The following is a 115,343-nucleotide window of genomic DNA, read 5'->3' on the forward strand; positions in this document are numbered from 1 at the left end:
GGGTCCACAATTATGTATGTAACAACATATCAAATAAAGGAATTCCTATCGGATATATCCTTTAAGAAATGTAAGATAAATTTACCATATGGCAAAGAAAAGTGTCAATTGTATTTTTCTCATATAAAAGAAGAAAATTAATAAAAAGAAATTTAGTTATCTCCACTATATGTAAATATAATATATCTTGAGATTCTCTAGATTCCTACGTTACAATGATTTTATACATACATAAAGGAAGTGAATCTATGTCCATATTTACCCAATTAGCAAAAAGCGTATATTCGCCTAAAGATATGGCGTTATTCCGTTTTCAAAAAATCGGAAAAACCATTTTGTATATTATGCTACTTTGTCTAATCACTACTATTCCAAGAACATTCTTTTACGGCAGCTTTATTCAAGATAGTGTTACCATGGTAAATCAAGCAATTGAAAAAGATTTACCTGATTTTAAAATCGAAAACGGTGAACTAAAAGCAGATATTGAACAACCTATTCTAAAGGAAGAAGGAGATGCTCTTTTCGTATTTGATCCCAATACAACAGATATAGAAACATATCAAAACAAAACTGGTTTATTTATTTTAAAAGATAAAGTAGTTTCTATAGGAAATGGTCAAACACAAACATACTCCTATAATGATTTATTAGGGACATCTCTTGAGAAGAAAGACTTGCAAGATTTCATTTCTGTATTCGATAGTATTTATCCAATTTTACTAGCTGTTATCGGCGTGTTAGTATATCTATTCCAATTGTTTATTACTTTCTTAGGAATTACTTTACTTGCGTTTATAGGTTCTGCTATGAGCGGTCAACGTAAATTATCTTATAAGCAAGTATGGACGTTAACTGCATACAGCTACACAATTCCAACAATCTTCTTTATGATTATGGATCTATTCAAAATTGTTGTACCTGGTTCAACATTCATTTATATCGCAGTTGTTTTAATTGTTCTTTACTTAACGATTAAAGAAGTTCCAAAACCGAAAGAAAAATAAAAACGAAAAAATGCCTAAATAGGCATTTTTTTTTTGGACAAGCATATATTCCTAGCAAAGGAGTGAAGAATATGAAAAGATTAGGTATATTCTTATTCGTGCTTGTTCTTGGTTATATATTTTATTACGATATAAAAATCGGCACTTTACCGATGTTAAGTTCATATAAAAAAACAACCGCTGCCCAAACGATAAAGCAAGAAAATACAGATACAAAACAAAAGAAAGAGAACAAAGCAGAAAAAGAAACAGATGTAACTTATAAAACAATCGAAGTCAAAACAGGTGAGACAGTTCTTTCTATTACCGAACAAATCAATAAGAAAAAAATCCCTTCCATTGAAAAGGTAATTGATGACTTTAAACAACTAAACAAAAGTACATCTGCTACAAAAATACAAATTGGAAAGTCTTATAAATTCCCGTTATATCAATGAGCAATCACTTAATCCTTGTCAATTACATCAAGGCGCTGATACAATAGTAAAAGTGAAACCGAGCACTTCGGTTTCTATAGCCCTGTATCACGTATACTTTCATTGATATGAGGGACTAAATAAGAAACTTCTTTTATAAGGAGAGCGATCTATTCGTGAATGAAATGACTCATCGTACAAAAACACGTCCAGTTAAAGTCGGTAATTTAACAATTGGCGGTAATAATGAATTAATTATACAAAGTATGACAACAACAAAAACACATGATGTTGAAGCAACAGTTGCTGAAATTAAACGTTTAGAAGAAGCTGGCTGTCAAGTCGTCCGTGTTGCTGTTCCAGACGAACGCGCAGCAAATGCTATTGCTGATATTAAAAAACAAATCAACATTCCACTTGTTGCTGATATTCATTTTGATTATCGTCTTGCTTTAAAAGCAATTGAAGGTGGCATTGATAAAGTACGTATCAATCCAGGTAACATTGGTCGTCGCCATAAAGTAGAAGCTGTTGTAAATGCAGCAAAAGAACGCGGTATTCCAATCCGTATCGGTGTAAACGCAGGTTCATTAGAACGTCACATTTTAGAAAAGTACGGATACCCAACTGCAGATGGTATGGTCGAGAGCGCCCTACATCACATTAAAATTTTAGAGGATTTAGATTTCCACGATATTATCGTATCTATGAAAGCCTCTGATGTTAACTTAGCAATTGAAGCATATGAAAAAGCTGCTCGTGCTTTTGATTACCCATTACATTTAGGTATTACAGAATCCGGAACATTATTTGCCGGAACTGTAAAAAGTGCCGCTGGTCTTGGCGCAATCTTAAATAAAGGCATCGGAAATACACTACGTATTTCATTAAGTGCTGACCCAGTTGAAGAAGTAAAAGTTGCGCGTGAACTATTAAAGTCATTCGGTCTTGCATCTAATGCAGCAACACTTATTTCTTGTCCAACTTGTGGTCGTATTGAAATTGATTTAATTAGCATCGCTAACGAGGTGGAAGAATACATCTCTACACTAAAAGTACCAATTAAAGTTGCAGTACTTGGTTGCGCTGTAAACGGTCCTGGTGAAGCTCGTGAAGCTGATATCGGTATTGCCGGTGCACGTGGAGAAGGATTATTATTCCGTAAAGGGCAAGTTGTTCGTAAAGTACCAGAAGAAATAATGGTAGAAGAACTGAAAAAAGAAATTGATGTAATTGCTGCTGAAATGGCTGCTGAACGAGAAAAAGAAAAAGAAAAAGAAACACAAGAACAATAAAAAGAAGGTTGCCACAATATTTGTGGGCAACCTTCTTTTTTACGTAAAAAAGCTCGTCAGTTATGTAACCGACGAGTTCTTATTTTGCACATTTTGGACAACGGCCATATATTTCAAACTTATGACCGGTTACTTCATAACCGTTAAAATCTTTATTCATAAAATCCATCGGGCAGGAAGTAATCTCTTTCGTTCCCCCGCAATCTAAACAAATAAAATGATGATGATGTTCCATAATAGAACATGTAAAACGAAAATGTTTTTCACCATTTAATTCCGTTTGTTCTAAAACACCGATTTCAGCAAACACCGTTAAGTTACGATAAATCGTATCAAAGCTAAGACCTGGATAATCATCCTTCATATGCTCTAAAACGTCTTTCGCCGTTAAATAACGATTGTGAGCTGCAAATAACCTGAGCATTTCTTCCCTTTTCCCCGTATGTTTGTATCCTTTATCTTTCATTAGGCGTAAAGCTTCTGTTAGATTCATATCTATCCCTACTTTATGCAGTTTTTTTCTTTTTCCATAAAATTGCACCAATTAAAATAAGAACTGCTATCATAACAATTGTACCACCTGGTGCTAGATCAAGTTGATATGAAGCAAACATTCCACCAATTACTGCAATTTCACCAAATAAAATGGAAAAGAAAATTGTTTGTTTAAATCCATTCGCAATACGAATACTTGCTGCAACTGGTAACGTCATTAATGATGATACGAGAAGAACCCCTACTACACGCATTGATACTGCAATAACAAGAGCAACCAATATAATGAAAATAAAGTGAATCCACTTTGCACTCAAACCGGTTGATACAGCATATTCCTCATCAAACGATAGTAAAAATAACTCTTTGTATAATAAAGTGATCGTTACAATAACAACAATTGCTACAATGCCGATGATTACTAAATCCGTACTTGTTACAGCACTTACACTCCCAAATAAATAACTAAATAAATCAGTGTTAAATCCATTTGCAAGTGATATAAAAATAACCCCAATCCCCATTCCTGCTGAAAGAATAATCGGAATTGCTAATTCTTGATAATGTTTATATACAGTACGTAATTTTTCAATTAGTAACGCCCCACCAATAGAAAAAATCATTCCCATATATAACGGATTTAAAAATCCTCCTGTGAAAATTGTTTTTTCTAGTAGTAAACTTGCAGCAATACCCGATAATGTCACGTGACTTAAAGCATCCGCAATAAGCGACATTCGGCGAATGACAACAAATACACCGATAAGCGGCGCAACAAGTCCTATTAAAATCCCTGCATATAAAGAGTTCCGTAAAAAGTCATATTGTAAAAAATCTTGTATCATTATATCCTCCCGTGATGCTCATGCTCGTGTTCTAAACGATGAACATGATGTCCATATAAGACGGACATTTCTGCATCTTCTAACTCTCGGAACTTCTCTACATTTCCATGGAAATGTAGATGTTGGTTTAAGCATGCAACATGTGTTACCTTCTCTGTAACAGCTCCCATATCATGAGTAACGAGAATTAATGTGATTCCTAACCTTTTGTTTAAATCCTCTAATATCTCATAAAAACTTTCTACATTCTTCACATCGATTCCAACAGTGGGCTCGTCCAAAATAAGTAATTCAGGATCACTAACGAGCGCACGAGCAATAAATACACGCTGTTGTTGTCCACCAGAAAGTTCTCCGATATTGCGCCCTTGAAACGCACTCATCCCTACATCAGCAATCGCTTTTTCTACCTTTTCCTTATCGTTTTTCGTGAAAAAGCGAAACAGCCCTTTTTTCGAAACGAGTCCCATTGATACAACTTCAAAAACAGTGGCCGGAAAACCAGAATTAAAGCTATTTGCCTTTTGCGACACATAACCAACTTTGTTCCATTCTTTAAACTTCTTACTGTCAACACCAAACAAACGAATACTTCCCTGTTTTGGCTTTAAAACGCCTAATAAACATTTTAGCAAAGTAGATTTCCCAGAACCATTTGGCCCAACTAAACCTAAAAAAGCTCCCTTCGGAACTTGCAAATTAATATCTTCTAACACATTTCGATCTTCATATCGAAATGACAATCCTTCTATTTCTAATATATTATTCATAGCATCTCACCTATTTTAATTCAGAATGATTCCGATTTATATCTATTTGAATTATAGTACAGCTTATTATAGTTGTAAACCAATCTGCCTAAAATATATCAATTTTTTCAAGAAACCTTACTATTATAACAAAAAGCAGAGAAAAATTCTCTGCTTCCGAAAAATATTCCTATAAAATGAAACCTTAATCAGATGAGGCCATCCCCTAACGATTGGCGAGGGTTTTTACTGGATAAATTTTCTAGTGGATAGCCGATTTAAACTTACCACCATTTGTCTCTTGTGTATTCATAATCGTAACAAACGCATTCGCATCAATTTCATACACAATTGATTTTAACTTCGTCACTTCCAGACGCGTTACAACTGCATAAATAACTTCTTTTTCTTTATCCGTGTAACCGCCTTTCGCTACAAGCTTTGTAGTTCCACGACCAAGACGATGCAAAATCGCATTTGATACTTCCTCATATTGATCTGATACAATTAAAACTGCTTTCGTTTCATCTAAACCTTGAATGACTGTATCAATTGTTTTGAATGCGATATAGTACGTCATAACAGAATACATAGCTTGTTCAACACCAAATACAAATGCTGCCCATGCAAAAATGAATAAGTTCACAAACATTACAAATTCGCCAACAGAGAAAGGTAATTTCTTCGTTAATAAAATACCCATAATTTCTGTTCCGTCCATTGATCCACCATGGCGAATAACGAGCCCTACACCAATACCTAAAATAAGACCACCAAACACTGTTGCTAAAATCGGCTCTGTTGTAAATGGCGGAACAGCATGTAACGTTGATTCAATAAACGCTAAAGCTACAATACCGAACGCCGAAGATAACATGAACGTTTTCCCGATTTGCTTATAACCTGAATACATAAATGGGATATTGAGAATAACGACTAAAGTAGAGAAACTTAACCACCAAATATTAGGAGTAAGATAATCTAATATAAGAGAAATACCAATAATTCCACCATCAATAATTTTATTTGGCATTAAAAATAGTTCAATCGCTACCGCTGCGCATGCTGCCCCAAAAATAATCATAACTAAACGATAAATAAGATGGATAACACTTTCTTTTCGATGTTGCTTTTGTTCCATAGGTCCTCCTTATACTCTTTTTCTATAGTTTTGTCCTTATATTATAACATACGCTTCTTTTTCTCATGGAAAAAGAAACTCTATACGAATATGTACAAGCTACGTACTCATATATTTCGATAGAAGAACGTGTGAAGGAGGATAACTCGATGAACCTCATTAAACAACTTGTAAATAAAAAATTAAATCATATTTCTACAAAAGAGTTATTGAAATATAGTAAAGAATATGAAGTTTCTATTACGACTGCACAAGCGGATCAAATTGTTTTACTTATGAAAGGAAAGAATATTAACATTTACGATAATGACGAACGGCTAGAGCTCTTAAAACAAATAGCAAAAGTAACCTCCCCTGCTACTGCCCAACAAGTAAATACTTTATTTCAGCAACTACTAAAATAAGGAGGGGAAAATCCCCTCCTTATTGCTTATTGCGCTTTAATTTTCTCAAGAATTCCTTCATCAAAAGTACCATTTTTCAGCATTTCGATTTCTAATTTATATGGTGGCTTCTTATCTTTTTTATCTTCACCTACATATGGCGTTTCAAGAATTTTTGGTACGTGCATTAACTGCGGATGATGCACAATATGATGTAACGCTTTATAACCGATATGACCGAAGCCGATATTTTCATGACGGTCCTTTCCTGCGCCGCATACATTTTTACTATCATTAATATGAAGTACTTGCAAACGATCCATACCAACAATCTTATCAAATTTATTTAATACGCCGTCAAAATCATTTACAATATCATATCCTGCATCGTGCGTATGACACGTATCAAAGCATACTGATAATTTTTCATTATATTTTACACCATCAATAATCTTTGCAATTTCTTCAAAGCTACGACCGCATTCTGTTCCTTTTCCTGCCATCGTTTCTAACGCAATGTTAACCGTCTGCTCTGGCATTAATACTTCATTAAGCCCTTTAATAATTTGTTGAATACCAGCATCCGCTCCTGCACCAACGTGCGCACCTGGGTGAAGAACGATTTGTTTCGCTACACCTAATGCCGATGTTCTTTCAATTTCCATGCGAAGGAAGTCTACACCTAATTGGAATGTTTCTGGCTTCGTCGTATTCCCAAGATTAATAATATATGGCGCATGTACGATAATTTCCTCAATACCGTTTAGTTCCATATGTTTTCTTCCTGCTTCTATGTTCAATTCTTCAATTGGTTTTCTTCGTGTATTTTGCGGTGCACCTGTATAAATCATAAACGTCGTTGCACCGTATGAAACAGCCTCTTCACTTGCTGCTAATAACATTTTCTTACCACTCATAGAAACATGAGATCCAATCTTTAACATACAATCACCTCTTCAATATACAATAGATATAATGATAGCATAATTTGTAGAAATATGTAGCGAATTGTTTGTTCCTAAAACACTACGCAAATTGTAACTAGCTACACCGAAACTTTAATCAGTGTTTTTTCATTCCCCACCGATTATTATCCCGCAAATATCCGGATAAAAAAAGATAAGGGGGCTCCCCTTATCTTTTTTTATTGCTATATTTTTTCTTCACTTTATCACGTTCTGTTGCAAGTTTACGTTTATAGTTTGGTTTTACTTTTTTCGGCTTTTTAATAACTTTCGTTGCCATAACATCAAGTTCATCATTTGGTTTTTTACGGCTCTTACGACGACGACGTTCACCTAAATCCGCCCACTCATCTCCGCGTAACTCTACATGCTTGAACTCAATATGACGTTGTTTTTCTAAACTATCTAACGCTTCTTCGTTTGCTGGATCATAAATCGTCACTGCAATACCTGAATGCCCCGCACGTGCTGTTCTTCCAACGCGGTGAACGAAGAAATCTAAATCTGATGGAAGTTCGTAGTTAATAACATGACTAATTCCTTCAATATCAATACCACGTGCTGCTAAATCAGTTGCAACAATATATTGGAATTCAAGATCACGAATTTGTTTCATCATTTTTTTACGATCACGCGGTGATAAATCTCCGTGAATTCGTCCAACTTTTAAGCCACGTTCCATTAATCCGTCAGCAACCTGATCCGCCATCTTCTTCGTATTCGTGAAAACAACTGCTAAATACGGTTTAAATTGTAGCAACATTTTGTTCACTAAATCGATTTTGTTACGATGTTTAGAAGGTACTAAATAATGCTCAATATTCCCAGCCGCAACTTGTTTTGGATTGATATGAATATGCTCTGGATTCTCCATATATTTCTTCAGAAACGGTTTTAGTTTTTGAGGAATTGTTGCAGAGAAAACTAGCATTTGCAGGTTTCTAGGCATGCGTGATGCAATTTTGTCTACATCATGAATGAATCCCATATCAAGCATTAAGTCTGCTTCATCGACAATAATAGTATTTGCTTTATGAACAAATAATGCTTGTGCTTCCACTAAATCTTTAATACGTCCTGGTGTTCCAACTACAATATGAGGTTGTTTTTTCAACTTTTCAATTGATCGTTGTTTATCAGTTCCACCAATTAAACAACGTGCTGTAATCATTTGATCTTCCGCACAAAACTTTGTTAATTTCACGATTTCTTCGTAAATTTGTTGTGCTAACTCACGAGTAGGCGCTGTAATAACAAGTTGTACTTCTTCACGACTTGCATTAATTCTGTTCAATGTAGGAAGTAAGTATGCATGTGTTTTCCCAGAACCTGTTTGGGATTGTCCAATTACACTTACACCTTTTTTCACGACCGGGAAAATTTTCTTTTGAATTCCTGTCGGCTCTGTAAAGCGTAGTTCACGAACTGCATCTATTAAAAATGGTTTAAAATCATACTGTGTAAAAGTTTGTTGTGTCATAAGTTACACCTTCTTTCTAAATTTCTACTGCGCGCACAAATCAGCCAAGTCTACATTATATCGAAATCTACAAGTAAAATCCATCTTTAGTTTAGGTTTTTACTTCAAAAACTAACCTTCTTCCCTCTTATTGCATATTGTATGTGTATATACCTAACTGAAGAAAGGAGGATTTCTCACATGTTTCCAAAATCCCACACAAGGCAAATGTATCCGAATCAAGGACAGCAACCTTATACACCATATCCAATTCCACAACTACCACCGATGGCACAAAAAAAGAAAGGGTTCCTTGCTAAACTCTTTAAAAAACACGATCCAACCGAGCCTTTCATGCAAATGGTTCCACCTTATCGACAAATGGATGGACCGCCGCCAATGATGCACCAGCAACCGCCGCCAATGATGCACCAGCAACCGCCGCCCCAATACCAACAACAATACCAATACCAATACCAACAACAATACCCGCAGCAATACTCACAACAATATCAACCATACATGCAGCAACATCCAGAGCAAATGATTCCCCCTCAAATGTATGAATCAAATGAAACGCGCGGCGGTGCAGCAACTACAGCAGCATCAAGTAGCGGCATCGGCAGTTTTTTTGCAAATTTAATTTCGAATCCAACTAATATGATAAACAATATTGAAAAAGTATCCCAAGTCGTTCAATCTGTAAGCCCTGTCGTCGAACAGTACGGTCCTATTATGCGTAACCTACCAAGCATTGTTAAAATCCTCACCTCTGGAAAAAGTACGGAAGAAGATCCAACTAAAAATCCAACTGAAGACATAACAGAAAAGGTTGAGGTAGCAACTCCGCCTCCTCCACAAAAAAAAAGAAAAAGAAAAAAAATAGTGATTGAGCCTGTCATAGAAAAAGAATTACGAGAGGAGCCTGTTCAAAAAATAGCAACAAAACCAAAACTATATGTGTAACAATCCTTTGTTTTCTATCCATTCCTCCTTTATAATGTAAAAGACTATGCACAAAAGTATCCCTTGTTTAGAAGGAGAGGATTACTCATATGAAAATTGTTAAAATTTCCCCTCGTGGTTATTGCTACGGTGTTGTGGACGCGATGGTTATTGCACGTAACGCCGCATTAGATACATCATTACCAAGACCTATTTATATTTTAGGTATGATTGTTCACAACAAACATGTAACAGATGCATTCGAAGAAGATGGCATCATTACATTAGACGGTCCAAGTCGATTAGAAATTTTAGATAAAATCGATTCTGGTACTGTTATTTTCACTGCACACGGTGTTTCTCCAGAAGTTAAACAACGTGCAAAAGAAAAAGGTTTAACGACAATCGATGCCACTTGTCCAGATGTTACAAAAACACATGACCTTATTGAAGCAAAGAAAGCTGAAGGTTACCATGTCATTTATATCGGCAAAAAAAATCATCCAGAACCAGAAGGTGCAGTTGGTATTGCACCTGACATCGTTCACCTTATCGAAAGAGCTGATGATTTAAAAACATTAGAAATTCCAACAGATAAAATTTTAGTTACAAATCAAACAACGATGAGCCAATGGGATGTTCAACATTTAATGGAGGACATTCAGAAGAAATTCCCAACAGCAGAATTCCATAAGGAAATTTGTTTAGCAACTCAAGTTCGCCAAGAAGCTGTCGCTAAACAAGCTGATGTTGCAGACTTAACAATTGTTGTCGGTGATCCGAAAAGTAACAACTCAAACCGTTTAGCACAAGTATCACAAGAAATCGCTGGTACGAAAGCATACCGCGTTGCAGACGTAAGTGAGATTAAATTAGAGTGGCTACAAGGTGTAGAAAACGTAGCTGTTACAGCAGGTGCTTCTACTCCAACTCCAATTACAAAAGAAGTTATCGCTTTCTTAGATCAATATGATCCAATGAATCCCGCTACATGGGAGAGAGTTCGAAAAGTACCATTACAAAAAATATTGCCTCGTGTAAAAGTGAAAAAAGAACAATAATAAAAACCGTTGCCTATAAGCAACGGTTTTTATTTTTCTTATACAAATGTAAATGGATCTGTATGTAATTGCGAAGCATGAATGTGTACATTGAGTTTCTTGTCATCCAATTTTTCTTGTAATTGCTTTTGTACACCTTGCTTCATTACTTTTTCAACGTTATGTCCTGGGTCAACTATATTTAAACCGAGCATCATCGCATCATGAGCAACATGATAATACATGTCACCTGTTACATATACATCCGCTCCTTTAAATTTAGCTTGATTGATGTATTTGTTACCATCGCCACCAAGTACAGCTACTTTGCGCACTTTATCATTTAAATCCCCAACAACTCGTGCACCCTTTACATCTAATGATTTCTTTACATGTTCCGCAAACTGTCCAAGTGTCATTTCTTCTTGTAAATATCCTATTTTTCCAAGCCCTAATGTTTCACCTTTGTTATCAAGTGGATACACATCATATGCTACTTCTTCATATGGATGTGCCGTTACCATTGCTTTAATCACTTTTCGCTGTAGTGAAGCTGGAATTATCGTTTCGATTCGCACTTCTTCTACGCGTTCTAACTGCCCAGTTTCCCCGATATAAGGATTTGTTCCCTCTTGAGGTACAAACGTACCTGTACCCTCGCTATTAAACGTACAGTGGCTATAATTGCCGATATGACCAGCACCTGCGTCTCCTAATGCTTTTCGTACTTCTTCTGCATGAGTTACTGGCACAAACACAACAACTTTTTTCATTTCTTCTGCATATGTCGGTGCCAAAACTTCTGTATTTTGCAATCCTAACGCCTTCAGCAAGTAAATCATTTACCCCACCCTTAGCAACATCCACATTTGTATGTGCTGCATAAATGGCAATATCATTTTTAATACACGTTTCAATAATTCTTCCGTACGCTTTATCTGTATGAATCGCTTTTAACGGATTAAAAATTAAAGGGTGATGCGCAATAATGACATTCGCCCCTAATTGAATTGCTTCATCCACAACTTCCTCCGTTACATCTAACGCAATCAATACGTGTTGTACGGGTTTATTAAGCGCTCCAATTTGCAGGCCAATCTTATCTCCTTCCATCGCCAAATGCTTCGGATACATACTTTCAAATAAAGAAATAATTTCATGGCCATTTGGAATTTTACTCATGATAAAACCTCCCGTATCATTTTCATTTTCGCTTCTACTTCCGCACGCTTCGCTTTTGTTTCTTCAGAATCAGCCGCACGTTCTAACTGCTTTAAAATATTTTGGAAGTTTTTCAATTCCCCTTCCCATTTTTCAACGAAAGCTTCACCTTTTTCTTTTATTAAAAATGGTCCCATAAATAATTCCGCTTGTTTATTTTCAGAATAAGGCACCGCAACGTCTCCTCGCTCGCCTACTAAAATCTCGTAAATTTTCCCATCTTCTTTTACGATTTTTTCATGGATAAGCTCCCATCCATTCTCAATAAACCATTCACGAATGTGATGCGCTGCAATATTCGGCTGTAAAATTAAACGAGTTACCCCTTCTAATTTTTCTTTACCACTTTCTAAAATGTCACGAATTAACGCTCCGCCCATTCCAGCAACCGTAATTACATCTACTTCTCCTGGCGCGATAACAGCTAATCCATTCCCTTTACGCACATCTACTTTATCTTGTAAGCCACTTTCAGCTACAGTTGCTTGTGCAGAGCGAAATGGTCCATCTACAACCTCTCCAGCAACTGCTTTTGTAGCAATATTATTTATAATTGTATAACACGGTAAATACGCATGATCCGATCCAATATCAGCTACTGTAGATCCTACCGGTATTTCACGCACTACTTCTTCTAATCGTTTTGAAAGCTTTACTTCATTCATGTATTTCCATTACTCCTTCTCTTGTCAGTCTGTCTCCATGATAATGAATTTATAGTCGTTGTTGCAAGCCTATAAAAACAATTCACTTCTCTATCACTCATCGTATTTTAGAAAATATAGAAAAACAAGCCCTTTGCATAAGCAAAAGGCTTGTCATACGGAACTTTATTTTTTCTTCGATAACCAATCAGCTACTTTAGCGGCTTGATCAGCTGGAACTATATTGGCAGGCATATTTCCTTTTCCTTTCGAAAGAATTTCTTTAATTTCATCTTTTGAAAGTTTTCCACCAATTTTTTGTAAATTAGGTCCTACTGCCCCTTGTAACTGATCACCGTGGCAGCTCGTACAGCTTTGCTTCACAATATCCTCTGGTTTTGATGCTGTTTGTGCTGGCTTCCCGCCATTTTTTGCATCAGCTAACTCTTTAGATTTATTTAGCCCCTGAAATGAAAATACAAACATAACGATAATACCTAATGCTGCAATAAGAGCGAACGGAATCAGCGGATTACGTTTCATATCTCTTCTCCCCCCTCTATACCCCTAAATAGTTAGATGATTCAGTCATTTCCATTGTACTTGAAAACGCTCTATCAGAAAAGAGTAAACTACTAATCGTTAAAAATATTCCATAAATTCAGTTTATTGTTTTTTATTGTTATATCGCTTATTATTTCGATAATTATTAACGTTTCTCATCATATTTTTCACTTTTCTACATATATTTTTGTATAGAATACACAAAATTAATCGAAAAATCGAAAAATGAGCATTTGCAAATCAAAAGACAATTCTGTAAAATAAATTACAAGAAATTGTAATCGTTGCTGATAGCTAAAGTTTAACAAAAGTTAACAAAATAAAAAAGTTTACTTCACAAAGGTGAAGTAAACTTAAAGGTAGCCTATTCTAAGAAATCCTTAAGACGCTTACTACGGCTTGGATGTCTTAATTTACGAAGTGCTTTTGCTTCAATTTGACGGATACGTTCTCTCGTTACGCCGAATACTTTCCCAACTTCTTCAAGCGTACGAGTTCGTCCATCATCTAAACCAAAACGAAGACGTAGAACATTTTCTTCACGATCTGTTAGTGTATCTAACACATCTTCTAATTGTTCTTTTAGCAATTCATACGCTGCATGGTCCGCAGGCGATGTTGCTTCTTGGTCTTCAATAAAATCACCTAAATGGGAGTCATCTTCTTCACCGATCGGTGTTTCAAGAGAAACTGGCTCCTGTGCAATTTTTAAGATTTCGCGTACTTTTTCTGGAGCAAGATCCATTTCTTCACCAATCTCTTCAGGAGATGGTTCGCGTCCTAAATCTTGTAGTAATTGACGTTGTACACGAATTAACTTATTAATCGTTTCAACCATATGAACTGGGATACGAATTGTTCGTGCTTGGTCTGCAATCGCACGTGTAATCGCTTGGCGAATCCACCAAGTTGCATACGTACTAAATTTGAAACCTTTACGATAATCGAACTTTTCAACCGCTTTAATTAGACCCATATTCCCTTCTTGGATTAAGTCTAAGAAAAGCATACCACGGCCCACGTAGCGCTTTGCAATACTTACTACAAGACGTAAGTTTGCTTCTGCAAGACGACGTTTCGCTTCTTCATCCCCTTCTTCAATACGCGTTGCAAGTCGAATTTCTTCTTCTGCAGATAGTAAATCTACACGACCAATTTCTTTTAAATACATACGAACGGGATCATTGATTTTAACCCCAGGTGGTACACTTAAATCATTAAGGTCAAATTCTTCTTCCGCTTTTGTAATTTGGCGATTATTAGGACCTTCGTCGTTATCATTGTCACCAACTAAGTCAATCCCTTGTTCACCTAAATATTCATAGTATTCATCCATTTGATCGGATTCAATTTCAAATCCATTCATGCGTTCTGCAATCTCTTCATATGTAAGAACGCCACGTTTTTTTCCGAGCTCAGTGAGTTGTTCTTTCACTTGCTCAAGGGTCATTTCAGTTTCAATTTGTTTAGAACGAGCTGGTTTGTCAGCCATCTGTTCCCCTCCTTACGCGAGATACAAACATTCATTATACTAAAAATTTATCAAAAAAGCTATTTTCTCGCTTTTTGATTTTGTAAATATGCTACATAATATTTAGCAGCCTCTACAGGATCTGTTTTTTCCATTTGTTTTACCTTAAAGATGATTTCCATCTTTTCAAGTTTTTCTTGATGACGGCTGAGCGTCTCCAAATGGCCTTGTAACACTTCTTCTGTGTATTCTGGATTAATAAATTCATCCGTCGAAATATCAGTGATAATATTTTTCAACTTCTCATCAGAGAGCCAACTTAAAAATGTTCCGACTGAAGGTTCATTTCCCTTTTCATAATATGCGTATAGTTCATATAAAATCCCTTTATGTTCTTCTGTATGAAAATCTTCTATGTGGGATTCCATACGAACAGCCACTTCTGGACTTTGCAACATATGATAAATAATTTCTCTTTCTGCCCTTTCAAAACCTGTTAACTTCGGTTTTGTTTGAACAATTTGAGACGGCTTAGAAACCTGCTTTACTTGTTTTTGCTGTACCTTTTGTTCTTTGCGATATTGGTGCAATTGATTCAAAAGAGTTTCCATTGAATACGAAAATTCTTGCGATAATGACTTCAAATATGATTCTGCCTGCATCGCATCCTGTAGCAACGATAACTCTTTTAAAACACTTTTCACATATTCTTCTTTGCCAGACTCATCTTGCAAATTTTTCCCTAAACGCAAATAATTTATTTTAAAACCAACAAAACTTATACTTGATTTCACAAGATTTTCAAAAGCAGTTGTCCCATATTGTTGCACATATTCATCAGGATCAAGCTTATCTGGCAAGGATGTAACTTTCACTTGGCAACCAACTTTTAGCAATAATTGCCCTGCTTTCATCGTTGCTTCTCGCCCTGCTTTATCACCATCATAGCAAAGAACAACAGTTTCAACGTTACGTCGCAGAAGTTTTGCTTGTTCTTCAGTTAAAGCTGTTCCCATTGTCGCGACAGCTTCTTCCACACCACTTTTTACCGCAGCCATTACGTCGGCATACCCTTCAAAAAGGACCACTTGCCCACGCTTTCTAATAAACGGCCTCGCTTGGTGGAAGTTATACAACAATTTACTTTTATGAAAAATCGGTGTTTCAGGGCTATTTAAATATTTTGGAGTGTCATCTCCTAATGCCCTTCCACTAAACGCTATCACTTTACCTTGTAACGTATAGATTGGAAACATAACTCTTCCACGGAAGCGATCATAATGACTACCATCCTTCTCGCTTCTTATGAGAAGACCAGCTTGTTCCATACTAGACAGCGATAAACCTCTTTTTTGTAAAATTTTCGTTGCTGCATCCCAAGCAGGTGACGCATAACCAATTTCAAACTTCTCAATCATCTCTTTCGTAATACCACGTTTTAACAAATACGAAAGTGCTTCATTTCCTTCTTCTGTATTTACTAATAAATGATGATAGTACTTTTTCAAAAGTTCATGAGCCTGTTGCATGATGACAGTGTCATCAGATATGTCTTCTTGTTGTCCTTGCCCTGATGTATACTCTGCAACCGCCATTCCATTTCTTTCACCTAGCTTTTGAACAGCCTCGGTAAAAGCCAATCCTTCCATTTTCATTAGAAAGGAAAATACATTTCCACCTTCTCCACATCCGAAGCAATGAAAAATTTGCTTATCAGATGAAACAGAGAATGAAGGAGAATTCTCACCATGAAATGGACAAAGGCCAAAATAGTTACGCCCCTGTTTTCTAAGTTGAACGTATTCACCAATCACTTCTACAATATCCGATGACGTCCGAATCTGTTCAACAACTTCTTCGGGAATTCTGTTCCCCATAAATCCATCTCCGTGTCGTATTTTGTATTCGATAAAAATTAAAAAATTCCTTTATAATTCGACAATATTTTTTCTAAACTTATTAGAAAGTGTTGTCGATCACGTTATCAAACGATTTTGTAGGCCCTTTTCTGCGTAATTTCGCAGATACGTACCTACTATATAAAATTGTATCCATTTGCTCACCTGTTACAAATGTACCTCCTGGAGACAATACATATACACTTTTTACAAGAAGACTAGCAAGCACCATATCCTATGTGATCACGAGATCTGTTTTTTTTGCATGTTGATACATATAAAAAATCAACTGTAGCTTATTCAGTATCTACGTAGATCCAATTTCCCTTGCTACTTCCTTAAACGATGAGCATACGATGTGACAAACAAAATTTCGACATGAACTTTCGTTCCAACTTGCACAATTTTCAGCATTCACAGGCTATGCATCTGCATCAACTAATACGATATTGATGTTTTGCATATTTCTGTATTCTACATCCCTTCTGCGAATCCTTCCATAATGTGCGTTTTCTTGTATAGATTTTGTCGATTTAACGTAATTACATGTCTTTTCGTAAATCCTATCCCTAGTTTATTCTGAAAAATTAAAGTCTAAACGTAAAATATAGGTTTTTATCACAATTTTTTATTATAATATATTTTCTTCAACTACGCTACATATCCCTTTATTTTTTCATCTTCTATTTCAGGATAACGAAACCCTGCCTTTAGCATAATAAAAAGACAGAAGAATATAAGTATAACCACTCCGCTATAATCTATTACGAAATTAACAGGTATTGTGTTTCTCACGAGCGAAAAAAGCACATTCACCTTTGGTAAATGTGCTAAAACAATTTTTGGTTTTGCACTGCATTCACAATAATGTTGGCTGTTTCTTCAATCGCTTTATTCGATACATCAATTACTTGACAATTTATTTTACCAACTACATTCTCAAAGTGATCAATTTCTTCTTTAATACGATTAATATTGGCATATGTTGCACCATCACTTAGTCCAAGTGATTTCAATCGCTCTTTTCGAATATGATTCAACTTCTCTGGCGTAATTTTCAAACCGAAGCATTTTTCTTTAGCCACTTGATATAACTCTTCAGGCGGATCTACTTCTGGTACGAGCGGTACATTAGCAACTTTCAAACGTTTGTTATGAGCTAAATATTGAGAAAGTGGTGTTTTTGATGTGCGCGAAATCCCAATCAACACGATATCTGCTTTTAAAATACCACGCGCGTCTCTACCATCATCATACTTTACAGCAAACTCAATCGCTTCAATCTTTTTAAAGTATTCTTCATCTAATCTACGAACAACACCCGGCTCATATCTTGGTACTTGCCCTGTAATTTCTTCAATTTGATCGATAAGAGGCCCGATAATATCATATGCCTCTACGCCTTCTTTCGCAGCCTCTGTCACTAAATACTGACGCATGTCAGGCTTTACTAACGTAAAACAAATAAGCGCTTGATTGCTCTTAGCAATCGAAATCACTTCTTTTAATGTCCCTGTATCTTCTACATACGGTACACGTCTAATATCAGGAGCAAATGGGAATTGCCCCATCGCTGCTCGAACAACCAAATCAGCCGTTTCTCCAACAGAGTCAGATACGACATATACGATTTTATTATCCATTATATTACCTCACTTTAAACAAATTACACTTATTCGTTATTTACTAAGTTTACAAACGCACGTGTAATATTTGTTTTTGTAATTCGTCCAATCACTTCTAAACCTTGCTTCGTATCTTTCACAACCGGCATCGCATCAATCTGTCTTTCTATTAATTCCATCGCAATATCATACAAAGAATCCTCTCTACGACACATCGCAATGTTTGGCATCCTTGTCATGATAATATTAACCGGAAGAGAGGTTAAATCCTGCTTTCCAAGGCTAGCTCTTAATAAATCTTTACGAGACACAACACCAACTAATAGAATCGCCTGATCTACAACAAATAAGGTACCTACGTCCTCTAAAAACATTGTACAAATCGCATCGTATACTGATACATTTTTATCAATTACAGCTGGTCTAGATTGATAATCTTGTACTTTAATTTTCTTAACAGCCTCAGATAATAGCTGCCCCCCGGTTTTACCCGTATAAAAATAACCTACGCGTGGACGCGCTTCTAAATAACCAGCCATCGTTAAAATTGCTAAGTCTGGTCTTAGTGTTGCACGTGTTAATCCTAATTGCGCAGCAATTGACTCCCCTGTAATAGGACCGTGATCTTTTACAATCTGAATGATATGTTCTTGCCGTTTATTCAGCTCTATGATAATCACCACCTTTAATGCACAACGAAAAAAGTTATACTATCTCTTAAATATTATATACTAAATATGCTATTTGAAAAAGATAGGATGTAAAAAGGACCGTATACGGCCCCAAATTATATTTGAAACTTATCAAGTTGTTCTAAGAAACGTCTTGACTTCAAATAAATCCCGCAATATTCATCATAATATGTATTCAATACTAAACGCATTTGTTTTTTTGTGCTATCCTTCACCGATACATTACCAAGTCTATGTAAATCGAAGTGGTAGAAAAGACGTAATAATTTATGAACAGCTTCCCCCACTGGTATACGATACTGGTCTTGCTCAGCATGACGCGAGCACAGAAAACCGCCTTCCCGGACAGAGAAGGCGACAAAATCTGTTTCTTGATGACAAATCGCACATGTATCAAAGTACGGGCGCATCCCTAATACCGGAAGCATTTTCGTTTGATAAATTAATGATAATACTTCTGAATCAACACCCTCACACATATAATGCAACGTTTGATATAACATTTCAAATAAATATGGATTATGTTTTTTATCTTCTGTTGCTTTATCAGTTAACTCAACAATAAATGATGCATAAGCAGTTAAAAATATATCCTCGCGAATTTCTTTCATAGTTGAAATAATCTCGCCTTGTTGCAAAGTTCCAAGTCCAGATCCCATTTGAATAAGAAAATTACCATGGGTCATAAGTTGCGAAACAGATGCTAACCGGCTTTTCGGTTTTTTCGCTCCTCTTGCCATTGCACTTACCTTACCCAATTCTCTTGAGAATATTGTAACAATCTTGTTCGTTTCTCCGTAATCTGTCGTACGGATAACGATGCCCTCAACTTTTTGAAACATGTTCGTCACCATCCAAGGTTTGAACAAAACGGGTCAAGAAATTGGAGAGTCTAGATGCGCTAGCTCCTCTTCATGTTGATCCATCTCATCGTTTACGTCTTTTTCCATTTCTTTCAAAAGCAAGTACGTTTCAATGCTTCCTGTTTTGGAGAAAAACTTCCAGGTAAAATCTAGCATAAGAATCCACCTTTCTCAATAAGCGTAGCCTATAAACCAATTTCCTTTGTTGTTATTAAATTGACCCATTTTGTCCATTTTCATGTGAGAAAAATTTTTCCTAATTTATCAAAACTCATAAAAACCAATAATCAGCGGATGAACAAAACATCCGCTGATTACAGATTTACTCTATTTTAGTACTCGTCTTCGCGGAAACCAAGGTCACGAAGCTGAGACATTTTATTACGCCAATCTTTTTGCACTTTTACCCATACTTCTAAAAATACTTTAGAACCAAGTAATGCTTCAATGTCAAAACGAGCTCGCTTACCGACTTCTTTTAACATCTTTCCTTGCTTACCTATAATAATTCCTTTTTGTGATGCACGTTCAACAACAATCGTTGCGTTTATATAAACCGCTCCGCCCTCACGTTTTTGAATTGCATCAATAACAACCGCTACAGAGTGCGGCACTTCTTCACGTGTTAAATGTAATACTTTTTCACGAATAAGCTCTGAAATAATAAATCGCTCTGGATGATCCGTTACTTGATTATCTGGGTAGTATTGCGGTCCTTCTGGTAAATACTTTTTAATTGTTCCAATTAAAGCATCCACATTATTGCCGTCTAATGCAGAAATTGGTACAATCTCTGCAAACTCATATAGTTTACGGTATTGATCAATTAACTCTAATAATTGCTCTGGATGAAGTTGGTCAATTTTATTAATTACTAAAAATACTGGTTGTTTCGTTTCTTTTAATTTCTCAATAATGAATTCCTCACCGCGACCAAATCCTTCAACTGCATTGACCATAAACAGAACAATATCAACTTCTTTTAATGTCGTTTGAGCCATCTTCACCATGAAGTCGCCTAATTTATGTTTAGGTTTATGTATTCCTGGTGTATCAATAAAAATTACTTGTGAATCATTTTCTGTATATACGCCTTGAATTTTATTACGAGTTGTTTGTGGCTTATCACTCATAATGGCAATTTTCTGGCCGATAATACGATTTAAAAATGTAGATTTCCCAACATTCGGTCTGCCAATAATAGAGACAAAACCTGATTTATAACCTTTTCTATTCATGTAAATCCTCCGCTAAAAATGCTCCTGGTAACAATTCTCCGACTGTCGTCTCTTGAACGTCACCATGTAAATTTGATAGGTATACTTTCGTATCCTGTTTACATAATTCTACCATAACTTGTCGACATGCTCCACAAGGAGGTACTGGACGCTTTGTATCCGCCACAATCGCGATAGCTACAAACTCTTTATCTCCTTCAGAAACCGCCTTAAATAAAGCTGTTCTTTCTGCACAGTTACATAAGCCATATGATGCATTCTCAACATTACATCCACGATATACTTTTCCATCCTGTGTTAATAATGCTGCACCTACTTGAAATTTAGAATATGGTACGTACGCTTGTTTACGCGCTTCGATTGCTTCTTGAATTAATTGTTTACTATTCATATTCCCGCATCCTTCCTGTCCACAGCTGTGAATAGATACACTCTCTCATTAAAGGCCTTTACGGCACTTTCAAAGCTTCATAAAAGCTTTGGAATGCAACTATACCACATACGGCAAAAAGATAATAGCACCAATTATAACGGCTATTATCGCAAACAATAAAACCGATCCGGCTGCGACATCCTTTGCAATTTTCGCAAACGGATGTATATCGGTAGTCGCTAAATCTACTGTTTTTTCCACAGCCGTATTTACCATCTCTAAACTCATTACAATTCCTATTACAATAAGTAATACCATCCACTCTACTTTCGTAATATGGAAATAAAAGCCGCAGCATATAACAATAACTGCGGCTACATAATGAATTTTCATATTGCGTTCATGACGAAGACAAAAGAATATACCTGCTATAGCATATCCAAAACTATTTATAAGTTTTCCTTTTTTCATCGACCTAATCCAAATGCCTCTAAAATTTCTTTTTGTCTTCCAAACATTTCTTTTTCATCCTCTTCTGTCATGTGGTCATAACCAAGTAAATGTAAAAAGCCATGTAACGCTAAAAAGCCAAGTTCACGATCAAAAGAATGTCCATACTCTTCAGCTTGTTCTTTCGCTCTCGGAATAGAAATAATAAGGTCACCTAACATACGAGGCATCTCTGCACCTACAATTTCCATTTCTCCTTCTCCCATTTCTTCCATAGCAAAGGAAATGACATCAGTAGGCTGATCCTTATCTCGGTAATCACGATTAATCTCGCGAATGCGTTCGTTATCTACAAATGTCACTGATAACTCCGCACCATCCTCTATTTTTTCCATTTGAGCTGCTTTTTCTAATATCTCACGAATTAAATTCACATATTCTTCTTTCACTTCTTCTGTTTCATCAATGAAATCAATTAATAAACTCATTCTTTCTCCTTCTCTTCCGGTGGTTCCGGATATGTAATACGCGAATGGAAAATACCATTTAACGTTTCACATAACGTTTTTCCAACGATTTGTAGTTCCTTAAACGTCAAATCACATTCACTAAATTGCCCATCTTGCAGGCGATCTTTAATAATACTTTGTACTAAATTATTAATTTGATCTGGCGTTGGGTGATTCATAGAACGTACTGCCGCCTCAACACTATCAGCAATACCAACAATTGCCGACTCTTTAGAAGTTGCTTTTGATCCTGGATAGCGAAACATCTCTTCTGTATATTTTTCTTTATCTTCTTTAATCGCCTTATAATAAAAATATTTAAGTAATGTTGTACCATGGTGTTGTCCAGCAATATCGATAATTTCTTGCGGAATATGGTATTCTTCGAGCATTCTGACTCCATCTGTTACATGAGCAATGATAATATCTTTACTCGTCACAGGATCTAATTTATCATGTGGATTTTCAATTCCCATCTGGTTTTCAATAAAGAATTGCGGTTGTACTGTTTTTCCTACATCATGATAATACGCCCCTACACGTGCTAATACACCATTTGCTCCAACCGCTTCACACGCTGCCTCAGAAAGATTCGCTACCATTACACTGTGGTGATACGTTCCTGGCGCTTCTAACAAAATTCTACGTAAAAGCGGATGATTCGGACTTGATAGTTCCATAAGCTTCATGCTTGATACAATTCCAAGTCCACTCTCTAAATATGGTAATATCCCCATAGCCAAAACGGATGAGATAATTCCTGAAACGGAAGCCATCAATAATTGCGTTCCAATTTCAAGAGGTGAAAAATTCCCATTACGTAATAATAATAACGCCGCTAAGACGACCACATTTAAGATAGAAACGAGTATACCAGCTTGCAAAATCATCGTACGACGATTTTTTTCTCTTAAGAAAATGCTTACTGATAATGAACTTAACAACACATAAATACCTACACTATAATTCAGTGTACTTGTTACCCCTTCATTAAACATAATACTTCCGCACACAGAAAAAATCATACTTGTTAAAAATACAAATCGATCGCCAATCATTAGTTTTACAAGTATTGTTCCCATCGCAACCGGGACAACATACGCAATTCCTGCATATTCAAGCTTTTGAAACAAACTAATCGTTTTCATTAAAACAATCGTGATAGATAAAATTGTAATATACGCTAAAATATACGGTCTATCTTCTCTTTTACGCTGTAAAAATACTTCAAACTGCTTATGCATAAAGTACAGTAACACACCAATGAGCACTGCTAATCCAACATAAGGCTGAAAACTATTACCTTTCTCTAATAAACCGACTAATTTCAACTGATTATACATATCACTTGAAATTGTTTCACCTTCTCTAACAATAACTTGTCCTTGAAGAATATAAACAGGTGGAATTAAATCTTCTTCCGCTTTCTTCTTCTCTTTCGTTACAGCCGGATCATAAAAATAATTTGCTGTAATCGCATATGATCCTAGCGCGTTCACAGCTTCCTTCAATCCACTATTCACATTGAGGCTTTTCATTTCATTAACAAATCGCTCTTTTGCTGCTATTTCTTCGGACATTTTAATATTTCCACCCATAATAACACTAATAGACGTTAGAGCCGCGTTCTTTGCTAATTCTAATTGATCCGGTTCTGCATTAATAAAATATAATAAATTTTCATCAGATAATTCCTTTGTTAAATTAGATGGCAACTTCTTCTTCAATTTTTCTAATTTATTTGCATCGGTCATCTTTTTTTGCTCTTCAGGTCCAGCAGCTTTCATCTCTTGAATTGCTTCATTTACCTTAGCAAAAACATCATTTACAATATCTACTCTATTTTGTTTATATTCACTTCTATATGTATATTGATCTCCAACTTTTTGAGCGGCCTCTTGTTTTTTTCTGTCCGTTATAACCTTATCTTCAATTTTAATAGGAGAATGAATTGTTTTTTTTGCAATAGAATACATATCAACATCTAATTGCTCTGGTTTTACATTATTCATAAGTGCAAAAAACAGCACTGCTCCTAATAAAACGTAAGAAATCCAACTTAGTTTTTTCGAATGTTGTAAATTACGAAACCACTTAGAAATTTCTTCAGATCTTAACATGATTTCAATACCTTCTCCTCTCCAGAAATAAAGTGAAACTATTTATAGCTTTCATTTCTTCTAGCCAACAATACTTTTAAGTAACATTTTGATACACCAGCACCTATAGTTTATTTCTCTTATCTTTTATGATAGTAAAAAATATGCCGTTCGCCAACCTTAATACAAAAAGAAATGATCCTGACAAATAGGATCATTCCATTTTATCATATGCCTCAATAATACGTTGCACCAGCGGATGCCTCACAACGTCCGTTTGTTCTAATGTAATGAATGAAAGACCTGATACACCAGATAAAATGTTAGAAGCTAGCGAAAGCCCTGATTTTACCCCTTTTGGTAAGTCTACTTGTGAAGGGTCCCCCGTAATAACCATTTTAGAACTAAAACCTAATCTAGTTAAAAACATTTTTATTTGTGCACCCGTTGTATTTTGCGCTTCATCTAAAATAACAAATGAATCATCGAGCGTACGCCCTCTCATATAAGCAAGAGGTGCAATTTCAATTACCCCTCGCTCCATCATACGTTGCGTATATTCTTGTCCAAGAATATCGTGCAAAGCATCATACAATGGACGTAAATACGGATCTACCTTCTCTTTCAAATCTCCTGGTAAAAAACCTAAACTTTCTCCAGCTTCTACAGCCGGTCTCGTTAAAATAATTTTCTTTACATACCCTTGCTTTAAAGCTCTCACAGCCATTACTACAGCTAAGTATGTTTTCCCAGTCCCAGCAGGTCCCATTCCAAATACAATATCATTCTTCTTCATTGCATGAATATATCTTCTTTGCCCCATTGTTTTTACACGAATGGATTTACCTTTTGCCGTTTTAAAGATTTCTTCTTCATATAACTCTTCAAATTGAGCAATTTTCCCTTGTTGTGCGAGCTGAATTGCATACGCAACATCTCTTTCAGTAATTGATATACCTTTTCGAATAACAACAAGTAATTGCTGTAAGATTTTTTCTACGAGTGTCACAGTTTCAACTGCTCCAGATGCATGAACAGTTTCACCTCTAGTTACAATCGATACATTCAATTCCCGTTCAATTACTTTCAAATGAGCATCATTGACTCCAAAAAGAGCGATTGCTTCGTTAGCATTTTCCAATTGTTGGTTCATTTCTACTAATTGTTCTGCCATTACTCAGTCTCCTTGAATATCGGATTCGGATATTGGTTGTGGCTCTGCAATATTTTCGATCACAGTATAATGCAATGTGACTTTTAGTTGATCCGCCTCAACCTCTTTACTCAAAATCTTATCACTTACAATCATAGCATGTTCATCCAATTTTTTCTTTAGTTCTTTTTCAGCCATCTCTTTCGCTACTTTCATTGCCTGTTTTTCTGTATATTCCCGATTCGCTTCTTCCTCTTCTCGTACAATATCTTTTTCATACGCGATCGGCAGTGTAAAACCAAATAGTTTCACATCGTGTTTTACACTTTCAGTACGAGAGCGTTTATACTTATCATGTTGAAATCCCCATATTTTTATTTTCGCACTCCCAAATGTAAGGTAATGCTCATTATACGCATTGCCAGTATATACTTGAAATTGCGTCTTTAGTGGTACACTCACCTCAGATGTGTACCACGTTTCTCCATATACAATACCTTTCGCCGAAACAATCGTCGGACTCTCCTCATTACCGTATATCCCTGATACGAGAAGCTGTCCTTTTTCGACATGGTCATTTTTCAAGACAACTGGTTTTCCTACTTCAACAAATGTTTTTGTCACAATCGCTTCTTTTTTTGCAACTAAATTTTGCGGTCTTTGTTCCTTTTCTTTTTTCGGCTCGTTTTTTTCAACAATTTTAAAATGGTACGTCGTTCCTCTTATTTCTAATCCCGCCCAAGTAATCGCATTAATATTGTCTGTCAAATGACGTTGTACATCTTCTACATTAGGCATTTGGAATTGTAATTTTCCTTTTTTAATACCCATTTTGTCCAATTCTTTCATCAATATATATTCTGTTTCAGGTTTCGCTCCTGTAATTTCAATTTTCCAAACCATATTGGATAATGCAATCATGCCAAAAAAGAAAATTAAAAAACCAATTAAGAATCCACTATTTTTAATTAAACGCTTATTCAAAAAAGGAAAACCGTAACGCCCAATAAAATATAATTTACATTCATTTTTTCTATAAATTGGTTTTATTTTCTTCACATCTCGTAATAACATACAAAAAACTAACGTTTCATCAGCAATTTTCTTAACATCCCAAACTAATAATTTTCTACGTACACATTCGTTAACGAACCGTTCTGCACCTCTACCTTCAATTCGTACTTTTACATATCCAAGCCACTTTATAAACCATTTATTTTTCATCTACTATCTCCACTACCTTTCCAAAAGTATACACACTACTTTTTTCACTTTAATTAGCAAAATAGCTCGTACGAAAATGAAATAAAGAGTTCTACCACCCATAAATAGCGAGATAAACTGAATAGTAAGGTCGAATCACGAAAATAACGAAGAAAAACTTCACATATGGAAGTTTCCCTCACTCCTCTTTTTTTTCGTTTTCTAAAAATGTCACTTGCTCAATTATTCCTTCAAGCAAAAGTTCTTCTGGAAGGATTGTTTTAATAATAAAGGATTGCCCTTTAATTAATAATTGACCGTGCTTTAATAACAATCTTACTTCTTTATCTGAAAACACTAATAAACCCCGATGATTTTCTATATAGATATGCACTTGCCCAACAAGCGTGATCCGAGGTAGATCCATTAGCACATCCACTGGCAGGTCTATTTGCTTTGTTAACCAATTCTTCATTTGTTCTAATTTTTTCATCTCAAAAGACCCCCTCTCATCCCATATGTATGAAAAAAGAGCTTGTAATATCACGTCCAAACTGAAAAAAAGCATAAAAAAACGTCTCATACGAAATGAGACGTTTTTTTATGCTAATAGCTGGATAACCAACTTATTCACAAGTGATCCGTCTGTTTTACCTTTTACTTTCGGCATAACAGCAGTCATCACCTTACCCATATCTGCTTTAGAAGTTGCACCAACTTCAGAAATAACTTGCTTAATTACATTCGCTAGTTCTTCTTCTGTTAATTGCTCCGGCAAATATGCGCTTAAAATCTGAATTTCACTTTGCAGTTTATTAACAAGGTCTTCACGACCAGCTTTTTTAAATTCAAGGAGGGAGTCCTTATACTGTTTTACTTCACGAGCTAAAACTGTTAATTCCTCTTCTTCAGTAAGAGTATGTTGCAGTTTAATACCTTCATTTTGTAAAGCAGCCTTAACCATACGAATAACGGTTAATTTTTCTTTTTGTTTATTCTTCATCGCTTGTTTCATATCATCGTTTAAACGACCGAGAAGACTCATCACTTACACCCTCTCTTAGAATTTACGCTTTCTTGCCGCTTCAGATTTCTTCTTACGTTTTACACTTGGTTTTTCATAAAACTCGCGCTTTCTTGCTTCAGCAAGTGTACCAGTTTTAGAAACCGATCTTTTAAAACGGCGAAGTGCATCCTCCAAAGACTCGTTTTTACGAACGACTGTTTTTGACATTCTCTTTCCCTCCCTCCGAAACATCACACTTACATACTAATTTCAGCATGCAAAAAGAAACCCTTCTTCAGCATGTCTTTTACGATTATAATACATTTTATCACTTCAGGTCAACTATTTGGCAGAATAAAAGAAGAATAGATGCCCTTTCCTGTTCAAAAGCTACGTAGATAGCTATTATCCATTTCCCCTGAAGACAACTATATTTTTATCATTACATCTTTTTTAATGCAGGAATGTACGAAACAACTACTCATTCGACGTACCTGCCTTTTTCAGTACTTAACTTCTCCACGAAAAAAAGAAAGCATGCAAATCGTTTCCGTTTGCATGCTTTTTTTATTCCGCTATTTGCCGGGCAGTAAGCCCCCCCACCTCAAAATTCAGCACAAGCAAAGAACTTAGGTAGGAATCCGGCTGATAATTAGTGGGGAGGAACAAAAACCCCACTGATTAAAGTTTCATTTTATGCGCTTGCTGATTCTTTTTTTACATCATCTTCAAGAACACGTACAAATTGCGCTTCGTTATATGGATAACCAGCTTTCGTAATTTTCACTTTCACTAGCTTACCAATTAACTCTTCTGATCCTTCAAATACAATTTTTAAGTAGTTATCCGTATAGCCTACATATAACCCTTTACGGTCGCCCTCTTTAAATTGCTCTTCCGGAATGATCTCAAGCACTTCCCCTTCAAACTGTGACGCATACTCTTTCGCTAATTGGTTAGATAATTCAATTAAACGATGAACACGATCATTCTTCACATCTTCAGGAACTTGATCTTCCATACGCGCTGCAGGTGTTCCTGTACGCTTTGAGTAAGGGAATACGTGTAACTCAGAGAAGCGATTCTCTTTAATGAAATTGTATGTTTCCATGAATTCTTCTTCTGTTTCACCTGGGAAACCAACAATTACATCCGATGTAATCGCAAGGCCTGGTAACGCTTCTTTCAATCGATCTAAACGCTCTTGGAAAAATTCCATCGTATACTTACGACGCATACGCTTTAATACAGTATTAGATCCAGATTGCAATGGAATGTGCAAGTGGCGTACAACTACTTCAGACTTATCTAACACTTCAATTACTTCATCTGAAATCTGACTCGCTTCAATAGAAGAAATACGAAGACGTTTTAATCCGCCTACTTCCGCTTCCATATCACGAAGTAATCCAGCTAAGTTATAATCTTTAATATCTTCACCGTACCCACCTGTATGAATACCTGTTAATACGATTTCTTTATAACCTGCATCTACTAATTGCTGCGCTTGTTTAATAACTTCTTTTCCATCACGAGAACGCATTAAACCACGTGCCCAAGGAATAATACAGAATGTACAGAAATTATTACAACCTTCTTGTATTTTTAAAGATGCACGTGTACGATCCGTGAAATAAGGTACATCCAGTTCTTCGTATACACGTGTTTTCATAATGTTGCGGACCGCATTAATTGGTTGACGCTCTTTGCGGAATTCTTCAATGTATCCTAACATCTTTTCACGATCCTGTGTACCAACTACAATATCTACACCTGGAATCGCCATAATTTCCGCTGGAGATGTTTGTGCATAACATCCCGTTACACAAATAACCGCATCCGGATTTTGACGAACAGCACGTCTAATAACTTGACGGCTTTTCTTATCCCCCGTATTCGTTACTGTACACGTATTAATAACATATACATCAGCTTTCTTTTCATATTCAGTTCTTTCATATCCACCTTGTTTAAACAATTGCCAAATGGCCTCTGTTTCATAGTGGTTTACTTTACAACCTAACGTATGGAACGCAACAGTTGACATTGATCATCACCCCATCAATTCAAAATGATACGAAGCAGCACTTAACGCATATAACGGCGCCGTTTCTGTTCTTAAAATTCTTGGTCCTAAACTACATGGTACAAATTTATGTTCACGAAGCGTAGTAATCTCTTCCTCCGCTAAACCACCTTCTGGTCCAAATACAATCAATAGTTTTTGGCCTGGTTTCATCGTCGTTAAAGCTTTAGCAAAATTGGATTTCTCACCTTGTTTTGCTTCCTCTTCGTACGCAACAAGACATACATCATACTCATTGCTCATTGAAAGCAATTGCTTAAATGATGCCGGAGCATGCACTTCTGGAATTTCGCTTCTATGCGATTGTTCCGCAGCTTCTTTCACAATTTTTCTTAAACGCTCAACTTTTTTATCAGATTTTTTCGCATCCCATTTTACAATAGAGCGAGATGCTTGAAATGGTAAAAATGCGGCCGCCCCAAGCTCAGTTCCTTTTTGGAAAATTAACTCTAGCTTGTCTCCTTTTGGCAGTCCACTTGCAATCGTCACGAAAACAGGAAGTTCACTTGACGCCTCTACCCATTCTACAATAGCCGTATTAATAAATTCACTGGTAATTTCATCAATTGAACATACTGCTGTTTTTCCGTTTACACAGCAATAAATGTGATCACCAGCTGACATACGCATCACTCTTGCGATATGATGTACGTCATCACCTACAATGCGAATACTTGTCTCATTTACATATTTCTCTTCTACAAAATAACGTTGCATATAATCACCTTAGTAGAGTTTCGTTCCTTTCGTAAGTCAACACTTACGAAAAGAACGAAACGTTATCATTTTTTCATATAACAAACGGCAAGTCCCTCACCTTATAGTGAGAGACTCCCCTTTTCATTATAAACTAAAATCTATATTACGCATTTCGTGCAATAATTGCTACCCAATCTTCCATTCGTAATACTTCTTCAATTGTAAATCCAGCTTTTTCTAGCGCTTCAGAAATTATCTTTTCCTTCGCTGCAATAATGCCCGATGTAATAAATAATCCGCCCGACTTCACAACTCTTGCTGCATCCTCAGGGAATAAAAGAATAATTTCTGCTAATAAGTTAGCTACGATTAGATCAACAGGACCTTCAATACCTTCTAAAAGACTATTTTGCCCAACAGACACGATATCATCTGTTTTATTTAAACGTACATTCATTTCTGCACTTTCCACTGCAACCGGATCTAAATCATACGCTTGAACAGAAGACGCACCTAATTTTGCCGCTGCAATACTAAGTACACCAGAACCTGTTCCTACATCAATGACAGTATCACCTGGCTGAACTGTTTTTTCTAAAGCACGAATACACATCGTTGTTGTCGGATGAGTTCCTGTCCCAAACGCCATACCTGGATCTAATTCAATAATTTTTTCTTCCGGAGAAGCTGGTGTATATTCTTCCCACGTCGGCACAATTGTGAATGTATCAGAAATTTGTACTGGATGGTAATATTTTTTCCAAGCAGTAGCCCAATCTTCTTCATTGACTTCGTTAACGGTAATATTTCCAGTACCAATTTCGATGTCGTAAGATGGAAGCATATCAATAGATGATTTTACACCCGCAATCGTTTCCTGTAAAGAATCCGTTTGTGGGAAATATGCTTTTATTAATACACCTTCCGCCGGATATTCATCTGGGTTCAATGCATAAATTTCACCATATTGTTGCTCGCGCTCTTTCGTCAACTCCGCTGGATCCTCAATCGCAACTCCACTAGCACCAGCTTCATGTAAAATATGAGAGACAGCTTCTACTGCCTCTTCTGTTGTATGAATACTAACTTCTGACCATTTCACAATTTACCAACTCCATTTTTTATTTCCATTATTCCCCTTTGAAAGCACGTTTAAGCTTTCCAAATAAACTATCATCCTGCTCTTCTTGTCCCGCAAATTCACGTAATAACTCTTTTTGATGTGAAGTTAATTTCGTCGGTACAACAACACGAACGACTACATATTGATCTCCTTGACCGTATCCACGTACGTTCGGAGCACCTTTTCCTTTTAAGCGGAATTCTGTTCCGGTTTGTGTTCCTGCTGGAATTTTTAGCTTCACTTTCCCATGAACAGTAGGAACTTCCACTTCAGCACCAAGTGCCATTTGCGCAAATGTTAATGGCATTTCACAAATAATGTGATCTCCTTCACGCTCAAAGAATTCATGATTTCTCACCTGAACAACAACATATAAATCTCCTGCCGGTCCGCCATTTACGCCCGCTTCACCTTTTCCAGATACACGAATTTGTTGACCATTATCAATACCTGCTGGAATTTTAACATTGATTTTTTTACGTTTACGTACTTTACCAGAACCGTGACACGTCGTACATTTTTCTTTAATCATTTGACCAGTTCCTGAACAATGACCACAAGCTTGACGGTTTACGATACGACCAAATGGTGTATTTTGTTCTACACTTACTTGCCCTGATCCTGAACAATGTTTACATGTTTCTTTTGAAGTTCCTGGTTTCGCTCCGCTACCTTTACAAGTATCACATGGATCTTCTACTGGAATCTCAACATTTAATTCTTTACCAAAAATAGCTTCCTCAAACTCTAAAGTAACTTGATATTGTAAGTCAGCACCTTGACGCGGAGCATTTGGATCACGACGTCTACCGCCACCGCCGCCAAAGAACGAACTAAAGATATCTTCGAAACCGAAGCCACCGCCGAAGTCTCCTCCGCCGCCAAAGCCACCGAAACCTTGATTTGCACCAGCATGACCAAATTGATCATATTGCGCGCGCTTTTGATCGTCGCTTAATACTTCGTATGCTTCTTGTACTTCTTTAAACTTTTCAATTGCATTTTCTTCTTTACTTACGTCTGGATGGTATTTTTTAGCCAAACGACGATACGCTTTTTTTATTTCATCTTTTGAAGCACCCTGGCTAAGTCCAAGGACCTCATAATAGTCTCGTTTACTCATAAATTTACAACCCCCGAATCTTTCACATAAACGTAATTTTAACACCGAAAGAAAGTGCTTTGCAACAAAGTTTCCTCACTTACAGTATGCAAAGTAAAAAACTTAAGAACCTCACACTTTTCTTTTCATTCGTGAAAAAAGCCAAAGTCAAGGCACGCTTGACTTTGACTTTTTGTCATCTTACTTATTTATATTACTTATCTTCTTTTACTTCTTCGAACTCAGCGTCTACTACATTGTCTTTCTTCGCGCCAGCATCTTGTGCTCCTTGTGCACCTTCTGCTTGCCCTGCAGCTGCTTGAGCTTGCTCGTATAATTTAACAGTTAATTGTTGTACGATTTCTTGTAAAGCGTCTTTTTTCGCACGGATTTCCTCAAGCTCGTTCTTCTCGATCGCAGCTTGTAATGCTTCTTTCGCTTCTGTTGCTTTTGCAACTTCAGCCGCATCCACTTTACCTTCTAAATCTTTTACAACTTTATCCGTTTGGAATACAAGTTGGTCAGCTTCGTTACGAAGTTCAACTTCTTCCTTACGTTTTTGGTCAGCGTCAGCATTTGCTTCCGCTTCTTGTACCATACGATCTACTTCTTCATCAGAAAGACCTGAAGAAGATTGGATTGTAATAGTTTGCTCTTTGCTTGTTCCTAAGTCTTTTGCACGTACGTTAACGATACCGTTCGCATCAATATCGAATGTTACTTCGATTTGTGGAATACCACGTGGTGCTGGTGGAAGGTCTGTTAATTGGAAACGACCTAATGTTTTGTTGTCAGCTGACATTGGACGCTCACCTTGTAATACGTGAATGTCTACTGCTGGTTGGTTATCAGCAGCTGTTGAGAATACTTGTGACTTACTTGTTGGAATTGTAGTGTTACGCTCGATTAATTTCGTGAACACACCACCCATAGTTTCAATACCTAAAGAAAGTGGAGTTACGTCTAATAATAGTACGCCTTCTACATCACCAGTAAGTACGCCACCTTGAACTGCAGCACCTAATGCTACAACTTCATCAGGGTTTACACCTTTATATGGTTCTTTACCAGTTTCACGTTTAATAGCTTCTTGTACAGCTGGGATACGAGTAGATCCACCAACAAGGATAACTTTATCTAATTCGCTTGGAGCAAAACCAGCGTCTTTTAATGCACGACGAGTTGGCTCTAACGTTCTTTCAACAAGACCTGCTGAAATCTCTTCGAATTTCGCTCTTGTTAACGTTAATTCTAAGTGTAATGGACCAGCAGCTCCAGCACTAATGAATGGTAATGAAATTTGTGTTTGTGTTACGCCAGAAAGATCTTTTTTCGCTTTTTCAGCTGCATCTTTCAAACGTTGAAGTGCCATTTTATCTTGGCTTAAATCAATGTTATTTTCTTTTTTGAACTCAGCTACTAAGTGGTCAATAATAACTTGGTCAAAGTCATCTCCACCAAGACGGTTGTCACCAGCAGTTGAAATAACTTCGAATGTTCCATCTGCTAATTCAAGGATAGATACGTCAAATGTACCGCCACCTAAGTCATATACTAAGATTTTTTGCTCTTCATCTTGTTTTTCTAAACCGTAAGCAAGCGCTGCTGCTGTTGGTTCGTTAATGATACGCTCAACTTCTAAACCAGCGATACGACCAGCATCTTTTGTTGCTTGACGTTCTGCATCGTTGAAGTATGCAGGTACTGTAATAACAGCTTTCGTTACTGTTTCACCTAAGTAAGCTTCAGCAGAAGCTTTTAAGTTTTGTAAAATGATTGCAGAAATTTCTTGAGGTGTATAATCTTTACCTTCAACTTCTACTTTGTAGTCTGTACCCATATGACGTTTAACAGACATGATTGTATTTGGGTTTGTAATTGCTTGACGCTTTGCAACTTCCCCAACTTGACGCTCTTCATTTTTGAAAGCTACAACAGAAGGTGTTGTACGGTTTCCTTCTGGATTTGGGATAACCTTTGGTTCTCCACCTTCCATAACAGCTACACAAGAGTTTGTTGTACCTAAGTCAATACCGATAATTTTACTCATGGCGAATCCTCCTACTTTTATGTAAATTATTGATTTACTTTTACCATTGATGGGCGAATCACACGGTCTTTTAGTTTATAACCTTTTTGGAATTCTTCAACTACCGCGTTTGATTCAAATTCACTATCTTCCACTTGCATAATAGCTTGGTGTTCATTAGGATCAAACTGTTTACCAACAGCTTCAATCGCTTCAACGCCTTCTTTAGTCAACGCTTCTAGCAATTGACGATGCACCATTTCCATACCTTGTAACAAGGATTTCGTTTGCTCATCAGTTGCTTCCACTTGCATCGCTCTTTCAAAATTATCAAGAGCTGGCAAAATATCTGAAACTAGACTTTGTGCTCTATATTTTTCAGCAGCCTGTTTATCCATTTGGACACGACGCTTATAATTTTCAAAATCAGCTTGTAGACGTAATGTGCGACCTTCCGTTTCCGTTAGCTTCGCTTGTAACTCATCTACTTTTTCTTGTAAAAGAGCAGCCTCACTTTTTTCTTCTACAGTTTTTTCACTGTTTTCTGTCGTGACAGCTTCTTCAACTTGCGCTTCTTTTACTTCTTCTACCACTTGTTCGTTACGCTCTTCCACAATATTCACCTCCTTAAAAGGTATTAGGTATTATGCTGAACACAATTCCTTAAGCATTATATATTACACACAGCAATGAAAATTTCATTACTTGAGCGAATGTATTACTCTCATTTACTTTTTAAGTCCATCAGTAAATTGTCTCGTAAATAACTGTAACAAACTAATTACCCGAGAGTATTGCATTCTTGTCGGACCTAAAATAGCAATTGTTCCAAGCTGTTCTTCTCCAATCGAATATGTTGCAGAAATTAAACTGCAATCTTCCATGGCCGTCGCAGAGTTTTCCCTACCAATGTTCACTTGAATACCTACTTGTTTATGACGCAAAATGTCATAAAACTCGGCTTCATTATCAATCATCGTCAGCAAGGATCTTACTTTGTGAATGTCATGGAACTCTGGTTGCGAGAGCATATTTGCTTTGCCTCCAAAGTATATCTTTTCCGATAAAGGAACTTGAAATGTACCATCTAACATTTTTATTGCACTATCGTAATTATGAACATATCCACGTAAAACTGTAACAATCTCTTTAAAGATTTTGTTATGCAGTTCTGCCATTGGTACACCCGACAGCTTTTCATTTAAAATATTAACCATTTTTTCTAAATCTGATAAATCAACAGATTCCGGAACGGTAATCGTTTTGCTTTGTACATGCCCTGTATCAGTTACAATAATAGCGACTGCAGTTTGACGATCAAGCGGTACAATTTGTACGTTTTTAAGTTTATTTGTGCTTAACTTCGGTCCAAGAACAATGGCCGTATAATTCGTAAGCTCTGATAAAATTTGAGCAGATTGCTGTGCAATCTTTTCCGCTTCAAAAATTCTTTCAGCAAATAAATCTTTAATTTGTACAATTTCATCGTTCGGTAAGTTTTGCGGCGCTAAAAGATGGTCTACATAAAAACGATATCCTTTTTCAGAAGGAACACGTCCTGAAGAACTATGCGTTTTCTCAATAAATCCTAGTTCCTCTAAATCAGCCATTTCATTTCGAATAGTAGCTGAACTAAACGTAATTTCATCTTTCTTAGCCAACGTCCTCGACCCAACAGGTTGCGCTGATCCAATAAAGTCATCAATAATTGTTTGTAAAATTAAGAGCTGACGTTCCGTAAGCATCTCATCATCACCTCTGTTAGCACTCTTTGTCTTCGAGTGCTAAATCTATTAATAACTTACCAAAATTGACATTCAATTGTCAACGGAAACGTCACGAAATAATGAAACTTTTTCACGTTTATGGAACATTTAATTAGTCAATCAAAAATGATTGGAATACTTCATTCCCTAATAATTTTCCTTTTCGCGTTAAACGAACATATCCATCTTTCTCTTCAAGCAATCCTTGTTCTTGATTTTTTTGCAACTGCTTCGCGAAAACTTGATTCATCTCCATATTAAATTTCTTTTGAAACAATATTTTAGATACACCTTGTGTTTTTCGAAGTCCTAAGAACAACTCTTCTTCCATTCTTTCTTTCTCCGTCACCGCGTGAACATCTAAATACGGAAATCCAGTTTCATCGATTTTATTGAAATATTGCTTGAGCGGCCCTACATTTTGGATACGTTCTCCATTTACATAACTATGCGCTCCAGCTCCAAATCCATAATACTCCTCATTATTCCAGTATGTGAGATTGTGTCTACTTTCATTATCACCTTTTGAGAAATTGCTAATTTCATACTGGCTATAGCCGTGTTTCTCCATTTCATCCATTACCATTTCATACATTTTTGCTTCATGATCTTCACCTGGAAGTCTTAATTTCCCTTTATTCATTAAGTTATAAAACACAGTTTTCGGTTCCACAATTAATGAATATGCTGAGAAATGTTGTACACCAAGCGTAAAAGCAATGTCTAATGTTTCTTTTACATCTTCTATCGTCTGCCCTGGCAGAGCATAAATAATATCTACATTTATATTTTTAAAGCCCACTTCCTGCGCTTCTCTAATTGCTACAAATGCATCTTCCCTCGTATGCTTACGCCCAATTTTCTCAAGCAACTCATCCCGAAATGTTTGCACACCAAAACTAATTCGGTTCACTCCACCTTCTAGCAATACATTTAACTTCTCTTTTGGTAAATCACCTGGATTCGCTTCAAATGTTAATTCACAATTTGGAGCAAACGGACGTAAGCGACGGTTTATAATATCTAGTAACTTTTTTGTCTGTTCCATATTTAACGCTGTCGGAGTTCCTCCACCAACAAAAATCGTTTTCATACTATCAAACGGTACTTTTTGAACTGTATTTATTATTTCTTTCTCTAAATACTCTAAATATTGATCGACCGGTTGGCGTTCAATAAACACTTTATTAAAATCACAATAGTGACAAATATGCTGACAAAATGGAATATGAATATATGCAGCTTGAACCAAATATAACTCCTACCTTTCTAAAAAGAAAACCTCCGCACTCCGGAGGAATCTTCACTTCTCTAACGTATTACGAATTTGTTCCATTCGCATTTTTCCCCAATCATACATCATTTCAACGATCGGTAAAAGCGACATGCCTAATTCCGTCATATAATACTCTACTCGCGGAGGAATTTCTGGGTATACCGTTCGGTCAACAATCCCATCTTCCATTAACTCTTTTAATTGGTTCGACAAAACTTTATGAGAAATGCTTGGGAATAATCGTTGTAATTCACTAAAACGATGAGGCCCTTCCACACCAAGATGCCACAGTATCACAACTTTCCACTTCCCGCTAATAATAGAAAGCGTCAATTCCTTTTCACAATTAAAATTGCCATTTTGTATTTTTTCGTGAATATCTTTTCGAATATTTTCGGACATTAATAGTCTCCTAACTCTATATCAATCATTCATAAATATAGCCACCTCACTATTGTAAATGAGAGAAGCTACGTTGTCTAAAAAGTAATTATACATAAAAAAGAAGCCGTATAAACGACTTCTTTTTTTATCTCAATCCGCATGAAATAACAATCAATTATTAGTTGTCATCCATTTTCAGTACAGCCATGAATGCTTCTTGCGGTACTTCTACAGAACCAACAGACTTCATACGTTTTTTACCTTCTTTTTGCTTATCAAGAAGTTTACGCTTACGAGAAATGTCACCACCGTAACATTTCGCAAGTACGTTTTTACGCATCGCCTTAATTGTAGAACGTGCTACAACCTTGTTTCCGATAGTCGCCTGAATTGGTACTTCGAACTGTTGTCTTGGAATTAATTCTTTTAATTTCTCTACGATTACTTTACCACGATCATACGCTGAATCACGGTGTACGATAAATGATAGAGCATCGACTTGTTCGTTATTTAAAAGAATATCCATTTTCACAAGTTTCGATGGTTTGTAGCCAATTAACTCGTAGTCAAACGATGCATATCCTTTCGTATTTGATTTCAACTGATCGAAGAAGTCATATACGATTTCTGATAACGGGATTTCGTATGTTAGTGTAACACGTGTTTCATCTAAATATTGCATATCAATAAACGTTCCACGTTTACCTTGGCAAATTTCCATTACAGCTCCAACATAGTCATTCGGAACCATAATTGAAGCCTTCACAAACGGCTCTTCTACACGATCAATAGACTGTGGATCTGGCATATTAGATGGATTATCAACAATAACATCTTCACCGTTCGTTAAATAAACTTTATAAATAACGCTTGGTGCTGTTGTAATTAAATCGATTTTAAATTCACGTTCAATACGTTCTTGAATGATTTCCATGTGAAGAAGTCCTAAGAAACCACAACGGAAACCAAATCCTAGCGCTTGAGATGTTTCTGGTTCAAACTCAAGAGCAGAATCGTTTAACTCTAATTTTTCTAACGCATCACGTAAGTCGTTGTAACGTGCAGAATCGATTGGATATAAACCACAGAATACCATTGGGTTTAATTTACGATAACCTGCTAACGCCTCTGCAGCCGGACGTTTTGCATGTGTGATTGTATCACCTACGCGTGTATCACCTACGTTTTTAATAGATGCTGCTAAGAAACCTACATCACCTACTGTTAACTCGTCACGTTGCGTTGTTTTCGGTGTAAACACACCTACTTCTGTTACTTCAAATTCTTTTCCAGTTGCCATCATACGTACTTTATCGCCAACTTTTACCGTTCCATTTACAACACGGATATATGCAATTACACCGCGGTACGGGTCATATAAAGAATCGAAAATCATACATTGTAAAGGCTCTTCTGAATCCCCTGTTGGAGCTGGTACCTTTTCAACGATTTGTTCTAAAATATCTTCAATACCAATACCAGCTTTCGCTGAAGCAAGTACAGCTTCCGATGCATCTAAACCAATTACATCTTCTACCTCTTGACGTACACGTTCTGGGTCCGCACTTGGTAAGTCGATCTTATTAATAACTGGTAATATTTCTAAATTATTATCAAGCGCTAAATATACGTTCGCTAATGTTTGCGCCTCAATCCCTTGTGCTGCATCCACAACAAGAATCGCACCTTCACAAGCCGCTAAACTACGAGATACTTCGTACGTAAAGTCGACGTGTCCTGGAGTATCGATTAAGTGAAGAATATACTCTTCACCGTCTTTCGCTTTATACGTTAGTTGTACTGCATTTAATTTAATTGTAATACCGCGCTCACGCTCTAAATCCATAGAGTCAAGCAATTGAGCTTTCATTTCACGTTGTGTTAACGCGTTTGTTTTCTCTAAAATACGGTCTGCTAACGTTGATTTTCCGTGGTCAATATGAGCAATGATAGAGAAATTACGGATTTTGGACTGTCTTTTTGCTCTTTCTTCTTTGTTCATCTATGTTCTCAACTCCTAATAGTCTCGCCAATATACACTAGCACTGATTATATCAATAGAGCAGCAAAGATTCAATGAAAACTCGTGCTGCTTACAATACAAATCATTCTATCTATATCTTATGCGAACAAACCATAAGAGACAAACTTTTTTCAAATTTAAAAACGGCTGTCGTACAAAATGGTAAGACAACCGTTCTTCCTGCTACCCTTAACTAAAAATCTCTCTCACTTTCCCAACAACTATATCCGTTCCAAACTTTGTTACTTCATAAGTAGCACTTGCTATTGCCATACCAATTCCTTCTACAACATTAAAGCTTTTTAAGCTTTCTAATTGTTTTTGTTTTTCAGCAACGGAAAACGAACTTCCCAAAATTTCTGATTCAGCACCCGCACCCTCTGTTCCTGTCATATGAGCGATTTGTTCATACGACATTTGCTGATAACCTTTCATACTTTTCAAACCATGATTAGCAAGTGCCACCCCTGCTATTATCATAAGTAAACATAAGGCCGCACTACATATACATAAAAGCGAAAAACGGCTTAAACGATTATCGTGTCTTCCCATCAATGTGTATATGCTCCTGTATTATCTTGGTCAATTTGATGATGCAAGGCTGCATTTAAACCACTCGCTATTACATTCGCCATATCCTCTATGAAAGCATCCACTTCCTTCGGAGTCACCATTAAATTATGACCAAGAGGAGATAACACTTCATAAATTAATTTTCTCTTCTCTTCATCTTCCAGTGTACCTACAGCACCTAAAAACATATTCCGACTCTTTTCATCCGGCATATCTTCTTCTGTTAATTTTTTCTTTTCTCCAAATGTAAAACCGGCTGGCAACAAAGAACGGGAAGGTTTGTTTCCTTCTTTCATCTCCCGTCCAAAATGTTTCAAAATAAAATCAATTGTATCGCTTGTAATCGAAACTGCATCAACCACAGTCGGAACACCAATCGCGATAACAGGAATACCCAATGTTTCTTTACTAAGTTCCTTACGCTTATTCCCAACACCCGATCCAGGATGAATTCCCGTATCAGAAATTTGTATCGTACTATTTACTCGTTCAATAGAGCGGGCAGCTAATGCATCAATTGCAATGAGAAAGTCTGGCTTCGTCTTCTCAATGATTCCATAAATGACATCGCTCGTTTCGATTCCTGTAATTCCCATTACCCCCGGCCGAATTGCACTAACAGGCCTAAACCCTTCTTCTACACTTTCAGGCTGCAATTGAAACAAATGTCTCGTTACTAATACATTTTCTACAACGATTGGTCCAAGCGCGTCTGGCGTTACATTCCAATTCCCAAGACCAACAATTAAACAACTCGCTTCTTTCGTAACGCCAACCTCTTCTAAGAAATAAGAAAATTCTTTTGCAAAAATGCGCTCTACTTTTTGTTGCAGTTCCGTATCTTGTTGACGTATGCCTTGTACTTCAAGCGTTAAATAACTCCCAGGTTTTTTACCCATCGATTCAGAGGCAATTTCATCAATCGTTACTTTTGTAATGGTAATACCTTCTTCTTCCCTCTCTTTGACAATAACTCCTTGTATCCCTTTTTGCTCTTCTTGACTCTCTTGCAGCATTTCATGTGCCTCTACAGCAAGGTCCGTTCTAACACTATATTTACTTAAATCTAATGGTTCTTTCATCGTATCTCCTCCGTAATTCATAGTAAATATCGTTAGATTTCCCAAAGTTATATAAGGTCATTCTTTCCTTTACGTGAAATTTCATTGATATACTATTGCAATTCTCTTCACCGTTTGATAGAATATCACTTGTTCTATGTTAAGAATCGAGTCATTCGATTGCACCAGGGAGGTGAAAAGTATGGCAAACATCAAATCTGCTATCAAACGCGCTAAACTTAGCGAAGAGCGTCGTTCACATAACGCTTCTATCAAGTCTGACATGCGTTCTGCTGTTAAAACTGTAGAAGCTTTAGTTACTAATAACGATCTTGAAAATGCTAAAGAAGCTTTCAAAACTGCTTCTAAAAAACTTGACAAAGCAGCTCGTAAAGGTCTTATCCACCAAAACGCTGCAGCTCGTCAAAAATCTCGCTTAGCGAAACAAGTAAACGCGTAAGGCGTTTAAAAAACGATCCATTTGGATCGTTTTTTTATATACAAAAAGCTCACGTGCTAAGCACGTGAACTTTTTGTTTCATCACATATGATTTAACCGCATTAAGAAAAACTCAAGTACAAGTTTCTTATCCATTTTTCCAGTCTTCATACTATAATCAGCTTCCGCTAATTCTATAATCACTTTTTTTAATTCTTCAAAAGAGAAAAACTTCGTTTGATTCATCGCTAACTTTACACGATATGGATGCACACCAATATGAGACGCAATTTGATTTTGTCCATAACCACGTTGCTGTAACTCTTTCACTTGATAGAGCAAGCGGAATTGACTTACTAATAACGCAAGCAGTTTAATTGGTTCCTCTTGCTGCGTAAATAATCCATCCAAAATTTGCATCGCACCCGCGATATCTTTTTTTACCACTTTTTCTGTCAAAGCAAACACATTTTGTTCAACCGATTTTGGCACAAGCTCCCCAACGAGTTTCGGTGTAATCTCTCCGCCCATACCGACGTATAACGTTAACTTGTCCATTTCCTTCGCCAACATCGTTACATTACTTCCCACAAGCTCTAACAACAAACTAACAGCTGCATTATCTATATGCACATGCACTTCATCTGCACGAGCAACAATCCACTTCTGAACATCCTGCACTTGCATCGCATTCACTTCTACTACATCCGCTGTTTTCTTTAATAGTTTTGTAATTTTTTTTCGTTCATCAAGTTTTTCGTAAGGCGCAACAAAAACAAGAATAGAAAATGGAGAAGGCTCCCCAATATATTCTTCTAAAATTTTTATATTTTGCTCTAATTTTTCTTTTTGTGAAGTTAAAAATAGTGGTGATTTTATTAATATCACTTTACGTTCCCCGAAAAAAGGAAGTGTACGTGCATCCTCAACCACATCTTCTAAATACGCTTCTTCTAAATCATATGTCACAACATTAAACTCGCGATCTTCCTCTTCAAGCGCTTCTGTTGTAATAAGCTTTATCGTTTCATTTATAAAAAACTCTTCCGTTCCATACAGTAAATACACTGGAGCAAACTGCTTCTTTTTAATCTTTTTATGTATATCACTCATACTTTTTCCTACTCCCTAACTTGGCAATATATATTTATACTAATGCCCTAGCTTTCGTTTTACAAGTACAAAGGAACAGGCTTTATGACCCGTTCCTTTATTTATATTAAACGCCACGCAATAAGTCCCGGGTTTCTTATTGGTGTGCGGTAATCACCTTCCCTTTATTATTCACAATAAAAATTCGAGTATAAGTGCCAACTGTTAACATGCTTGGAAACAAAAAACTCGCGTTCCTTAATGATCTAAAGTAGTAAAAACGCTCGATTTCTCTTCATATGGAAATTGTAGATTTTTTTCTGACAATATTTTATACTAAAGTGGAATGTTGGGGAGGGATTCTAAATGAATGATTTTGAACAGAACGTTCAAAGTAAACGCAATGACGCTATTGATTCAGGGGTAGGATTTATCGTCTCATTTGGTTTTTTCGCAACACTTTTCATCATTGCAACTGTTATTAAATTTATCGGTTCTTAAAGACTGCTGCTTACTGGCAGTCTTCTTTTTTATCTATCATGTGTTTCATCATATGTGATTTTGCTACGAAAGGTTCCGTGTTCCACTTTAAAAACATAGGAAATAGCGCCTTGCTTATCCGTACGCCATATTTCAATCCCCTTCTTCTCCAAACGCTCTATCACTTCCTTATGAGGATGCCCATACCTATTACGCTCACCGACAGAAATAATCGCTACATCAGGCTGTACAGCGCTCAAAAAAGGCACTATAGATGACGTATTACTCCCATGATGAGCAACCTTTAAAACATCCGCCCGTAAATCTGGATACGTAGCTATTAAAAATTTCTCTCCTTCTTCTTCTAAATCACCTGTAAACAGCCACGTTGCCCCTCCTAATTTTGCCCATATTACAATTGAAGCATTATTTTCACTTCTTACTTTTCCTGTTGGAGCTAACACAAAAAATTCCGCTTCATTTACGCTCCAACTCTCTCCTTCCCCCACTTCACTTATTTTCACTTCCTTTTCTAATGCCTGTTTCTTTAATACTTTTTCTAATACCGCATCTTGTTCTTTTCGGCCAAATACAACTTCTTTTACGGTTATATTTGATAATAACTCTTGCGCAGCACCTATATGATCCGCATCTCCATGCGTTACAATTAATTTATCAATTGTTTTAATCCCTTCTTTTTGTAAATAAGGGATTAAAATATCATTTCCAACAGAAAATTCATGCTTTTTCCGTTGCCATTCTTCCTTATTTGCACGCATTGTGCCACCGGTATCAATGAGGTAAATCTCTTTATCGTACGGGAGGCGAATTAAAATTGCGTCTCCCTGTCCAACATCAAGAAATGTAACACTCCCACTTTCTCGAAAATACGGATATACATAATGACATGTACAAACGAAAAGAAATATACCCGAAGCTACGAACATAATTTTCTTCGACACCCGCCTTTCCCAAACCATCAATATACTAACAATACTCGCGTAATATAGAGCTACAAGAAGTATAGATGTTTGCCCGAAAACAAGGCGGATAAACGGTAAATTTTCACAATAACTTAGAAAATCATTAGAAAGATTCAAACCTATTGATAGTACATTCGCAAGTCCTTTCGCAAGAAACGGGACGATCGGTATACATACCAAAACGATAATACTACACGGCAATACAATAAGAGATAAAAACGGAACGTATAGGATATTAAGAAAAATACTATATGGAGAAAAATAACCGAAGTGATATAACAAAACCGGAGTACTAACGAGTTGTGAAATAAAAGAAATATAAATGGAATTTCGGATTACTCCATTGCTACTATCTAGTAAAAGCGGGGCTGACAAAAGCAAGGCGAAACTACCAACGAACGAAAACTGAAAGCCAATATTAAAGACAAGATACGGATCAAATATAAGCATACATATAGCTGTAACACTTAAAGCATCTAAGCTAGATAAACGAATAGAACATATGAAAGCAATCAACATCAACACTCCTGTTATAGAAGCTCTTATAACAGACGGTGATGCTCCTGCTAAAATCATATATAGAGGAATGCAAAAGATAAGACATACTGTTGCTATCTCCCTCGTCACACCACTTCTTAGCAAAATAAAATACACAATCACCATTAACAATACGATATGCGATCCTGAAATCGCCAACAAATGTACAAGACCAAATTGCTGATATTGCTCTTCAACTTCAAATGTCATTTGTTGTCTATCACCAAATACTAATGCATTCATAAAAGCACCTGATTGCTCCGGAAACATTTCTGTAACGCCCGAGATTGCTTGCTGTCTCAAAAGAAGAATCCATTGCACGAGTGACAACGATGTTTTTTGGCATTCAGAAATATATGTAGCCTCCAATATGAAATGAATATTTTGCTTATACAAATAATCACGATAATTAAAACCATGAAAGTTCCGAGCTATTGGTGGCTCTTTCCTCTCACCTTCGAATACACATGATACTCCTGCGTGTAATTGTCGCCGTTGTTTCTTTTCCAAGGCCGATTTAATTTTGTAACTTAACTGCACTATATTTTTATTCTGATCTTCAACTTGAAATGTTAGGCGATCCCCGTTAATAAGAGGTGTATTTTGTATTAGCCCCCTTGTAACTTCGTAAGACTCTCCTAGAGGCTTGTTTTGCCCTTGAATATACGTAGTGTACATAGCGCCACTAAAACACGCTAACATACAAAAAAAGAAGGTTTTACGCGAAGTACGGTATAAACAATAGAAAACATACAAAACGAGACAACAAGTCAGCAGTAAAACTGAAGTGGAAAAGGCAATTGCAATCCCTATGATAAATGAGATTGCAACATAACCCCATTGTCCATACAACTATACTCACTCCTTATAGCATCATTTTTGCTTTCGTGAATACATGCTGTAATTCTTCCATTGATAAGTTTTCTTTTTCTAAAGATGCAAATAGTTCTTTTAACTCCATATGACGCTTTTGATCCTCTAATGCTGCAATATTATATTCTAGCGGAACGTGTTTCACTGTTACATCCGCTTTTTCAAATAACTCTACGGCATATGGATGATTTTTATAATCCTGCGCATAATAAACTGCTGTAATACCACTTTGAATAATCGCCTTACAGCATTGTAAACAAGGGAAATGCGTAACATAAATTTCCGCTTCCTCCGTTTTCACACCGAATTTTGCACACTGTAATAAAGCATTCATTTCTGCGTGAATTGTACGAACACAATGATTATCAATAACGTAGCATCCATCATCTATACAATGTACGCCACCTTTAATTGAACCATTATATCCACCAGCAATAATTCGTTTATCACGAACGATTGTCGCTCCTACTGCAAGCCTTGTACATGTACTACGTAAAGATAGCAGATGGCTTTGCGTCATAAAATATTGATCCCATGAAATTCGTTCCATATTTTTCACCTACTTTTTTGTCTACTTGTAGTGTAGCGAATGAAGAAAAACTTCGTCAATCTTTTACGGAATAATAATTTGATCTTTTATTTTTTCCAATGACTTCACACCGATCCCATCAATCTCTAACAAATCTTCTATTTTCTGAAAAGGACCATGTTCTTCTCGATATTTCAAAATACTTTCTGCTTTCCGAGAACCAATGCCTGTAATTTTTTCAAGTTGTTCTTTAGAAGCCGCATTTATTTGAACTTTCCCCTCCCCCTTTGAAATAGCAGCTACCTCTTGCACTTGTTCGTTTTCATTCGGTACATAAAGGATCATTTGGTCTTGTACCATTTGTGCTAAATTCACCTTCTTCCTATCTGCCTCGGGTAAAAAACCACCTGCCTTTTCAATAGCATCCTTGACCCGGTCCCCTTCTTTCATTTCATACACCCCCTCTTTAACAACAGCCCCTTTCATATCAATTACAATTATTTTTTTCTGCTGCTTTGTATCCGATATTTTTGGTTTACTTTTCTTCTCTAGCTCTTTCGCGTGAACATCCGTTGCAATGACCGTTCGCTCTGTATGCTGGTTCGTTTTCCAAAAAAGAAGAAAAAGTACAGTTCCAATAATAGCTACTAATCCTAACCATTTCTTTGGAAAATCCCACATCATTTTACACCTCTAATCATAAATTTATAACATCATTCATATTGTTTAGGAGAAAGCTGTTACGAAGGAGGGATGAAACATTGAACATAGGAATTATAGGGACAGGGAACATGGGGAATATACTAATCGACGCATTTTTAGAAACCCGTGCTGTCAAACCTTCGTGCCTTACAATGATTAATCGAACGCCCGCCAAAGCATATCATATAAAGGAAAAACACCCTTCTGTTCATATAGCCAAAACTATCGATGAGGTAATCAAACGATCACATCTTATTTTTATTTGCGTAAAGCCGATAGATATATACCCGATCCTACAAAAATACGCTGAACATTTTTCTGATGAAAAGTGCTTAGTTTCTATCACAAGTCCAATATCTCCGTCACAATTAGAGACGCTTGTACCTTGCCACATTGCACGTATCATTCCGAGCATTACAAACCGCGCCCTGTCTGGCGCATCACTATTTACATTTGGAAGTAAATGCTCTGAAGAGTGGCAACAAAAGCTATTTCGCCTATTCAAAAACATTTCTACTCCTCTTATGATAGAAGAAGATATAACGCGCGTTTCATCTGATATAGCAAGCTGCGGCCCTGCATTCTTTAGTTATTTATTACAATGTTTCATTAACGCTGCTGTAGATAAAACAAATATTACACATGAAGAAGCCACTACTTTAGTAAGTGAAATGGTCGTTGGAATGGGGAAACTACTTGAAAAAGAGATTTTCACATTGCCTACTTTACAAGAAAAAGTATGTGTTAAAGGCGGCGTTACAGGAGAAGGCATTCGTGTTTTAGAAGAACATGTTGGGGATATGTTTCATAAATTAATTGAGCGGACACACGAGAAATTTGATGAAGATTTAAAATGCGTCGATCAGCAATTCAATAAACACACATAATAAATACGTCATCGTCATTCCAAATCCTTTTTATAAATACTTACTTTTTTACATTACATTTTCACTTAAACTAGTATTTTCACACTTCACGTATATCATCTTCTTATTATGCTAGAACTAAAATTACAACTTCTTTACAAAACAAAAGCAACCTTCTCGGTTGCTTTTGTTTTACCCGTTTTTCTTCGCCATGAAGAAAATACGCTCTGTTTGTTCTGTAACTTCAAGTCGCTCAAAGTCACCAGTGACGCGAAGCACGGTAAAACCAGCTTCTTCAAGCCATTTCGTTAACTCTTCGACCTGATATGCACGTTGCACGTGACATTCGTCAAAACGATGGTACACATCTTCTTCTGGGTCTTGAACAAAGAATGTTAAATCATGTTCTACACTATTTGATTCTTCACCAGGGAAGCAATTCCAAATAAGAGATATTTCTTCTCCATTCACTGTGTATGTTTCATTTTGAAATACATGATGTATTTTATATAAAGAATGTACATCAAATAAAAACAAACCATCTTGACGTAAATGGTGAAACACTCTTCGAAATGTTTCTTGCACTCCATCTTCTTGCAATACATAGTTTAATGAATCACAAAAGATCGTTACACAGTCAAACTCACCTGGAACGTCAAGCTCTCGCATGTCTTGTTGGTAAAAAGGAATAAAGTATCCTTCTCCGCCTAGTTTTTGCTGAGCGACCGTTAACATCTCTTCTGAAAGATCGACACCGATTAAATCGTAACCCTTTTGTACAAGCGGAAGTGTTACATTACCAGTACCGCATGCTACATCAAGAATCTTCGCCTCTTTCATATCCGCTTGCTGTAAACTCTCCTCTGTAAATTCCACCCATTTATCATAAGGAACATCATTCATTAGTTCGTCGTACAACAATGCAAATTGTTCGTATTTCATTGGTCTAGCTCGTCTGTAATATCCTCACGTGGCACATCGCCCCAAAGACGCTCTAAATTATAGTGATTACGCTCATCTTTATGGAATACATGAGCAACTACATCTCCAAGGTCAACTAGTACCCAGCGTGCTTCGTCAAAGCCTTCCATACGTTGTACGTCGATTTGGAACTCATGTGCTTTTGATTTAATTTCACGTGCAATTGCTTGCACTTGCTTATCTGAGTTACCGTGACAAATAATGAAATAATCTGCAATTGGTGAAATACCTTGCATATTTAGGACAACCATATCTTCTGCTCTCTTATCATCAGCTGCTTTTGCTGCTAATACTAATAACTCTTTATCTTTCATTTACTAATTTCCTCCTTGATAACTGCGTTGTATGTTTGGAATGTTAATGGATAAATCGTTTGATTTTTTTCCATTAAAAATTGAATTGTTCGCTTTAACGCAAATAATAAAGCTTGATTTATATCCGTATATGCGAGTTTACGAGCTTCCTCCACCCCTGGAAACTTTCGCCCAGGCTCAATGTAATCAGCTACATAAATTACTTTATCTAACATCGTCATTTTCTCATGACCACTTGTATGATATGTAATAGCTTGCAGGATTTCAGGATCCGTAATGCCTACTTCTTTTTCTACTAAGTATGCCCCAACAGGTGCATGCCATAACTCTTTGTTATAACAAAGTAAATCTTTCGGCAAATCTTCACTTTTAATAATCTCTTCCATCTCAGAAATCGCTCTACACTTCGCATAATCATGGAATATAGCTGCAACTTCAGCCTTTTTTTCATCCACACCGTATAACTTAGCAAGTTCAATTGCTGTCTCCATTACACCTATTGTGTGTATATAACGTTTTTCATGCATTTGTTGTTTGACAATATGAAGTGCTTTCTCACGATTCATACAACCCATTCCTCTCGATATACACCTGTACTTTTTCAGGAAGTAAATATTTACATGTTCGCTTCTCTTTATATCTCTCACGCAATAAAGATGATGAAACTGCAAACTCCGGAATTTCCACAGTGGTGATAGGATAAGGTGTACGCAATGTATAACCAGGTCTTGCAACCCCAACAAACGTCACAAGATCGAGTAACGCTTCAATGTTATACCACTTCGGTAAATACTCAACCATATCTCCACCAATAATAAAGTGAAACTGCACATCCGGATACTTCTTCGTCAATTGTAACATAGTGTCATACGTATACGATGGGCCCTTCCTGCTTAGCTCTTCTAAACAAATAGAAAAATGTTCCTCTGCCTCAGTCGCAAACTCTAACATTTGTAAGCGATTTTCTACACTTGTAATATTCCGCCCTTGTTTATGCGGTGGAATTTGGTTCGGTAAGAACCATACTTCTTCTAAATTCAAAGCGTGATATACTTCATTTGCAATTAGCAAATGCCCATAATGTGGCGGATCAAATGTACCGCCAATGATGCCAATTTTTCTCAAAAGAAACGCCCCTTCCTTTTACCTACAGTAACTCTCTTCATTCCTATCCGAAGAGAGTTCACTGTTAATAAAAGTTCAATTGGTTTCGCTCTCTACATCATTACGCACTAACGATAAAAAACAGCATATGCTATTCTTTTGATCGCGGAAGTTTAATTTGTTTATTTTCTCTAGATTCTTTGTATAAAACGATTGTACTTCCAATTACTTGAACGATTTCAGCACGTGCGCCTTTTGCAAGTTCTTCTGCAACTTCACGACGATCGAATTCACAGTTTTGTAGCACACTTACTTTAAATAGTTCACGAACTTCTAAAGTATCTGCGATTTGTTTAATCATATTTTCATTTACTCCGCCTTTTCCTACTTGAAAAATTGGTGTTAAATGATGTGCTTGTGCACGTAAAAATCTTTTTTGTTTTCCTGTTAACATATATGTTAGCCTCCAAGCTTTCTTATAACTAATTGTTTCATTCTATCGATATTCGGTACACGCCCTGTCCACATTTCAAATGCAAGTGCACCTTGATAAACAAACATATCAATACCATTTTGAATCATTGCACCTTGCTCTTTTGCCTCACATAAAATTTTCGTTTCAAATGGATTATAAATTATATCTGATACAATCGTCCCTTTTTTTAACGAAGAAATTTGTAATGGCGTATATTCGACGCGTGGATGCATACCTATTGTTGTCGTCTGAATGATAATATCATAATTTCCTTGTTCTTCCGTTGCTTTTTCTAGCGATAAAGCAACAGAATTAACAGTAGCTGTACATGCAGCAATAAGTTCTTTCGCCTTATCTACTGTACGATTAGCTACATCAATCTCTTTCACACCTACATCAGCAAGAGAAAAATAAATAGCTCGACTAGCACCACCTGCGCCAAGCAATAAAATACGTTTCTCCTGAAGTGGTTCACTACTAATTGACTGCAGCGCTCGGACAAAACCAATTCCATCTGTATTGTAGCCAATCAATTTTCCATCCTTATGAACCACTGTATTTACTGCACCAATTTGTTTTGCTAGCGGGTCAATCTCATCCAAATAATCCATAATAGCAACTTTGTGCGGCGTTGTTACATTAAATCCTGAAATACCTAATGCTTTTAAACCTCTTACTGCTTCCCCTAGCACTTCCTCTTTAACAAGAAATGCATGATAATGGGCATCCATATTCAAGTGTTCAAATGCATCGTTATGCATAACAGGCGATAATGAATGTCCAATTGGATTTCCGATTACACCATATAATTGTTTCATAAATCCCTCTCCATATTAAATTAAAGATTTACGTAGCGAAACACTTACTCCTTTTGGTACGTGTGCAACAATTTTTGCTCCCGGTTCGTTCACAGTAACCCATCCTAATCCAGAGAATACAACATCCGTTTTTGGTTCACGAATATTAAATTCGTATTTCACTAGATCTGGCATATTTTCTAATTCTTCTGGTGTTGGCGGGCTTAGTAAATCCCCAGCATGATTTTTATACAATTCATCTGCTTTCTCAAGCTTTGTACGATGGATTGTTAAACGATTCGAGAAGTGACAAGTAAATGCACGACGACCACCACTTACATAATCAAAACGTGCCAATCCACTGAAGAATAATGTTTGTTCTTCATTTAATTGGAACACCATTGGCTTAATTTCTTTTGTTGGTGTAATAAGTTTTAAGCTTTCTTTTCCAACATAATGAGCCATTTGATGGTGGTTAATAATACCTGGCGTATCATATAAAGAAGATTCTTCGTCTAACGGAATATCAATTAAATCAAGTGTTGTTCCTGGGAAATGAGATGTTGTAATTACATTTTCAGTCTCATCACTAAATTCTTTAATCATACGATTAATAAATGTTGATTTTCCTACATTCGTACATCCAACAACGTAAACATCTTTTCCGCCGCGGTAATACTCAATAGCATCTGCCAGCTCAGCAATCCCTTGCCCTTTCGCTGCACTAATTAAAAAGACATCTTCTGGCTTTAATCCTAGCTGCTTTGCACTATAGCGCATCCAATGCTTTACTTTATCATGTTTTACTGACTTAGGAATTAAATCAGCTTTATTTCCAACAAGTAATACTTTATTATTTCCCACGAAACGATGTAGGCCAGGTAACCAGCTACCATTAAAATCAAAAATATCTACAATTTTAACTACTAGCGCATCCGATTTTCCAATTCCATTTAGAATACGTAGGAAGTCATCATCTGTTAATGATACATCTTGAATTTCGTTATAATGTTTTAAGCGAAAACAGCGTTGACAAATTACTTGTTCTTTCTCTAAAGATGAGGTAGGAGCATATCCCACTTCGTTTTTATCTTCTGTTTGAATTTCTACACCGCAACCAATACATTTAATTGTTTCAGTCAAACTTTATTCCTCCCAGTTAATTAAACCTTTTTTCTTCATATTTCTCATAATTCTTCGTTCAATTTTTCGATTAAAGCGCGTTACTAATCCGTCCGTTTGTGCTACCGGTACAACTAAAATTGTATGAAGTCCCACTCGGTTTCCACCTAAAACATCCGTTAGTAACTGATCTCCAATTACTACAACTTCATCTGGTTGTAAACGCATCTCTTGTATCGCACGCTTAAACGCGCGAACAAATGGTTTACGCGCACTATGAATAAATGGAATACCTAATGGATCAGCAAAGTCTTTCACACGTTGCTCATTATTATTTGAAACGACCGTTACTTGAATACCTTGCTCTTTCATTTTCAAAAACCATTCTTCAAGTTGTGGCGTTGCATTTGGACGATCCCATTCAATTAACGTGTTATCTAAATCAGTAATGACACCTTTAATTCCACGTTTTTTCAAATCTTCTGGTTGAACATGATATACATTTTTCACATATTCATTTGGTAAAAATAGCTTCAATTTCTTTCACCTCTTTGAGGAGTTTTCATAAAAATTTTTCGACAACATATTTCGATATATGACCTGTGGATAAAATTGTACACATTTTCCACATTAATTTTTCAGCTAATTTGGAATTTACTAACAATCTATACACATTTTATCCACCTAGGTATGTGGATAACCACTCGTTTGTGACTGTCATATTTTTTTGGTACATTAAATGCAACAACGAATCAATCCTTAAATTATTAGGAGGTGACTCACCTTGAAAACAAAATATATGGAACAGTTGTCTACTGAGTTACTCACTGAGTCTTATTATAAAGCAAAAGAACTAAAATTAAATCCCGACTTCATTTTACTTATAAAACAAGAAATGATTAGACGCTCATTAGAGGACAAGCTTGTCAAATCGTCTTGATTACATATAAAGTGAAATTTTAATGAGCTAACTTGTAAAAAGAGCCATCCTGCGATGGCTCTCGAATAAACAAGTACTCCCATCTAGGGAATTTCATCATTAAGCATCTTTGTCCATAACTCTTGCTTACAGTTATAAAATGTTTTCTTTACTTATGAGCCGAACGAGTAGCAATTTTTTCACCAAGACGAAGCTCTTGTCCACTCTTCAATTCCTGCACTACTTCTATCATATCTTTTTCAAACAATAACACAACTGTTGAGCCAAATGTAAAGTATGCCATTTCTTCACCTTTTTGAACAGTGTCTCTTTCATGCAACAGCTCAATACTATTAACAAACATAGCTCCTACTTTTACAAGTGCCATATGTTCACCGTCACTATTTACTTCTGTAACAGAGCGATAATTTTTTGACAATGGCTCTTTCCCATATTCCATACCAGCTGCATTTACCGGATATGACTTTCTACCAAGTACAAACCTTTCAGTCACAGAACCAGAAAGCGGACTATGAATACGATGATAATGACTTGGGCTTAAATAAATAACCATGTATGTACCACCTGCATATCGCTTTGCACGTTCTTCATTACCTAGCATATCCACGATTGAATAACGCTTACCTTTAATATCAAATGTTTTTGTGTCCTCAATAGGACCGTGAGCAGCAAAAACACCATCAACAGGACTAACGATACTCGATGCATCTGTATCAACACTACGCTTTCCTTCTTTTAGCTTACGCGTAAATAATTCATGCAATGTTCTATATTCCTTCAAACCCTTTTCCATCTCATCTTGGTTAATTTGAAAAACTTTCGCATACGATGGAATAATGATAGAGCTCAAACGAGATTGTGCAAATTTACGTAATATATAAGAAGTAAAACGACCATTTGTAAGTTCGATCATAAGTCGATATAATGTACGTCGCAAATTGCGAAACCTCCTAATCAGTCTATAACTTTAGCTTCCCCTTCTTTTCCTTCTATATCATATGTAAAATTGGTTCTTATTCCCACATATCATATAGAACTGTTTCATTATACATGCGGAAAACTAAGTATGGTATTATTCTTAAATTGTTTAGCACCCTCTAATATTACAGATAGAATCCGTCATTTTCAACAGTGAACATAGATTTCTTCTGAACACAACTCTTTTTCTTTCCTTATTTACAAAAAGAAAAGCAGCCCATTTTAAAATATGGCTGCTTGCAATGTACATTATTCTTTCGCTTTTTTCTCTTTCTCAGCTCTTACAAATTCATGGAACATTTTCATTAAAGCGCGCTTTTCAATTCTTGATACGTAGCTTCTGGAAATACCAAGTGCCTTCGCAATCTCTCGTTGCGTTTTCTCCTTATCAAGCCCCAGTCCAAAACGCTTCACGATTACTTCTTTCTCTCGTTCGTCTAAAATATCGATATACTCTTTAATCTTTTCTAACTCCATACTAAGCTGAATCATATCAATTACATCTTCAGACTCTGATTTTAATATATCGATAAGCGATATTTCATTCCCCTCTTTATCTTGCCCGATTGGATCATGAAGTGAAACGTCTTTTTTCGTTTTTTTCAGTACACGTAAATGCATTAAAATTTCATTTTCAATACAGCGTGCTGCATACGTCGCAAGTTTTGTGCCTTTTCCTGCCGAATAGCTCTCGATCGCTTTAATGAGCCCAATTGTACCAATTGAAATTAAATCTTCTGCATCTTCCCCTGTGTTTTCAAATTTTTTAACGATATGAGCTACAAGCCGTAAATTATGTTCAATTAACAGATTTCTCGCTTGAGCATCACCTTGCTCCATTAACTCTAAGTACTTTCTCTCATCGTCTGATGATAACGGCTGCGGAAACGCATTATTCTTCACATAAGAAACAAAGACAAACACTTCTCGAACCATATATCCAATTGCGGCGAATAGACTCAAACCTTTCACCTCCGCCAAAATAGTGGTCTTTACTATGTGTATGTGGGCGTGAGGTTGTTTGTGTCTGTACTAAGCAAATATGGAACCCTTAACTTATTGGAGAACTAAATGAACCCTATCGCTTGGATTATATTTTCATTATATTATAATTTACAAAGTGCAAAAAATTAGAAAGAGGTGTTTTCATGCCATACTCAACTGTAAAAATCAGAAACTCTATCGTACTCATTTTATCACTCTTCCTACTTTCAGCCTGCGAACAACAAAATACAAATACACAAACTGATAACAACAAAAAGGAAACTGTGACAACAAAAGATAATACAAACACCGAAAACAAGAACAAACCCGAAGAACAGGAAAAAGCTAAAAATCAAACAAAAACTAAAAACCAAGCAATGCCTGAAGATCCAGTAAAACCTGAAGAACAGACAAAAATTAAAGAAAAACAAGACAACGCTGCAAATATAAACATAACAGCAAGCAAGGCTAAAGAAATCCTCATCCGAAAATTCGGAACATTAGATAAAAATGAAGTTACATACAATCTTCTACCTAGTGAAAGCTCGGCAAAAAATAAAATTAATAATAAACTGGGTACTGATTACTATACTTTCACGCCTCAATTTGATAATTATCGTGCTGATTTCACCTTTTTCTGTTCATAAACAAACAGGAGAAATTATTGTTAATGGGAGTGACGGTAGCACATTAACTGAATCAGAATTTAAAAATACACAAGAAAATCAACAAGTTAATAAACAAACTGGGAAACAATCGAATGAACCAATAAACAAACCCGCCGATATTACTACATTCACAAGTGAGGATGCCATAAAAATCTTAGAAAAAACGATGGGACCTCAAACAGCTCAACTACACTATGGCGCCACAACTGAACCTATCGGAATAATCAACGGAATTAAACTATACGATGTTTTCTATGCACATGGAGAGGGCGAACGCCAACGCGTTTACAACTTTGCAGTAGGTTCGGATGGAAATATATATGATTGGTATGAAGCTCAAAAAGGCGTACTTAAAATCCACTAATATCTCTTATTCATATAACTAAAAGCCAATCGAGATTCTCGATTGGCTTTTCATAAAACTATTCACTCCAAATCTTTTCCCCCGTATGCGCATCAATATAACGAATTTCTCGACTACAATCAAAGGATTCTTTATAATTTTCATCCGTCGTTTGTTTATACAGTAGTTCGTAGTTCGTTTCCTCTACGTCATTTTCTAAAAACCATTCTAAATTAACTCGCATGGCCCCTCTGTATATTGCTAACGCTTTTTCCTTTTTTACTTTTGGTGTTGTTTCGTATGTAAGCAATTCTTTTATAAGGTTGCTAGACTCTCCGGAATAATGCACCACAGCCCCATTTCCCGCATTGATATTAACCATAAATTGCTTATACTCTGCCGGAATGCCATTCACATATACGGAAAAGGTAAATCTTTCAATCCCATCTTCTGCTTCTTCACGTTCTTCCCAAAGACGTAGATATTGTGTGACATCTGGAATAACTTGTTCCAAAAATTGAAGTGCTTTTTGTAAACATTCCTCTCTAGGAAATATTTGCTTTACTTCTTTATCGTCTGTCAGTTTTATAAAACCAGTTAATTCATTGGTAGATTTATCAACCGTAATGCCAATTAAATTATTATATTTTAACATCGGTAAATGCTTTTTAAAGAATTCATTCATTAAATATGGATTCTTTTCTTCTTTCTGTTTTTGTAATTCCTCTTTCAGAACAAATTTCATTCTTATTTCATCATCATTTTCCGTCTCAGCTACTTTTGTAAAATTTTCTTTATTCCATTCAAACAAATCGAATATATCGTCTGGCCGGCTACCTTTTTTCGGTTTTTCAACAGCTACAGTTGAAGGCAATTTATAATGATCGGGCCCAAATAAATCTTTACCTGTACTTGCATTAATAAACGTATGACTAGGTTCTGGTTCATATACAAGATGATTCCCTGTTACTTCTTCTCCATTTTCATACTCACATGAAGAATGTGTTAAATCTACAAATACAAGTCTCATATCTTGTCTAGCTTTCAAATTTTCTAAAACGACGTTCTCCTCAACAAATTCACTTGGCCATAACGGTTTTTTCTCGATAGCTTTTTGTCCATTATAACGAAAATGCACAACATTCCCTGAAGGATGAACTCGCACAACACACCCTGTATTCGGCAATGGATAGCCATTTACTTCTTGCATATAATTTACTTCTTTCCGACCACGCCTGTCGTCCTTAACCGTTACATATGTATAAAATTCATATCCTTCTTTTGTATATTTTTTTAAGAATGCATTTGCAATCTCTCTTGCTTTATTCTCTCCTATCGCTTCCTTACCACTCGAACTCGAAAAATATTTTTTATCATCTATACTAAATTCGATTAAATTACCAGTATGTCTATTCAGCGTAATTTGTATCGTTCTCTCCTCATCCTCTTTATGTTCCCACCATAATAGATGATATGGGGCATCCACACCTTCTTGATCATCTACGACAAGCCTATAATCATCTGAAATGTCAATAATATGAGCCACTTGCCCTTTTCCTTCTTTATCTTTTTGATTCATCATACCTCTCCTTCATTACAATTTAAGGTAATTATAACAAATAAAACTAAATGGCTATAAACAAAAAAGACTAGAGATATCTCTAGTCTTCTACTTCGTCTCACGATGTAGCGTTACTCGCTTTAATCGTGGACAATATTTTTTTAGTTCGATGCGCTCTGGATTGTTTCGTTTATTTTTTTTAGAAATATAATTACGATCACCGCACTCTGTACAAGCCAATGTAATATTTACACGCATATGTAATTCTCCTTTCTTTCAAAGATCGCAAACTAAAACGTAATGATTACGATTTATATGTTATATAAGTTTATTCTATTTGTCAATTACAAAAAAAGACAAAAATCTGAAACAATTAGTTCATACGAAATTCACACGAATCTATTACTATAAGAATTGTACATAGTGAATTTATTAACAATCACGTTTATTCATATAGAATCTTACTCGAAAGGAGTTGAAAGTATGAAAACTAAATATCGTTTTATGATCTCCTCATTTGCTGCTTGCGCTTATATGCTTTGGTATTTAGTATAATAACAACCTCACTTGTAAATAGGAAAAGGTGTGTATATAAATGGAATATAATCAATCAACAGTTAACTACTGGAAAGCTTTTGTACTACCATATACATTTGCTTTAGAAGAGTTAAAAACTAAATTTGAAATTATGAACCGGGAAGCTCAATTTTTAGAGGATTACAACCCGTTTGAACATATAAAAACAAGATTAAAACAACCTGAAAGTATTATTAAAAAGCTTGAACGTAAAAATTTATTACCGACAGTTGAGAATGCGCAAACACATTTACAAGATATCATCGGCATTCGTATTACATGTTGCTTCGTAGAAGATATTTATCATTTAAAAGAAGTCATTCAAAAGCGTGAGGATATGGAAATCATAGAAGTAAAAGATTATATCGCTAATCCAAAGGGAAACGGATATAAAAGTTTACACATGATCATTAAGTATCCTTTATCACTGAGTTCTGGTACAAAAGATGTATTTGCAGAAATCCAGTTACGTACACTTGCTATGGACTTTTGGGCAAGTTTAGAACATAAACTTTATTATAAATATGAAGGGAAAATACCTGAGTATTTAAAAGATGAACTACATGATGCGGCAATGAAGGCTGAAGATCTTGATAATAAAATGGCAACAATTCGCCAAGATATTGATGATATCGAAGCATGTTCAAATCAAATTCTATTACCACTATAAAAAGGTTCTCTCCAATGAGAACCTTTTTTATTTCGCTATTTACGGGCAGTAAGACTCCCTGATTAAAGTTTCACTTTATTTCTTCCCTATCGTGCGAACCTCTTCAATTTTCCAGCCATCTTCTTCTTTTCCAAGCGCATACTGTACATTTTTCTGAAGAGTGACCTCCCCATCTATTTCCTTTTCCTTTGTTTCAACTACAACATACCCTGCTTTACTAGCTTTCATGTCTATATGTTCCAATTCAATTTTCTTATTTCCCTTTTGAAAAGCGGCTTCTTTTTGTGTTTTTAAATCTTCAGCACTAGGCATCTTCTTTGAGAATAACTCCATATGTTCAGCAAGATTTTTTTCATTTGTCGTCCGTACAAATTTCTCCATAACATCTTGAATCGATTTCTCTTCTTCTTTCGTTATTTGTACCTTTTCCTCAGTTTTTATAATAGTAGATTTTTGTTCTATATGATTCTCCTTGGATTGACACCCGACTAGCAATACTACAACTATTAGAAGGGATCCTATTCCCATGAAAAAAGCCTTCATCTTTCCCATCTCCTAAAAAGAAAAGTGAGGCATTTCGCCTCACTTTCATTTATAATTAGCGTCTTCCTTTATTCGGATCGCCACCACCAACAATATCAAAGACACGTTTAGCGATATTTGTATTCTCTTGAACGCCAGAGAACAAGTATTTACCTGGGCCAAATGCATATACGTTTACATCTTCCCCTGTATGTCCACCTGTCGTCCATCCTGTAACCGAACGCTTATTGAAAATATCCTCAATCGCATTATCAATCTTTGTTACATCTTTTGAAGGAGCAATATCATTTACCGCTTTAATTTCTTCTGGTGTTAATTGTAAATCAATATATTTTTTTAATGTCTCTTCTACATTTGCACCTTTTGCAATCTCATTTGCCATGAAGTCTGGTGTGCGTTTTGCAGCTTTAATTGGATCTACTTTAAAGTTATACTCACCATTCGCACCTAAAGATAATCCGCCAGTAGCGTGGTCTGCCGTTGCAACGACTAACGTATTTTTATCTTTTTTCGCAAACTCAATCGCTGCTTTAAATGCTTTTTCAAAGTCTTCCATTTCACTCATTGCACCTACGATATCATTATCGTGTCCAGCCCAGTCGATTTGACTTCCTTCAACCATTAAGAAGAAACCATTTTTATTTTTGTTCAAACGCTCAATTGCTGCATTTGTCATTTCTTCTAATGAAGGTGTCTTCTCATTACGGTCAATCATTTTATCTAAACCGCCTGGTGCAAATAAACCTAAAATTTGATCGTTTTTATCATTTAACAATTGATCTCGGTCTGTTACGTAGCTATAACCAGATTTCTTAAACTCTTCTGTAAGATTACGATCTTTTCTAACAAAGTTTTTTACACCGCCGCCAAGCATAACATCTACTTTATGCTTCCCTTTAATTTTTTCATCAAAATAATCATTTGCAATTGCATCCATATTTTTACGACTAATGTCATGCGCACCGAAAGCAGCTGGTGTTGCATGTGTAATTTCAGAAGTAGCAACGAGTCCCGTTGATTTCCCTTTTTCTTTCGCTTGTTCAAGAACAGTTTTCACTTCTGCTTTATCATTATCAACTGCAATTGCCGCGTTATATGTTTTAATTCCCGCTGACATAGCTGTTGCTGCTGATGCAGAGTCTGTGATATTTTCATGTTCATCTTCCGGATATGTTTTTTGTGTTCCTACAAGATGCTTATCAAACTCTGTAGATTCCATCTCGAATGTTTTTGGATTATCTTTCATATAACGATGAGCCGTCATGTATGAAGGACCCATACCATCTCCAATTAACACAATAACATTTTTAATCTTCGCATTGCTTCCGCTCTCATCTGCATTCACTTCACTAGAACGTGTAAAATTCCATGTTGCCACCGAAGTAACTGCTAACGACGCCACAACTGCAAATGGCCATGCTTTTTTCACAAACTTTTTCACTGTCTTGTCCCCCTAATTAGGTTATTCATTTCCCACTATCAAATTTAATAGAAGACTATTAAGAGAAAATTAGTTATATGTAAATTTTTTGTTAACTTATGTAAATATCAGTTATAATTTGTATAAGTTTGTCCTTTCATAGCAACCTCCTTCCCCTTTACAATTAAAATATAAACAAGTTGGATTTCATGTAACGTAAATCTCTTATTTAACATTTTCAATCTACTTTTATGAAAATTAATAGAAATGTGGGGCGTATTTATGAAAACAATAAAGCTAGATGAATCTTTTATTTTTGATTTACTCGACCTTTGTAAAGCTATTGGATGGTTACAAGATAAAGAATTTATGAAAAAACAATTCGAAATGTATCTTTCTCTCGGCACACTTATCGGTTATATGCATGAAAATAAACTGATTGCAGCTGGAGGAGTATTTCCTTTTAAAGATAGTTTTTCTACTATTGGCATGTTAATCGTCCATCCTAATTTTCAAGGCCAAGGCATCGGACGTATTTTGCTAAATTGTTGCTTAGAGCACACTCATCCAAAACAACCAATTGCACTTATTGCAACAAAAGCTGGCGAGCCTCTTTATACATCATGCGAATTTCAAACAGTAACGACGATTCATCGTTTTGAAAAACAAACTACTAAGACACATATTGCTCATACACAACAAGTAAAAGAACCAGATCTTATATCACTTATTTTTCTCGATCAAATTACAACTGGAGCTAATCGTTCCTTACTTTACTCATCGCTATTACCAAGAGCCATACACTCTTTTAAAATTGAGAGAAATAACTGTATAGAAGCTTTTTCCTTATGTATACAAAAAGGTAATATATTATGCGTCACTCCACTTATCGCAAAACAAGAGAAGGATGCTATTCAATTATTCAAGAGAATCTGTGAATGTTGGAATGGCACAGTAAGGATTGATGTCCCACATTCACAATTTTCATTTCGTAAATTTCTTCAAACAGAAAATTTCCAAGAAACGCTCCTTTCACCTCTTATGATGAAAAATGGTAGCCAACTTCCTGGAAATCGTAATATGCTATTTGCTATGATAGACACAGCGTTATGTTAGAAAGGGGACACCTAATTGAAGCGATTTAGCTATTTTATGGTAGGTTGTCTTACTCTTACACTATTAGTAGGATGTAGTGCAGCAGAAAAGCCAGTAGAGCAAGTAAAACAAGTGAAAAATACACTTACAGCGAAACTAGCTACCGAGGAAAAAATGGTAGAAATAGATGGTCAAACCATTTACTTTAAAAAGATTGGTAATGAAAAACCACCTTTACTTATGATCCATGGATTTGGAGGATCGTCAGATGGTTTTCAAAAGATTTACTCAGACTTAGCAAAAGATCATACAATTATTTCTGTAGATGCTTTAGGATTCGGGCGCTCATCTAAGCCAATGGATTTTTACTATTCTTTCCCAACCCATGCAAATTTGTATTATAAATTAATGAAAAAACTAGGTTATGATTCGTTTGCAATACTAGGACACTCAATGGGCGGAGAAATTTCTCTTAATTTAACCTATTTATATCCTGAAGCCGTTACCCACCTTATTTTAACTGATGCTACAGGCGGTCCTCATACATTCGTTAATAAACAAGGTTCACCAAAACCACAGTTGTCGACTGATTTAAATACTGTTTCTACTATTGCAGATTATGATGAAAACAAAGTTAAATCCAAGCGTAATGATGAAGAGCATTACAATAAAATGAAATTATGGCCTAGACGTCTTCAAATCAATGCAAATGAAATTAAACAACCAACCTTAATTATATGGGGAAGAAATGATAGTAGCGTTTCTTGGAAAGAAGGAGAAACGTATCATCAATTCTTAAAAAATAGTACTTTCCATATTATCGAAAAAGGTTATCATGCACCATTTCGTCAAGAGCCACAAGAATTTGTAGGTTATGTAAAAGAATTCTTTAAGAACAATAAAGTTGAAAAATAACATAAGCGGGTATCTCATTTTGAGATACCCGCTTTCATATATTAAGCAGCTTGCTTTTGGCGCTTTTGAGTTTTTGATCCTAATACTTTCGGAATAACGAAACCATCTATTCCAAATTTACCAGCATTCATACCAGAGACTAGAACGAACATTGATAGGATAACCATTTCAGGATTTACACCAATTGACCCACTAAGCATATAGGAAAAGTTCATTACAAGACCGAAAAAGACCGCTGTTTTTGTTAAACAGCCTACAATTAAACCAATTCCGACTAAAATTTCTCCCCACGTTACAAGTGTATTAAATAGATCAACGTTTGGAATTGCGAAATCTTGTAAAAATGTTGCCCACCAAGATTGAACAGCCGGTTGTGCTCCTTTAGATTTTTCAATTGCACCTTGTAAATAACCAGTTGCATCGAACCCTTTTCCTTGTAGTTTACCGATTCCAGCCATTAACCATGTATAACCAAGATACACTCGAATTACTGCCAACACAAAAGAAACTGCTTTGTTTTCTCTTAAAAATTGAATAACCATATCTTCCTCCTAAAGTTGTAATTAAGTTAGTTACAGATAATATAATATCATTAGTTACTTATTTTTAAAATGTTAATCATGAATAATTTGTGACATACATAAAAAACATTAAATACTAATATATAGTAACTTCTATTACCTGTAAAAACTTGAACATATCATACCATAGGTGATAATCATTTTCATTGAAGAAAATGTAAAAAAAATGTGAGTTAAGTGTGAAACGCATTTATTCAAATATAGAATAAATGCGTTTTCACTATTTATAGAATTGAAATGTACGTGTCTCCTCATCGATTAATTTCGCCTCTTGAAAAGCATCTTCTAACGTTTTTTCATGGCTAATAAGCCCATAAAATAAGCGTATTGTAAACATAAGTGCTGCATTCCCATCTACATAATCTATCGATCCAATATACGATTTCGCCCCACTATGTAAGAAAGATTCTGCTAGTTTTCGCTCCCCTAACGTACACCCGCTATTTACAATATGTGTATTATGCAATTTTGCATATTTATAAATTTCTGCTGCACCAAAGTATCCCCTCGGTTCATCTTGCTCATATATATCTTCACCTAACTCTTCCATGACAAACTTTCCTTCCTCACCATGAAAGCAAAAAATAACATACTTGATATCATTATATAAACCTTTTCCAGAAAGAATATTAATGAACTCTCTCGGTCTACCAATCCAGTATGTTACAACTTTTGCCCCAAAATATTCAAGCGATGCTCGGATTGATTGCGCCTCTAAATCCGAATTGAAACCAACTACTAATGCAACATTCAACATACACCCTCCATCCTATAATTAGATCTCATCAATCAGACTTTTAAAAGATACATCCATTTCATATATACCTGTTTCTTGCAAAAAATCAGATCTAGTTAAAACGACTTTCTGTACATATTGCCTATACGCTGTAATTGTCCCGTCGTGAGATACAATGCAAATTCTTTCAGCGCCTAGCTCATAGCACCAAAGAAGAAAATCATCTACTATTTGCTGAAAACGATTCTCTGAAATAGTATTTATACCTTCCGTCCATAACTGCTTATTTGTACTTTTCTCTATCGAAAAATGTGGAAATAAATTTGCTATCATTTCCTGATCTACTATGTCATCACATGGTAATGTTTTCGCTCCTTCTCGATAAGGAAAAATACGTGGGGATACATATGGATGGACGATTTTTTGACAAGCTACTTTCGCACTCCATATTGCCGCTGTTTGTAAAGTTCTACGTGTAGGACTAACAATTAATATATCCGTTTCTTGTAATGGCACATTGCATTGAAGTAATTTAGCCTGATTCTTTCCCTCATCCGTTAATGGCGGATGAAGCACTTGTAAACTTGACGGCAAATCCTTTGTATGTTCACCTTCTCCGTGCCGAACAAAGACAAGCTTCATATCCAGCCTCCTCTCTCTATGAAATCCTCTTACATATTTCTTCCCTATCTCATTCTTTATTCCTGCTATATGAAAAACTGGTATGTAAAAAACATTTGACACAATTAATTAAAAAACATTACAATTATAATATGTAAAATACTTTTTACAAGAGAGAGGTGAATCACAAATATGAAATGAATTATCGCCTTTATCGGAATGATCATATGGGGATACATAAATGGATTTTTTAATAGTGATAAAACTGCTAATCCTTGGATTACAGATGATGAACGTGAAACAAAAATTAAACAGAAAGCAATTATTGCAAGCTGGTCTGGTGTTTTCATGTTTTGTATCATTAACCTCTTAAACAAATGGTTAGGTTTAGGAACGAGTAATACATCACCTTACTTACCATCTTCTGTCGCAACTATTTTAAAAGAAAATGTAGAGTTACAAGTTTTACTTATGCTATTTATTACGTATGGCATATTTTACGTATACTATCGAAGAAAATTAAGCGCTTAACTTTTATCTCATGATTATCCTCCTAAATGGTTATAGTAATTAGGACGAAATGAAAGGAGCGATATAAAAATGAGTAACTCGAATGACTTTTTAGATACACTACATGAAAAACAAGTAAAAGATGAACAAAATAGAAAGCGTCAGGGAAACGGAAACCCCGCGAAAAAAAAGCCAAATAAAACACATAAATAACAATAAAAAACGTGCCTAAAATTATCTTTTAGGCAGTTTTTTTTATTCTTCTTTCACCGAGATAACATTTTCCCAGTTCCATTTCTCATAATACCATTCTGGTACATCTATATTTTCAATCCACTTCTTTTCCTGTTTTCCATCACTACTGGAAAGCCATACATTGGCTTTCTTACGGTCTGAACGTATCCATATTAATTGATTGTTCTTCTTCATAAAGATGGGATGATAGTCACCTTGCTTATGGGGTGGCTTTGTGATTTGATGTTGTTCGTCGCTTGTACTATCGATCTCATATAAGGATGGCAGTGGCCTTTTTTCTGGCGGAGTTTCTATCCCTGCCTCTTTTGCTCGTGAAACGATCATTACTTTATCGTTCTTCCATACAAAATCCCAATCGACATATCCTTTCGGCGTAAAGGTGTTCTGCTGAAGTGCCGGCAGCTCTTTTACTTTTAAATGTTTATTCTCTAACGCAACTCTTCCGCTTCCTTCAATATAAGCTAAAATATTCTTGGATGGCGCCCATTTGAACCATTGTGTGTTTAATAACATTTGATCTACTTTTTCAAATCGACTGCCATCTGCTCGAACTAAGCAAAGCGTATTACTATCAGCTGACCATGAAGCTGTCGGTACCGCTAAAAATGAAATCCACCTTTGATCTGGCGACCACTCAAACCCACTTGCAACTAGTGCTAAAAAATCATCATGTTCATTTGGTAATGCATACAAATGCTTCATTTTATGAGGATTCATATGTGCATCTTTTTGCACTTCATATAGCTGAGCTCCTGTCCATCCTGTTGGAAGTAAGTGTGCCTCAGAAGATACAAGAAACTTCTTTCCATCAGGATACCATGCATAATCACCTACACCAGCCGATACATTTTCAAAATCTGTATTCTTATTTTTGACATCAAACGTATTTAATGTATTCATAAATACAAATGCAATTATATTCTCTTTCGGTGACCATTGATAATTCGATACTTCAGATTGCAATGGCCTAACTTTCTTTCCATCTTCCAGTTGGTACAACTCCAAGGTGTTTTGCTTCTTTCCTTTAGCATAGGCAAGCCATTCTCCATCATGGGACCATTTTGGCCCTGTTATGTACTCACCTTTTGTTATTTGTTTTTCTTTCCCATCAATTTTCATCCAAAGGTCATGATGACGAATAAAAGCAACCTTCACCCCATTATGTTCCGCACTAGTACTAAAAATTGAAGATAAAAAAATAAACAAAACCACACTACTACTCACGATAATTTTTTTCATACGTCCCTCCATTTTTCTTATAGCATTCCTCATATTCCGCTTACTATATGCTAATTTCGCTCCATATTAATTGCACAATTGTTGTGGATTTATACTCAGTAAGGATGTGCTTCCCCCCCACTGTGTATGAGCCATTCGACATAATTCCAAAAAATTTCCCAAGAAATTTTTAATTCAAAGAGGATTGGTATGAATTATGTCGAAAGTATAGTTTAGCCAACATTCGATTTCATATTTCAGAACAAAAATGTAAGATAATTTTTCGGAATATTGGCACTTTTTACTAGGGGGAGTTTCAATGAAAAAAACTACATCTGCACTATTAAGTATGGCGCTTGTCTTTTCTAGTTTTGGAGCTTTAAGCGCGCATGCTGAATCGCTGCAAAAGGAGAAGCAATTTAGTCCACAGTTAAAAGCGAATATTGAGCAATGGGGAGAAAACAAAATCGCGCAAAATGTTGAAACAAAAACATCAAAAGAAATTTCAGTCATTGTAGAATTGCAACATGCTCCGCTCGCTTCACAAAGTAACATTCAGCATGCTCCAGATTTAAAAAATGGAAATGTGCAATCATACCATGCACAACTAAAAAAGGCGCAAGAGGATACAACAAAGAAAATTAAAGAAAAAGCACCAAAAGCAAAGATAAAAGAAACGTATAGCACGTTATTTTCTGGATTCTCTATTTCTATCCCAGGAGATCAAGTTGCTGCTTTAGCTTCTTTACCCGAAGTAAAAGCTGTTTATCCGAACTTAACATATAAATTGCATGAAACAGCAAAAAGCGCTACTAAAGAAGAAGCGCCAAATATTGGCGGACCGACAATCGGTGCACCTGAAGCATGGAATTTAAAAGATCCATCTGGCAAACCGCTTGATGGAAAAGGTATGAAAGTCGCTATTATTGATTCTGGCGTAGACTATACACACCCCGACTTACAAGCAAACTATATCGGTGGATACGATACAGTCGATGAGGATAACGATCCGATGGATGGTAACGTACACGGTACTCATGTAGCTGGTATTATTGCTGGTAATGGAAAAATTAAAGGCGTTGCTCCGAATGCTTCTATACTCGCTTACCGTGTCATGAACGATGGTGGAACTGGTACGACCGATGATATTATTCAAGGTATTGAGCGCGCTATTCAAGATGGTGCTGACGTTTTAAATTTATCTCTCGGTCAAGATTTGAATGTCCCTGATCAACCTGTAACAATGACGTTAGAACGCGCAGCAAAACTTGGTGTTACTGCAGTCGTTTCAAATGGAAATGATGGACCAAAACCTTGGTCTGTTGATGCTCCTGGTAACGCAAGTAGTGTCATCTCTGTTGGCGCATCGACTGTTTCTATTCCATTCCCAACATTCCAAGTAGCTGGTTCTAATAAATCTTACCAAGGATTACCGTTATCAAAAGCAGATTTCCAAGTAGGAAACGATGCTCAGCTTGTCTATGTTGGCTACGGTAATTCAAGTGATTACGCTAAACAAGATGTGAAAGGGAAGTTCGCCCTTGTTTTACAAGGAACTTCGAGCACGTTAGTAAAGGCAGAACAAGCGAAACAAGCTGGAGCTATCGGAGTGCTACTAATTTCTAATGAAAAAGAAATTAATATTATGCCTGAATATTTTGGCCGTGAAGAGATAGCTCTTCCAGTTATGCAACTATCAAGTACAAATGGCGAAGAATTGAAAAATTTAATTACAAAAAGAAAGAAAAATATAAAGATTGGACAACCGAACAAAACAGAACTTATTGGTAACTTCAGCTCAAGAGGACCATCACAAGGAAGTTGGCTCATAAAACCTGATGTTGTTGCACCTGGCGTACAAATTACTAGTACGGTACCAAGGGGTGGCTATGAATCTCACAACGGAACAAGTATGGCTGCGCCACAAGTAGCAGGAGCTGTTGCCTTACTACGTCAAATGCATCCTGATTGGACGACAGAACAATTGAAATCTGCTCTTGCCAACACTGCAAAAACATTAAAAGATGTCAATGAAAATACATATCCTGTTATGGCACAAGGATCAGGTTTAATTAACATTCCGAAAGCAGCTCAAACGGATGCGTTAGTAAAACCGAACAATATAAGTTTCGGTCTTATTAAACCGAATAGCGGCAAAGTGAAACTAACACAAAATATTACGTTACAAAATCTTTCTAACAAAAAGAAAAACTTTTCAACTCGTATTGAATTACTAGATACAAAAACAAAAATCCAAACTTCTTTCCCTTCTTCTATTAGTATGAAACCGAATAGTAATATTGAAAAACCTTTTACTATTACTGTAGATAGCTCCTTACCGCAAGGCGTATATACAGGGAATCTGTATGTAAAAGAGCAAGGGAAAACTGAAGAAATGCGTATTCCATTTACATTTAGTATCGATCCGAAAGAATACAAGCGTATTGATGGCCTTGAAATCGTTAATTCTACTTTCAGTCCAAATAATGACAAAATATTAGATGACAACCTAATCAATTACTATTTAGTTACACCAGTTGAAGATATAGCGTTTCATGCCAATTTAATCACGAAAGACCGTGTGACATATCAAGGTACGGTATATCAAGGTAAAAACGAAACACCAGGTTATAAATCTTTCAAATGGAATGGTACAAAAACTGATGGATCTCCTCTACCTGATGGCTTATACCAAATCGAAGCTGTCGCTTCTACCTCGGGTGGAGAAACAAAGCAAACAGGAGCTGTATTTATCGACCGAACAGCCCCTAAGTTAACACACGAAATTGATCAAGAAAATCTTGTTATTAGAGGGAAAGTTGACGATATCCTACTAGATTGGATGACAGAATCTGGTTGGGCTGCACCTGGTATTCCAGTGAGAATGCAATATGAAATTAACGGCAATGGTGTGTGGGAAAGTGCGTTCCTGAATCCTTGGGAGAAAAGTTACGACATTTATTTCGATCGTAACCAATTACAAGAAGGAAAAAATACTATTCATATTGTAGCAACTGATGCAGCTGGAAATACATCTAATTTAAATGTTGATTTAGAAGTGAAATAAAGTGAAACTTTAATCAGCCCTCACTAATCGGACGTTTACGGACAGTAAAACTTCCATCTAACTTCTTTGCTCCGGCCGAATTTTGAGGTAGGAGTTTTACTGCCCACAAATAGCGAGATAAAATTATTGTTGACAATCTTTTAAAAATAGTTTTATAATACGAAACATAGTTTAGTTGAACGAATTATATATCGGCTTTGAAGGAATACTAGTAGCGACTTATATCCCTGTCTCAGAGAACTGATGGTTGGTGCGAATCAGTACATATACAAGCGTGAATTACAATTCTGGAGCTTCTTTCCCGTAGTGCACATAATGCATGAAGAGAAAGACGGATCTTTCCGTTATCTTAAAGTGAGTGGTAAACAATTTTTCTGTTTACAATTAGGGTGGTACCGCGGTTTTTATCGTCCCTATCGGATTTTCCGATAGGGGCTTTTTTGCGTCCTTCCCTTTTGCACAATTTCATATATACGCGTTGAAAGAATCGCAGTAATATCTTATATCCCTGTTACAGAGAGCTAATGGTCGGTGGAAATTAGCACATATATAAATATGAATTACAATTCTGGAGCTTCTTTTTCGTAGTGCTTGTACGCATGAAGGAAAAGACGGAGTTTTTCCGTTATCATTAATTGAGATGTAAGTATTTTTTCACTTACAAATAGGGTGGTACCGCGATTCTTTCGCCCCTATCGGATTTTCCGATAGGGGCTTTTTCTATTTCTCACAGAAACAAATGTTAAATAATTCCGAATCTTATGATAAAATTTTATAAGCGCTTACAATTTTGAAAGGTGGTGGTTTCAGCTATACCCAACCAATATTCAATTTTATAGAAAACAAGGAGGATGTCTAAATGACAAAGAAAACAGAAATTCCATCGCATTTAAAACCATTCGTATCCACGCAGCATTATGATCAATATACACCGGTGAATCACGCTGTTTGGCGTTACATTATGAGACAAAATCATAGTTTCTTAAAAGACGTTGCTCATCCAGCCTATGTGAACGGACTACAATCATCTGGTATAAATATAGATGCAATTCCAAAGGTAGAAGAAATGAATGACTGTTTAGCACCAAGCGGATGGGGAGCTGTAACAATTGATGGACTTATTCCCGGCGTAGCATTCTTTGATTTCCAAGGACACGGATTACTACCAATCGCAACAGATATTCGCAAAGTAGAAAATATCGAGTATACACCAGCTCCAGATATCGTACACGAAGCAGCAGGACACGCACCTATTTTACTGGATCCTACATATGCGAAGTATGTGAAACGCTTTGGACAAATTGGTGCGAAAGCTTTCTCCACAAAAGAAGAACATGATGCTTTTGAAGCTGTTCGTACATTAACAATCGTAAAAGAAAGCCCTACTTCTACTCCTGACGAAGTTGCCGCTGCTGAAAATACTGTAATTGAAAAACAAAAATTAGTTTCTGGTTTATCAGAAGCTGAACAAATTTCACGTCTTTTCTGGTGGACAGTAGAATATGGGTTAATCGGAAATATAGATGCTCCAAAAATATATGGTGCTGGTCTCCTTTCTTCTGTTGGCGAAAGCAAACATTGCTTAACGGACGCTGTAGAAAAGGTTCCATTCTCTATCGAGGCATGTACAGGTACAACTTATGACGTAACAAAAATGCAACCACAACTATTTGTTTGTGAATCATTTGAAGAGCTGACTGAAGCACTTGAGACATTTGCTGAAACGATGGCCTTTAAAACAGGTGGAAAGGAAGGTTTAGAAAAAGCGATTCGCTCTGAAAACTATGCAACTGCTGAACTAACTAGTGGATTACAGATTACAGGTACATTCAGCGAGACAATTGAAAACGATGCAGGTAAAGTGATTTACATGCGAACAAATTCACCAACTGCATTAGCAATTCATAATAAACAACTAGCGAATCATTCTACATCTATACACAGTGACGGCTTTGGAACACCAATTGGATTACTCACTGAAAATATTGCATTAGAAAATTGTACAGATGAACAACTACAATCATTAGGAATTACAATTGGAAATATTGCTGAGTTTACTTTTGCAAGTGGTATTCATGTAAAAGGAAAAGTAACAGATATTATAAAAAACGATAAGAAAATTGCTCTTATTTCCTTTATCGATTGCACAGTTACTTATAACGCCCGCGTATTATTTGATGCTTCATGGGGCGCATTTGATATGGCTGTTGGCTCACAAATCATTTCAGTATTCCCAGGAGCAGCAGATGCAGCGTCATTTTTCCCAATTGATGAAGAAACAGAGGAAACTCCAGCACCTCTTGCATTAACTGAGCTGGATCGTATGTATCAAACAGTTCGTGATATTCGAGGTGGAGGTATTTTACACGACGCACATGTCGATCAATTAGTAGCAATTCAAGAGGTATTAAATAAATTTTATCTGAAAGAATGGCTGCTTCGCCTTGAAATATTAGAATTACTTTTAGAGCATAACAAAGGACACGAAACATCAGCAGCATTATTACAACAACTTTCTACTTTCACAACTGACGAAGCTGTAACACGCCTTATTAACAATGGTCTTGCACTACTGCATGTAAAGGATGTGAAAAATGATGCTACGATTAACTGAAGAAGAAGTTCAAGGGGAATTATTAAAGGTGGATAAATGGATGATAAAAGATGAAAAATGGATTGAACGAAAATATATGTTTTCCGACTACTTAAAAGGAGTCGAATTTGTCTCTGAAGCCGCCAAACTATCAGAAGAACGTAATCACCATCCATTTATCCTTATCCAGTATAAAGCAGTCATTATTACTTTGTCATCTTGGAATGCAAAAGGTTTAACGAAACTAGATTTTGAGCTTGCAAAGCAGTTTGATGAACTATTTTTACAAAACGAAAAAGCAATTATAAGAAAGTAAAAAAAGAGAAGCCTTTTTTAGGCTTCTCCTTTTATTTTGAAATGAATACAATGTCCAAATGGGTCCTCAACTTGTAATATTCCATCTTTGTACGTAGCGACTTTGCCAATATTTTTTAAGCTTTCACATACTTGCTCTTTTTGTTTTTCATCCGCTAGTACAATTGTGAAATATTTCAAGCCGACGGAATTTGGCATTTGCGGCGGTATTCTTTCACCTTGCCACGTATTTAAACCGATATGGTGATGATAGCCACCTGCCGATACGAACAACGCGCCATTACGAGCTGGGATTGTTACTTCAAAACCAAGACCATCCACATAGAAACGTTTCGCTTCTTCCAAATCAGCTACATGGAAATGAATATGCCCCATCACAGTACCAGCTGGAAAACCATTCCACGCAATTCCTTGCTGCAATAATTCTTCACCAGCTAACGGGTTACTAACAAATGGTAGTTCTCCATTCTCATCACGCCAAACTTCTTTTTGGCGATCATGATAAATTTCAATCCCGTTTCCATCTGGATCAGCTAAATAGAGGGCCTCACTAAAGTAATGGTCGGCTCCGCCGTGCAGTGGATATACCATTTCTACAAGATGACGAAGAATATTCGCTAAATCCTGTCTACGTGGTAGTAAAATTGCGTAATGATATAACCCCGTTCTCCCTCTTTGCTTTGGTAAAGCTTCTTTCTTTTCTTCAATGATAAGGAGTGGTTCGTTATTTTCATTCCCAAATGTAACGACCATTTCATCTTCTTTTAGTACTTTCATACTTAGTACTTCTGTATAAAACTCTAGTGATTTCTTTATATTTGATACATATAAATGAACAACATCAAGTGTTGTATCGGGATGAAGTTGAAAACTCATCTTGTTAGCCCCCCATTTAATTTAGTTCTTCTTTGACATTTTCTCTTTTAAGAAATTATCTACAAAACCGTCTGCTTTCGCAACAAATAAGTACGCACCCATTGCTAACAATGCAAGTTCTAATTCGAAGCCAGGATTTTTTCCATCCCCTAATAAACCAGCTGACCATTTTACTTTTACAATTGCTCCAACCATTACAAGTGCAAATAATAATCCAATATATCTTACACCTACACCTAGAATTAACAATATACCACCAACTACCTCCGCTGTTGCTACACCGTATGCAAGACCTCCTGGTAAACCAATGCTTGTAAACCACCCTGCAATATTGTCAATCCCCGATTGGAATTTTGTTAAACCGTGCATAAAGAATGTTACCCCTAACACGATACGAATAATTAAGTTACCGATATGTTGATTCATTTCATTCTCTCCTTTATAGTTTTCTTATACAAAACTTTTATTTACATTACAAAACATACACTAATTTTTTTTATTCGTCAATTCATTTTCACTGGGAAAAAATATATTTTTTTTGCTATGATACAAATAGTTGTTTACAAAAAGGAGCTTGATTTTATGAATATTGGTTCTGCAATACGTGAAATTCGTCAACGTAGAGGCATAACAATCGCACAAATTTGTGAGGGAACGGGTCTTTCTAAAGGATTTATGAGTCAGGTTGAAAATAATAAAACATCACCATCTATCTCAACTTTAGAAACAATCTCCAATTTTTTAAACGTTCCCCTTCCCTATTTATTATTAGAACAAAAAGATCGGTTGAAAGTTGTCAAAAAGGTAGAGCGTAAATACAGTGTATACGGAAAAGATGAACAAAGAATTGAACATGTTGCAGAGCAAGGTGGCCTCCGCCTAAACCTCGTGGAAATTCCTGCTGGGTTTCCGAAAGAAAATATACCAAATGCCCATGAAGGGGAAGAATGTCACCTTGTATTACGCGGAAAACTAGAAGTTCAACATGGAGAAGATATTGCAATAGTAGAAGAAGGTGATTCTTTCTCCTGGAATGCATGTGTTCCTCATATCGTTCGTAATATAGGGGAAGAAACTGCATTATTACTCATCTCTAGTCATGCAGAAAATCGAAAACGTGTTTATTAAATAAAAAAGAAGCCTGTAAATCAGGCTTCTTTTTTATCCCCTTATAACGCCATAACTTGTTCCAACTAGTACAGTCTTTTCATGTTGATTGCGATAAACTGACTCGATTGAAACCTTTTTATATCCTTCCATCTGTTCAATATTTGTTAAAGTTAATTCACAAGTGATCGTATCCCCTGTAAAAACCGGTCTAATAAACTCACTTACTAATTCTCTTGCTATGTAATGTAATTCTTCTCCTACTTTCGTTCCAATACTAGCAGTTAATAAACCATGAACCATTAAACGTCCTTTTTCATCATATTCCATATGATGCCTACCTTTATCTCCTGTAATATTTGCAAATTCAAAAACCTCTTCCTCAGTAAATCTTCTTTCGTATTTAAATACATCCCCAACTTTTACATTCATTTTTATCCCCCGTTTAATAAACAGAATTTTCTTTTATTTTATCATAAAATGAGTCTCAGTTCAGTTTATATTATTAAATAGCATCCTTTTTCTACACTATCTTACTTTTATCGGTGCCCATCTTTTTTTGCTACTTGATACCCGTAGTACGCACATGTTCCATTTCTCGATAATTCTCTCACCTCAAAACCACAACTTCTATAAAAATCAAAATTACTCGCAGATGTATGTGCAAACCAGTCTCCATGTGGCAACTTTTGCAAACAAAGAGCGACAAGTTTCTTACCTAATCCCTTCCCTCTATATTCACATTTCACAACTAAATTTACTATGTTCGCGATCATGATTCCATCAGAAATGACTCTAACCATCGCAATCATCTCTTCTTCATCCCAAATTGTGAATGCCCATGTTGAATTTTCAAATGCTATCGTGAATTTTTCAATTTGCCAAGAAGGGATATCATCATTACTCCAACCAGCATCTTCGAATAAAGTTTTAATTGCATATGCTGGCACACCATTCGTTCCCTCACGAATAATAAGGCCATTATGATAAATATACATGTAATCCCCCCTTTATTTTTATATACCATTCTTCAAAAGATGCAATTTACCTTTTTTCATCCAACGCGTTTAATGGAATAAACAAGAACGTCCATCCCATGAAATGAAGTTGTTTTCTCATAACTAAGCCCTGTTTTTCTAGCAACAAAGATTGAGGCGGGGTGATCCGGATTAATAAGAGAAATTAATTTATTCATTCGTAACGCTTGGAAACCATAGTCTCGAAATGCTGCCGCTGCTTCTTTCGCATACCCTTTTTCCCAATACTGAGGTAATAACCAATAACCAATTTCAATTTCTTCTTTTCCATCTATCTGCTGCTTTACTAACCCTGCATGACCAATTCGTATTCCCGTTTCCTTTTCAATCAATACAAATAAACCAAGACCGTTTTTATAGCTAGGAATCACCCACTCCTCCAAACTTTTTTTACATTGCATATATGTTTTTAACGTCCCATTTCCAATATAGCGCATCACCTTCTCATTTCCCCATAGCGAAGCATAGAACTGCAAATCATCCATTGTATATTTGCGAATTTGTAAACGATCTGTATGAAACATCTCTGCACTCCTTCCCACGAATTTGTACTTAACTACACAATCATGTTTTGTATGTATACTAAATGTTACTATCTATTATAAATGAACCAAGAACAAAATACAGAATATTCAATCCCTCAAGAATCTAAAAAAGACAGTAGACAAATGTTGTCTACTGCATCCATATCATAACTAGCATAAAGAAAACTACAATTGAGGGGGGGGTAGGATTTTCAAATATACTAGATACTTATCCCGTTCTAACGGGCGGTAAACTTTTCAATTATATGAAAGTGAAAAGTTTACCGCACATAAGAACCTTTGCGGTCATTAAGAGATCACCGTTAAGTACTCAAATACACGCTGTGCCTGTTCTCCACCCATTCGTGCATGTTGAAGAAGGGAAATACCATGTGGACCCGATGCACGCAATGCCTCTGGTTGTGCTACTAAAATAGCTTGTACAACTTCTAATTCTCCAAGCATCGCGGCCGCGAAAATGTCCATTCGAGCACCCTTTTCTAGTAAATAGAGAGCAATATCTTTACGACCTACATGTGCCGCCGCTCCTAACGCACTTTCCCAATCTGATCCGCCCCAATTGTAAGAGGCATGAAGTAAGCTTGGCGATTCAGCCAACAGTTCTTGTACTTTTTCTAAATCTCCGTGAGCTGCCATAACAAATTCTCTTACTAACTCAGTGGTAATACATTCTTCTGTTCGCATCTTGCTCCTCCTTTTTTAGAAATTCGTTTTGGTGTAAAAAATGGCTTGTCACTTCCTTGAAAAATATCTACCTCTATACCGAACACACGTTGAAACATTTCATGACATAACACTTCTTCTGGTATACCGTCATACTGAAGCTGCCCTCGCTTTAATACGAGTAAACGATCACTATATTGAGCCGCTTGGTTAATATCATGTAAAACCATTACAATTGTCATGCCAAACTCCTCGTTTAACCGTTTCACAAGTTCCATTACTTCCAACTGATGAACGATATCTAAAAAGGTTGTTGGCTCATCTAATAATAAGACATTTGTACGTTGTGCTAGCGTCATTGCAATCCAGGCACGTTGTCTTTCTCCTCCTGATAAAGATTGCAAAAGGCGATATTCGTACCCTTCAAGATTTGTAACAGACAATGCCCAATCAACAATTTTTTCATCGTCTTTATTTAAGCGACCTCTCCATGATTTATGAGGTCCTCTTCCAAATTCGATTAATTCTTTCACTGTTAAATCTAATTGATGATCATGCATTTGTGGTAACATCGCTAATTGCTTCGCTACATCGGCACTTTTCATCGTATGAATACTTTTTCCATCTAAAATGATATCCCCTTCGCTTTGTTTAAGTAGTCTTGCCATTAAACGAAGCAAAGTAGATTTCCCCGATCCATTTGGCCCAATTAAACTAACGACCTCTCCAGCTTTAATATGTACATTCATATTTTGCATTTGAAACCTTTCAGAATGTGCATAAAACACTTTGTTAACGGAAATCACTCTGTTTCCCTCCTCTATGAATTAAATATAAGAAGAATGGACCGCCTAAGAAGGATAATAGAATACCAACAGGCAATTCAATTGGATCGAACCAACTTCGAGCTATCGCATCCGCGAAAACAAGTAATATCCCTCCGCCAAGACATGATAATGGCAGTAAATATTTATAGTCATTTCCAACTAATAAACGTAACATATGTGGTACGACAAGACCGACAAATCCAATAAGACCAGAGACACTAACTGCAATTCCAGCTAGTAACGTACTTACTACTATTAAATAAAACCGGCTTCTCTCCACGTTATGACCTAATAATTTCGCCATTTCATCTCCAAGCATTAATACTCGAATATGTTTTATACCAAAGAAGGCTAATATAATAGCGAATATTGCATAATAAATAATCATGTTTAAATGTGCCCAACTTACACCACCAATGCCACCTGCTAACCAAGGTAACACCGATTGTACTTTGTCACTATGTAATAACATTAACGCTGACGTCGCTGCACCAATTAATGCATTGATTGATACACCTACTAAGACAATCCTTGAAGGCGGTGCCCCTTTTTGCCATGATAAAGCATAAATGACCATCGCCGTTATGAAAGCTCCTATAAACGCCCCGAGCGGTAAAAATGCCATATGCTGAGGGAATAAAATCATAATTACAATTGCTACAAGGCCTGCTCCAGATGAAACCCCGATAATACCAGGGTCTGCAAGAGGATTTCTCATAACCCCTTGCAGCAGTGCACCAGATGCTGCTAAACATGTTCCTACTATAAATCCAACGAGCACTCTCGGTATACGAAGGTCCCATACAATTCGATGAACCGTCGAACCTTCATCTTGTATCCCTGTTAGAATTTCTCGTAAAGAAAAGGATAGGCTTCCTGCGAAAAGACCGTAAAAAAGACCTAGAATCGTTAATACAACTAAAGTAACTGCTATTATCCATCTTTTTTTCGCAAAAGGATGTTCCTTTTCCCTTACTACTTCACTACTTTCCATACGTATCATTTCCTTACATCTTGTATACTTTTATACATAAAGTCCATTGCTTCTGTAACTTTTGTTCCAGGATTTGATCCAAATAAGTCTGGTGGCAAAATAACTACACGATTTTGTTTTACTGCATCTAAATTTTTCCACGCTTCATTTTTCATCATTTCGCCTTCAAATGCTTTTTTAACGCTATTTGGATCTCCATGTGTAATTAAATAAATCACATCTGGATTTGCCTCAATAATACGTTCTACACTTAGCTGCGCATATTGCGGATATTCCTTCATTTCCGGAAAATCAGCTGCAATATTTTTTCCGCCTGTTTTTTCTAAAATATTACCTGATAAAGATGTTGGTAATGCTGCTAAATAAGTACCTGGTGCTCCGTATACTAACAGTGCTTTCACATCACTCTTTTTCTCATATGTCTTCATTTGATCATTAATTTTTTGATTAAGTTCTTTTGCTTTATCTTCTTTCTTCATTATCGTTCCATATAGTTCAATATTCTTTTGAATATCTTGTACAGAATTCGCAGAAGAAATCATTACTTTCGTTCCTTGCCCTTCAACCGTTGGAACATTCTTTTGAAACCCATTGTTAGCAATAAGTACATCCGGTTTTAAACTAGCGATTTGCTCAAAATTCGGTTGATGTGCATTCCCGATTACTTGTACTTTCTTTACATCCTCTGGAAGAGTTATTTTTGCATCCGGACGACCTACTATTTTTCCGCCTAAAGCATGAATAATATTCATGTCCCCCATACTTAATGTTGCAAAACTCTCTGGCACTTTATCGAATGTTACCTTTCTTCCTGATAGGTCGGTAACTTCGATTTTCTCTTTTCCTTTTTCTGTTTTTGTTGCAGATGCTTTTTCGTCTCCCTTTGCATTGCAACCTATTAACAAGAAAAAAATAGATAAAATCGCTGTGAATAGCGTAATAGATTTTTTCATTCTTTCACCTCTGAATGATAATGATAATCATTAACTACTATTCTACTTTAATTGATAAGGATTATCATTGTCAATATAAACCGCATACATTTTTTACAAAAACAAAAAGCACTACAAAAAGATTCGTTCTTTTCGTAGTGCTCTATTTCATAATATTACTCACATTCGTTTCCCTCTAACTGTTCTCGCATCACTTTCACACGCTGAAAGAAAAAGAATGATAAACTTAAAAATATAACGGTACTCCCCATCATAACAAAAGATTGTATTGCTTCTTTTGCTCCATTCGGAATCAATAAGCCAACCATTAACAATGTACTTACAGCGAGAAGGATTTGTCCGAACCGAGTATAATCTTCTATTTTCCCTTGTAATTCTTTCATTATATTCTCACTCCTCTATTTCACTGTATCATATTCCATTAAACTTAAAGACCAGTAAATACAGCCATTCTGGGAGATGTTTTCCAAATGAAAAAGAGCCGCTTTATTGCGACTCTTTCATACCCATTACTCCCCTTTATATGCTTCCATATAAATTTCTTTCAACTCTGAAATGAGAGGTAATTTCGGATTAGCTGTTGTACATTGATCTTCAAAAGCTCTTTCTGCTAATAATCCAACAACCTCTTCAAATTGGTCTTTAGCAACTCCTTGTCCTGCAATACTCATATTTATATTTAAGCTTTTTCCAAGCTCAATAATTGCTTGGACGAGGGATTCCACACCTTCTGCTGTCGAGCCTGCTGGAAGCCCGAGCATTCTCGCAATATGTGCATAGCGTTCATCAGCCACAAAGTGCTCATATTTTGGGAACAATGCGTGTTTTCTTGGCTTAATAGCATTATAGCGAACTACGTGTGGCATAAGAATTGCATTCGCACGCCCATGTGGAATATGAAATTCCGGTCCAATTTTATGTGCTAAGCTGTGATTAATACCTAAGAAAGCATTTGCAAATGCCATCCCTGCGATTGCAGAAGCATTATGCATTTTTTCTCGTGCTTCTTCGTCATTTCCATCTTTAAATGCTCTTGGTAAATATTTAAATACGAGATCAATGGCCTTTAATGCTAATCCATCTGTATAGTCATTTGCTAGAACAGACACATACGCCTCGATTGCATGCGTTAATACGTCCATACCAGTGTCTGCTGTTACATGTGGTGGTACTGTCATTACAAACTGTGGATCAACAATTGCTACATCTGGTGTTAATTCATAATCCGCGAGCGGATACTTTATATTATTTTTCTTATCTGTAATAACCGCAAATGGTGTTACTTCTGATCCTGTTCCTGATGTTGTTGGAATGGCAACAAACTGCGCCTTACTTCCTAATTCCGGATATTTACATGTACGTTTTCTTATATCTAAAAACTTCTGTTTAATTCCATAGAATGTTGTTTCTGGTTGTTCATAGAAAAGCCACATCCCTTTCGCTGCATCCATAGCTGAACCACCACCAAGTGCGATAATTACATCTGGCTTAAAACTTCTCATCATTTCCGCACCTTTAAACACAGTTTCATCTGATGGATCTGGCTCGACCTCAAAGAAAACTTCGACTTTTACATCATTTGCATGTTTACGTAAATAATGCGTAACCGTATCTACATATCCGTGCTCAACCATTCCTGGATCCGTTACAATAAATGCACGTGAAATGTTAGGCATATTTGCTAAATATGCTGTCGCATGTTTTTCAAAATAAATTTTTGGTGGTAATTTGAACCACTGCATATTCTTTTTTCTATTTGCCAACCTTTTTATATTTAATAAATGCGTCGCTGTTACGTTTTGAGAAACTGAGTTTTTCCCATACGAGCCGCAACCGAGCGTAAGTGATGGAATAAATCCATTATATATATCACCGATTCCACCTTGTGATGAAGGAGCGTTTACAATAAGACGGCAAGCTTTCATACGTAATCCAAATTGTTTTTGTACTTCTTTATTTGTAGAATGAATGACTGCTGAATGTCCTAAACCACCAAGGTCTAACATGTCTTCGCAATATGTAAGTCCCTCTTCTAGTGAATTTGCTTTTACACAAGCTAATACTGGACTCAATTTCTCACGAGATAGTGGATATGCTCCTCCGATACCTTGTATTTCAGCTACAAGCATTTTTGTATTTTCAGGCACAGTAATTCCAACTAATGCGGCAATGTACTGTGCTGATTTCCCTACAATATCACTATTTACTGCACATGTATTTTCATTAATAACAAGCTTTTCTAATTTTCTTCTCTCTTCTTCTGTTACAAAGTAACAATTGTTTGCAATCATTTCTTTTTTCACATCATCATAAATTTCCTTGTCTACAATGATTGCTTGTTCTGATGCACAAATCATACCGTTATCAAATGTTTTTGATAAAATTAAATCATTAACAGCTCGTTTTATATGCGCTGATTTCTCTATATAGCATGGTACATTACCAGGACCTACACCTAGCGCTGGTTTTCCAGTAGAATAAGCTGATTTCACCATACCTGCTCCTCCAGTTGCCAAAACAAGCGCAACACCTTCATGGTTCATTAATTGTTTCGTTGCTTCGACAGAAGGTCTTTCAATCCACTGAATACAATGTTTTGGTGCCCCGGCCTTCACCGCTGCATCATATACTGTTTTCGCCGCTGCAATGGAACAGTTTTGTGCTGAAGGATGAAATGCGAAAATAATTGGATTTCTCGTTTTCATCGCGATTAATGCTTTAAACATTGTTGTCGACGTTGGATTCGTTACTGGCGTTACCCCAGCTACTACACCGACAGGTTCCGCAATTTCTATTATTTCTTCATGAGGATCTTCGTGAATAATCCCTACTGTTTTATCTTTTTTTATGCTATGCCAAATATATTCAGTAGCAAAAATATTTTTAATACATTTATCTTCATATACACCACGACCTGTTTCTTCAACAGCCAACTTCGCAAGCGGCATATGTTGATCAACACCTGCTAATGCCATTTCATGAACAATGTTGTCAATTTGCTCTTGTGTAAAACTTTCTAATGCTTGTAAAGCCTTTCGACCGTTATTCACTAACGTATCAATCACCTCTTTTACTTCCTGCATTTCATTTACAACTTTCTCTTTGACTACCATGTAAATTCCTCCTATTCTGCTATCATGGACTAAATAAGACCCTATAGGTCATAATGAGTCCCGATTAGCGCAAAAAAAATAGAGTTGCTTTCCTACATGAACCTCATTGTTTGTGAAATATTTCACAAGTTTGTTCGTGAGTAACACTTCATGAACTTAATATACATGAAATGATTTCATTTGTGTATGTCTATTTTGTGAAATTTTTCACAAAAAGATGTAATAAAAATGCACTGCCTATATGAGCAGTGCATTTTTACTATGCTAACGCTTGTGCTAGATCTTCAATTAAATCTTCACCGTCTTCAATACCGACAGAAATACGAATTAATGTATCTGTAATTCCTAGCTCTTTACGACGATCTGCTGGGATTGATGCATGTGTCATTTGAGATGGGATAGAAATTAAACTTTCTACTGCCCCTAAACTTTCAGCAAGTGTAAAGTATTGTAAGTTCTCTAGTACTTTATTTAATGTTTCTTCACTATCTACATCAAATGAGATAATAGCACCAAATCCATTTGCTTGTTCTGTCGCTAGTTCATGGTTTTGATGTGATGCAAGACCTGGGTAATATACTTTATTTACTTTTGGATGGTTATTTAAAAACTCAGCAATTGCACGTGAATTCGTTTCATGCTCTTCCATTCGAATTCCTAATGTTTTTAAACCACGAAGTAGTAAGAAGCTATCTTGTGGGCCAAGAATGCCTCCTGTTGAGTTTTGTACAAAGTGAAGGTCTTCTGCTAATTGCGGGCTATTTACAACTACTAGGCCTGCAACTACGTCACTATGACCTCCTAAATATTTCGTTGCACTATGAAGTACAATGTCTGCTCCTAAAGTAATCGGCGACTGCCAATATGGCGTCATGAATGTGTTATCGATAATTGTTAATAAATCTTTCTCTTTAGCAAGAGTAGATATTTTCTTAATATCAGTAATTTTCAGTAATGGGTTCGTTGGTGTTTCCACATAAATCGCTTTCGTATTTGGACGAATCGCTTCTACAACTTCCTCTAGGTTTGTTGTATCTACAAATGTATGCTCAATGCCGAAGCGATTTAATACTTTCGTGATAACGCGGTACGTTCCACCATACACATCATCTGTTAAAATAACGTGGTCACCTTTTGAGAACAACATAATTGTAGCTGTAATAGCAGCCATTCCTGAACCAAATGCAAAACCAGCATGACCGTTTTCTAATACTGCAATCATTTCTTCTAAAGCTGCACGTGTTGGGTTGCCTGTACGTGAATATTCATATCCTTGATGCTTACCAACTGCTTCTTGTTTGTACGTACTTGTTTGATAAATCGGTACATTTACAGATCCAGTTGAAGGTTCTCCTATGCGAATACCATGAATTAACTTTGTCTTTGCTCTCATTTTTTATTCCCATCCTTTGTATATGTCTTTACTTAAATAACGCTCACTACTATCAGGAAAAATCGTTACAATATTTGTACCTGGCGCCGCTTTCTCTGCTTCAAGTAAACTTGCATGAAATGCTGCTCCGGAAGAGCTCCCAACGAGCAGTCCTTCTTTTTGCGCTAATTCCTTCACTCGTAAAAATGCATTTCGATCAGAAATTGTATGAATTTCATCAAAATAAGATGTTTTCAAAAATGGCGGGATAAATTCAAGGCCAATCCCTTCTGTTTCATGCGAACCAGCTTTACCACCATTTAAAATAGATCCTTCTGGTTCGACAATAACCGTTTTTATATCTATATTTTTTTCTTTCAAATAAGATGCAGTCCCCATGAATGTACCACCAGTTCCTGCTCCTGCAACAAATATGTTAATCTCTCCGTTCAGTGCATCCCACAGTTCAGGACCTAGTGTTTTGAAATAAGCACGCGGGTTTGCTTCATTCGCAAACTGACTTGGAGAGTATGAATTCGGTATTTCACTTACTAATTCTTTTGCTTTTGCAATTGCGCCGGTCATTCCTTGCTCAGTCGGTGTATGCACGACCGTTGCGCCTAGTGCTTTCATTAATTCTTGTTTTTCAATACTAAATTTCTCTGGTACACAAACAATAACGCGTAAATCATGTTGTAACGCTGCAAGTGCCAGTCCAATACCAGTATTTCCAGCAGTTGGTTCAATAATTGTTCCACCCTGGGTAACAAGCCCTTTTTCTAGCGCATCTTCGATTAATTCTCTTCCTAAACGGTCCTTAACGCTTCCACCTGGGTTATAAAATTCAAGCTTTGCAAATAAACGGACCCCTTCTGGAAGTGAAAAACGAGTAATTTCTACAATTGGTGTATGACCAATCAACTCATGAACTCCACGATATACATTCATCGTGTTCTCCCCCTTATTCGCCAATAAAGAAAAGGCAACTGTATGTATTTTCTTTATATGAGACAGTTGCCTTTTTGTTACATTACTTTAACTCTTCTAGTACTTTTACGATAAAGTTTGTAGAATGAAGAGCTGCTTGATCTAAAAATTGATCAAATGAAACATTTGATTCTTTACCTGCAATATCAGAAAGCGCACGAATAATAACAAACGGAACTTCATATTGGTGGCATACTTGTGCAACAGCTGCTGCTTCCATTTCTACTGCATAAAGGTCTTCAAATTTATCACGAATTGCTGCAACGCGGTTCGGATCACTCATAAATGAATCCCCTGTTGCAATCATACCTTTTACAACTTGAATATTTTCTTCTGCCTGCATACATTTCTCAGCTAATGTAACTAATGCTTCATCAGCCTTGAATCCAGGAGGCATTCCTGGTACTTGACCATACTCATAGTTAAATGCTGTTACATCTACGTCATGATGACGAACTTCTGTTGAAATAACTACATCTCCAACGTTTAGAGAATGATGGAAGCCACCAGCTGAACCAGTATTAATTACTTTTTCAGGCTTATATCTTTCTAATAAAATTGTCGTTGACATCGCTGCATTTACTTTACCAATACCAGACTTTAACAAGATTACTTCGTGTCCTGCTAATTGTCCTTTCGTAAATTCACAACCCGCAACCGTTTCTGTTTCTGCTTGTTCTAATTTGTCACGTAAAATACGTACTTCTTCTTCCATTGCTCCAATTACAGCAATTCTCAATCTAATCCCTCTTTCTATTGCTTAGTTGCCTCCATTACCCAAACGAAATGATTTAATCTCGTAAACGTTACATGGAAGCCATTGTTTTCAAAAATAGACTGCATGACTGGAATACGTGTATAGTATTCCGTTTGCAAATCGTTTGCTAACTGATGGAAACCTCTTTGTTTTGCTGTTTCAACAGTTTTATCATATGCATCTTGATCTGCAAATATCGTATCAGCAAACACTATTTTACCACCTTTGTTTAGCAATTGACTATACTTCGCAATCGCTACATTTTTTTCATCATCTGTTAAATGATGAAATGCGTAGGTGCTTACTATGGTATCAATTGAATTTGGGACTTCAAACGAAAGAAAATCACCTTCTGTAATGGAAAATTCTTTTGGCAATTTCTCTTTTGCAATCATGCGCATTTCACGTGACGGTTCTATACCGTAAACTGTGCGTCCAGCAAACAATAATTTATTTGTTAAATTGCCAGTACCAACACCAAATTCTAATACATTACCAAATGACTTGTTAACTACATCCTCTAGAATGTCCTCATAATGGGCGAAAACTTCTTTATATTGTATATCTTCGCCTTGTACAAATGAGTCGTACGTATGAGCCCACTCATCAAATAAACCATTAAATTCTGTACCCATAAAAATTCCCCTTTTTCTTATCGGTTTTATCAGTATAATATGCCCTCTTTCTAAAAATGTCAATTGAAATGTACATGGTATTTCCTTCTTTTCTTTGTTACACTATAGTTGATTACATAGGAGAGGGGTCGTCTTCGTGTCATTTACCTTTGAAATGTTAGAAGATAAAGTAGAGTTTTTCGAAGCAGGAGACTTAGCTTCTTTGGAACGAAAAATTAGTGAACAAATCGATAATAATAAAGCACTTATGCTTGAAGTTCATCACATCTCGCATCAAATGGTTATGGATCCCGAAAGCAAAAGGCCATATTATAGCGCGGTTGTTCATTTTAAATTAAAGAAATTGCGTTAACAAAAAAGAGAAGCTCCTAAGGAGCCTCTCTTTTTTAGTTTAGAGTTTGAACAAGTACTGGTTTCCAGCCCTCATTCTCTACCCAATCAATATTTACATAATATTTTTTACCTGATTGTTTATCTTGTACGTTACCGTAAGCTTTATTTTTACCGTTATTTCCGATTCGATGAATAACTAATTGCTCTACTGGAACGTCAATTGCAGCTGAAATTGCTTGGTTCATCTCATTCCAATCTGCTGTACCTTTTTTAAACGTCATCGCAGGTGTTGCACCTTGCTCTGTACCTACTGGCTTCCAAGAAGACTTCGTATAAGCGTCAGTTGCCTTTGGCTGTGTTTTTTCAGCGGGTACTTTCTCGTTAGCTTTCGCTTCTTCTTCAGCTTTTTTCTGTTCTTCTTCAGCCTTTTGCTTCTCTTCTTCCTTATTCTTAGCCTCTGCCTTATCTTGCTCGTTCTTCTTCGTCTCTTCTTTGCCTTTAGCTTTCTCAGACTTATTCTCTTTTGTTGTTTGCTGAGCTACTTTTTTATCACTAGAAGACGCTTGTTCTTTTCTTTCAGGAACAAACAATTGATATGATACAATAGCTACTAATATTAATACAATTGCAATTGCAATATTTAAAACACCGTTTTGACGACGTTTTTGTTGTTTCTGTTGGAATCTAGATCCTCCTGCCATTCTTCAAACCTCCATGCAGTTTTTCATACTTGCTATTGTAACATTAAATCTAGAAAGGTTGAACATTTACAATAATATTTTCACGAAATGAAAACATTTCACTATGAATTGCAAGATTACTTTTCATTCTCTAATCGATAGATTGATTCTACGATAGCTTTGAAAATAGGTGTAACTTTATTTACATTGCTATTCGTTTCTATATCCACGACAACTAAAGCATATCTTGGATTTTCATATGGAAAATAACCTGCAAACCAACGATTCACTTTCATCCCTTTTCCTGTTTGCGCTGTCCCAGATTTTCCGGCAACACTTAGTGGTAACGACCTGAATGCTGCTCCTGTTCCTTTCTCCGTTGTTACAACACCCCTTAATAACTCTTGTAATGTTTTCACCGTTTCATAGGAAAGCTGTTTTCCACCTAATGTATGGTCTTCAAATGTATAGAAGTCCGTTCCATTTTTATACATTATTTTTTCCACAGCTTTCACTTCCATCTTTTCTCCACCTCTAGCAATCGTCGCCATCATATTTGCAATCGCTAGAGGTGACATACGTACATCTTTTTGTCCAATTGCTGTTTGCGCTACCGCCTTTTTACTATTCTTATTTCCTTCACTACCCCAAATCGTAACCCTCTTCTCCTCTGGCATTTGCTCAAAATGAGTTGTATGAAATACAGAACCTTTCCATCCAACCTTACTAGCGGCTCCTAACGCTGCTACGTAAGTTTCTAACACCATCTTATCCTTTTGTATTAGCTCATTACCTAACTCTGAAAATGTCCTGTTACAGCTTCTAGCAAAGCTCTCTTTAAAACTAAGTGTACCCATCATAACTTGTGGGTGGTCTTCACCATATAAATCTTGATTACAATTAAATGTACGATTAAACACATTTTCATTTTGATCAATCACTGCCGCTGCAACTATTGTTTTAAAAACAGAACCGGGAAAATGTGGTGTCAACATTTGATTTTCAAGTGTAGTTGTATATAAACGCTCATCCTTCACTTGCACAGATGGTTTACTGACCATCGCTAAAATTTCATTTGTCTTTACATCAAGTAATACTAATCCCCCCTTCTTTATTTCGCTTGCTTCAACCACTTCTTCTGCTTTTTGCTGTAACCTGTTATGTAAAGTTGTTTGAATCGTCACTGGATAAAACGGATTTCCAGGCGCAGTATATTTCGCTTGTTTTCCAAAAATCGGTTCCCCTTGTCGGTCCACTTGATACAATACTTTTGCCTCTCCATCGGTCAAAAGAAATTCATCAAATGATTGCTGCAATCCTGAAATACCAATTGGCGTTTGCCTTGAAATTTTTCTTACTTCTCCGTATCGTTTTTGAAATTCTCGTTCATTCTCCCCCACATCGCCAATTAAATGATTCACCCTGCCAGTTTGCCGTAAACGAACTTCAGCTGCTACAATACCTAATACATTTAATTGATTTACCTTCTCCATCTGCTCTCGTGCCAAGCGAAATGGACCATTTCCCCTTTGCATGATAAATGCACTTTTCTTGTCTTTCATTTGACTTTCAATCTCTTGTCTCGACACACCAATGATATGCGCAATTTTCTCTAACATGTCATTTTTTATTTGTAGAAATGGAAAAACAATTAAAACAGGATACTTTTTCTCACCTATTCCCTTACCGTTCCGATCTATAAAATGGCCTCGTCCATCATCTACCGTAATGGACTGCGTCCGTTGTGTAACACTTTTTTCAATTAAATTTATCTTACGATCTGTAAATGATTCTGTATCTATAATTTGTATTTGAATTAAACGACAAAGTAAAATAAACATGATACATATAAAAAAAATTAAAACAATTGTAATTCTCCGTTTTATTTTCATAAAAAAACACCTCGTCTATTATAGTTTGGACAGAGTGTTTCATCTTTTATACAAATAAAAAAATCACTCGCTTTTACACGAGTGATTTTTTATTATTTTACAGAGATAATCTCTACTTGCATTTCTCCACCTGGAGTTTGGATTGCTACCTTCTCACCAATTTGCTTACCTAATAAGCTTTTTGCAATTGGAGAATCGTTAGAAATTCTTCCTTCAAATGGATCTGCTTCTGCGCTACCTACGATTGTGTAAGATTCTTCATCTCCACCTGGTAACTCTTTAAATGTTACTGTTTTACCTAATGTAACAACTGTAGACTCTTCGCCGTTATCTGTGATGATAACTGCGTTACGAATCATGTTTTCTAATTGTGTAATACGTCCTTCTACGAACGCTTGCTCATCTTTCGCTGCATCATACTCAGAGTTCTCAGAAAGATCTCCGAAGCTACGTGCAATCTTAATTCGCTCTACAACCTCTTTACGTTTTACCGTTTTTAAATCTTCAAGTTCGTTCTCTAGCTTTTGCTTACCCTCTTGCGTCATAGGGTATGTTTTTTCTGTTGCCATATTTTCCACTCCTTTTATATACCAATCCCCCGAAAAAAAAGAGGAGTTCCATATGAAAACTCCCCCACTTATATGTATAGCGGAGGTTTCTAGCACGCCTGTACTAGCGGAGTTGTCACATACAACCCCGTATTCCCAATTCCTCTTTATATAAAGAAGATATGTATGGAAAGTTGATATAAATATGCCCTCACCTATATATAGATGAGGTTGCATGTTTCATTGTATTCGATAGGAAGGGAAAAAATCCCTTCCTATCGTATATCTTTTACTATGCTATTACAAATTTACTTTTTGTTCAAGAATTGTTGCAATTTTTGTCACCATAATATCAATTGCAACATGGTTTTGTCCACCTTCAGGGATAATAATATCCGCAAATTTCTTAGAAGGCTCAATAAATTGATTGTGCATTGGACGTACAACACTTACGTATTGATCAATAACTGAATCCATCGTACGGCCGCGTTCCTTAATATCACGCTGCATGCGGCGTAAAATACGAAGATCTGCATCTGTATCAACGAATAGCTTAATGTCCATTAACTCACAAAGACGTGGGTCTTCTAAAATAAGAATTCCTTCTAAAATGATTACATCTTTCGGCTCAACTGGAATAACTTCTTCTGAACGCGTATGCAATGTATAGTCATATACAGGCTTATCAATTTGCTCATATGCAAGTAACTGCTGCAAATGTTCAATTAACAGATCATTATCAAACGCAAGCGGATGATCATAATTTGTTTTTAAACGCTCTTCCATTGGTAAATGGCTTTGATCTTTGTAATAATAATCTTGCTCTAAGATTAAAATAGAATGACCTTTAAAATGGTCAAAAATCGCTTTCGTTACACTCGTTTTACCTGATCCCGAACCACCAGCAATTCCAATTACAACAGGCTTATTCGTCCCCATTCGACTATCAACTCTTTCTTATTGAAGTATGCTTTTGCGCATCATATTATTCACATACACTGGTTGATCCACTTTGAATTTCACGATTTGCAGCGGATGTCTCGCTGCATCTAATTCGTTTCCATCCTCATCCCAAATTTTCTCCACCGTCTGCGTAAAGTTTTCTATTTCTGGCCCAAAGAACTCCACTTCATGTCCTGGTTTGAAATGATTACGTTGCTCAATCGTTACGATGCCTGTTTCTTCATTATAATCTAACACTAAACCAGCGAAATCATACGTTGTTTTCTTACTATGATTTCCAAACATTTGCTCTTGATGTCCTGGAACCCCTTCAAAGAATGCGGGAGCTGTATCACGATTTGCACATTTATCAAGCTCATCTAACCATTCTTGTTTAAACTCAAAATTATCCGGATCCGCACAATACGCATCAATTACTTTACGGTATACCGTTGCTACAGTTGCTACGTAATGGATTGATTTCATACGTCCTTCAACTTTTAAGCTATCAATTCCAATTTCAATCATTTTGGGAATTGATAAAATTAAATTTAAGTCTTTTGGACTCATTGCAAAGTGAGCATCTTCTTCTTGGAATAGAGGAAGCTCTTTTGCATCTTTATGTTGTGATACTGTTTGAACTAAATCATAGTCCCAACGGCAAGATTGACAACAACCACCACGGTTAGAGTCACGTGCTGTCATATGGTTACTTAACGTACATCTGCCTGAATATGCGATACACATTGCACCATGGACGAACGCTTCAATTTCAATATCCACTTTTTCTTTAATTTCTTTCATTTCTTCATAGCTTGCTTCACGAGCTAATACAAGACGATGTAAACCTTCTTCTTTCCAATACTGTGCTGCTTTCCAGTTGGATAGTGATTGTTGTGTACTTAAATGCACTTCAACAGAAGGCGCTACACGTTTACAAGTCTCAATAATAAGCGGATCAGCAACGATAATTCCCGTTACGCCAGCTTTTTCAATCCCTTTTAAATATTCCTCTAGCCCGTCCATATTTTCATTATGTGCAAAGATATTTGTTGTTACATATATTTTTGCTCCATATTTCTTTGCAAATTCAACACCTTCTGCCATTTCTTCCAGTGTAAAGTTACCTGCATTCGAACGAAGACCAAATTCTTGTCCACCTAAATATACAGCATCTGCCCCATAATGGATAGCTACTTTTAATTTTTCTAAGTTACCCGCAGGGATTAACAGTTCAGGTTTCTTCACAATAACGCGTTTGCCATCGATTACTCGTGAAATTTCTTGTACAGTCATTTCCTACACCCTCCTCGTTTAGTAAACCGTCTCTTTAAAGAAGAATCCTGTATCTAACGGACGATTTACTGGTTGCATTTCTTCTATCTCTTTATATAAATCGTCTTTCACGTCATAATACGCATCACGATCTTCTACACATAAATCAATTGCTTTACGATATTTCTTCGTTACCTCAATAATGTATGCAGAGCTTTTTAGTACACCATCAACTTTTAAGCTAGCGACTTCAGCGTCAATTAGTTCTTCTAACTCATCGATGAAACAAATATCGTTTGGACTCATAATGTGAGTACCATTTTCATCTTCATAAATTGGATATTTATTGTTACGCTCTGGGTCATATAAGAACATATTCTCTTCATATTTTTTCTTTTCAATGTCAAGATTACGTCCTTGATACTCAAAGTAGTTTCCTACTAAGGAACGCTTCGATTGGAACATACAAGTCATACCGTGAATTTGTACTTCAAGTTCCACTTCAGCATTTTCTTTTAATTCAACAATTTCATCTAAGCTAAGCTCACGAGCTAATACAGCGCGTTTTGCTCCTCTTTGTCCCCAGTAGTTACAAGTAAACCAGTTTGTTGCTGTTGTTTCTGTATTCCAGTGCAATTGCATATTTGGCGCTACTTCTCGGACCGCCATTAATACTGCTGGGTCTCCGAAAACAATTGCATCTACACTTACTTCGTTTAAAAATGCAACATAATCTGTTAATTCGTCTACTTTATCATTGTGGAACATAGCGTTCATTGCTACGTATACTTTCACACCATTTTCATGCGCAATCTTCACAGCTTGTTTCACATCTTCACGTGAAAATTCCCCTGCTAAACGTAAACCGAACTTTTGCTCACCGATCATTACCGCATCTGCTCCTGCTTTCGCAAGAGGTTCGATATCCACTACTGCTTTTGGCGTTACTAACAATTCAGGTTTCTTCATACCTTGGTCACCCTCTCTTTTTACTAACAGCTACTCCATCACCAATTGGGAAAATCGTTGTATCATATCCTTCATGGTTCATAAGCCATTCATTGTACGTCTTAATACGACGGATTAAACCACGTGTACGTCTGTTTTCAATTTTCTCTTTTGTCGTTACAAGACCATGGTACATAACATTATCTGAAATAATTACCCCACCAGGGTTTAATAACGGTTCATATAAGTCAAAAAAGCGACGATATTGTCCTTTTGCTGCATCAATAAAAATAACGTCAAACGTTCCATGTTCTTCTACTTGCTCACCTGTTTCTAACGCATCACCGTAAATAACAGAAATACGCTCTTTAACTGATGAACGTTCTATATATTCAAGTGCTTTTTCATATCGCTCACGATTGCGTTCAACTGTCACAATGCGAGAATTTGGAATAGCTTGCATCATACGAATACTAGAATAACCAATTGCTGTACCAAGCTCTAAAATGCTTTTTGGTCCAATTAAACGTAAAAATTGCAACATAAATTCCATTCCAAGTCGATCCATAATCGGCACATGATTTTCTTTCGCATAATCTTCCATTTCAAGAATTAATTTATCTTTCGGATCAATAAATGATAATAGGTACTCGTTAACTGCATCCTCCATAATGGTCCTCCTTATTTACATGGAGAAGTGCCTCTATGACGTCTTTTCACACATAGAATGCAATAAAAATACAAGCCAGCTTCATCCTTAGCTTGTACGTCCCGTTTTGATATTAAAAACGATTCTTCTGCCAGTTTTTAACCCGATATATTTTACCACAAAAAAGAGGGATGTGCGACATTTTTCGCTATCCCTCCCCATTTCACTGTTTTTTCGTAATATATTTTTGCTTTAATGCATTATGCTCTTCCAATGTTTTCGCATAGTACACTTCACCAGTTGGTGCAGCTAAGAAATAATAATAATCTGTTTGTGCAGGCTCTAACGCCGCTTCCACTGAATGTTTACCAGAGTTTGCAATCGGACCAACCGGCAATCCTTTCACAACATACGTATTGTACGGTGAGTTTACCTTTAAATCTTCGTATAATACACGTTGTTTATGCTTTCCAAGTGCATATAATACCGTTGGATCAGTTTGCAGGGGCATACCTTTTTCCAAACGATTATAAAAGACACTAGAGATTTTTTGACGATCTGTAAAGCCTGTTGCCTCTTCTTCAATAAGTGAAGACAATGTTAAAAGCTGATGAACATCCCAGTTTTTCGCTTTCATTTTTGCCTCGTTTTGAACAATGATTGCATTCGTTTTCTCAAGCATTGGAATTACAATTTCTTCTAACGTCGTATCTTTTTTATAGAAAGAGTACGTCGCAGGATATAAATAACCTTCTAATGGATATTTAATATTGCTATCAAAGATTTTATCCGTTAACAACTTCGGATACTTTTGCTGCATTTTTTGAATAAATGCTTTATCGTTTAATTGACGTACGACATCATCTTTATTCCACTTTAATTCGTTTGCAACCGTTTCTGCAATTTCAGTTACTTGTGCACCTTCTTTTATCGTCACTTTATAAAGAGCTGGACGATGTACATTACCAGATGACATTTGTTCAATAACATCTGAGGCACTCATTGAAGGATTTAATAAATATGTACCCGCTTGTAAATTTTTAGATTTAGCCTTTGTATAAAAACTAAAAACTGTACCGTTTTTCACAGCACCTTTTTCTTCTAAAATCTCACCAATTTTACTAGTAGATGATCCTTTTGGAATTTCTACTTCAATCTCTTTTTTATTCCCGCTATCAACTGGTCCTAATGCGGATGAAATATACGCATAGACTGAACCACAAACTAAAAGCAGTGCAATAATCGAAAATAAAAAAAGACGTCTACGCTTTTTTTTCACTTGATTCTCTATCAACACTCTTCCTCCTTAATTAAATTGTAGACCGTATGTATATCTTTCTATACAACACGATATAAAAACACAATAAATTTATTTATCTTTTTTTAGATAGACATTTTATTTTTCTACAATCCGTCTCATTATACTACAAAGGATTACACGGTTTCGACAAAAAATCTTTCATTTTACATATAAAAAAAGGTGGACTATATGTCGTCCACCTTTTCAGTACTTATTATTCAGCTTCTTGCTCATCAGCTAGAGTGTTGAACATTTCTTGTACCATTTCCCACTCTTCTTCAGATTCGATTGGAAGTAAACTTCCGCCCTCTTCTTCATTTTGCTCATAAGCCATTGCATCATAAATTGGGTCTCCATCTTCGTCTACTTCACCGATTGGAGAGAAGACTACGTATGATTTTTTGCCAAATTTTTCAGCATCAAAAGTGAAAATAATTTCACATAAATGTTCGTTACCTTTTTCGTCTACAATTGTAATTTGATTTTCTTCCATTTTGGTCACCTCTTATTTACTATCTAAAAATCCTTGTAAGATTACGACTGCAGCCATCTTATCAATTACCTGTTTTCGCTTCTTACGACTCACATCAGCTGAAATGAGCAGACGTTCCGCTGCCATCGTTGACAAACGCTCGTCCCACATTACAACTTCTAATTGTAACAGATTTCGCAGGTTTTCTGCAAATTGCTGGCACGCTTCACCACGTGGGCCAATTGTACCATTCATATTTTTAGGTAAACCTACTACTATTTTGTCCACATTGTACTGCTTTACTAACTCAGAAATACGATCAAAACCAAAGTGGCCCCGTTCTTCGTTAATCCTGATTGTTTCCAGCCCTTGCGCTGTCCAGCCCATTTCGTCGCTCATTGCAACTCCGACTGTTTTTGTACCTACATCTAAACCTAATATCCGCATAAACTACTCCTCACGATGATGTTTCAAGTACGACTTCACAAGCTCTTCAATTAACTCATCACGTTCAAGCTTGCGAATGATGCTTCGTGCATCTTTATGGCGAGGTATGTATGCTGGGTCTCCACTTAATAAATAACCGACGATTTGGTTAATCGGATTATAGCCTTTTTCTTGAAGTGCATCATACACAGTTAAAAGTACATCATTTACATGGACACTCTGTTTTTCATCTTGAATGCTAAACTTCATTGTTTTATCAAAACCGTCCATTTCAAGCACCTCACTTATATAGTAAGTATAGGGAGAAGAACTTCTCCTCTCCCTACCATTGTACACTACTATCTCTTTATTTTGAAACAGATTTAACGTACTCTTGTACAAATGCTAAAGCTTCCTCAACTTGCGCTGGGTTTTTACCGCCTGCTTGAGCCATGTCAGGACGGCCACCACCACCGCCGCCACAACGAGAAGCTACTTCTTTCACAAGTTTACCAGCATGGTAACCTTGGCTAATTAAATCTTTCGTTACGCCAGCTAAGATGTTTACTTTATCATCATTTACAGACGCTAATACGACAACTGCAGACTCTAATTTATTTTTCAGGTCATCCATCATCGTACGTAAGTTGTTCATATCTGCAACGTTTACTTTCGCTGCTAATACGTTTACGCCATCAACTGTCATTACTGAATCAGTTAAGTTTCCAGCTTCAATATTGCTTAATTTTGCAGCAAGAGATTCGTTTTCTTTTTGAAGTTGTTTTACTTCAGCAAATAAACCATCCACTCTTGTTAAAATATCTTTCGGGTTTGTTTTCATTTTTCCTGCTGCTTCTTTTAATAAACCTACTTGATCGTTCATTAATTCGTATGCAGATTTACCAGTTACTGCTTCAATACGACGCGTTCCTGCACCGATACCAGACTCAGCAACGATTTTGAAAATACCAATTGAAGCTGTGTTATCAACGTGACAACCACCGCAAAGCTCTAAGCTATAATCGCCTACTTGTACAACGCGTACAACATCACCGTATTTTTCACCGAATAATGCCATTGCGCCCATTTCTTTCGCTTCTTCAATTGCTTTTTGAGAAATCTCAACATCAATACTTTCCCAAATTTTCTCGTTTACGATACGCTCAATTTTTTCTAATTCGTCAGCTTGTACTTGACCGAAGTGAGAGAAATCAAAGCGTAAACGTTCAGAAGTTACAAGAGAACCTGCTTGGTTAACATGCGTTCCAAGTACGTCTTTTAATGCTTGGTGTAGTAAGTGAGTTGCTGTATGGTTTTTCACAACGCTACTACGGTTTTTCGTGTCGATAATAGCTTTCACAGCCGCATCTTTCGTTAATGTACCTTCTTCAACAACAACTTTGTGTAAGTTTTGACCATTTGGTGCTTTTTGTACGTCTTTTACAAGTACTTTCACGCCGTCAGCAAGAAGGTAACCACGGTCTGCAATTTGTCCACCGCTCTCAGCATAGAATGGTGTTACATCAAGCATTAATTGCCCTTCTTCACCAGCTTGTAAGCTATCTGTGTATTCGCCGTTTTTCACAAGTGCAACAACGTTACTTTCTGTTGCAACTGTACCGTAACCAACGAACTCGCTCGCTACTTTCACTTCTCCAAGGACACCGCCTTGAACTTGCATAGAATCAACGTCTTGACGAGCAGCACGTGCGCGCTCACGTTGTTTTTCCATTTCACTTTCAAAGCCTTCCTGATCAACTGTCATACCAGCTTCTTCTGCATATTCTTCTGTTAATTCAATCGGGAAACCATATGTGTCATATAGACGGAACGCATCTACTCCAGAAATAACAGTTGTTTTTTCCTCTTTTGCTTTTGTGATAACTTCAGCTAAAATTGCTTCCCCATCATGAAGTGTTTCATGGAAACGCTCTTCTTCATTTTTCACAACTTTTGCTATGAAATCTTTCTTTTCAAGTACTTCTGGGTAGAAGTCTTTCATTACCTCTCCAACAACCGGCACTAATTCAAACATGAATGGACGGTTGATGTTTAATTTCTTCGAATAACGAACCGCGCGGCGTAATAAACGACGTAATACATAACCACGGCCTTCGTTAGATGGAAGAGCACCGTCACCTACAGCAAATGTTACTGTACGGATATGGTCAGCAATTACTTTAAACGCCATATCTTTTTCTAAGTCACCATTACGATACTTCTCACCAGAGATTGATTCTGTTGCACCAATCATCGGCATGAATAAGTCTGTATCAAAGTTTGTAGGTACATCTTGAACGATAGATGTCATACGCTCTAGACCCATCCCTGTATCGATGTTTTTCTTAGGAAGCGGTGTATATGAACCGTCTGGATTATGGTTAAATTGAGAGAATACAAGGTTCCATACTTCTAAGTAACGCTCGTTTTCTCCGCCCGGATATAATTCTGGGTCACTAAAGTCATTACCATAAGCTTCTCCGCGGTCATAGAAAATCTCTGTATTCGGTCCGCTTGGGCCTTCACCGATATCCCAGAAGTTTTCTTCTAAACGGATGATGCGCTCTTTTGGAACACCCATTTTTTCATTCCAAATTGTGAATGCTTCTTCATCTTCTGGATGGATTGTAACTGATAGTAATTCTTTATCGAATCCGATCCATTTGTCGCTCGTTAAGAATTCCCAAGCCCAAGTAATTGCTTCTTCTTTAAAGTAATCACCGATTGAGAAGTTTCCTAACATTTCAAAGAATGTATGGTGACGAGCTGTTTTCCCTACGTTTTCAATATCGTTTGTACGAATTGATTTTTGGGCATTTGTAATACGTGGATTTTGCGGGATTACACGTCCATCAAAATATTTTTTTAATGTCGCTACACCACTGTTAATCCATAACAGAGATGGATCTTCATGCGGAACTAGTGATGCACTAGGTTCTACTGCATGTCCTTTTTCTTGGAAAAAGTCTAAAAACATTTGACGAATTTGTGCGCCTGTTAGTTGTTTCATTGTATTTTCCTCCTTAAATATAAAAAACTCCCGCCCCTATAAAAGGGACGAGAGTTAACTCGCGATACCACCCTAATTATGAATTGATTATTATAACAATCAATTCATCACCTCATGGTGCCGTAACGTGGCAAGACGGCAGTGATTAGCTGCTCTCAGGATTAGCTTTCTGTTACCCTTCATTTAAAGCTTCTTTCAGCCATATGGAAGCTTCTCTCTATAAATGGACTGTAACGTACTTTTTCCGTCATTGATTTAATGTATTATATGACTAAATATAATAGAATTCTCTTAAGTTTGTCAATGTAGATAATCATTTATATTGCATTAACCATAGTTATTCTACTATTCATTCTTAACAGCCTTTCAATATATTATGCATTTATTAATAAATTGTACTACCTCTATATTTTTTTCAGAATATTATTTTTTTGTTATAATTAAATTATCAATAATAAAGGAGTGAGCAAAATGACAACTTTATTGAACAAGGCTAAAAACATATTAACGACTGACGAAACGATATTATTTTACACTGCATGTTCATTAGATATATTTATTTATCGTTCCGTTGCAAGACCAGGACTGTTAATTTTAACGAACAAACGGCTCTTCTTTTATGGACCAGATGTAAGTAAGAACCCAATATTTGAAGAGTACTCTTTTGCAAACATTTCTAATCTAAAAGAGCAAAAGCGGCTTTTCAGCAATCAAATTATATTTATGTACGATAATGAATGGAAAAAAATAAAGCATATTCAAACAAATGATGTAAGCTCTCTCGTTCAACAAATACACGAGCAACTCTCTAAATAATGAAAGCCCTCTACTTTTATAAGTAGAGGGCTTTCATATTACACATCTTCTTTTTTCCAAAGAGGTCTTACATGAACAATCACTGTACGAATAACCGCTAAAATTGGAACTGATATTAGTAATCCTACAATCCCAGCTATCTCTCCTCCAACTAGTAATGCAAGCATAATAATAACAGGATGCATACGAAGTGACTTACCAACGATGTAAGGTGATAAAATGTTACTTTCCAAAAACTGCAAAATAGCAATCGTAATTCCCGCCTTAATGAGTAAACTCGTTGATACCGTTGCCGCAATCATCAATGTCGGAATCGCCCCTAAAATAGGACCGAAGTACGGGATTATATCCGTTACCCCAATAATAATGCCGAGTAATAGTGGATATTTCATACCGATAAACCAAAAGGAAAGAACAGATACTCCCCCTAATACTAAGCAAACAAATAACTGTCCTCGAATATAACTTCCGAGTGACTTATCAATTTCTTTCGCCAGCATTTGCCCTGTACTACGCCACTTACTTGGGACTAGTTTCCAAAAGATGTGATAAAATTCACCGTAATCTTTTAATATGTAAAATACAATGAACGGTATTAAGAAAATAATAAGCAACGAATCCAGTACGCCACGAGCCGTACTCATCACTTTATTTAAAAGTGATTGTATCTTCGTTTCTACACCAACAAAAATTTGTTTCACCTTTTCATGAATAAATGATGGGAAATTTGCTGTTTGTTCTGTGACGCCATCCATCCAAGAATCATACATTTTTGTAAACTGCGGAAATTGTTCATTAATCTCTTGTAACTGTTTAATAACAACTGGCGTTCCTTTATAAATCCCATAACCAATTCCGCCAAAGAAAAGGATGTAAATAAGCAAGATAGCAAGTGTACGTGGCATCCCTTCTTTATGAATTTTTTCAATTAAAGGATGCAATAAATACGCAATAAAGCATGCAATAAGAAACGGTGTAATTGCCACTTTAAATACAAAAATAATCGGTGCCCATAGCGGCTTAATTTTTAAAAAGACAAGTAAACAAAGAAATACTAGTAACAATAACCCTAAACGATATATCCAAATGATTTTAAGATTCTTCACACGAAAAACCTCCTCCACCTTTATTTTGAAAATAAACAGGGTAGGTTATGTGCAAAAGTTTTAAAATCTTTTCGTGCAGACCATACTGTTTTGTAAAGACATACATATACATAACATAACAAGGACAACCACCCCTGAGAATGCAGCATGAAACAATATAATCAGGAGGGCTAATAATGGTTTTATTTATGCTCGTATTATCAGCACTTTTTATGATTCTTGAATGGGTTTGTATCGGGTTTGGGATTTGGAAAGGTTTCTTTATTCGTTCCTCGCGAAAAGAAAGGGCGACGCAGTTATTTCATTACGGAATGCTTGGCGTTGGATGTTACGGCCTATCGTATCTCTTCTCTGAAATTGGACTTTTATATTTACATACAAGTGCATAAAAAAACTCCCTTATCATGAAGGGAGTTTTTTGCGCTTATAAATAAGATTTAATCATCTTACGTGCTTTTTTCATATTGCGTTTTGAAAATACATCTTGCTTGCGAGCATATTGATATGCTGCCGCTCCAACACCTAATGCGATTAATGAATTGCGTAGATTCAAAGTAAATCCCCCTTTTCGTTATCCGATCGTTCTTTCGTTCTCATCAAATAAATCATCAAGAGAGCTTAATGAACCATCTTCCTCTACTTGATGCGTATGGATTTTCCCTTTTGAAACCGATAATTCGATATAACAATTCCAGCAATAAAATTGGTTGACACCTATTTTTCCAATGTCTTTCCCTTTGCAATTTGGACAAATGAACATATGGCTTTCATCTCCTTACAGTCTCCCAGATTCTATTCGCCATTATGTCCAAACCGCATTCATTTATACATTGCTGGAGCCTTTCAACGTTATACGTTTGAAAGTTTCACTATATAATTTCACCTTGTTACATGAAATCATACGGTGAAATGTTTTCCACGTCCATTTCTTCGCCATTAACTGTTACCATCTGTACTTCTCCTTGTGATTCTTGCAAACGATTCGCTAAAGTCGTTTGACGCATTGCATCATCAAGGCGATTTACACCAGATTGGAAAGCTGCTTCCTCCCCGCAAATAATGAGGAACTTTTTACTTCTTGTAATACCAGTGTAAATTAAATTACGACGTAACATACGATTGTAACTTTTCACTATCGGCATAATCACAATCGGAAACTCACTACCTTGCGATTTATGAATCGAACAGCAATAGGCATGTGTAATTTGATTTAAGTCTGGCTTTGTATACGTTACCTCAATTCCATCAAATGAAACGATAATCATATCTTGTTGTTCAACGTTCTCTTTCGCATAAAACACCGAAACAATTTCTCCGATATCACCATTAAACACTTGGCTCTCCGGTTGATTAACGAGTTGCAGTACTTTATCGCCTCTTCGGTATACAACATCACCGTAAGCAATTTCTTTACTCTTTTCCCTTTTCGGATTAAACACTTCTTGCAACGCTTCGTTTAGTACATTAATACCGGCAGGGCCACGATACATCGGGGCCAGTACTTGTACATCTCTTGCGCTAAACCCTTTTGTCTTAGCATTTTCACAAACCTTCTTAACAACCTCAACAATTTGAGCTCCTGTACAGCCGATAAATGAACGATCTTTTTGATTTTGCGCTAAATCTGGTGGAAGCGTTCCATTTTTTATCGCATGGGCGAGTTGAATAACAGATGAGCCTTCCGCTTGACGATAAATTTCAGTAAGCTTCACTGTTGGAACTGCACCTGCATTCAATAAATCTTTCAACACTTGTCCAGGTCCTACAGATGGTAATTGATCTTCATCACCTACAACGATAACTTGAATGTTAGTCGGCAATGATTTAAACAGCTGATTTGCAAGCCAAATATCAACCATTGAAAATTCATCAATAATAAGCAATTTCCCTTGTACCGGATCCGTTTCATTACGCTGGAAAGACCCTTCTGGGGTCCAGCCAAGTAAACGGTGAATTGTACAAGCTGGAAGCCCCGTTGATTCACTCATTCGCTTCGCTGCTCTTCCTGTTGGGGCCGTTAATAATATCGGAAATGGATTATCGTCACTGTATTCATTCGGATTTAACGATAGCCCGTGAAGTGACGCATACATTTCAACAATTCCTTTAATAACTGTTGTTTTCCCTGTTCCTGGTCCACCTGTCAATAACATCATCGGTTTATGAAGTGCCGTTTGAATCGCTTCTTGTTGAAACGGTGCATACTGTACATTCAGTTGTTCTTCAATTTGACCTAACGTCTTTAACACTTCTGCTTCAGGAAATGAAGGTGTTTCCTCCTGATTCATAAGCCTGCGAATAGACTTTACAACACCTTTTTCTGAGTAGAATAACGACGCTAAATACACTCGTTCTTCTTCTATGATAACTTTCCCTTCACTTTGCATCATTTCAACGCAAGCTACAATGTCTTCCTCGGTCACTCTTCCTTCTTGATTATTTAAAAGTGACATCGTTTCTCTTACAAGTTGATTTTTTCCCATATAAACATGACCAAGTTGCAATGAAACATTCTCTAACGTATAAAAACAACCCGCACGTACACGGTCATCATGATTACCCGATATACCTAACGCACGTCCTATATCATCCGCTCTTCCAAATCCAATCCCGTCCACTTCTTCAATAAGCTTATACGGATTATTACGAATCACTTCTAATGTCATCTCTTTATATTGCTGGTAAATCTTAATAGAAAGCTTCGTTCCAAAACCGTAACCATTTAAAAAACTCATTACTTTCTCTAGTCCTTGATGTTCAACAATTGTCTCATATATTTCTTGAGCTTTTTGCTTATTGACAACACCATTTAACGCATCCGGATCATCCATAATTTTAGAGATGGCATGTTCCCCAAGATGATCCACAATTTTTTCAGCTGTACGCTTTCCTATCCCTTTAAATAAATCACTCGCTAAATATTGCACCATACCAGCTTTTGTTTGCGGCAATTCTTTCTTAAATGTTTCAACTAAATATTGTTTCCCATACTTCGGATGGTCTTTAAAATGCCCTGTCAATGTAAACACTTCATCTTCATGCATGCGGGGAAAATGACCGTTTATCATCACTTTTTTTTCGTCGTACGTTTCATTCGTCTCAATGACTTTCATACTGACAACGGAATAGAGGTTTTCTTCGTTGTGGAAAATGGTGTGAAGAACTTGCGCTTTTATAAACTTTTTATCTTCCTCAAACAAATCCATTGCATGTTGATTTCCCATCTTTCCTCTCCTTTCCGGTTCGTTTCACTTTAATGAGCAGTACATCCCCCACCTATTTAGATGAGGGATAACTACCCATTAAACTATATTTTCATCTTATTCAGCTTCTTGCTCCAATAAACGAACACCATTACCAGCTAAAAAGTGATCTGGCTGAATTTCAGTTGCTTTCTTAAATAAAGTAAGAGCCTTCTCGTTATTTTCTTCAAATACGTACGCAACACCTAAATTATAATACGCATCTGCATGCTCTTCATCCATTTCTAATACCTTTTCAAAATAAGGTTTCGCCTCTTGAATATGTTCTAAACGTGCAAAGCAAAGTCCGCACTGGAACACAGCCTCTACATCGTTTTCATCTAATTCTGTTGCTCTTTGTAAAAATGGAAGTGCAAGACGATCATTTCCAAGCTGCACATGTGTAATACCTAACATAAATGTTACATCAGCTGATTGTAATCCCGCTTGCATCGCTTGTTCAAATACAGCCTTTGCCTCTGCAAATTGCTCTTGACCGTAATATACATTTCCTAATCCATAATAAGCAGCCGCAGATTTATCATCTAATTCTAATGCACGTTTATAAAATAAAATTGCTCTTTCACTATCACCTAGTACATCTAATAAGTTCGCAAAATTAATGTATCCAAGCGCATCTTTCGGATTTTCTTCGATTGCTTCTGTGAAATTTTTAGCAGCTTCTTCCCAGTTTCCTTCTTGCATATATTGAATACCTGTTTCAAGTTTGTTTGACATGTCCTTCACCTCTACAACAAATTATAACAAAGAATGTATTTTCCAAGCGAACGAAAATTCGCTTTATGTAAAAGAAACCTCTAACCGCTAATCGGCAGAGGCTTCTCATTTTATCCTAAATAATCCAATTTCTTACCACTACGATATACTTCATCAATTGTAGCACCGCCTAAGCACTCATCTCCATCATAGAAAACAACTGCTTGTCCTGGTGTAATTGCACGAATTGGCTCATCACAAAGAATACGAACTGTATTTTCATCAACGATTTGAACCGTTACTTTATTGTCTTCTTGACGATAACGGAATTTCGCTGTGCACTTAAATTCTTTTTCTTTCGCTTCATTACTTACCCAGCCGATATTCGTAGCAATAACTTCATCACCATATAGAAGCTCGTTATGGAATCCTTGATCAACATATAAAATGTTTTCTTTCAAGTTTTTCCCAACAGCAAACCACGGATCACCGTTACCACCAATACCAAGGCCATGACGTTGTCCAATTGTATAGTACATTAAACCGTCATGCTTCCCTTTCACTTCACCAGATAATGTTTGCATCACACCTGGTTGCGCTGGTAAATAGTTGCTTAAGAAATCTTTAAAATTACGCTCACCGATAAAGCAAATACCAGTACTATCTTTCTTCGCCGCTGTCGCTAAACCAGCTTCTGTCGCCATTTCACGAATTTGCGGTTTCTTTAATTCACCTAATGGGAACATTGTTTTTGATAATTGCTCTTGGCTTAATTGATTCAAGAAATACGTTTGGTCTTTATTATCATCAACGCCGCGAAGCATTTTATATTCGCCGTCCATATAAGCAACGCGTGCATAATGACCTGTCGCTACATAATCAGCACCAAGCGCAATCGCATGCTCTAAAAATGCTTTAAATTTAATTTCTTTGTTACACATTACATCTGGGTTTGGTGTACGACCAGCTCGGTACTCATCTAAGAAGTACGTAAATACTTTATCCCAGTATTGTTTTTCAAAGTTTACTGCATAATACGGAATGCCAATTTGGTTACACACTTCAATTACATCATTGTAATCTTCTGTTGCTGTGCAGACACCATTCTCATCTGTATCATCCCAGTTTTTCATAAAAATTCCGATTACATCATAACCTTGCTCTTTTAATAAAAGAGCTGCTACAGATGAATCGACGCCACCGGACATCCCAATGACAACGCGTGTTTCTTGAGGTAGTTTGTTCATCATGTCACCTCCCATGCTAATTTTGTGTTAATCGCTTCACGATTTTCACTGTTTCGTACGCCGCTTTCTCAATTTGCTCTTTCGTATTTCCAAGTCCGAAACTAAAGCGTACGGATGAACGTATTTGATCGGAGTCTTTTCCGAACATCGCTACTAATACATGTGATGGATCAATCGAACCAGCTGTACACGCCGAGCCACTTGACACTGCAATGCCAGCTATATCTAAGTTCACAAGGAACGGTTCAATGTTCATTCCTGTAAAACTGATATTAAACACATGTGGTAAGCGATATTCTAAGTTTCCGTTTACCTCGAAAGTAATGTCTTCATTTTTGAAGACAGATACCATTATATCTTTAAACTCTTCATATTGGGCATTTTTTTGCTCACGAGTTTTTTCAGCTAACAAAATTGCATGTTGCAAACCAACGATACTCGGTACATTTTCAGTACCAGCACGGCGTTTTCTTTCTTGCTCCCCGCCTATTAATAACGGTTCAAATTTCACATTTGCACCAGCGTATAGGAACCCTACACCTTTTGGTCCATTAATTTTATGAGCTGAAATCGATAATAAATCAATGCCGAACTCTTTCACATCTATTTCTACTAATCCGTAAGCTTGTACCGCATCTGTATGAAAATAAGCTTGATGCTCTTTTAGCAACTTCCCTATTTCCGCGATTGGTTGCATCGTCCCGACTTCATTATTCCCAAACATAACGGATACGAGAATCGTCTCTTCTGTTAATGCATTTTGTATGTCAGAAACTTGAACGCGTCCTGTTTCATCAACAGGTAAATATGTCACTTCAAAGCCTTCGCGCTCTAACAATTCACACGTATGCAAAATTGCATGATGTTCAATTCGCGTCGTTATAATATGGTTACCTTTATGACGATTCGCACGTGCTACACCTATAAGCGCTAAATTATCAGCTTCTGTACCACCGCTCGTAAATATAATTTCATTCGGATTCGCATGAATGCTACGTGCTCCCGCGCGTCTCGCCTCATCTACTGCATGGCGCGTTTGACGTCCATAAAAGTGAATACTAGACGGGTTCCCGAATGTTTCTGTCATATATGGAATCATCTTTTCGACCACTTCTGGGTGAGTCGGAGATGTCGCAGCATGATCTAAGTAAATGCGTTCCATTAAATCTCCTTCTTTCCAAATCGTTTCACAAGGAATTAAATGTAAAACATATAGCCCCCGTGATTTTCTTCCTCATAACGTACTAAATCTTCTAACGTTGTACTATCTAACACTTCTTGCACCGCATCACGAACACGCATCCATAATTGGCGTTGTGCCGGTTCCTCTTCTTCTATCATTTCTACAACACTAATCGGACCCTCTAATACACGGATTACATCCCCAGCTGTAATGTTAGCTGGCTGATCAGACAATACATATCCGCCATATGCCCCGCGCGTACTCTTTACTAGACGAGCGTTACGAAGTGGTGAAATTAATTGCTCTAAGTAATGTTCCGATAAATCATGTGCCTGCGCAATTGATTTTAAGGAAATTGGACCTTCACCAAACTTTTTTGCAAGATCGATCATAATTGTTAAGCCGTAGCGGCCTTTCGTTGAAATCTTCATCTATTTTGCACCTCTTTTCAAATTTTCACTTCTATTGGTTATATCTTATTTATAAAAGAACACAATTTAAAATCCTATGAAATTATAGCATAATATAGTATTATAAGAAATTTCAACTTGTGTATCAAAATGATAACATAAAATCACATTGAAAAACTCGGAAATTATTACAATTGAAAGAAAAATGAAAATATTTATATTCATTTTTCCCACAAAACAGCATCCTATTTCAAATTCCACTAAAAAAAATGATACGATAGAAAGAGATTATACATTAAGGGAGACGGTAAAAATGAAACAGCCACTCGCACATCGAATGCGCCCTACAAATATTCAAGAAATTATCGGACAACAACATTTAGTTGGTGAAGGAAAAATTTTATGGCGAATGGTCCAAGCAAATCATTTTCAATCTATGATTTTATACGGCCCTCCAGGCACAGGAAAAACATCCATTGCGAGCGCAATTGCAGGAAGTACTGGAACCCCTTTTCGCCTATTAAACGCTGTTACTCATAATAAAAAAGATATGGAAGTTGTTGTACAAGAAGCAAAGATGCATCGACACCTCGTTTTAATTTTAGATGAAGTACACCGTCTAGATAAAGCAAAACAGGATTTTCTATTACCTCATTTAGAAAGCGGACTCCTTACCTTAATCGGTGCAACAACGAGTAATCCGTTCCATGCTATTAATTCTGCTATTCGAAGTCGTTGTCAAATCTTCGAATTACACGCATTAACAGAAGATGATCTTTTAATTGGCTTAAAACGAGCACTTGAAGATAAAGAAAAAGGTCTTGGGGAATATGATGTAACGGTTACGCCGGAAGCATTACATCACTTTGCAAATGCATCTGGTGGAGATATGCGTTCTGCTTATAATGCACTTGAACTAGCTGTTTTATCTAGCTTTACAACGGACGAAAAAGCTGCGGTAATTACGCTAGAAATTGCAGAAGAATGCTTGCAAAAAAAGAGCTTCGTTCACGACAAAGGTGGAGATGCTCATTATGACGTATTATCGGCATTTCAAAAATCGGTGCGCGGAAGTGATGTAAATGCAGCACTTCATTATTTAGCACGTCTTATTGAAGCTGGTGATTTACAAAGCATTGGTAGACGTCTTCTTATTATGGCATATGAAGATATCGGACTTGCTAGCCCACAAGCCGGACCGCGTACACTAGCAGCTATAGAATCAGCGGAACGAGTTGGATTCCCGGAGGCACGCATACCACTTGCAAATGCTGTTATCGAGCTTTGCTTATCACCAAAATCAAACTCAGCTTACAAAGCACTTGATACTGCATTACACGATTTACGTAACGGTCAAACAGGCGACATTCCAAGTCATTTAAAAGATAGTCATTACAAAGGCGCAGAATCACTTGGAAGAGGCATTGGATACTTGTATCCACACGACCATCCAAATGGATGGGTACAACAACAATACTTACCTGATAAAATAAAAAACAAACAATATTATAAACCGAAAACGACAGGGAAATTTGAGCAAGCACTTTCTACTGTATATGAAAGATTACAAAGTTCGAATAAAACGAAAAATAAAGGGTAACCTAAGCGAAAACGTCACCATTATGGAGGCTTCGCTTATGAAAACACGTCAAGATGCATGGACAAAAGAAGACGATCTCCTTTTAGCAGAAACTGTTTTACGACATATTCGCAGCGGTAGCACACAAATAAAAGCATTCGATGAAGTCGGCGATACATTGAACCGCACTTCCGCAGCTTGCGGATTTAGATGGAATGCTGAAGTAAGACCGAATTACGAAGATGCGGTGCAACTTGCAAAAAAACAACGTAAAGAATTAAAACGCTCTGAAGCTAAAATAGAAAAAGAGCATTTCACGCAAACGAAACAACTCGTAATTGATGCCGAGTTTTCAGAAGATATTATGCCAAACAAACAGAATCTTACAATGCAACATGTCATCTCGTTTTTGCAAAACTTAGAGCATACCAACCCTTCACTCGCAAAGTTACAAACTGAAAATGAAGTATTACAAGCTCAGCTCACGACTTTGAAAAAAACGAATCATGAACTGGAAGCAAAATTAGCGGTACTCTCAAAAAAACAACAAGCAATCGAAGAAGATTATGCAATGCTTGTTAGAATTATGGACCGTGCTCGAAAACTCGTTTCGGTTGAAGAACAAGAGGAACAGATCGCTCCAATTTTCAAAACAGATCAAAATGGAAATTTAGATATTATTTATTCTGCAGAAAATTAAAAAGGATGTCACCTAGTCGGGGTTTCTGACTGTGTGGCATCTTTTTTTCTTCGGTAAAAATAATATTTGTGAATATAATTATATAGATTTATAGAAAAAATTGACAACAATAGACCTCAAGTTCACACAAGGAAACACCAGGGAATAATTGGATATTACTTACTTAAATGTTACTATAAAGATATATGTTTGAAAGGAGATGGTTGCTATTTCATTAATAGTCTTCAAAATAACACTCGGTATTCTCGTTCTAATATTAGGCCTTTTTACCATTAAGAGTTTAAAAAAGACTTCCGCCTATAAGTCGGATAAATACGATTATTCTTTATTAGGATTACTTACATTCGAATTATTAGTATTGCAAATATATGCAATTCTTTAAAACATAATAGAAAAAGCATATACCCTTGACGGATATATGCTTTCTTTTTATTCTTGCCCTACACGCTTCACTTCAACGTTTTTAATACGTTCACGTACAACGTGACTTGCCATGATTAGGCCTGCCACAGATGGTACGAATGCATTTGATGAAGGTGGTAATTTCGCTTTACGAATTTTTGCATTTTCGTCTGGTACGATTTCTTTACGTACTTCTTCACGAATTACGATTGGGTTTTCGTCAGAGAAGACAACTTTTACACCTTTTTTAATACCATCTTTACGAAGCTTCGTACGAATTACTTTCGCAATTGGATCTGTATGTGTTTTAGAGATGTCCGCAATACGGAAACGAGTTGGGTCCATTTTATTTGCTGCACCCATGCATGAGATAATTTTAATTTTTCGACGTAAGCATTGTTTAATTAAATGAATTTTGAACGTAATCGTATCAGATGCATCTACTACGAAATCCAATCCATGTTTGAAGAACTCTTCATATGTTTCATCAGTATAAAACATTTCTAGTCCAATTACTTCACACTCTGGATTAATGTCTGCGATACGCTCTTTCATTAATTCTACTTTTGAACGTCCTACAGTAGATACTAACGCGTGAATTTGACGGTTTACGTTTGTAATATCTACAACGTCTTTATCGACTAATACGAGACGTCCTACGCCAGAACGTGCTAACGCCTCTGCCGAAAATGACCCTACGCCGCCAATTCCTAAAATACCGACTGTACTATTTTTTAATATTTCAAGTCCTTCTTTACCAAAGGCTAATTCATTACGTGAAAATTGATGTAACATTCAGCTCTACACTCCTATTACAAAAATGGTCTATCATGTATTCTAGCGTTTTTCCGACTATTTGTATAGAAAAAGTTATAGAATTCCTAAAAATACATATTTCGAGAATAAAAACATAGTGTAAACCGGACTTTTTAAACAACCCTTTCAATATACCCTTAAAAAGGAGGATTTAGAGAACCGAGCAAATCGAGGCACGTATGCTAGGAGGAGCGCAGTGTAGGAGTACTACTCAAGCACCGGACTAGCATACGTAACGATGAGATGCGACAGTTATCTAAACCGGACTTTTTAAACAACCTCTCAAAAAAAGTCTAGACGGCTATAGTATAACCATCTAGACTTTATTCTTACTTTTCTTCTTTTAAGCTTAATTTTAAGTTTAACTCTTCAAGCTGTGCTTCTGCTACTGGGCTTGGAGCTTCTGTTAATAAGCAGCTTGCGCTTGCTGTTTTCGGAAATGCAATTGTATCACGAAGGTTCGTACGGCCTGCAAGTAACATAACAAGACGGTCTAAACCTAATGCGATACCACCGTGTGGTGGAGTACCGTATTCGAATGCTTCTAATAAGAATCCGAATTGCTCTTGTGCTTCTTCTTGTGAGAATCCAAGTGCTTTGAACATTTTTTCTTGTACGTCACGCTCGTAAATACGAAGTGATCCACCGCCAAGCTCATAACCATTTAATACAAGGTCATATGCTTGTGCACGTGCTTTTTCTGGTGCCGTTTCTAATAACTCAACATCTTCACGGAATGGCATTGTGAATGGGTGGTGAGCTGCGAAGTAACGATCTGCATCTTCATCGTACTCAAGAAGTGGCCAATCCGTTACCCATAGGAAGTTAAATTTACTTTCGTCAATTAACTCAAGCTCTTTACCTAGACGTAAACGAAGTGCACCTAAGCTATCTGCAACAACGCTCTTCTTATCTGCTACGAATAGTAATAAGTCGCCAGCAGTAGCTTCTAATGTAGCCATTAACGCGTTTGCTTCTTCTTCACCGAAGAATTTCGCAATCGGTCCTTTTAAGCCGTCCTCTTCCACTTTAAGCCAAGCTAGACCTTTTGCACCGTATACTTTTACGAATTCAGTTAATGCATCGATATCTTTACGAGAGTATTTGCTCGCAGCACCTTTTGCATTAATTGCTTTTACTTGTCCGCCGCTTTCTACAGCACTTGTAAATACTTTAAAACCACAACCTACTGCAAATTCAGATAGGTCTGTTAGTTCCATTTCAAAGCGTGTATCTGGCTTATCAGAACCGTAACGAGCCATTGCATCAGCATATTTCATACGAGGGAATGGTGCACTCACTTCTACACCTTTTGCATCCTTCATAACTTTCGTCATCATGCGCTCCATCATATCTAAAATTTCATCTTGTGTTAAGAATGAAGCTTCGATATCGATTTGCGTGAATTCTGGTTGACGGTCTGCACGTAAATCTTCGTCACGGAAACAACGTGCTACTTGATAGTAACGCTCAAATCCGCCGACCATAAGAAGCTGTTTAAATAATTGTGGAGACTGTGGTAACGCATAGAATTCACCATCATGTACACGACTTGGTACTAAATAGTCACGAGCTCCTTCTGGTGTACTCTTCGTTAAAATTGGTGTTTCCACTTCTAAGAACTCTTCTGTGTCTAAGAAGTTACGAATTGTTTTCGTTACGTCGTGACGCATTTTGAATGTGTTAAACATTGCAGGACGACGTAAGTCTAAATAACGATATTTTAAACGCACATCTTCTGATGCATCTGTATCATCAGCAATAATGATTGGCGTTGTTTTTGCTGCATTTAATACGTTTACTTTCGTTGCTTGTACTTCAATACGACCCGTTGCCATATTGTCATTAATTGCGCCTTCACCACGCTCAACAACTGTACCTTCTACGTGCAATACGTATTCACTACGAATAGTTTCTGCTATTTCTAACGCTTCTTTTGATGTTTCTGGGTTAAATACAACTTGCACGATACCTGTACGGTCACGTAAGTCGATAAAGATTAATCCACCTAAATCACGGCGTTTTTGTACCCAACCTTTTAATTGAACTGTTTGTCCAACTGCTTCTACTGTTACTTTTCCACATGCATGTGTTCTTTCAGCCACTGTAAGTTCCCCCTATATTAATTTCTCTGCTACGTATGAAGCAAATACATCTAATGCTACTTCTTCTTGTTCCCCTGTTGCCATATCTTTTAAGTTAATGATGCCTTTATCTAGCTCATCTTCCCCTAATACAGCTACAAATTTCGCCTTTAGACGATCTGCTGATTTAAATTGTGCTTTCATTTTACGGTCTAAATAATCTTTTTCAACTGATAATCCAGCTTTACGAAGATCAAACGCAACTTTCGCAGCATGGTCTTTCGCTTTTTCACCAAGCGCTACAACGTAGCAATCAATACTATGTTCAATTGGTAATTCGATGTTTTCAGCTTTTAGCGCCATAATTAAACGTTCGATACTCATCGCAAAACCGATACCTGGCATTTCTGGTCCACCGATTTCTTGTACAAGCCCGTTATAACGTCCACCACCGCTTAATGTAGTGATAGCACCGAAACCTTCTGCCTCACTCATAATTTCAAAAACAGTGTGTTGGTAGTAGTCTAAACCACGTACTAAGTTCGGATCTTTTTCAAATGGAACATCCATCATCGTTAATAGTTCTTGAACTTTGTCGTAGTATACTGCTGAATCTTCGTTTAAGTATTCTGTAATAGATGGTGCTGTTCCCATTAATTCATGGTTACGGTCCTTCTTACAATCTAAAATACGAAGAGGATTCTTTTCTAAACGAGATTGGCAGTCAGAACAGAACTCACCGATACGTGGCTCGAAGTGTGCGATTAACGCATCACGGTGCGCTTGACGGCTCGCCGCATCACCTAAGCTGTTTAATACAACTTTAATATTTTTTAAGCCCATGCCGCGGTAAAACTCTACAGCAAGTGCAATTACTTCTGCATCAATCGCAGGATCGTTACTACCGATTGCTTCAATACCGAATTGTACGAATTGACGATAGCGA

123 protein-coding genes, 1 pseudogene and 3 other annotated features (1 of these 127 running past the window's edge) are annotated in these 115,343 nt (G+C 36.5%); of the genes and pseudogenes, 26 read left to right on the plus strand and 98 right to left on the minus strand.

Translation table 11 applies throughout. The annotated features are described in order from the left end of the window. Window positions 1-248 precede the first annotated feature (248 nt). The 3 genes from GFJ36_RS22180 (at window position 249) to ispG (ending at window position 2,718) form a co-directional block, all read left to right on the plus strand. Window positions 249-1,007 (plus strand): DUF1189 domain-containing protein, encoded by a 759-nt coding sequence (locus GFJ36_RS22180; protein WP_000021902.1) that lies wholly within the window; start codon window positions 249-251, stop codon window positions 1,005-1,007. Between the two features lie 71 nt (window positions 1,008-1,078). Then, complete coding sequence (gene yqfZ / locus GFJ36_RS22185) at window positions 1,079-1,444, plus strand: protein YqfZ (protein ID WP_048541536.1); 366 nt, start codon at window positions 1,079-1,081, stop codon at window positions 1,442-1,444. Window positions 1,445-1,608: 164 nt separating this feature from the next. After that, window positions 1,609-2,718 (plus strand): flavodoxin-dependent (E)-4-hydroxy-3-methylbut-2-enyl-diphosphate synthase, encoded by a 1,110-nt coding sequence (gene ispG, locus GFJ36_RS22190; RefSeq protein ID WP_122950842.1) that lies wholly within the window; start codon window positions 1,609-1,611, stop codon window positions 2,716-2,718. Between the two features lie 79 nt (window positions 2,719-2,797). Here ispG and GFJ36_RS22195 read toward each other — a convergent pair whose 3' ends face one another. The 4 genes from GFJ36_RS22195 to GFJ36_RS22210 all read right to left on the minus strand — a co-directional run bounded on the left by GFJ36_RS22195 (window position 2,798) and on the right by GFJ36_RS22210 (window position 5,948). Further along, a complete protein-coding gene (locus GFJ36_RS22195; RefSeq protein ID WP_001054512.1) occupies window positions 2,798-3,211 on the minus strand; it encodes a Fur family transcriptional regulator in 414 nt (137 codons plus the stop codon). 13 nt (window positions 3,212-3,224) lie between these two features. Then, on the minus strand, window positions 3,225-4,058 hold the full coding sequence (locus tag GFJ36_RS22200; protein ID WP_087985252.1) for a metal ABC transporter permease: 834 nt from the start codon (window positions 4,056-4,058) through the stop codon (window positions 3,225-3,227). Then, complete coding sequence (locus tag GFJ36_RS22205; protein ID WP_001059648.1) at window positions 4,058-4,828, minus strand: metal ABC transporter ATP-binding protein; 771 nt, start codon at window positions 4,826-4,828, stop codon at window positions 4,058-4,060. Before GFJ36_RS22205 ends, GFJ36_RS22200 begins: the two co-directional genes overlap by 1 nt. 241 nt (window positions 4,829-5,069) lie before the next feature. Continuing rightward, on the minus strand, window positions 5,070-5,948 hold the full coding sequence (locus GFJ36_RS22210; protein WP_000435955.1) for a YitT family protein: 879 nt from the start codon (window positions 5,946-5,948) through the stop codon (window positions 5,070-5,072). Between the two features lie 149 nt (window positions 5,949-6,097). Here GFJ36_RS22210 and GFJ36_RS22215 point away from each other — a divergent pair, with 149 nt between their 5' ends. Further along, a complete protein-coding gene (locus GFJ36_RS22215; RefSeq protein ID WP_001048965.1) occupies window positions 6,098-6,352 on the plus strand; it encodes a DUF2624 domain-containing protein in 255 nt (84 codons plus the stop codon). 26 nt (window positions 6,353-6,378) lie between these two features. Here the strand turns inward: GFJ36_RS22215 and GFJ36_RS22220 are convergent, their stop codons facing one another. Continuing rightward, window positions 6,379-7,275, minus strand: coding sequence for a deoxyribonuclease IV (locus tag GFJ36_RS22220; RefSeq protein ID WP_088064422.1), 897 nt, complete (start codon window positions 7,273-7,275; stop codon window positions 6,379-6,381). A 190-nt stretch (window positions 7,276-7,465) separates the two neighbouring features. After that, on the minus strand, window positions 7,466-8,776 hold the full coding sequence (locus tag GFJ36_RS22225; protein WP_000194012.1) for a DEAD/DEAH box helicase: 1,311 nt from the start codon (window positions 8,774-8,776) through the stop codon (window positions 7,466-7,468). Between the two features lie 180 nt (window positions 8,777-8,956). Here GFJ36_RS22225 and vrrA point away from each other — a divergent pair, with 180 nt between their 5' ends. Both vrrA and GFJ36_RS22235 read left to right on the plus strand, forming a co-directional pair. Further along, entirely contained in the window at window positions 8,957-9,721 is a 765-nt protein-coding gene (gene vrrA / locus GFJ36_RS22230) for a VrrA/YqfQ family protein (RefSeq protein ID WP_157349736.1), read from the plus strand. A gap of 89 nt (window positions 9,722-9,810) precedes the next feature. Continuing rightward, window positions 9,811-10,761, plus strand: coding sequence for a 4-hydroxy-3-methylbut-2-enyl diphosphate reductase (locus GFJ36_RS22235; RefSeq protein WP_087985254.1), 951 nt, complete (start codon window positions 9,811-9,813; stop codon window positions 10,759-10,761). 38 nt (window positions 10,762-10,799) lie between these two features. Here the strand turns inward: GFJ36_RS22235 and GFJ36_RS22240 are convergent. The 32 genes and pseudogenes from GFJ36_RS22240 to gpr form a co-directional block, all read right to left on the minus strand. Next, window positions 10,800-11,922: pseudogene (locus GFJ36_RS22240) on the minus strand (Nif3-like dinuclear metal center hexameric protein). Then, window positions 11,919-12,626 carry a tRNA (adenine(22)-N(1))-methyltransferase gene (locus tag GFJ36_RS22245; RefSeq protein WP_088608156.1) on the minus strand — a complete coding sequence of 236 codons (708 nt, stop codon included), beginning with the start codon at window positions 12,624-12,626 and terminating at the stop codon, window positions 11,919-11,921. Before GFJ36_RS22245 ends, GFJ36_RS22240 begins: the two are co-directional and overlap by 4 nt. A 165-nt stretch (window positions 12,627-12,791) precedes the next feature. Continuing rightward, a complete protein-coding gene (gene cccA / locus GFJ36_RS22250; protein WP_000828141.1) occupies window positions 12,792-13,148 on the minus strand; it encodes a cytochrome c550 in 357 nt (118 codons plus the stop codon). Between the two features lie 385 nt (window positions 13,149-13,533). Next, entirely contained in the window at window positions 13,534-14,661 is a 1,128-nt protein-coding gene (gene rpoD, locus GFJ36_RS22255) for an RNA polymerase sigma factor RpoD (RefSeq protein WP_000764061.1), read from the minus strand. A gap of 59 nt (window positions 14,662-14,720) precedes the next feature. Beyond that, window positions 14,721-16,517, minus strand: coding sequence for a DNA primase (gene dnaG / locus GFJ36_RS22260; protein ID WP_000528234.1), 1,797 nt, complete (start codon window positions 16,515-16,517; stop codon window positions 14,721-14,723). 82 nt (window positions 16,518-16,599) lie between these two features. Continuing rightward, the gene (locus GFJ36_RS30280; protein ID WP_179862445.1) at window positions 16,600-16,770 is read right to left on the minus strand and encodes a DUF188 domain-containing protein; all 171 of its coding nucleotides are present in this window, start codon (window positions 16,768-16,770) and stop codon (window positions 16,600-16,602) included. Between the two features lie 598 nt (window positions 16,771-17,368). Beyond that, window positions 17,369-18,181, minus strand: a complete 813-nt coding sequence (locus tag GFJ36_RS22265; protein WP_000368941.1) for a pyruvate, water dikinase regulatory protein — start codon at window positions 18,179-18,181, stop codon at window positions 17,369-17,371. 29 nt (window positions 18,182-18,210) lie between these two features. Further along, on the minus strand, window positions 18,211-18,843 hold the full coding sequence (gene ccpN, locus GFJ36_RS22270) for a transcriptional regulator CcpN (protein WP_002077328.1): 633 nt from the start codon (window positions 18,841-18,843) through the stop codon (window positions 18,211-18,213). A 107-nt stretch (window positions 18,844-18,950) separates the two neighbouring features. After that, window positions 18,951-19,697 (minus strand): DNA repair protein RecO, encoded by a 747-nt coding sequence (recO, locus tag GFJ36_RS22275; RefSeq protein ID WP_000487012.1) that lies wholly within the window; start codon window positions 19,695-19,697, stop codon window positions 18,951-18,953. Between the two features lie 33 nt (window positions 19,698-19,730). Beyond that, the gene (locus GFJ36_RS22280; RefSeq protein ID WP_000883924.1) at window positions 19,731-19,874 is read right to left on the minus strand and encodes a YqzL family protein; all 144 of its coding nucleotides are present in this window, start codon (window positions 19,872-19,874) and stop codon (window positions 19,731-19,733) included. A 176-nt stretch (window positions 19,875-20,050) separates the two neighbouring features. Further along, window positions 20,051-20,956, minus strand: a complete 906-nt coding sequence (era, locus tag GFJ36_RS22285) for a GTPase Era (protein WP_001080239.1) — start codon at window positions 20,954-20,956, stop codon at window positions 20,051-20,053. Next, window positions 20,949-21,347: a cytidine deaminase gene (locus tag GFJ36_RS22290; protein WP_001086294.1), complete on the minus strand. Its 399-nt coding sequence runs from the start codon at window positions 21,345-21,347 to the stop codon at window positions 20,949-20,951. Before GFJ36_RS22290 ends, era begins: the two co-directional genes overlap by 8 nt. Window positions 21,348-21,446: 99 nt before the next feature. After that, on the minus strand, window positions 21,447-21,800 hold the full coding sequence (locus tag GFJ36_RS22295) for a diacylglycerol kinase family protein (protein ID WP_000715485.1): 354 nt from the start codon (window positions 21,798-21,800) through the stop codon (window positions 21,447-21,449). Next, window positions 21,797-22,267: an rRNA maturation RNase YbeY gene (ybeY, locus tag GFJ36_RS22300; RefSeq protein ID WP_000054689.1), complete on the minus strand. Its 471-nt coding sequence runs from the start codon at window positions 22,265-22,267 to the stop codon at window positions 21,797-21,799. Before ybeY ends, GFJ36_RS22295 begins: the two co-directional genes overlap by 4 nt. Then, window positions 22,264-24,408: an HD family phosphohydrolase gene (locus GFJ36_RS22305; RefSeq protein ID WP_048541521.1), complete on the minus strand. Its 2,145-nt coding sequence runs from the start codon at window positions 24,406-24,408 to the stop codon at window positions 22,264-22,266. The genes ybeY and GFJ36_RS22305 overlap by 4 nt, the downstream gene beginning before the upstream one ends. Before the next feature lie 193 nt (window positions 24,409-24,601). After that, complete coding sequence (locus GFJ36_RS22310; RefSeq protein ID WP_000840500.1) at window positions 24,602-25,561, minus strand: PhoH family protein; 960 nt, start codon at window positions 25,559-25,561, stop codon at window positions 24,602-24,604. A 3-nt stretch (window positions 25,562-25,564) separates the two neighbouring features. Further along, window positions 25,565-26,764, minus strand: a complete 1,200-nt coding sequence (gene yqfD / locus GFJ36_RS22315; RefSeq protein WP_000792473.1) for a sporulation protein YqfD — start codon at window positions 26,762-26,764, stop codon at window positions 25,565-25,567. A gap of 178 nt (window positions 26,765-26,942) precedes the next feature. Continuing rightward, complete coding sequence (yqfC, locus tag GFJ36_RS22320; RefSeq protein ID WP_000732264.1) at window positions 26,943-27,236, minus strand: sporulation protein YqfC; 294 nt, start codon at window positions 27,234-27,236, stop codon at window positions 26,943-26,945. Between the two features lie 108 nt (window positions 27,237-27,344). Next, window positions 27,345-27,788, minus strand: a complete 444-nt coding sequence (locus tag GFJ36_RS22325) for a GatB/YqeY domain-containing protein (RefSeq protein ID WP_000054579.1) — start codon at window positions 27,786-27,788, stop codon at window positions 27,345-27,347. Between the two features lie 15 nt (window positions 27,789-27,803). Next, complete coding sequence (rpsU, locus tag GFJ36_RS22330) at window positions 27,804-27,977, minus strand: 30S ribosomal protein S21 (protein WP_000048061.1); 174 nt, start codon at window positions 27,975-27,977, stop codon at window positions 27,804-27,806. A 466-nt stretch (window positions 27,978-28,443) separates the two neighbouring features. After that, the gene (mtaB, locus tag GFJ36_RS22335) at window positions 28,444-29,796 is read right to left on the minus strand and encodes a tRNA (N(6)-L-threonylcarbamoyladenosine(37)-C(2))-methylthiotransferase MtaB (protein ID WP_000108688.1); all 1,353 of its coding nucleotides are present in this window, start codon (window positions 29,794-29,796) and stop codon (window positions 28,444-28,446) included. 6 nt (window positions 29,797-29,802) lie between these two features. Further along, on the minus strand, window positions 29,803-30,552 hold the full coding sequence (locus GFJ36_RS22340) for a 16S rRNA (uracil(1498)-N(3))-methyltransferase (RefSeq protein WP_097889605.1): 750 nt from the start codon (window positions 30,550-30,552) through the stop codon (window positions 29,803-29,805). A 145-nt stretch (window positions 30,553-30,697) separates the two neighbouring features. After that, entirely contained in the window at window positions 30,698-31,636 is a 939-nt protein-coding gene (prmA, locus tag GFJ36_RS22345) for a 50S ribosomal protein L11 methyltransferase (protein WP_000872122.1), read from the minus strand. A gap of 28 nt (window positions 31,637-31,664) precedes the next feature. Next, window positions 31,665-32,780 carry a chaperone protein DnaJ gene (gene dnaJ, locus GFJ36_RS22350; RefSeq protein ID WP_097889604.1) on the minus strand — a complete coding sequence of 372 codons (1,116 nt, stop codon included), beginning with the start codon at window positions 32,778-32,780 and terminating at the stop codon, window positions 31,665-31,667. A 193-nt stretch (window positions 32,781-32,973) separates the two neighbouring features. Further along, entirely contained in the window at window positions 32,974-34,809 is a 1,836-nt protein-coding gene (gene dnaK / locus GFJ36_RS22355) for a chaperone protein DnaK (protein ID WP_000034697.1), read from the minus strand. 26 nt (window positions 34,810-34,835) lie between these two features. Further along, a complete protein-coding gene (gene grpE / locus GFJ36_RS22360) occupies window positions 34,836-35,402 on the minus strand; it encodes a nucleotide exchange factor GrpE (RefSeq protein WP_000392716.1) in 567 nt (188 codons plus the stop codon). Between the two features lie 114 nt (window positions 35,403-35,516). Further along, the gene (gene hrcA / locus GFJ36_RS22365) at window positions 35,517-36,533 is read right to left on the minus strand and encodes a heat-inducible transcriptional repressor HrcA (RefSeq protein ID WP_000954947.1); all 1,017 of its coding nucleotides are present in this window, start codon (window positions 36,531-36,533) and stop codon (window positions 35,517-35,519) included. A 133-nt stretch (window positions 36,534-36,666) separates the two neighbouring features. Continuing rightward, entirely contained in the window at window positions 36,667-37,806 is a 1,140-nt protein-coding gene (gene hemW, locus GFJ36_RS22370) for a radical SAM family heme chaperone HemW (protein WP_000249446.1), read from the minus strand. A gap of 51 nt (window positions 37,807-37,857) precedes the next feature. Continuing rightward, window positions 37,858-38,232: a winged helix-turn-helix transcriptional regulator gene (locus GFJ36_RS22375; protein ID WP_001293536.1), complete on the minus strand. Its 375-nt coding sequence runs from the start codon at window positions 38,230-38,232 to the stop codon at window positions 37,858-37,860. Window positions 38,233-38,392: 160 nt separating this feature from the next. After that, window positions 38,393-40,216, minus strand: a complete 1,824-nt coding sequence (gene lepA / locus GFJ36_RS22380) for an elongation factor 4 (RefSeq protein WP_001030960.1) — start codon at window positions 40,214-40,216, stop codon at window positions 38,393-38,395. A 210-nt stretch (window positions 40,217-40,426) separates the two neighbouring features. After that, entirely contained in the window at window positions 40,427-40,792 is a 366-nt protein-coding gene (locus tag GFJ36_RS22385) for a YqxA family protein (RefSeq protein ID WP_097889603.1), read from the minus strand. Beyond that, window positions 40,789-41,892: a GPR endopeptidase gene (gene gpr, locus GFJ36_RS22390; RefSeq protein WP_097889602.1), complete on the minus strand. Its 1,104-nt coding sequence runs from the start codon at window positions 41,890-41,892 to the stop codon at window positions 40,789-40,791. Before gpr ends, GFJ36_RS22385 begins: the two co-directional genes overlap by 4 nt. A 181-nt stretch (window positions 41,893-42,073) precedes the next feature. Here gpr and rpsT point away from each other — a divergent pair, with 181 nt between their 5' ends. Beyond that, window positions 42,074-42,331 (plus strand): 30S ribosomal protein S20, encoded by a 258-nt coding sequence (rpsT, locus tag GFJ36_RS22395; protein ID WP_001274014.1) that lies wholly within the window; start codon window positions 42,074-42,076, stop codon window positions 42,329-42,331. Window positions 42,332-42,412: 81 nt separating this feature from the next. Here the strand turns inward: rpsT and holA are convergent, their stop codons facing one another. Further along, window positions 42,413-43,423, minus strand: coding sequence for a DNA polymerase III subunit delta (gene holA / locus GFJ36_RS22400; RefSeq protein ID WP_097889601.1), 1,011 nt, complete (start codon window positions 43,421-43,423; stop codon window positions 42,413-42,415). Between the two features lie 345 nt (window positions 43,424-43,768). On the opposite strand from holA, the gene GFJ36_RS22405 reads away from it, so the two are divergent. Further along, a complete protein-coding gene (locus tag GFJ36_RS22405) occupies window positions 43,769-43,903 on the plus strand; it encodes a YqzM family protein (protein ID WP_000997609.1) in 135 nt (44 codons plus the stop codon). A 29-nt stretch (window positions 43,904-43,932) separates the two neighbouring features. Here GFJ36_RS22405 and GFJ36_RS22410 read toward each other — a convergent pair whose 3' ends face one another. The 3 genes from GFJ36_RS22410 to GFJ36_RS22420 form a co-directional block, all read right to left on the minus strand. Further along, window positions 43,933-46,254: a DNA internalization-related competence protein ComEC/Rec2 gene (locus tag GFJ36_RS22410; protein ID WP_097889600.1), complete on the minus strand. Its 2,322-nt coding sequence runs from the start codon at window positions 46,252-46,254 to the stop codon at window positions 43,933-43,935. A gap of 13 nt (window positions 46,255-46,267) precedes the next feature. After that, the gene (locus GFJ36_RS22415; RefSeq protein WP_000439780.1) at window positions 46,268-46,825 is read right to left on the minus strand and encodes a ComE operon protein 2; all 558 of its coding nucleotides are present in this window, start codon (window positions 46,823-46,825) and stop codon (window positions 46,268-46,270) included. Window positions 46,826-46,888: 63 nt separating this feature from the next. Continuing rightward, on the minus strand, window positions 46,889-47,488 hold the full coding sequence (locus tag GFJ36_RS22420) for a helix-hairpin-helix domain-containing protein (protein WP_097889599.1): 600 nt from the start codon (window positions 47,486-47,488) through the stop codon (window positions 46,889-46,891). Window positions 47,489-47,565: 77 nt separating this feature from the next. Between GFJ36_RS22420 and comER the strand changes: the two genes are divergently transcribed. Further along, the gene (comER, locus tag GFJ36_RS22425) at window positions 47,566-48,393 is read left to right on the plus strand and encodes a late competence protein ComER (protein ID WP_088064433.1); all 828 of its coding nucleotides are present in this window, start codon (window positions 47,566-47,568) and stop codon (window positions 48,391-48,393) included. Between the two features lie 171 nt (window positions 48,394-48,564). Here the strand turns inward: comER and GFJ36_RS22430 are convergent, their stop codons facing one another. The 8 genes from GFJ36_RS22430 to GFJ36_RS22465 all read right to left on the minus strand — a co-directional run bounded on the left by GFJ36_RS22430 (window position 48,565) and on the right by GFJ36_RS22465 (window position 53,702). Continuing rightward, window positions 48,565-49,314: a class I SAM-dependent methyltransferase gene (locus GFJ36_RS22430; protein ID WP_000873069.1), complete on the minus strand. Its 750-nt coding sequence runs from the start codon at window positions 49,312-49,314 to the stop codon at window positions 48,565-48,567. Continuing rightward, window positions 49,311-49,667 (minus strand): ribosome silencing factor, encoded by a 357-nt coding sequence (rsfS, locus tag GFJ36_RS22435; protein WP_000653210.1) that lies wholly within the window; start codon window positions 49,665-49,667, stop codon window positions 49,311-49,313. The genes GFJ36_RS22430 and rsfS overlap by 4 nt, the downstream gene beginning before the upstream one ends. Further along, complete coding sequence (gene yqeK / locus GFJ36_RS22440; RefSeq protein ID WP_001078363.1) at window positions 49,664-50,233, minus strand: bis(5'-nucleosyl)-tetraphosphatase (symmetrical) YqeK; 570 nt, start codon at window positions 50,231-50,233, stop codon at window positions 49,664-49,666. Before yqeK ends, rsfS begins: the two co-directional genes overlap by 4 nt. Continuing rightward, entirely contained in the window at window positions 50,223-50,792 is a 570-nt protein-coding gene (gene nadD / locus GFJ36_RS22445; protein WP_060488253.1) for a nicotinate-nucleotide adenylyltransferase, read from the minus strand. The genes yqeK and nadD overlap by 11 nt, the downstream gene beginning before the upstream one ends. A gap of 130 nt (window positions 50,793-50,922) precedes the next feature. Continuing rightward, window positions 50,923-51,225 (minus strand): ribosome assembly RNA-binding protein YhbY, encoded by a 303-nt coding sequence (gene yhbY / locus GFJ36_RS22450; protein WP_000955225.1) that lies wholly within the window; start codon window positions 51,223-51,225, stop codon window positions 50,923-50,925. A gap of 5 nt (window positions 51,226-51,230) precedes the next feature. Further along, window positions 51,231-52,064, minus strand: a complete 834-nt coding sequence (gene aroE / locus GFJ36_RS22455; protein ID WP_087985266.1) for a shikimate dehydrogenase — start codon at window positions 52,062-52,064, stop codon at window positions 51,231-51,233. A gap of 15 nt (window positions 52,065-52,079) precedes the next feature. Beyond that, complete coding sequence (gene yqeH / locus GFJ36_RS22460; protein ID WP_088064435.1) at window positions 52,080-53,186, minus strand: ribosome biogenesis GTPase YqeH; 1,107 nt, start codon at window positions 53,184-53,186, stop codon at window positions 52,080-52,082. Window positions 53,187-53,189: 3 nt separating this feature from the next. Beyond that, window positions 53,190-53,702: a YqeG family HAD IIIA-type phosphatase gene (locus GFJ36_RS22465; protein WP_000765310.1), complete on the minus strand. Its 513-nt coding sequence runs from the start codon at window positions 53,700-53,702 to the stop codon at window positions 53,190-53,192. Window positions 53,703-53,949: 247 nt separating this feature from the next. Between GFJ36_RS22465 and sda the strand changes: the two genes are divergently transcribed. Further along, complete coding sequence (gene sda, locus GFJ36_RS22470; protein WP_000853283.1) at window positions 53,950-54,105, plus strand: sporulation histidine kinase inhibitor Sda; 156 nt, start codon at window positions 53,950-53,952, stop codon at window positions 54,103-54,105. Between the two features lie 148 nt (window positions 54,106-54,253). Here the strand turns inward: sda and GFJ36_RS22475 are convergent, their stop codons facing one another. Both GFJ36_RS22475 and sigK read right to left on the minus strand, forming a co-directional pair. Next, window positions 54,254-55,042, minus strand: a complete 789-nt coding sequence (locus GFJ36_RS22475) for a phosphatidylserine decarboxylase (RefSeq protein WP_097889597.1) — start codon at window positions 55,040-55,042, stop codon at window positions 54,254-54,256. 290 nt (window positions 55,043-55,332) lie between these two features. Beyond that, a complete protein-coding gene (gene sigK, locus GFJ36_RS22480; protein WP_000051382.1) occupies window positions 55,333-56,046 on the minus strand; it encodes an RNA polymerase sporulation sigma factor SigK in 714 nt (237 codons plus the stop codon). 185 nt (window positions 56,047-56,231) lie between these two features. Between sigK and GFJ36_RS29870 the strand changes: the two genes are divergently transcribed. Then, complete coding sequence (locus GFJ36_RS29870) at window positions 56,232-56,714, plus strand: hypothetical protein (RefSeq protein ID WP_242016029.1); 483 nt, start codon at window positions 56,232-56,234, stop codon at window positions 56,712-56,714. Continuing rightward, window positions 56,686-57,099, plus strand: a complete 414-nt coding sequence (locus GFJ36_RS29875; RefSeq protein WP_242016030.1) for a hypothetical protein — start codon at window positions 56,686-56,688, stop codon at window positions 57,097-57,099. The genes GFJ36_RS29870 and GFJ36_RS29875 overlap by 29 nt, the downstream gene beginning before the upstream one ends. A 58-nt stretch (window positions 57,100-57,157) precedes the next feature. Here the strand turns inward: GFJ36_RS29875 and GFJ36_RS22490 are convergent, their stop codons facing one another. Then, window positions 57,158-58,660 carry a YcdB/YcdC domain-containing protein gene (locus tag GFJ36_RS22490; RefSeq protein WP_142314806.1) on the minus strand — a complete coding sequence of 501 codons (1,503 nt, stop codon included), beginning with the start codon at window positions 58,658-58,660 and terminating at the stop codon, window positions 57,158-57,160. 87 nt (window positions 58,661-58,747) lie between these two features. Further along, the gene (rpmG, locus tag GFJ36_RS22495) at window positions 58,748-58,897 is read right to left on the minus strand and encodes a 50S ribosomal protein L33 (RefSeq protein ID WP_001265617.1); all 150 of its coding nucleotides are present in this window, start codon (window positions 58,895-58,897) and stop codon (window positions 58,748-58,750) included. 337 nt (window positions 58,898-59,234) lie between these two features. On the opposite strand from rpmG, the gene GFJ36_RS22500 reads away from it, so the two are divergent. After that, window positions 59,235-59,885: a GTP pyrophosphokinase gene (locus tag GFJ36_RS22500; RefSeq protein ID WP_157349737.1), complete on the plus strand. Its 651-nt coding sequence runs from the start codon at window positions 59,235-59,237 to the stop codon at window positions 59,883-59,885. 75 nt (window positions 59,886-59,960) lie between these two features. Here the strand turns inward: GFJ36_RS22500 and GFJ36_RS22505 are convergent, their stop codons facing one another. Together GFJ36_RS22505 and GFJ36_RS22510 are read right to left on the minus strand one after the other, a co-directional pair. Then, on the minus strand, window positions 59,961-60,428 hold the full coding sequence (locus GFJ36_RS22505; protein ID WP_088123422.1) for a hypothetical protein: 468 nt from the start codon (window positions 60,426-60,428) through the stop codon (window positions 59,961-59,963). A gap of 55 nt (window positions 60,429-60,483) precedes the next feature. Next, window positions 60,484-61,869: an alkaline phosphatase gene (locus tag GFJ36_RS22510; protein WP_000714921.1), complete on the minus strand. Its 1,386-nt coding sequence runs from the start codon at window positions 61,867-61,869 to the stop codon at window positions 60,484-60,486. Window positions 61,870-62,130: 261 nt separating this feature from the next. Here GFJ36_RS22510 and GFJ36_RS22515 point away from each other — a divergent pair, with 261 nt between their 5' ends. Both GFJ36_RS22515 and GFJ36_RS22520 read left to right on the plus strand, forming a co-directional pair. Further along, window positions 62,131-62,964, plus strand: a complete 834-nt coding sequence (locus tag GFJ36_RS22515) for a GNAT family N-acetyltransferase (RefSeq protein WP_087985273.1) — start codon at window positions 62,131-62,133, stop codon at window positions 62,962-62,964. Window positions 62,965-62,979: 15 nt separating this feature from the next. After that, on the plus strand, window positions 62,980-63,858 hold the full coding sequence (locus GFJ36_RS22520) for an alpha/beta fold hydrolase (protein ID WP_088064441.1): 879 nt from the start codon (window positions 62,980-62,982) through the stop codon (window positions 63,856-63,858). A 41-nt stretch (window positions 63,859-63,899) separates the two neighbouring features. Here the strand turns inward: GFJ36_RS22520 and GFJ36_RS22525 are convergent, their stop codons facing one another. From GFJ36_RS22525 to GFJ36_RS22535, 3 genes are all read right to left on the minus strand, one after another. After that, the gene (locus tag GFJ36_RS22525) at window positions 63,900-64,400 is read right to left on the minus strand and encodes a DoxX family protein (protein ID WP_098082019.1); all 501 of its coding nucleotides are present in this window, start codon (window positions 64,398-64,400) and stop codon (window positions 63,900-63,902) included. Window positions 64,401-64,659: 259 nt separating this feature from the next. Continuing rightward, on the minus strand, window positions 64,660-65,196 hold the full coding sequence (locus GFJ36_RS22530) for a delta-aminolevulinic acid dehydratase (RefSeq protein ID WP_088608163.1): 537 nt from the start codon (window positions 65,194-65,196) through the stop codon (window positions 64,660-64,662). Window positions 65,197-65,214: 18 nt separating this feature from the next. Then, window positions 65,215-65,817, minus strand: a complete 603-nt coding sequence (locus GFJ36_RS22535) for a histidine phosphatase family protein (protein ID WP_088123427.1) — start codon at window positions 65,815-65,817, stop codon at window positions 65,215-65,217. Window positions 65,818-66,015: 198 nt separating this feature from the next. Between GFJ36_RS22535 and GFJ36_RS22540 the strand changes: the two genes are divergently transcribed. Both GFJ36_RS22540 and GFJ36_RS22545 read left to right on the plus strand, forming a co-directional pair. Beyond that, the gene (locus GFJ36_RS22540) at window positions 66,016-66,327 is read left to right on the plus strand and encodes a phosphoglycerate mutase (protein WP_088608164.1); all 312 of its coding nucleotides are present in this window, start codon (window positions 66,016-66,018) and stop codon (window positions 66,325-66,327) included. Window positions 66,328-66,396: 69 nt separating this feature from the next. Next, window positions 66,397-66,519 carry a DUF4023 domain-containing protein gene (locus GFJ36_RS22545; protein WP_000071862.1) on the plus strand — a complete coding sequence of 41 codons (123 nt, stop codon included), beginning with the start codon at window positions 66,397-66,399 and terminating at the stop codon, window positions 66,517-66,519. A gap of 42 nt (window positions 66,520-66,561) precedes the next feature. On the opposite strand, the gene GFJ36_RS22550 is transcribed toward GFJ36_RS22545, so the two are convergent. Then, window positions 66,562-67,800: a TolB family protein gene (locus GFJ36_RS22550; protein ID WP_098082017.1), complete on the minus strand. Its 1,239-nt coding sequence runs from the start codon at window positions 67,798-67,800 to the stop codon at window positions 66,562-66,564. Between the two features lie 298 nt (window positions 67,801-68,098). Between GFJ36_RS22550 and GFJ36_RS22555 the strand changes: the two genes are divergently transcribed. The 3 genes from GFJ36_RS22555 to GFJ36_RS22565 all read left to right on the plus strand — a co-directional run bounded on the left by GFJ36_RS22555 (window position 68,099) and on the right by GFJ36_RS22565 (window position 73,755). Continuing rightward, window positions 68,099-70,846, plus strand: coding sequence for a S8 family serine peptidase (locus GFJ36_RS22555; RefSeq protein WP_098230321.1), 2,748 nt, complete (start codon window positions 68,099-68,101; stop codon window positions 70,844-70,846). A gap of 188 nt (window positions 70,847-71,034) precedes the next feature. Further along, window positions 71,035-71,264 (plus strand) — a binding site (T-box leader). A 51-nt stretch (window positions 71,265-71,315) separates the two neighbouring features. Beyond that, window positions 71,316-71,543 (plus strand) — a binding site (T-box leader). Window positions 71,544-71,705: 162 nt separating this feature from the next. Next, window positions 71,706-73,460 carry an aromatic amino acid hydroxylase gene (locus GFJ36_RS22560; RefSeq protein WP_088064447.1) on the plus strand — a complete coding sequence of 585 codons (1,755 nt, stop codon included), beginning with the start codon at window positions 71,706-71,708 and terminating at the stop codon, window positions 73,458-73,460. After that, the gene (locus tag GFJ36_RS22565; RefSeq protein WP_046957588.1) at window positions 73,441-73,755 is read left to right on the plus strand and encodes a 4a-hydroxytetrahydrobiopterin dehydratase; all 315 of its coding nucleotides are present in this window, start codon (window positions 73,441-73,443) and stop codon (window positions 73,753-73,755) included. The genes GFJ36_RS22560 and GFJ36_RS22565 overlap by 20 nt, the downstream gene beginning before the upstream one ends. Window positions 73,756-73,772: 17 nt before the next feature. On the opposite strand, the gene GFJ36_RS22570 is transcribed toward GFJ36_RS22565, so the two are convergent. Beyond that, the gene (locus GFJ36_RS22570) at window positions 73,773-74,630 is read right to left on the minus strand and encodes a VOC family protein (RefSeq protein WP_157349738.1); all 858 of its coding nucleotides are present in this window, start codon (window positions 74,628-74,630) and stop codon (window positions 73,773-73,775) included. A gap of 21 nt (window positions 74,631-74,651) precedes the next feature. Continuing rightward, window positions 74,652-75,056, minus strand: coding sequence for a DoxX family protein (locus GFJ36_RS22575; RefSeq protein ID WP_097889255.1), 405 nt, complete (start codon window positions 75,054-75,056; stop codon window positions 74,652-74,654). Between the two features lie 156 nt (window positions 75,057-75,212). Here GFJ36_RS22575 and GFJ36_RS22580 point away from each other — a divergent pair, with 156 nt between their 5' ends. After that, window positions 75,213-75,758 (plus strand): helix-turn-helix domain-containing protein, encoded by a 546-nt coding sequence (locus tag GFJ36_RS22580; protein WP_001020697.1) that lies wholly within the window; start codon window positions 75,213-75,215, stop codon window positions 75,756-75,758. Between the two features lie 33 nt (window positions 75,759-75,791). Here the strand turns inward: GFJ36_RS22580 and GFJ36_RS22585 are convergent, their stop codons facing one another. The 13 genes from GFJ36_RS22585 to GFJ36_RS22645 form a co-directional block, all read right to left on the minus strand. After that, complete coding sequence (locus tag GFJ36_RS22585) at window positions 75,792-76,169, minus strand: hotdog family protein (RefSeq protein ID WP_001101451.1); 378 nt, start codon at window positions 76,167-76,169, stop codon at window positions 75,792-75,794. Between the two features lie 107 nt (window positions 76,170-76,276). After that, window positions 76,277-76,735: a GNAT family N-acetyltransferase gene (locus GFJ36_RS22590; protein ID WP_087985282.1), complete on the minus strand. Its 459-nt coding sequence runs from the start codon at window positions 76,733-76,735 to the stop codon at window positions 76,277-76,279. A 56-nt stretch (window positions 76,736-76,791) separates the two neighbouring features. After that, window positions 76,792-77,370: a GNAT family N-acetyltransferase gene (locus GFJ36_RS22595; protein ID WP_227558146.1), complete on the minus strand. Its 579-nt coding sequence runs from the start codon at window positions 77,368-77,370 to the stop codon at window positions 76,792-76,794. 237 nt (window positions 77,371-77,607) lie between these two features. Then, window positions 77,608-78,003, minus strand: a complete 396-nt coding sequence (locus GFJ36_RS22600) for an ankyrin repeat domain-containing protein (protein ID WP_087985284.1) — start codon at window positions 78,001-78,003, stop codon at window positions 77,608-77,610. Next, window positions 77,970-78,788: an ABC transporter ATP-binding protein gene (locus tag GFJ36_RS22605; protein ID WP_088064451.1), complete on the minus strand. Its 819-nt coding sequence runs from the start codon at window positions 78,786-78,788 to the stop codon at window positions 77,970-77,972. Before GFJ36_RS22605 ends, GFJ36_RS22600 begins: the two co-directional genes overlap by 34 nt. After that, a complete protein-coding gene (locus tag GFJ36_RS22610) occupies window positions 78,775-79,803 on the minus strand; it encodes a FecCD family ABC transporter permease (RefSeq protein ID WP_137034970.1) in 1,029 nt (342 codons plus the stop codon). The genes GFJ36_RS22605 and GFJ36_RS22610 overlap by 14 nt, the downstream gene beginning before the upstream one ends. 5 nt (window positions 79,804-79,808) lie before the next feature. Beyond that, a complete protein-coding gene (locus GFJ36_RS22615) occupies window positions 79,809-80,756 on the minus strand; it encodes an ABC transporter substrate-binding protein (protein WP_048541454.1) in 948 nt (315 codons plus the stop codon). Between the two features lie 155 nt (window positions 80,757-80,911). Then, window positions 80,912-81,139, minus strand: coding sequence for a YrhC family protein (locus GFJ36_RS22620; RefSeq protein ID WP_048541451.1), 228 nt, complete (start codon window positions 81,137-81,139; stop codon window positions 80,912-80,914). A 126-nt stretch (window positions 81,140-81,265) separates the two neighbouring features. Further along, the gene (gene adhE, locus GFJ36_RS22625) at window positions 81,266-83,869 is read right to left on the minus strand and encodes a bifunctional acetaldehyde-CoA/alcohol dehydrogenase (RefSeq protein ID WP_097889253.1); all 2,604 of its coding nucleotides are present in this window, start codon (window positions 83,867-83,869) and stop codon (window positions 81,266-81,268) included. Window positions 83,870-84,128: 259 nt separating this feature from the next. Continuing rightward, window positions 84,129-85,262 (minus strand): bifunctional cystathionine gamma-lyase/homocysteine desulfhydrase, encoded by a 1,134-nt coding sequence (locus tag GFJ36_RS22630; RefSeq protein WP_046956311.1) that lies wholly within the window; start codon window positions 85,260-85,262, stop codon window positions 84,129-84,131. Window positions 85,263-85,265: 3 nt separating this feature from the next. Continuing rightward, the gene (locus GFJ36_RS22635) at window positions 85,266-86,189 is read right to left on the minus strand and encodes an O-acetylserine dependent cystathionine beta-synthase (RefSeq protein ID WP_097889252.1); all 924 of its coding nucleotides are present in this window, start codon (window positions 86,187-86,189) and stop codon (window positions 85,266-85,268) included. 82 nt (window positions 86,190-86,271) lie between these two features. After that, window positions 86,272-86,967, minus strand: a complete 696-nt coding sequence (mtnN, locus tag GFJ36_RS22640) for a 5'-methylthioadenosine/S-adenosylhomocysteine nucleosidase (protein WP_048531328.1) — start codon at window positions 86,965-86,967, stop codon at window positions 86,272-86,274. 14 nt (window positions 86,968-86,981) lie between these two features. Continuing rightward, the gene (locus GFJ36_RS22645; RefSeq protein WP_000536314.1) at window positions 86,982-87,620 is read right to left on the minus strand and encodes a class I SAM-dependent DNA methyltransferase; all 639 of its coding nucleotides are present in this window, start codon (window positions 87,618-87,620) and stop codon (window positions 86,982-86,984) included. A gap of 136 nt (window positions 87,621-87,756) precedes the next feature. Here GFJ36_RS22645 and GFJ36_RS22650 point away from each other — a divergent pair, with 136 nt between their 5' ends. Continuing rightward, window positions 87,757-87,972 (plus strand): YrzA family protein, encoded by a 216-nt coding sequence (locus GFJ36_RS22650; RefSeq protein WP_000010984.1) that lies wholly within the window; start codon window positions 87,757-87,759, stop codon window positions 87,970-87,972. Window positions 87,973-88,006: 34 nt separating this feature from the next. On the opposite strand, the gene GFJ36_RS22655 is transcribed toward GFJ36_RS22650, so the two are convergent. From GFJ36_RS22655 to alaS, 12 genes are all read right to left on the minus strand, one after another. Continuing rightward, window positions 88,007-88,654: a YrrS family protein gene (locus tag GFJ36_RS22655; protein ID WP_060488236.1), complete on the minus strand. Its 648-nt coding sequence runs from the start codon at window positions 88,652-88,654 to the stop codon at window positions 88,007-88,009. Window positions 88,655-88,770: 116 nt separating this feature from the next. Further along, complete coding sequence (locus GFJ36_RS22660; RefSeq protein WP_088064456.1) at window positions 88,771-90,525, minus strand: peptidoglycan D,D-transpeptidase FtsI family protein; 1,755 nt, start codon at window positions 90,523-90,525, stop codon at window positions 88,771-88,773. Between the two features lie 92 nt (window positions 90,526-90,617). Continuing rightward, a complete protein-coding gene (gene greA, locus GFJ36_RS22665; protein WP_000179964.1) occupies window positions 90,618-91,094 on the minus strand; it encodes a transcription elongation factor GreA in 477 nt (158 codons plus the stop codon). Between the two features lie 279 nt (window positions 91,095-91,373). Further along, window positions 91,374-92,012: a uridine kinase gene (gene udk, locus GFJ36_RS22670; RefSeq protein ID WP_000537082.1), complete on the minus strand. Its 639-nt coding sequence runs from the start codon at window positions 92,010-92,012 to the stop codon at window positions 91,374-91,376. An 18-nt stretch (window positions 92,013-92,030) separates the two neighbouring features. Further along, window positions 92,031-93,311, minus strand: a complete 1,281-nt coding sequence (locus GFJ36_RS22675; protein WP_000217969.1) for a peptidase U32 family protein — start codon at window positions 93,309-93,311, stop codon at window positions 92,031-92,033. A gap of 18 nt (window positions 93,312-93,329) precedes the next feature. Next, entirely contained in the window at window positions 93,330-94,259 is a 930-nt protein-coding gene (locus tag GFJ36_RS22680; protein WP_000742789.1) for a peptidase U32 family protein, read from the minus strand. A gap of 7 nt (window positions 94,260-94,266) precedes the next feature. Continuing rightward, complete coding sequence (locus tag GFJ36_RS22685) at window positions 94,267-94,908, minus strand: O-methyltransferase (protein WP_046956307.1); 642 nt, start codon at window positions 94,906-94,908, stop codon at window positions 94,267-94,269. 202 nt (window positions 94,909-95,110) lie between these two features. Then, window positions 95,111-96,181 carry an endolytic transglycosylase MltG gene (gene mltG, locus GFJ36_RS22690; protein WP_087985288.1) on the minus strand — a complete coding sequence of 357 codons (1,071 nt, stop codon included), beginning with the start codon at window positions 96,179-96,181 and terminating at the stop codon, window positions 95,111-95,113. A gap of 220 nt (window positions 96,182-96,401) precedes the next feature. Then, window positions 96,402-96,680 (minus strand): DUF1292 domain-containing protein, encoded by a 279-nt coding sequence (locus GFJ36_RS22695; protein ID WP_000392245.1) that lies wholly within the window; start codon window positions 96,678-96,680, stop codon window positions 96,402-96,404. Window positions 96,681-96,692: 12 nt separating this feature from the next. After that, window positions 96,693-97,106, minus strand: a complete 414-nt coding sequence (gene ruvX, locus GFJ36_RS22700) for a Holliday junction resolvase RuvX (protein WP_001221204.1) — start codon at window positions 97,104-97,106, stop codon at window positions 96,693-96,695. 3 nt (window positions 97,107-97,109) lie between these two features. After that, window positions 97,110-97,376 carry an IreB family regulatory phosphoprotein gene (locus tag GFJ36_RS22705; RefSeq protein ID WP_000348590.1) on the minus strand — a complete coding sequence of 89 codons (267 nt, stop codon included), beginning with the start codon at window positions 97,374-97,376 and terminating at the stop codon, window positions 97,110-97,112. Window positions 97,377-97,452: 76 nt separating this feature from the next. Continuing rightward, window positions 97,453-100,095: an alanine--tRNA ligase gene (gene alaS / locus GFJ36_RS22710; protein ID WP_048541432.1), complete on the minus strand. Its 2,643-nt coding sequence runs from the start codon at window positions 100,093-100,095 to the stop codon at window positions 97,453-97,455. A gap of 40 nt (window positions 100,096-100,135) precedes the next feature. Beyond that, window positions 100,136-100,355: a binding site (T-box leader), on the minus strand. A 211-nt stretch (window positions 100,356-100,566) separates the two neighbouring features. On the opposite strand from alaS, the gene GFJ36_RS22715 reads away from it, so the two are divergent. Next, window positions 100,567-100,911, plus strand: a complete 345-nt coding sequence (locus GFJ36_RS22715) for a PH domain-containing protein (RefSeq protein WP_060488234.1) — start codon at window positions 100,567-100,569, stop codon at window positions 100,909-100,911. Window positions 100,912-100,949: 38 nt separating this feature from the next. Here the strand turns inward: GFJ36_RS22715 and GFJ36_RS22720 are convergent, their stop codons facing one another. Then, the gene (locus GFJ36_RS22720; protein WP_048541428.1) at window positions 100,950-102,017 is read right to left on the minus strand and encodes an AI-2E family transporter; all 1,068 of its coding nucleotides are present in this window, start codon (window positions 102,015-102,017) and stop codon (window positions 100,950-100,952) included. Window positions 102,018-102,193: 176 nt separating this feature from the next. On the opposite strand from GFJ36_RS22720, the gene GFJ36_RS22725 reads away from it, so the two are divergent. Further along, complete coding sequence (locus GFJ36_RS22725) at window positions 102,194-102,406, plus strand: hypothetical protein (RefSeq protein ID WP_088093514.1); 213 nt, start codon at window positions 102,194-102,196, stop codon at window positions 102,404-102,406. Window positions 102,407-102,441: 35 nt separating this feature from the next. On the opposite strand, the gene GFJ36_RS22730 is transcribed toward GFJ36_RS22725, so the two are convergent. The 7 genes from GFJ36_RS22730 to cymR all read right to left on the minus strand — a co-directional run bounded on the left by GFJ36_RS22730 (window position 102,442) and on the right by cymR (window position 108,837). Continuing rightward, window positions 102,442-102,570 carry a YrzQ family protein gene (locus tag GFJ36_RS22730; protein WP_001053553.1) on the minus strand — a complete coding sequence of 43 codons (129 nt, stop codon included), beginning with the start codon at window positions 102,568-102,570 and terminating at the stop codon, window positions 102,442-102,444. An 18-nt stretch (window positions 102,571-102,588) separates the two neighbouring features. Further along, a complete protein-coding gene (locus tag GFJ36_RS22735; RefSeq protein ID WP_000469281.1) occupies window positions 102,589-102,777 on the minus strand; it encodes a hypothetical protein in 189 nt (62 codons plus the stop codon). 127 nt (window positions 102,778-102,904) lie between these two features. Further along, a complete protein-coding gene (recD2, locus tag GFJ36_RS22740; protein WP_046958828.1) occupies window positions 102,905-105,241 on the minus strand; it encodes an SF1B family DNA helicase RecD2 in 2,337 nt (778 codons plus the stop codon). 96 nt (window positions 105,242-105,337) lie between these two features. Continuing rightward, a complete protein-coding gene (locus GFJ36_RS22745) occupies window positions 105,338-105,997 on the minus strand; it encodes a tetratricopeptide repeat protein (protein ID WP_000066396.1) in 660 nt (219 codons plus the stop codon). Window positions 105,998-106,107: 110 nt separating this feature from the next. Further along, entirely contained in the window at window positions 106,108-107,223 is a 1,116-nt protein-coding gene (mnmA, locus tag GFJ36_RS22750) for a tRNA 2-thiouridine(34) synthase MnmA (RefSeq protein ID WP_001038022.1), read from the minus strand. A 16-nt stretch (window positions 107,224-107,239) separates the two neighbouring features. Then, window positions 107,240-108,385 (minus strand): cysteine desulfurase family protein, encoded by a 1,146-nt coding sequence (locus tag GFJ36_RS22755; protein ID WP_157349739.1) that lies wholly within the window; start codon window positions 108,383-108,385, stop codon window positions 107,240-107,242. 35 nt (window positions 108,386-108,420) lie between these two features. Continuing rightward, window positions 108,421-108,837, minus strand: a complete 417-nt coding sequence (gene cymR, locus GFJ36_RS22760) for a cysteine metabolism transcriptional regulator CymR (RefSeq protein WP_000704116.1) — start codon at window positions 108,835-108,837, stop codon at window positions 108,421-108,423. A 292-nt stretch (window positions 108,838-109,129) separates the two neighbouring features. Between cymR and GFJ36_RS22765 the strand changes: the two genes are divergently transcribed. Together GFJ36_RS22765 and GFJ36_RS22770 are read left to right on the plus strand one after the other, a co-directional pair. Next, complete coding sequence (locus GFJ36_RS22765; RefSeq protein ID WP_000812941.1) at window positions 109,130-110,416, plus strand: replication-associated recombination protein A; 1,287 nt, start codon at window positions 109,130-109,132, stop codon at window positions 110,414-110,416. A 37-nt stretch (window positions 110,417-110,453) separates the two neighbouring features. Further along, a complete protein-coding gene (locus GFJ36_RS22770; protein WP_088064459.1) occupies window positions 110,454-111,095 on the plus strand; it encodes an RsfA family transcriptional regulator in 642 nt (213 codons plus the stop codon). Window positions 111,096-111,524: 429 nt separating this feature from the next. On the opposite strand, the gene GFJ36_RS22775 is transcribed toward GFJ36_RS22770, so the two are convergent. From GFJ36_RS22775 to hisS, 3 genes are all read right to left on the minus strand, one after another. Continuing rightward, window positions 111,525-112,292, minus strand: a complete 768-nt coding sequence (locus GFJ36_RS22775) for a tRNA threonylcarbamoyladenosine dehydratase (RefSeq protein ID WP_000903181.1) — start codon at window positions 112,290-112,292, stop codon at window positions 111,525-111,527. 350 nt (window positions 112,293-112,642) lie between these two features. After that, the gene (aspS, locus tag GFJ36_RS22780; RefSeq protein ID WP_046958824.1) at window positions 112,643-114,418 is read right to left on the minus strand and encodes an aspartate--tRNA ligase; all 1,776 of its coding nucleotides are present in this window, start codon (window positions 114,416-114,418) and stop codon (window positions 112,643-112,645) included. A gap of 12 nt (window positions 114,419-114,430) precedes the next feature. Next, a protein-coding gene (gene hisS / locus GFJ36_RS22785) for a histidine--tRNA ligase (RefSeq protein WP_000027073.1) crosses the window boundary here: on the minus strand, window positions 114,431-115,343 show its 3' portion. The gene runs 359 nt beyond the window's last position; only the last 913 of its 1,272 coding nucleotides appear in the window; its start codon lies off the right edge, out of view; its stop codon occupies window positions 114,431-114,433.

This window comes from Bacillus sp. EE-W1 (genome assembly GCF_009760835.1).
Classification (GTDB): Bacteria; Bacillota; Bacilli; order Bacillales; family Bacillaceae_G; genus Bacillus_A; species Bacillus_A wiedmannii.

Excerpts from the sequence above, each read along its gene's own strand:
- GFJ36_RS22180 (WP_000021902.1), top strand. The coding sequence starts at position 249 with ATGTCCATATTTACCCAATTAGCAAAAAGCGTATATTCGCCTAAAGAT.
- yqfZ (WP_048541536.1), top strand. The coding sequence starts at position 1,079 with ATGAAAAGATTAGGTATATTCTTATTCGTGCTTGTTCTTGGTTATATA.
- ispG (WP_122950842.1), top strand. The coding sequence starts at position 1,609 with ATGACTCATCGTACAAAAACACGTCCAGTTAAAGTCGGTAATTTAACA.
- GFJ36_RS22195 (WP_001054512.1), bottom strand. The coding sequence starts at position 3,211 with ATGAATCTAACAGAAGCTTTACGCCTAATGAAAGATAAAGGATACAAA.
- GFJ36_RS22200 (WP_087985252.1), bottom strand. The coding sequence starts at position 4,058 with ATGATACAAGATTTTTTACAATATGACTTTTTACGGAACTCTTTATAT.
- GFJ36_RS22205 (WP_001059648.1), bottom strand. The coding sequence starts at position 4,828 with ATGAATAATATATTAGAAATAGAAGGATTGTCATTTCGATATGAAGAT.
- GFJ36_RS22210 (WP_000435955.1), bottom strand. The coding sequence starts at position 5,948 with ATGGAACAAAAGCAACATCGAAAAGAAAGTGTTATCCATCTTATTTAT.
- GFJ36_RS22215 (WP_001048965.1), top strand. The coding sequence starts at position 6,098 with ATGAACCTCATTAAACAACTTGTAAATAAAAAATTAAATCATATTTCT.
- GFJ36_RS22220 (WP_088064422.1), bottom strand. The coding sequence starts at position 7,275 with ATGTTAAAGATTGGATCTCATGTTTCTATGAGTGGTAAGAAAATGTTA.
- GFJ36_RS22225 (WP_000194012.1), bottom strand. The coding sequence starts at position 8,776 with ATGACACAACAAACTTTTACACAGTATGATTTTAAACCATTTTTAATA.
- vrrA (WP_157349736.1), top strand. The coding sequence starts at position 8,957 with ATGTTTCCAAAATCCCACACAAGGCAAATGTATCCGAATCAAGGACAG.
- GFJ36_RS22235 (WP_087985254.1), top strand. The coding sequence starts at position 9,811 with ATGAAAATTGTTAAAATTTCCCCTCGTGGTTATTGCTACGGTGTTGTG.
- GFJ36_RS22245 (WP_088608156.1), bottom strand. The coding sequence starts at position 12,626 with ATGAATGAAGTAAAGCTTTCAAAACGATTAGAAGAAGTAGTGCGTGAA.
- cccA (WP_000828141.1), bottom strand. The coding sequence starts at position 13,148 with ATGAAACGTAATCCGCTGATTCCGTTCGCTCTTATTGCAGCATTAGGT.
- rpoD (WP_000764061.1), bottom strand. The coding sequence starts at position 14,661 with ATGGCTGACAAACCAGCTCGTTCTAAACAAATTGAAACTGAAATGACC.
- dnaG (WP_000528234.1), bottom strand. The coding sequence starts at position 16,517 with ATGGGGAACAGAATTCCCGAAGAAGTTGTTGAACAGATTCGGACGTCA.
- GFJ36_RS30280 (WP_179862445.1), bottom strand. The coding sequence starts at position 16,770 with ATGGTGCTTGCTAGTCTTCTTGTAAAAAGTGTATATGTATTGTCTCCA.
- GFJ36_RS22265 (WP_000368941.1), bottom strand. The coding sequence starts at position 18,181 with ATGGATAATAAAATCGTATATGTCGTATCTGACTCTGTTGGAGAAACG.
- recO (WP_000487012.1), bottom strand. The coding sequence starts at position 19,697 with ATGTTTCAAAAAGTTGAGGGCATCGTTATCCGTACGACAGATTACGGA.
- GFJ36_RS22280 (WP_000883924.1), bottom strand. The coding sequence starts at position 19,874 with ATGCTAGATTTTACCTGGAAGTTTTTCTCCAAAACAGGAAGCATTGAA.
- era (WP_001080239.1), bottom strand. The coding sequence starts at position 20,956 with ATGAATAGAAAAGGTTATAAATCAGGTTTTGTCTCTATTATTGGCAGA.
- GFJ36_RS22290 (WP_001086294.1), bottom strand. The coding sequence starts at position 21,347 with ATGAATAGTAAACAATTAATTCAAGAAGCAATCGAAGCGCGTAAACAA.
- GFJ36_RS22295 (WP_000715485.1), bottom strand. The coding sequence starts at position 21,800 with ATGAAAAAAGGAAAACTTATAAATAGTTTTGGATATGCTATAGCAGGT.
- ybeY (WP_000054689.1), bottom strand. The coding sequence starts at position 22,267 with ATGAGTTTATTAATTGATTTCATTGATGAAACAGAAGAAGTGAAAGAA.
- GFJ36_RS22305 (WP_048541521.1), bottom strand. The coding sequence starts at position 24,408 with ATGTTAAGATCTGAAGAAATTTCTAAGTGGTTTCGTAATTTACAACAT.
- GFJ36_RS22310 (WP_000840500.1), bottom strand. The coding sequence starts at position 25,561 with ATGGCAGAACAATTAGTAGAAATGAACCAACAATTGGAAAATGCTAAC.
- yqfD (WP_000792473.1), bottom strand. The coding sequence starts at position 26,764 with ATGAAAAATAAATGGTTTATAAAGTGGCTTGGATATGTAAAAGTACGA.
- yqfC (WP_000732264.1), bottom strand. The coding sequence starts at position 27,236 with ATGAAAAAATTAGAACAAATGAAGAATTGGTTAACAAAGCAAATAGAC.
- GFJ36_RS22325 (WP_000054579.1), bottom strand. The coding sequence starts at position 27,788 with ATGAGTCTTCTCGGTCGTTTAAACGATGATATGAAACAAGCGATGAAG.
- rpsU (WP_000048061.1), bottom strand. The coding sequence starts at position 27,977 with ATGTCAAAAACAGTCGTTCGTAAAAACGAGTCTTTGGAGGATGCACTT.
- mtaB (WP_000108688.1), bottom strand. The coding sequence starts at position 29,796 with ATGTCAACTGTTGCGTTCCATACGTTAGGTTGTAAAGTAAACCACTAT.
- GFJ36_RS22340 (WP_097889605.1), bottom strand. The coding sequence starts at position 30,552 with ATGCAACGTTATTTTGTAGAAGAGAAATATGTAAATGAGACAAGTATT.
- dnaJ (WP_097889604.1), bottom strand. The coding sequence starts at position 32,780 with ATGAGTAAACGAGACTATTATGAGGTCCTTGGACTTAGCCAGGGTGCT.
- dnaK (WP_000034697.1), bottom strand. The coding sequence starts at position 34,809 with ATGAGTAAAATTATCGGTATTGACTTAGGTACAACAAACTCTTGTGTA.
- hrcA (WP_000954947.1), bottom strand. The coding sequence starts at position 36,533 with ATGCTTACGGAACGTCAGCTCTTAATTTTACAAACAATTATTGATGAC.
- GFJ36_RS22375 (WP_001293536.1), bottom strand. The coding sequence starts at position 38,232 with ATGTCCGAAAATATTCGAAAAGATATTCACGAAAAAATACAAAATGGC.
- lepA (WP_001030960.1), bottom strand. The coding sequence starts at position 40,216 with ATGAACAAAGAAGAAAGAGCAAAAAGACAGTCCAAAATCCGTAATTTC.
- gpr (WP_097889602.1), bottom strand. The coding sequence starts at position 41,892 with ATGAAAGAACCATTAGATTTAAGTAAATATAGTGTTAGAACGGACCTT.
- rpsT (WP_001274014.1), top strand. The coding sequence starts at position 42,074 with ATGGCAAACATCAAATCTGCTATCAAACGCGCTAAACTTAGCGAAGAG.
- holA (WP_097889601.1), bottom strand. The coding sequence starts at position 43,423 with ATGAGTGATATACATAAAAAGATTAAAAAGAAGCAGTTTGCTCCAGTG.
- GFJ36_RS22405 (WP_000997609.1), top strand. The coding sequence starts at position 43,769 with ATGAATGATTTTGAACAGAACGTTCAAAGTAAACGCAATGACGCTATT.
- GFJ36_RS22415 (WP_000439780.1), bottom strand. The coding sequence starts at position 46,825 with ATGGAACGAATTTCATGGGATCAATATTTTATGACGCAAAGCCATCTG.
- GFJ36_RS22420 (WP_097889599.1), bottom strand. The coding sequence starts at position 47,488 with ATGATGTGGGATTTTCCAAAGAAATGGTTAGGATTAGTAGCTATTATT.
- GFJ36_RS22430 (WP_000873069.1), bottom strand. The coding sequence starts at position 49,314 with ATGAAATACGAACAATTTGCATTGTTGTACGACGAACTAATGAATGAT.
- rsfS (WP_000653210.1), bottom strand. The coding sequence starts at position 49,667 with ATGAAAGATAAAGAGTTATTAGTATTAGCAGCAAAAGCAGCTGATGAT.
- yqeK (WP_001078363.1), bottom strand. The coding sequence starts at position 50,233 with ATGAATCGTGAGAAAGCACTTCATATTGTCAAACAACAAATGCATGAA.
- yhbY (WP_000955225.1), bottom strand. The coding sequence starts at position 51,225 with ATGTTAACAGGAAAACAAAAAAGATTTTTACGTGCACAAGCACATCAT.
- aroE (WP_087985266.1), bottom strand. The coding sequence starts at position 52,064 with ATGAAACAATTATATGGTGTAATCGGAAATCCAATTGGACATTCATTA.
- GFJ36_RS29870 (WP_242016029.1), top strand. The coding sequence starts at position 56,232 with ATGCCATACTCAACTGTAAAAATCAGAAACTCTATCGTACTCATTTTA.
- GFJ36_RS22490 (WP_142314806.1), bottom strand. The coding sequence starts at position 58,660 with ATGATGAATCAAAAAGATAAAGAAGGAAAAGGGCAAGTGGCTCATATT.
- rpmG (WP_001265617.1), bottom strand. The coding sequence starts at position 58,897 with ATGCGTGTAAATATTACATTGGCTTGTACAGAGTGCGGTGATCGTAAT.
- GFJ36_RS22500 (WP_157349737.1), top strand. The coding sequence starts at position 59,235 with ATGGAATATAATCAATCAACAGTTAACTACTGGAAAGCTTTTGTACTA.
- GFJ36_RS22505 (WP_088123422.1), bottom strand. The coding sequence starts at position 60,428 with ATGAAGGCTTTTTTCATGGGAATAGGATCCCTTCTAATAGTTGTAGTA.
- GFJ36_RS22515 (WP_087985273.1), top strand. The coding sequence starts at position 62,131 with ATGAAAACAATAAAGCTAGATGAATCTTTTATTTTTGATTTACTCGAC.
- GFJ36_RS22525 (WP_098082019.1), bottom strand. The coding sequence starts at position 64,400 with ATGGTTATTCAATTTTTAAGAGAAAACAAAGCAGTTTCTTTTGTGTTG.
- GFJ36_RS22530 (WP_088608163.1), bottom strand. The coding sequence starts at position 65,196 with ATGTTGAATGTTGCATTAGTAGTTGGTTTCAATTCGGATTTAGAGGCG.
- GFJ36_RS22535 (WP_088123427.1), bottom strand. The coding sequence starts at position 65,817 with ATGAAGCTTGTCTTTGTTCGGCACGGAGAAGGTGAACATACAAAGGAT.
- GFJ36_RS22540 (WP_088608164.1), top strand. The coding sequence starts at position 66,016 with ATGATCATATGGGGATACATAAATGGATTTTTTAATAGTGATAAAACT.
- GFJ36_RS22545 (WP_000071862.1), top strand. The coding sequence starts at position 66,397 with ATGAGTAACTCGAATGACTTTTTAGATACACTACATGAAAAACAAGTA.
- GFJ36_RS22550 (WP_098082017.1), bottom strand. The coding sequence starts at position 67,800 with ATGAAAAAAATTATCGTGAGTAGTAGTGTGGTTTTGTTTATTTTTTTA.
- GFJ36_RS22555 (WP_098230321.1), top strand. The coding sequence starts at position 68,099 with ATGAAAAAAACTACATCTGCACTATTAAGTATGGCGCTTGTCTTTTCT.
- GFJ36_RS22560 (WP_088064447.1), top strand. The coding sequence starts at position 71,706 with ATGACAAAGAAAACAGAAATTCCATCGCATTTAAAACCATTCGTATCC.
- GFJ36_RS22565 (WP_046957588.1), top strand. The coding sequence starts at position 73,441 with ATGATGCTACGATTAACTGAAGAAGAAGTTCAAGGGGAATTATTAAAG.
- GFJ36_RS22570 (WP_157349738.1), bottom strand. The coding sequence starts at position 74,630 with ATGAGTTTTCAACTTCATCCCGATACAACACTTGATGTTGTTCATTTA.
- GFJ36_RS22575 (WP_097889255.1), bottom strand. The coding sequence starts at position 75,056 with ATGAATCAACATATCGGTAACTTAATTATTCGTATCGTGTTAGGGGTA.
- GFJ36_RS22580 (WP_001020697.1), top strand. The coding sequence starts at position 75,213 with ATGAATATTGGTTCTGCAATACGTGAAATTCGTCAACGTAGAGGCATA.
- GFJ36_RS22585 (WP_001101451.1), bottom strand. The coding sequence starts at position 76,169 with ATGAATGTAAAAGTTGGGGATGTATTTAAATACGAAAGAAGATTTACT.
- GFJ36_RS22590 (WP_087985282.1), bottom strand. The coding sequence starts at position 76,735 with ATGTATATTTATCATAATGGCCTTATTATTCGTGAGGGAACGAATGGT.
- GFJ36_RS22600 (WP_087985284.1), bottom strand. The coding sequence starts at position 78,003 with ATGCGAACAGAAGAATGTATTACCACTGAGTTAGTAAGAGAATTTGTT.
- GFJ36_RS22610 (WP_137034970.1), bottom strand. The coding sequence starts at position 79,803 with ATGGAAAGTAGTGAAGTAGTAAGGGAAAAGGAACATCCTTTTGCGAAA.
- GFJ36_RS22615 (WP_048541454.1), bottom strand. The coding sequence starts at position 80,756 with ATGAAAAAATCTATTACGCTATTCACAGCGATTTTATCTATTTTTTTC.
- GFJ36_RS22620 (WP_048541451.1), bottom strand. The coding sequence starts at position 81,139 with ATGAAAGAATTACAAGGGAAAATAGAAGATTATACTCGGTTCGGACAA.
- adhE (WP_097889253.1), bottom strand. The coding sequence starts at position 83,869 with ATGGTAGTCAAAGAGAAAGTTGTAAATGAAATGCAGGAAGTAAAAGAG.
- GFJ36_RS22630 (WP_046956311.1), bottom strand. The coding sequence starts at position 85,262 with ATGAGAGCAAAGACAAAGTTAATTCATGGTATTCGCATAGGAGAACCT.
- GFJ36_RS22635 (WP_097889252.1), bottom strand. The coding sequence starts at position 86,189 with ATGAATGTATATCGTGGAGTTCATGAGTTGATTGGTCATACACCAATT.
- GFJ36_RS22645 (WP_000536314.1), bottom strand. The coding sequence starts at position 87,620 with ATGGGTACAGAATTTAATGGTTTATTTGATGAGTGGGCTCATACGTAC.
- GFJ36_RS22655 (WP_060488236.1), bottom strand. The coding sequence starts at position 88,654 with ATGGCAGGAGGATCTAGATTCCAACAGAAACAACAAAAACGTCGTCAA.
- GFJ36_RS22660 (WP_088064456.1), bottom strand. The coding sequence starts at position 90,525 with ATGAAAATAAAACGGAGAATTACAATTGTTTTAATTTTTTTTATATGT.
- greA (WP_000179964.1), bottom strand. The coding sequence starts at position 91,094 with ATGGCAACAGAAAAAACATACCCTATGACGCAAGAGGGTAAGCAAAAG.
- udk (WP_000537082.1), bottom strand. The coding sequence starts at position 92,012 with ATGGGGACGAATAAGCCTGTTGTAATTGGAATTGCTGGTGGTTCGGGA.
- GFJ36_RS22675 (WP_000217969.1), bottom strand. The coding sequence starts at position 93,311 with ATGACTGTACAAGAAATTTCACGAGTAATCGATGGCAAACGCGTTATT.
- GFJ36_RS22680 (WP_000742789.1), bottom strand. The coding sequence starts at position 94,259 with ATGAAGAAACCTGAATTGTTAGTAACGCCAAAAGCAGTAGTGGATATC.
- GFJ36_RS22685 (WP_046956307.1), bottom strand. The coding sequence starts at position 94,908 with ATGGAGGATGCAGTTAACGAGTACCTATTATCATTTATTGATCCGAAA.
- GFJ36_RS22695 (WP_000392245.1), bottom strand. The coding sequence starts at position 96,680 with ATGGAAGAAAATCAAATTACAATTGTAGACGAAAAAGGTAACGAACAT.
- ruvX (WP_001221204.1), bottom strand. The coding sequence starts at position 97,106 with ATGCGGATATTAGGTTTAGATGTAGGTACAAAAACAGTCGGAGTTGCA.
- GFJ36_RS22705 (WP_000348590.1), bottom strand. The coding sequence starts at position 97,376 with ATGGACGGTTTTGATAAAACAATGAAGTTTAGCATTCAAGATGAAAAA.
- alaS (WP_048541432.1), bottom strand. The coding sequence starts at position 100,095 with ATGAAACAACTAACAGGCGCACAAATTCGTCAAATGTTTTTAGACTTT.
- GFJ36_RS22715 (WP_060488234.1), top strand. The coding sequence starts at position 100,567 with ATGACAACTTTATTGAACAAGGCTAAAAACATATTAACGACTGACGAA.
- GFJ36_RS22725 (WP_088093514.1), top strand. The coding sequence starts at position 102,194 with ATGGTTTTATTTATGCTCGTATTATCAGCACTTTTTATGATTCTTGAA.
- GFJ36_RS22735 (WP_000469281.1), bottom strand. The coding sequence starts at position 102,777 with ATGTTCATTTGTCCAAATTGCAAAGGGAAAGACATTGGAAAAATAGGT.
- recD2 (WP_046958828.1), bottom strand. The coding sequence starts at position 105,241 with ATGGGAAATCAACATGCAATGGATTTGTTTGAGGAAGATAAAAAGTTT.
- GFJ36_RS22745 (WP_000066396.1), bottom strand. The coding sequence starts at position 105,997 with ATGTCAAACAAACTTGAAACAGGTATTCAATATATGCAAGAAGGAAAC.
- mnmA (WP_001038022.1), bottom strand. The coding sequence starts at position 107,223 with ATGAACAAACTACCTCAAGAAACACGCGTTGTCATTGGGATGTCCGGT.
- GFJ36_RS22755 (WP_157349739.1), bottom strand. The coding sequence starts at position 108,385 with ATGGAACGCATTTACTTAGATCATGCTGCGACATCTCCGACTCACCCA.
- cymR (WP_000704116.1), bottom strand. The coding sequence starts at position 108,837 with ATGAAGATTTCAACGAAAGGCCGCTACGGCTTAACAATTATGATCGAT.
- GFJ36_RS22765 (WP_000812941.1), top strand. The coding sequence starts at position 109,130 with ATGAAACAGCCACTCGCACATCGAATGCGCCCTACAAATATTCAAGAA.
- GFJ36_RS22770 (WP_088064459.1), top strand. The coding sequence starts at position 110,454 with ATGAAAACACGTCAAGATGCATGGACAAAAGAAGACGATCTCCTTTTA.
- GFJ36_RS22775 (WP_000903181.1), bottom strand. The coding sequence starts at position 112,292 with ATGTTACATCAATTTTCACGTAATGAATTAGCCTTTGGTAAAGAAGGA.